100 protein-coding genes and 1 pseudogene (2 of these 101 only partly in view) are annotated in these 115,343 nt (G+C 64.7%); 48 read left to right on the forward strand and 53 right to left on the reverse strand.

The features are described from left to right. The 3 genes in view from VNK82_13055 to VNK82_13065 are tightly spaced (at most 38 nt apart) and all read left to right on the forward strand, a layout consistent with a single transcriptional unit that may run on beyond the window. A protein-coding gene (locus VNK82_13055; GenBank protein HXE91878.1) for an amidohydrolase family protein crosses the window boundary here: on the forward strand, window positions 1–1,026 show its 3' portion. Its footprint begins 450 nt before the window's first position; only the last 1,026 of its 1,476 coding nucleotides appear in the window; its start codon lies beyond the left edge, outside the window; the stop codon is at window positions 1,024–1,026. 38 nt (window positions 1,027–1,064) lie between these two features. Next, window positions 1,065–1,316: a hypothetical protein gene (locus VNK82_13060; GenBank protein ID HXE91879.1), complete on the forward strand. Its 252-nt coding sequence runs from the start codon at window positions 1,065–1,067 to the stop codon at window positions 1,314–1,316. After that, on the forward strand, window positions 1,313–1,747 hold the full coding sequence (locus tag VNK82_13065) for a type II toxin-antitoxin system VapC family toxin (GenBank protein ID HXE91880.1): 435 nt from the start codon (window positions 1,313–1,315) through the stop codon (window positions 1,745–1,747). The genes VNK82_13060 and VNK82_13065 overlap by 4 nt, the downstream gene beginning before the upstream one ends. A gap of 7 nt (window positions 1,748–1,754) precedes the next feature. Here VNK82_13065 and VNK82_13070 read toward each other — a convergent pair whose 3' ends face one another. Together VNK82_13070 and VNK82_13075 are read right to left on the reverse strand one after the other, a co-directional pair. Beyond that, window positions 1,755–2,783 (reverse strand): radical SAM protein, encoded by a 1,029-nt coding sequence (locus VNK82_13070; protein HXE91881.1) that lies wholly within the window; start codon window positions 2,781–2,783, stop codon window positions 1,755–1,757. A 105-nt stretch (window positions 2,784–2,888) separates the two neighbouring features. Next, a complete protein-coding gene (locus tag VNK82_13075; protein HXE91882.1) occupies window positions 2,889–3,653 on the reverse strand; it encodes a YIP1 family protein in 765 nt (254 codons plus the stop codon). Window positions 3,654–3,839: 186 nt separating this feature from the next. Between VNK82_13075 and VNK82_13080 the strand changes: the two genes are divergently transcribed. Next, window positions 3,840–5,036 (forward strand): serine/threonine-protein kinase, encoded by a 1,197-nt coding sequence (locus VNK82_13080; GenBank protein ID HXE91883.1) that lies wholly within the window; start codon window positions 3,840–3,842, stop codon window positions 5,034–5,036. A 108-nt stretch (window positions 5,037–5,144) separates the two neighbouring features. Continuing rightward, a complete protein-coding gene (locus tag VNK82_13085) occupies window positions 5,145–6,530 on the forward strand; it encodes a hypothetical protein (protein HXE91884.1) in 1,386 nt (461 codons plus the stop codon). Between the two features lie 22 nt (window positions 6,531–6,552). Here the strand turns inward: VNK82_13085 and VNK82_13090 are convergent, their stop codons facing one another. Genes VNK82_13090 through VNK82_13100 form a run of 3 tightly spaced genes read right to left on the reverse strand, consistent with a single transcriptional unit; the run spans window position 6,553 to window position 9,929 of the window. Beyond that, window positions 6,553–7,386, reverse strand: coding sequence for an ATP-binding cassette domain-containing protein (locus tag VNK82_13090; protein HXE91885.1), 834 nt, complete (start codon window positions 7,384–7,386; stop codon window positions 6,553–6,555). A gap of 48 nt (window positions 7,387–7,434) precedes the next feature. Next, the gene (locus tag VNK82_13095) at window positions 7,435–8,310 is read right to left on the reverse strand and encodes a hypothetical protein (GenBank protein HXE91886.1); all 876 of its coding nucleotides are present in this window, start codon (window positions 8,308–8,310) and stop codon (window positions 7,435–7,437) included. Continuing rightward, the gene (locus tag VNK82_13100; protein ID HXE91887.1) at window positions 8,307–9,929 is read right to left on the reverse strand and encodes a protein kinase; all 1,623 of its coding nucleotides are present in this window, start codon (window positions 9,927–9,929) and stop codon (window positions 8,307–8,309) included. Before VNK82_13100 ends, VNK82_13095 begins: the two co-directional genes overlap by 4 nt. Window positions 9,930–10,305: 376 nt before the next feature. On the opposite strand from VNK82_13100, the gene VNK82_13105 reads away from it, so the two are divergent. The 11 genes from VNK82_13105 (at window position 10,306) to VNK82_13155 (ending at window position 24,438) form a co-directional block, all read left to right on the forward strand. Continuing rightward, window positions 10,306–13,212: a protein kinase gene (locus tag VNK82_13105; GenBank protein HXE91888.1), complete on the forward strand. Its 2,907-nt coding sequence runs from the start codon at window positions 10,306–10,308 to the stop codon at window positions 13,210–13,212. Between the two features lie 165 nt (window positions 13,213–13,377). Further along, a complete protein-coding gene (locus VNK82_13110; GenBank protein ID HXE91889.1) occupies window positions 13,378–13,731 on the forward strand; it encodes a hypothetical protein in 354 nt (117 codons plus the stop codon). Window positions 13,732–13,766: 35 nt separating this feature from the next. After that, window positions 13,767–14,441 (forward strand): ribulose-phosphate 3-epimerase, encoded by a 675-nt coding sequence (gene rpe, locus VNK82_13115; protein HXE91890.1) that lies wholly within the window; start codon window positions 13,767–13,769, stop codon window positions 14,439–14,441. 106 nt (window positions 14,442–14,547) lie between these two features. After that, window positions 14,548–15,918 carry an outer membrane protein assembly factor BamD gene (gene bamD / locus VNK82_13120; protein ID HXE91891.1) on the forward strand — a complete coding sequence of 457 codons (1,371 nt, stop codon included), beginning with the start codon at window positions 14,548–14,550 and terminating at the stop codon, window positions 15,916–15,918. A gap of 366 nt (window positions 15,919–16,284) precedes the next feature. Next, window positions 16,285–17,577, forward strand: coding sequence for a response regulator (locus tag VNK82_13125; protein HXE91892.1), 1,293 nt, complete (start codon window positions 16,285–16,287; stop codon window positions 17,575–17,577). A 126-nt stretch (window positions 17,578–17,703) separates the two neighbouring features. After that, complete coding sequence (locus VNK82_13130) at window positions 17,704–20,409, forward strand: valine--tRNA ligase (GenBank protein ID HXE91893.1); 2,706 nt, start codon at window positions 17,704–17,706, stop codon at window positions 20,407–20,409. A 65-nt stretch (window positions 20,410–20,474) separates the two neighbouring features. Next, entirely contained in the window at window positions 20,475–21,353 is an 879-nt protein-coding gene (nadC, locus tag VNK82_13135; protein ID HXE91894.1) for a carboxylating nicotinate-nucleotide diphosphorylase, read from the forward strand. Window positions 21,354–21,417: 64 nt separating this feature from the next. Continuing rightward, window positions 21,418–21,804 carry a four helix bundle protein gene (locus VNK82_13140; protein HXE91895.1) on the forward strand — a complete coding sequence of 129 codons (387 nt, stop codon included), beginning with the start codon at window positions 21,418–21,420 and terminating at the stop codon, window positions 21,802–21,804. Window positions 21,805–21,916: 112 nt separating this feature from the next. Then, a complete protein-coding gene (locus tag VNK82_13145) occupies window positions 21,917–22,882 on the forward strand; it encodes a biotin--[acetyl-CoA-carboxylase] ligase (protein ID HXE91896.1) in 966 nt (321 codons plus the stop codon). A 7-nt stretch (window positions 22,883–22,889) separates the two neighbouring features. Further along, window positions 22,890–23,741 (forward strand): type III pantothenate kinase, encoded by an 852-nt coding sequence (locus VNK82_13150; protein ID HXE91897.1) that lies wholly within the window; start codon window positions 22,890–22,892, stop codon window positions 23,739–23,741. 4 nt (window positions 23,742–23,745) lie between these two features. After that, complete coding sequence (locus tag VNK82_13155; GenBank protein ID HXE91898.1) at window positions 23,746–24,438, forward strand: hypothetical protein; 693 nt, start codon at window positions 23,746–23,748, stop codon at window positions 24,436–24,438. 74 nt (window positions 24,439–24,512) lie between these two features. Here VNK82_13155 and VNK82_13160 read toward each other — a convergent pair whose 3' ends face one another. Next, complete coding sequence (locus VNK82_13160) at window positions 24,513–27,725, reverse strand: AAA domain-containing protein (protein ID HXE91899.1); 3,213 nt, start codon at window positions 27,723–27,725, stop codon at window positions 24,513–24,515. A 676-nt stretch (window positions 27,726–28,401) separates the two neighbouring features. Here VNK82_13160 and rlmD point away from each other — a divergent pair. Both rlmD and VNK82_13170 read left to right on the forward strand, forming a co-directional pair. After that, window positions 28,402–29,721 carry a 23S rRNA (uracil(1939)-C(5))-methyltransferase RlmD gene (gene rlmD, locus VNK82_13165; protein ID HXE91900.1) on the forward strand — a complete coding sequence of 440 codons (1,320 nt, stop codon included), beginning with the start codon at window positions 28,402–28,404 and terminating at the stop codon, window positions 29,719–29,721. Between the two features lie 74 nt (window positions 29,722–29,795). Beyond that, on the forward strand, window positions 29,796–32,414 hold the full coding sequence (locus VNK82_13170) for a ComEC/Rec2 family competence protein (GenBank protein ID HXE91901.1): 2,619 nt from the start codon (window positions 29,796–29,798) through the stop codon (window positions 32,412–32,414). Window positions 32,415–32,577: 163 nt separating this feature from the next. Here the strand turns inward: VNK82_13170 and VNK82_13175 are convergent, their stop codons facing one another. Next, a complete protein-coding gene (locus VNK82_13175) occupies window positions 32,578–32,865 on the reverse strand; it encodes a DUF2007 domain-containing protein (protein HXE91902.1) in 288 nt (95 codons plus the stop codon). Window positions 32,866–32,999: 134 nt separating this feature from the next. Between VNK82_13175 and VNK82_13180 the strand changes: the two genes are divergently transcribed. Then, window positions 33,000–33,341: a hypothetical protein gene (locus VNK82_13180; protein ID HXE91903.1), complete on the forward strand. Its 342-nt coding sequence runs from the start codon at window positions 33,000–33,002 to the stop codon at window positions 33,339–33,341. A gap of 65 nt (window positions 33,342–33,406) precedes the next feature. On the opposite strand, the gene VNK82_13185 is transcribed toward VNK82_13180, so the two are convergent. The 9 genes from VNK82_13185 to VNK82_13225 all read right to left on the reverse strand — a co-directional run bounded on the left by VNK82_13185 (window position 33,407) and on the right by VNK82_13225 (window position 41,555). After that, window positions 33,407–34,702 (reverse strand): multiheme c-type cytochrome, encoded by a 1,296-nt coding sequence (locus VNK82_13185; protein ID HXE91904.1) that lies wholly within the window; start codon window positions 34,700–34,702, stop codon window positions 33,407–33,409. Window positions 34,703–34,800: 98 nt separating this feature from the next. Further along, window positions 34,801–35,592 carry a DUF3108 domain-containing protein gene (locus VNK82_13190; GenBank protein HXE91905.1) on the reverse strand — a complete coding sequence of 264 codons (792 nt, stop codon included), beginning with the start codon at window positions 35,590–35,592 and terminating at the stop codon, window positions 34,801–34,803. Between the two features lie 79 nt (window positions 35,593–35,671). Further along, complete coding sequence (locus VNK82_13195; GenBank protein HXE91906.1) at window positions 35,672–36,217, reverse strand: isoprenylcysteine carboxylmethyltransferase family protein; 546 nt, start codon at window positions 36,215–36,217, stop codon at window positions 35,672–35,674. After that, on the reverse strand, window positions 36,210–37,268 hold the full coding sequence (locus tag VNK82_13200) for a glycosyltransferase family 9 protein (GenBank protein ID HXE91907.1): 1,059 nt from the start codon (window positions 37,266–37,268) through the stop codon (window positions 36,210–36,212). Before VNK82_13200 ends, VNK82_13195 begins: the two co-directional genes overlap by 8 nt. Next, on the reverse strand, window positions 37,253–37,747 hold the full coding sequence (locus VNK82_13205; protein HXE91908.1) for an adenylyltransferase/cytidyltransferase family protein: 495 nt from the start codon (window positions 37,745–37,747) through the stop codon (window positions 37,253–37,255). Before VNK82_13205 ends, VNK82_13200 begins: the two co-directional genes overlap by 16 nt. 3 nt (window positions 37,748–37,750) lie before the next feature. Next, window positions 37,751–38,233 (reverse strand): DoxX family protein, encoded by a 483-nt coding sequence (locus VNK82_13210; protein ID HXE91909.1) that lies wholly within the window; start codon window positions 38,231–38,233, stop codon window positions 37,751–37,753. A gap of 22 nt (window positions 38,234–38,255) precedes the next feature. Beyond that, window positions 38,256–39,278: a PfkB family carbohydrate kinase gene (locus tag VNK82_13215; GenBank protein ID HXE91910.1), complete on the reverse strand. Its 1,023-nt coding sequence runs from the start codon at window positions 39,276–39,278 to the stop codon at window positions 38,256–38,258. A 22-nt stretch (window positions 39,279–39,300) separates the two neighbouring features. Next, window positions 39,301–40,248 carry a tetraacyldisaccharide 4'-kinase gene (gene lpxK / locus VNK82_13220; protein HXE91911.1) on the reverse strand — a complete coding sequence of 316 codons (948 nt, stop codon included), beginning with the start codon at window positions 40,246–40,248 and terminating at the stop codon, window positions 39,301–39,303. Beyond that, window positions 40,245–41,555: a 3-deoxy-D-manno-octulosonic acid transferase gene (locus tag VNK82_13225; protein ID HXE91912.1), complete on the reverse strand. Its 1,311-nt coding sequence runs from the start codon at window positions 41,553–41,555 to the stop codon at window positions 40,245–40,247. Before VNK82_13225 ends, lpxK begins: the two co-directional genes overlap by 4 nt. An 82-nt stretch (window positions 41,556–41,637) precedes the next feature. Here VNK82_13225 and VNK82_13230 point away from each other — a divergent pair, with 82 nt between their 5' ends. The 4 genes and pseudogenes from VNK82_13230 to VNK82_13245 all read left to right on the forward strand — a co-directional run bounded on the left by VNK82_13230 (window position 41,638) and on the right by VNK82_13245 (window position 45,710). Further along, entirely contained in the window at window positions 41,638–42,324 is a 687-nt protein-coding gene (locus tag VNK82_13230; protein HXE91913.1) for a hypothetical protein, read from the forward strand. Window positions 42,325–42,450: 126 nt separating this feature from the next. Further along, window positions 42,451–43,845 (forward strand): DUF5666 domain-containing protein, encoded by a 1,395-nt coding sequence (locus VNK82_13235; GenBank protein ID HXE91914.1) that lies wholly within the window; start codon window positions 42,451–42,453, stop codon window positions 43,843–43,845. A gap of 97 nt (window positions 43,846–43,942) precedes the next feature. After that, window positions 43,943–45,418, forward strand: coding sequence for an Asp-tRNA(Asn)/Glu-tRNA(Gln) amidotransferase subunit GatB (gene gatB, locus VNK82_13240; protein HXE91915.1), 1,476 nt, complete (start codon window positions 43,943–43,945; stop codon window positions 45,416–45,418). Between the two features lie 85 nt (window positions 45,419–45,503). Beyond that, window positions 45,504–45,710 (forward strand): annotated as a pseudogene (locus VNK82_13245) (DUF433 domain-containing protein). A 111-nt stretch (window positions 45,711–45,821) separates the two neighbouring features. Here the strand turns inward: VNK82_13245 and VNK82_13250 are convergent. From VNK82_13250 to VNK82_13280, 7 genes are all read right to left on the reverse strand, one after another. Further along, a complete protein-coding gene (locus tag VNK82_13250) occupies window positions 45,822–46,769 on the reverse strand; it encodes an MBL fold metallo-hydrolase (protein ID HXE91916.1) in 948 nt (315 codons plus the stop codon). A gap of 67 nt (window positions 46,770–46,836) precedes the next feature. Next, a complete protein-coding gene (locus VNK82_13255; protein HXE91917.1) occupies window positions 46,837–47,424 on the reverse strand; it encodes a DUF4276 family protein in 588 nt (195 codons plus the stop codon). Beyond that, a complete protein-coding gene (locus VNK82_13260) occupies window positions 47,414–48,604 on the reverse strand; it encodes an AAA family ATPase (protein HXE91918.1) in 1,191 nt (396 codons plus the stop codon). Before VNK82_13260 ends, VNK82_13255 begins: the two co-directional genes overlap by 11 nt. Window positions 48,605–48,704: 100 nt before the next feature. Continuing rightward, on the reverse strand, window positions 48,705–49,646 hold the full coding sequence (locus VNK82_13265; protein ID HXE91919.1) for an MBL fold metallo-hydrolase: 942 nt from the start codon (window positions 49,644–49,646) through the stop codon (window positions 48,705–48,707). 74 nt (window positions 49,647–49,720) lie between these two features. Further along, window positions 49,721–49,987 carry an OsmC family protein gene (locus VNK82_13270; GenBank protein HXE91920.1) on the reverse strand — a complete coding sequence of 89 codons (267 nt, stop codon included), beginning with the start codon at window positions 49,985–49,987 and terminating at the stop codon, window positions 49,721–49,723. After that, entirely contained in the window at window positions 49,988–50,191 is a 204-nt protein-coding gene (locus tag VNK82_13275; protein ID HXE91921.1) for a hypothetical protein, read from the reverse strand. Window positions 50,192–50,216: 25 nt separating this feature from the next. After that, complete coding sequence (locus VNK82_13280) at window positions 50,217–51,395, reverse strand: hypothetical protein (GenBank protein ID HXE91922.1); 1,179 nt, start codon at window positions 51,393–51,395, stop codon at window positions 50,217–50,219. On the opposite strand from VNK82_13280, the gene bcp reads away from it, so the two are divergent. From bcp to VNK82_13295, 3 genes are all read left to right on the forward strand, one after another. After that, window positions 51,379–51,831, forward strand: coding sequence for a thioredoxin-dependent thiol peroxidase (gene bcp / locus VNK82_13285; GenBank protein ID HXE91923.1), 453 nt, complete (start codon window positions 51,379–51,381; stop codon window positions 51,829–51,831). The genes VNK82_13280 and bcp overlap by 17 nt on opposite strands. 50 nt (window positions 51,832–51,881) lie before the next feature. Next, complete coding sequence (locus VNK82_13290; GenBank protein HXE91924.1) at window positions 51,882–53,663, forward strand: DUF885 domain-containing protein; 1,782 nt, start codon at window positions 51,882–51,884, stop codon at window positions 53,661–53,663. Between the two features lie 119 nt (window positions 53,664–53,782). Continuing rightward, window positions 53,783–54,433, forward strand: a complete 651-nt coding sequence (locus VNK82_13295) for a DNA-3-methyladenine glycosylase (protein HXE91925.1) — start codon at window positions 53,783–53,785, stop codon at window positions 54,431–54,433. A 96-nt stretch (window positions 54,434–54,529) separates the two neighbouring features. Here the strand turns inward: VNK82_13295 and panC are convergent, their stop codons facing one another. The 3 genes from panC to VNK82_13310 form a co-directional block, all read right to left on the reverse strand. Further along, window positions 54,530–55,393 carry a pantoate--beta-alanine ligase gene (panC, locus tag VNK82_13300; GenBank protein HXE91926.1) on the reverse strand — a complete coding sequence of 288 codons (864 nt, stop codon included), beginning with the start codon at window positions 55,391–55,393 and terminating at the stop codon, window positions 54,530–54,532. Between the two features lie 193 nt (window positions 55,394–55,586). After that, a complete protein-coding gene (panB, locus tag VNK82_13305; protein ID HXE91927.1) occupies window positions 55,587–56,489 on the reverse strand; it encodes a 3-methyl-2-oxobutanoate hydroxymethyltransferase in 903 nt (300 codons plus the stop codon). Window positions 56,490–56,635: 146 nt separating this feature from the next. Further along, the gene (locus VNK82_13310; protein HXE91928.1) at window positions 56,636–57,301 is read right to left on the reverse strand and encodes a deoxynucleoside kinase; all 666 of its coding nucleotides are present in this window, start codon (window positions 57,299–57,301) and stop codon (window positions 56,636–56,638) included. A 187-nt stretch (window positions 57,302–57,488) separates the two neighbouring features. On the opposite strand from VNK82_13310, the gene VNK82_13315 reads away from it, so the two are divergent. Continuing rightward, complete coding sequence (locus tag VNK82_13315) at window positions 57,489–58,355, forward strand: polysaccharide deacetylase family protein (protein ID HXE91929.1); 867 nt, start codon at window positions 57,489–57,491, stop codon at window positions 58,353–58,355. Here the strand turns inward: VNK82_13315 and hemL are convergent. Then, the gene (gene hemL / locus VNK82_13320; protein HXE91930.1) at window positions 58,352–59,674 is read right to left on the reverse strand and encodes a glutamate-1-semialdehyde 2,1-aminomutase; all 1,323 of its coding nucleotides are present in this window, start codon (window positions 59,672–59,674) and stop codon (window positions 58,352–58,354) included. The two genes, VNK82_13315 and hemL, sit on opposite strands and share 4 nt — an antisense overlap. A 66-nt stretch (window positions 59,675–59,740) precedes the next feature. Between hemL and mfd the strand changes: the two genes are divergently transcribed. The 3 genes from mfd to galU all read left to right on the forward strand — a co-directional run bounded on the left by mfd (window position 59,741) and on the right by galU (window position 67,751). Beyond that, window positions 59,741–63,310, forward strand: coding sequence for a transcription-repair coupling factor (gene mfd, locus VNK82_13325; GenBank protein HXE91931.1), 3,570 nt, complete (start codon window positions 59,741–59,743; stop codon window positions 63,308–63,310). Beyond that, on the forward strand, window positions 63,307–66,741 hold the full coding sequence (locus VNK82_13330) for a DUF885 domain-containing protein (protein ID HXE91932.1): 3,435 nt from the start codon (window positions 63,307–63,309) through the stop codon (window positions 66,739–66,741). Before mfd ends, VNK82_13330 begins: the two co-directional genes overlap by 4 nt. Window positions 66,742–66,869: 128 nt before the next feature. After that, complete coding sequence (gene galU / locus VNK82_13335; protein ID HXE91933.1) at window positions 66,870–67,751, forward strand: UTP--glucose-1-phosphate uridylyltransferase GalU; 882 nt, start codon at window positions 66,870–66,872, stop codon at window positions 67,749–67,751. A 3-nt stretch (window positions 67,752–67,754) separates the two neighbouring features. Here the strand turns inward: galU and VNK82_13340 are convergent, their stop codons facing one another. Genes VNK82_13340 through purD form a run of 3 tightly spaced genes read right to left on the reverse strand, consistent with a single transcriptional unit; the run spans window position 67,755 to window position 70,098 of the window. After that, entirely contained in the window at window positions 67,755–68,258 is a 504-nt protein-coding gene (locus VNK82_13340) for a DinB family protein (protein HXE91934.1), read from the reverse strand. A gap of 18 nt (window positions 68,259–68,276) precedes the next feature. After that, window positions 68,277–68,777, reverse strand: a complete 501-nt coding sequence (purE, locus tag VNK82_13345) for a 5-(carboxyamino)imidazole ribonucleotide mutase (GenBank protein ID HXE91935.1) — start codon at window positions 68,775–68,777, stop codon at window positions 68,277–68,279. Window positions 68,778–68,820: 43 nt separating this feature from the next. Next, window positions 68,821–70,098 (reverse strand): phosphoribosylamine--glycine ligase, encoded by a 1,278-nt coding sequence (purD, locus tag VNK82_13350; GenBank protein HXE91936.1) that lies wholly within the window; start codon window positions 70,096–70,098, stop codon window positions 68,821–68,823. 112 nt (window positions 70,099–70,210) lie between these two features. Between purD and VNK82_13355 the strand changes: the two genes are divergently transcribed. Beyond that, window positions 70,211–70,864, forward strand: coding sequence for a metal-dependent transcriptional regulator (locus VNK82_13355; GenBank protein HXE91937.1), 654 nt, complete (start codon window positions 70,211–70,213; stop codon window positions 70,862–70,864). A 179-nt stretch (window positions 70,865–71,043) separates the two neighbouring features. Beyond that, on the forward strand, window positions 71,044–72,378 hold the full coding sequence (locus VNK82_13360; GenBank protein ID HXE91938.1) for an Nramp family divalent metal transporter: 1,335 nt from the start codon (window positions 71,044–71,046) through the stop codon (window positions 72,376–72,378). A gap of 226 nt (window positions 72,379–72,604) precedes the next feature. Here the strand turns inward: VNK82_13360 and VNK82_13365 are convergent, their stop codons facing one another. Together VNK82_13365 and VNK82_13370 are read right to left on the reverse strand one after the other, a co-directional pair. Next, entirely contained in the window at window positions 72,605–73,663 is a 1,059-nt protein-coding gene (locus VNK82_13365) for a right-handed parallel beta-helix repeat-containing protein (protein ID HXE91939.1), read from the reverse strand. Between the two features lie 190 nt (window positions 73,664–73,853). Continuing rightward, entirely contained in the window at window positions 73,854–74,174 is a 321-nt protein-coding gene (locus tag VNK82_13370; GenBank protein HXE91940.1) for a hypothetical protein, read from the reverse strand. Between the two features lie 384 nt (window positions 74,175–74,558). Between VNK82_13370 and VNK82_13375 the strand changes: the two genes are divergently transcribed. The 4 genes from VNK82_13375 (at window position 74,559) to VNK82_13390 (ending at window position 79,540) form a co-directional block, all read left to right on the forward strand. After that, on the forward strand, window positions 74,559–75,479 hold the full coding sequence (locus tag VNK82_13375; GenBank protein ID HXE91941.1) for a right-handed parallel beta-helix repeat-containing protein: 921 nt from the start codon (window positions 74,559–74,561) through the stop codon (window positions 75,477–75,479). A gap of 185 nt (window positions 75,480–75,664) precedes the next feature. Beyond that, entirely contained in the window at window positions 75,665–78,403 is a 2,739-nt protein-coding gene (gene acnA / locus VNK82_13380; protein HXE91942.1) for an aconitate hydratase AcnA, read from the forward strand. A gap of 261 nt (window positions 78,404–78,664) precedes the next feature. Beyond that, window positions 78,665–79,129, forward strand: a complete 465-nt coding sequence (locus VNK82_13385) for a redoxin domain-containing protein (GenBank protein ID HXE91943.1) — start codon at window positions 78,665–78,667, stop codon at window positions 79,127–79,129. Window positions 79,130–79,186: 57 nt separating this feature from the next. After that, on the forward strand, window positions 79,187–79,540 hold the full coding sequence (locus VNK82_13390) for a carboxypeptidase-like regulatory domain-containing protein (protein ID HXE91944.1): 354 nt from the start codon (window positions 79,187–79,189) through the stop codon (window positions 79,538–79,540). A gap of 80 nt (window positions 79,541–79,620) precedes the next feature. Here VNK82_13390 and VNK82_13395 read toward each other — a convergent pair whose 3' ends face one another. From VNK82_13395 to VNK82_13410, 4 genes are all read right to left on the reverse strand, one after another. After that, a complete protein-coding gene (locus VNK82_13395; GenBank protein HXE91945.1) occupies window positions 79,621–80,232 on the reverse strand; it encodes a thioredoxin domain-containing protein in 612 nt (203 codons plus the stop codon). A 112-nt stretch (window positions 80,233–80,344) separates the two neighbouring features. Next, window positions 80,345–81,103: a hypothetical protein gene (locus VNK82_13400; protein HXE91946.1), complete on the reverse strand. Its 759-nt coding sequence runs from the start codon at window positions 81,101–81,103 to the stop codon at window positions 80,345–80,347. A gap of 34 nt (window positions 81,104–81,137) precedes the next feature. Next, entirely contained in the window at window positions 81,138–81,503 is a 366-nt protein-coding gene (locus tag VNK82_13405) for a hypothetical protein (GenBank protein ID HXE91947.1), read from the reverse strand. A 129-nt stretch (window positions 81,504–81,632) separates the two neighbouring features. After that, window positions 81,633–82,082, reverse strand: coding sequence for a group 1 truncated hemoglobin (locus VNK82_13410; GenBank protein ID HXE91948.1), 450 nt, complete (start codon window positions 82,080–82,082; stop codon window positions 81,633–81,635). 276 nt (window positions 82,083–82,358) lie between these two features. Here VNK82_13410 and fusA point away from each other — a divergent pair, with 276 nt between their 5' ends. Next, entirely contained in the window at window positions 82,359–84,467 is a 2,109-nt protein-coding gene (fusA, locus tag VNK82_13415) for an elongation factor G (protein ID HXE91949.1), read from the forward strand. A 432-nt stretch (window positions 84,468–84,899) separates the two neighbouring features. Beyond that, window positions 84,900–85,106 carry a hypothetical protein gene (locus VNK82_13420; protein ID HXE91950.1) on the forward strand — a complete coding sequence of 69 codons (207 nt, stop codon included), beginning with the start codon at window positions 84,900–84,902 and terminating at the stop codon, window positions 85,104–85,106. A gap of 90 nt (window positions 85,107–85,196) precedes the next feature. Here VNK82_13420 and gltX read toward each other — a convergent pair whose 3' ends face one another. The 3 genes from gltX to VNK82_13435 form a co-directional block, all read right to left on the reverse strand. Next, window positions 85,197–86,711 (reverse strand): glutamate--tRNA ligase, encoded by a 1,515-nt coding sequence (gene gltX, locus VNK82_13425; GenBank protein ID HXE91951.1) that lies wholly within the window; start codon window positions 86,709–86,711, stop codon window positions 85,197–85,199. A 92-nt stretch (window positions 86,712–86,803) separates the two neighbouring features. Further along, window positions 86,804–88,198 carry a glucose-6-phosphate isomerase gene (locus VNK82_13430; protein HXE91952.1) on the reverse strand — a complete coding sequence of 465 codons (1,395 nt, stop codon included), beginning with the start codon at window positions 88,196–88,198 and terminating at the stop codon, window positions 86,804–86,806. Window positions 88,199–88,398: 200 nt separating this feature from the next. Continuing rightward, complete coding sequence (locus VNK82_13435) at window positions 88,399–89,550, reverse strand: RDD family protein (GenBank protein ID HXE91953.1); 1,152 nt, start codon at window positions 89,548–89,550, stop codon at window positions 88,399–88,401. 93 nt (window positions 89,551–89,643) lie between these two features. On the opposite strand from VNK82_13435, the gene lptD reads away from it, so the two are divergent. From lptD to VNK82_13455, 4 genes are all read left to right on the forward strand, one after another. Beyond that, the gene (lptD, locus tag VNK82_13440; GenBank protein HXE91954.1) at window positions 89,644–92,058 is read left to right on the forward strand and encodes an LPS assembly protein LptD; all 2,415 of its coding nucleotides are present in this window, start codon (window positions 89,644–89,646) and stop codon (window positions 92,056–92,058) included. A gap of 511 nt (window positions 92,059–92,569) precedes the next feature. Continuing rightward, a complete protein-coding gene (locus VNK82_13445) occupies window positions 92,570–93,568 on the forward strand; it encodes a pyridoxal-phosphate dependent enzyme (GenBank protein ID HXE91955.1) in 999 nt (332 codons plus the stop codon). A gap of 128 nt (window positions 93,569–93,696) precedes the next feature. Then, window positions 93,697–94,527, forward strand: a complete 831-nt coding sequence (gene larE, locus VNK82_13450; GenBank protein HXE91956.1) for an ATP-dependent sacrificial sulfur transferase LarE — start codon at window positions 93,697–93,699, stop codon at window positions 94,525–94,527. Window positions 94,528–94,771: 244 nt separating this feature from the next. Further along, the gene (locus tag VNK82_13455) at window positions 94,772–95,323 is read left to right on the forward strand and encodes a hypothetical protein (protein HXE91957.1); all 552 of its coding nucleotides are present in this window, start codon (window positions 94,772–94,774) and stop codon (window positions 95,321–95,323) included. Window positions 95,324–95,387: 64 nt separating this feature from the next. Here VNK82_13455 and rsmD read toward each other — a convergent pair whose 3' ends face one another. Then, window positions 95,388–95,960, reverse strand: coding sequence for a 16S rRNA (guanine(966)-N(2))-methyltransferase RsmD (gene rsmD / locus VNK82_13460; protein HXE91958.1), 573 nt, complete (start codon window positions 95,958–95,960; stop codon window positions 95,388–95,390). A 90-nt stretch (window positions 95,961–96,050) separates the two neighbouring features. Between rsmD and VNK82_13465 the strand changes: the two genes are divergently transcribed. After that, window positions 96,051–97,154: a site-2 protease family protein gene (locus VNK82_13465; protein ID HXE91959.1), complete on the forward strand. Its 1,104-nt coding sequence runs from the start codon at window positions 96,051–96,053 to the stop codon at window positions 97,152–97,154. A gap of 137 nt (window positions 97,155–97,291) precedes the next feature. Here the strand turns inward: VNK82_13465 and serA are convergent, their stop codons facing one another. From serA to VNK82_13480, 3 genes are all read right to left on the reverse strand, one after another. Beyond that, window positions 97,292–98,881 (reverse strand): phosphoglycerate dehydrogenase, encoded by a 1,590-nt coding sequence (serA, locus tag VNK82_13470; GenBank protein ID HXE91960.1) that lies wholly within the window; start codon window positions 98,879–98,881, stop codon window positions 97,292–97,294. Window positions 98,882–99,133: 252 nt separating this feature from the next. Beyond that, the gene (locus VNK82_13475) at window positions 99,134–100,318 is read right to left on the reverse strand and encodes an alanine--glyoxylate aminotransferase family protein (GenBank protein ID HXE91961.1); all 1,185 of its coding nucleotides are present in this window, start codon (window positions 100,316–100,318) and stop codon (window positions 99,134–99,136) included. A gap of 2 nt (window positions 100,319–100,320) precedes the next feature. Beyond that, window positions 100,321–101,562, reverse strand: a complete 1,242-nt coding sequence (locus VNK82_13480) for a hypothetical protein (GenBank protein ID HXE91962.1) — start codon at window positions 101,560–101,562, stop codon at window positions 100,321–100,323. Between the two features lie 370 nt (window positions 101,563–101,932). Here VNK82_13480 and VNK82_13485 point away from each other — a divergent pair, with 370 nt between their 5' ends. Continuing rightward, a complete protein-coding gene (locus tag VNK82_13485; protein ID HXE91963.1) occupies window positions 101,933–102,406 on the forward strand; it encodes a GatB/YqeY domain-containing protein in 474 nt (157 codons plus the stop codon). A 36-nt stretch (window positions 102,407–102,442) separates the two neighbouring features. Here VNK82_13485 and VNK82_13490 read toward each other — a convergent pair whose 3' ends face one another. The 5 genes from VNK82_13490 to VNK82_13510 all read right to left on the reverse strand — a co-directional run bounded on the left by VNK82_13490 (window position 102,443) and on the right by VNK82_13510 (window position 106,600). Further along, window positions 102,443–103,027: a hypothetical protein gene (locus VNK82_13490; protein ID HXE91964.1), complete on the reverse strand. Its 585-nt coding sequence runs from the start codon at window positions 103,025–103,027 to the stop codon at window positions 102,443–102,445. Next, window positions 103,024–103,602 (reverse strand): ribonuclease HI family protein, encoded by a 579-nt coding sequence (locus tag VNK82_13495; protein ID HXE91965.1) that lies wholly within the window; start codon window positions 103,600–103,602, stop codon window positions 103,024–103,026. The genes VNK82_13490 and VNK82_13495 overlap by 4 nt, the downstream gene beginning before the upstream one ends. A gap of 113 nt (window positions 103,603–103,715) precedes the next feature. Further along, window positions 103,716–104,471 (reverse strand): metallophosphoesterase family protein, encoded by a 756-nt coding sequence (locus VNK82_13500; GenBank protein HXE91966.1) that lies wholly within the window; start codon window positions 104,469–104,471, stop codon window positions 103,716–103,718. An 80-nt stretch (window positions 104,472–104,551) separates the two neighbouring features. Further along, the gene (locus tag VNK82_13505; protein ID HXE91967.1) at window positions 104,552–105,538 is read right to left on the reverse strand and encodes an ABC transporter ATP-binding protein; all 987 of its coding nucleotides are present in this window, start codon (window positions 105,536–105,538) and stop codon (window positions 104,552–104,554) included. Between the two features lie 222 nt (window positions 105,539–105,760). Beyond that, a complete protein-coding gene (locus VNK82_13510) occupies window positions 105,761–106,600 on the reverse strand; it encodes a prohibitin family protein (GenBank protein HXE91968.1) in 840 nt (279 codons plus the stop codon). Between the two features lie 776 nt (window positions 106,601–107,376). On the opposite strand from VNK82_13510, the gene VNK82_13515 reads away from it, so the two are divergent. Further along, window positions 107,377–109,140 carry an amidase family protein gene (locus VNK82_13515; GenBank protein HXE91969.1) on the forward strand — a complete coding sequence of 588 codons (1,764 nt, stop codon included), beginning with the start codon at window positions 107,377–107,379 and terminating at the stop codon, window positions 109,138–109,140. 133 nt (window positions 109,141–109,273) lie between these two features. Here the strand turns inward: VNK82_13515 and VNK82_13520 are convergent, their stop codons facing one another. After that, window positions 109,274–109,852 carry a DUF1264 domain-containing protein gene (locus VNK82_13520; protein HXE91970.1) on the reverse strand — a complete coding sequence of 193 codons (579 nt, stop codon included), beginning with the start codon at window positions 109,850–109,852 and terminating at the stop codon, window positions 109,274–109,276. Window positions 109,853–110,142: 290 nt separating this feature from the next. On the opposite strand from VNK82_13520, the gene VNK82_13525 reads away from it, so the two are divergent. Together VNK82_13525 and VNK82_13530 are read left to right on the forward strand one after the other, a co-directional pair. Next, window positions 110,143–110,385, forward strand: coding sequence for a hypothetical protein (locus VNK82_13525; GenBank protein ID HXE91971.1), 243 nt, complete (start codon window positions 110,143–110,145; stop codon window positions 110,383–110,385). Beyond that, window positions 110,386–110,709, forward strand: coding sequence for a hypothetical protein (locus VNK82_13530; protein ID HXE91972.1), 324 nt, complete (start codon window positions 110,386–110,388; stop codon window positions 110,707–110,709). A 12-nt stretch (window positions 110,710–110,721) separates the two neighbouring features. Here the strand turns inward: VNK82_13530 and VNK82_13535 are convergent, their stop codons facing one another. From VNK82_13535 to VNK82_13550, 4 genes are all read right to left on the reverse strand, one after another. Further along, window positions 110,722–111,543 (reverse strand): phage Gp37/Gp68 family protein, encoded by an 822-nt coding sequence (locus VNK82_13535; protein HXE91973.1) that lies wholly within the window; start codon window positions 111,541–111,543, stop codon window positions 110,722–110,724. Window positions 111,544–111,555: 12 nt separating this feature from the next. Further along, window positions 111,556–112,374, reverse strand: a complete 819-nt coding sequence (tcmP, locus tag VNK82_13540; protein HXE91974.1) for a three-Cys-motif partner protein TcmP — start codon at window positions 112,372–112,374, stop codon at window positions 111,556–111,558. A 103-nt stretch (window positions 112,375–112,477) separates the two neighbouring features. Further along, window positions 112,478–114,061, reverse strand: a complete 1,584-nt coding sequence (locus tag VNK82_13545) for an acyl-CoA carboxylase subunit beta (GenBank protein HXE91975.1) — start codon at window positions 114,059–114,061, stop codon at window positions 112,478–112,480. Between the two features lie 110 nt (window positions 114,062–114,171). After that, window positions 114,172–114,792, reverse strand: a complete 621-nt coding sequence (locus tag VNK82_13550; GenBank protein HXE91976.1) for a hypothetical protein — start codon at window positions 114,790–114,792, stop codon at window positions 114,172–114,174. 135 nt (window positions 114,793–114,927) lie between these two features. On the opposite strand from VNK82_13550, the gene VNK82_13555 reads away from it, so the two are divergent. Continuing rightward, a protein-coding gene (locus tag VNK82_13555; GenBank protein ID HXE91977.1) for a nitroreductase family protein crosses the window boundary here: on the forward strand, window positions 114,928–115,343 show its 5' portion. It continues 292 nt past the right edge of the window; 416 of the gene's 708 nt are visible here — the first part of the coding sequence; the start codon lies at window positions 114,928–114,930; its stop codon lies beyond the right edge, outside the window.

Here is a 115,343-nt window from a genome sequence, read left to right on the forward strand (position 1 = left end):
GACGGGCCTCAGCCGGAGCCCGATCCCAGCTTTCTGCCCGTGGCCAACGCAGCGGAGGCGCGCGCGGCGGTGCGCAGCTTGAAGGCCCGCGGCGTGGACTTCATCAAGGTGCAGGCCGGACTGAGTCCGGAGGCCTACCGGGCGATTGCCGAGGAGGCCAAGCGCAGCGGCATCGCATTTGCCGGTCACGTTCCGGAATCGATGAACGCCGTGGAAGCCAGCGATGCCGGCCAGAAGAGCATCGAACACATGTCACCGGCGCTGCCCGGCGACGCCGCCATCCTGCTGGCGTGCTCCGGTCGTGAAGAACCACTGCGCCGCGAGCTGCTAGCCCTGCGCGCGCCGGAGGTGAAGCCGGAAGAGGCTCGAGCCCGCACGCGGGCGCTGCAGGCCGACCTGGTCTCCAGCTACAGTGAGGCCAAGTGCGACCGTGTGGTCGCGCGCCTGGCTCGCAACCGCACCGTGGTGGTGCCCACGCTCATCTGGTCGGTTTCCATTCGTCCGGCGGCGCGCGAGGATCCCATCGGCCAGCTTCCCATGCAGTATGTGCCGGCGAAGTTGCGCGAGCGCTGGACCACCGCCCGCCGCAGCTTCCTGGAGAGCGCGCCGGAGGAGACGCTGGCGCTGAACCGGCAGATGGCGGAGATGGCGCAAAGACTTACCGGCAAGCTGCATCGCGGCGGGGTTACGCTGCTGGCGGGCACGGACAATTTTGACGCCTTTGTGATTCCCGGCTTCAGCCTGCACCAGGAGCTGGAGCTACTGGTGCGCTCCGGTCTTACGCCCGCCGAGGCCTTGCGCGCGGCAACCGTCAGCGCCGCGCGTTTCCTGGGCCGTCACAACGACACCGGAACCGTGGCCGCGGGAAAACGGGCCGACCTGGTCTTGCTGGACGCCAACCCGCTCGAGGACATCCGTCAAACCAGGCGAATCGCGGGAGTCGTGTTTGCCGGCAAGTATCTTTCGCGCAGCGAGTTGGACAAGCTGCTGGCCGAGCAAGAGAGGGCTGCGGCGGGCACGCCCTAGGGCTTGACATCATGATGTCTCTGATATAGCATCATGATGTGCGAACCACTCTTACCCTCGAACCGGACGTAGCCGCCAAGCTGAAGGCGGAAGTGCGGCGCACCGGGCACTCGTTCAAGCAGGTGGTGAATGACATGCTGCGAAAAGCCCTTTGCGCACCATCGCCAGGTTCGGCCAGGCCTCCGAAGCCTTTTCCGATCCTGGCGCGGCCCCTCGGCCTCAAGCCCGGTCTGAGCTATGACAACATTGGGAAATTGCTGGAGGAAATCGAGGGGCCGTTTCACAAGTGATTCTGATCGACGCGAATCTGCTCATCTACGCGCACGATACGCGCTCCCCGCTCCACGATGCTACGTGTTCGTGGTTCAACCGGGTCCTGGCCGAGTCCCGACCCGTAGGCCTGGCATGGGCCACCTTGCTCGCATTCTTGCGAATCACCACGAGCAGCCGGGCGCTAAGCAGTCCGCTTTTGCCCGCGGAAGCTGTTGCAGTGATCGATGATCTGCTGCAAAGGCCGCCCGTGGTTCTTCTCCAACCCAGTGAGCGCCATTGGCCGATTCTGCAACGTTGCCTGACCGATGGCCAGGCCGCAGGAGACCTGATAACGGACGCCCATCTGGCCGCCCTGGCCATCGAGCACGGCGCAGTCCTCTGCACGACAGACCGCGACTTCGCCCGCTTTCCCGGTCTGCGTTGGGAGAATCCGCTGGAGCAACGGTAGGCGAGGCTTACTCGATCTGCACCAGTTGCGGCGCGCCTGCGCCGGCGGGCGGCGGGAAGGTCTTGCGTTGCGGGGCGCGGAAGAAATCCAGATACGACACCTGGTGGACACAAGCCACGGTGCAGTGCGGCGCGCAGGACTTCTCCGTCAGGTATTCGCGGCGGATGTCCTCCAGCGAGTACTCCTCCAGCGGCTTGGCGGGATAGCCGCGCTGCTGCGAGCAGTAGTGCACCAGCCCGTCCTCGGCGACATAGAGATAGCGCGCTCCGGCGCGGCAGCGCCAGTCGTTGGGCCGTCCCAGCGCCAGGTTGCGCTGGAACTGGTTGAAGCGCGCGTAGCTGGCCTTGCCCCAGCTCATAATCGTGGAGTAGACCTTGCCCTCTTCTTCGGTGAGCGGCTGCAACTGCCCATCGTGATCGTGGATGATGCCCACGGTCGAGGTGAATCCCAGTTCCAGGGCGCGCCGGGCGATGACTAAAGCATCCTGCGGATTGCGGATGCCGCCGCCCACCACCGAGTTGATGTTCACATGGAACTCGGCATACTCGGCCAGGAGTTGCAGTTTCTTGTCCAGGACCTTCAGGCTCTTCTTGGAAACGTCGTCGGGACTGACGTTGTCGATGGAGATCTGCAGATGCTCGAGGCCGGCGCGGTTCAGCCGCTCGATGCGCTCCTGCGTCAGCAGATACCCGTTGGTGATCAGTCCGGCGATCATGCCGTGCCGGCGGATGCGGCGCAGGATGTCATCCAGCTCGGGGTGCAGGAGCGGCTCGCCGCCCGAGATGCAGGTGATGGAGGTACCCAGTTCGGCCAGCTTGTCGATACGCCGGCAGATCACCTCCAAGGGCACGGGCTTGGAGACTGCATCGTACTCGTTGCAGTAGCGGCAGGAGAGGTTGCAGCGCCGCATGGGGATGAGGTGGGCGAGTACGGGATGGTCGGTCGAGACCAGTCCCTTGAGGATCATCCCCACTTCTCGAGAGAGGCGGTGCGCGCGCAGCGCCTGGCGCTTGATTTTGAGAGCCGTAGTCGGCATTCGCGAATGCGTTATTAGAACATAACTCCCCGTCCGGACCGAACCTAACAGCTTTGTTCGGCTGGATTTAGGGGCTAAACGGCGGCCTGCGGCGTTCCAACGGCCCTACCGGAACACGGCCGCGAAACCGGCTCCTACCAGCGTCACCAGGATGTACCAGCCGAAGACCACGCCCATGGTCGTCCCCTTGTTCATCTTGCTGACGCAGGAGAAACCGAGGGCGGTCAAAACCAGCATCCAGAGGATCACCACGTCCAGCGAGCTGGCCAGGGAATACAGCACCGGCGAGTCGGCCGGGTTCATGAAATACGCCGGATTGGTGGCCACCGGGTTCTGGACGATGAAGCCCTCCGGATCCACGCCCGCCAGCATGGAGATGATTCCCAGCAGGCTGCGCACGATTCCCGGCAGCCCGGCATAAAACACGACGGCCAACGCTACCTTGAAGGGCACTTCCGCCCCCACGCCGAAGTTGAAGGTCGCCATCAACACCGCGGCCACAATCACAAAGAAGATCAGACCGAAGAAGGGCACCGCGAACGAGATCACCTTGGTGATGGTGACCGAGAGCGCCATCTGGCGGGCGCGCTGCTCCGGGGGCAACTTTTCCAGTTGCTCGGCACGCTTGCCCGCCATCTTGATCTGGTTCTCCGACACCTGCTCGAAGCCGATCTTCTGCGCCATGACGGCCACGAACATCCAGGAGAAGATGGCAGTGACCAGCCACGGCGCGATCCACGTAGTCCACGTCGTGTAGTGCTTCAGGTCGGTGAAGGTCTGGCTGGGCGCGATGAAGGTGTTGACCATCCGGCTGATGGTCGAAAGCCTCGGTGGCTGTGGAGCCTCCGAAGCCGCAACGGCCGTGCTCATAGAGCGCCTCCCTGAACGCTTCAGGATATGCGCGCGGGATTCTAAACCTAGCGACGCGACCGCGACAATCCGCACCATGGGATCGGCTGGGGGGGCAAGCGCCGCTGCGCGCAATTGACTCCCTTCGGCGGCCGCACCTAAGATGGCGGCAACCGAGGTGAGTGCCCGCCCGGGGGATATCGGGCCATGATCGGGCAGAGCGTTTCCCACTACCGCGTTCTTGAGACCCTGGGCAGCGGCGGCATGGGTGTGGTGTATCGCGCCACCGACCTCAACCTGGGCCGCGACGTGGCGCTCAAGTTTCTTCCCGAGTCGTTCATCGGCGACCCCGCGGCGCTGGAGCGCTTCGAGCGCGAAGCTCGCGCCGCCGCGTCGCTCAATCATCCTCACATCGCGACCATCCATGCCATCGGCGAGTTCGAAGGCCGGCCCTTCATCGCCATGGAGTTGCTGCGCGGTCAGACCTTGCGGGAGAAAATCCAGCATCGCCCGGTGCCTCTTCCGGACCTGCTTCGCTGGGGCATCCAGGTGGCCGACGCGCTGGAAGCAGCCCACAGCCACGGCATCGTCCATCGCGACATCAAGCCCGCCAACATCTTCATCACCGAGCGTGGCGATGCCGTAATCCTGGATTTTGGCCTGGCCAAGGTGACGGACCGGGGCCAGGCTGCGGCGGCCCCTGATGCTACGGTGAGCGCGGGCCACCTGACTGATCCCGGCGCGACCCTGGGCACGGCTTCCTACATGTCGCCCGAACAGGCGTTGGGCAAGGAACTGGACGCCCGCACCGACCTGTTCTCGTTCGGCGTGGTGCTGTACGAAATGGCGACGGGCACGCTGCCCTTTCGCGGCACCACGTCGGCCGCTCTCTTCGACGCCATCCTGCATGGCGCGCCCTCGGCGCCCGTGCAACTGAATCCTTCCCTGCCCCTGAAGCTGGAGGAGATCATCAATAAGGCTCTGGAAAAAGATCGCGACCTGCGCTACCAGAGCGCCGCCGAGCTGCGCGCCGACCTGAAACGCCTGCGGCGCGACAGCGAGAGTTCGCAGACGGCGGTGACGGTGGCAAGCGGAGCGGTCACTGTGGCTCGCGAGAAACCGTGGTGGCGGCGCCCGCGGGCGGCTGTAGTCGCCGCCGTGGCGGCCGTGGCCCTGATTGCGCTGGTGGCCGTGCGCCGGCCGCTCTGGGAGAAGCCGCGCGGCGCCGAGCTGATGCAGCGCCAGCTCACCTCCAACGCTCTGGAAAAGCCGGTGATCGCCGCTGCCATCTCACCCGACGGCCGGTACCTCGCCTACTCCGACCCCACTGGCGTCTACCTTCGCCTGCTGGAAACCGGGGAAACACACGCGCTCCGATTGCCCCCGGGCTTCTGTTTTCTTTGAGCAAGCCTCTCCTGGTTCCGGGACGGAACCAAACTGATCGCCAGCGGCGAGGGTCCGGGGGAAGCCGGCGAGACCAAGGCGGTCTGGGTCATTCCGATTCTGACGGCGGTGCCGCGCCAGATCCGCGGCGACGCCGACTTCGCCGTGGTGTCGCCCGACGGCCAGCAGATCGCCTTCCGCACCACCCGGGAGGGTCATCAGCTTTGGGTCATGGGGGCCAACGGCGAAGACGCCCGCATGCTGCTGAAGGCGGAGCCCGGTGTGCGCTTCGGCCGCCTGCAATGGTCTCCCGACAGCCGCAGCCTGGCCTTTCTCCGCTATCACTCCGATGCGCAGAAGTACGATGTGGCCATCGTCGACCACAATCTTCAGACGGGGAGCAGCGAGGTCCTGGTTTCCGACTACGGCCTGGGCGCGTTCGGCTGGTTGGCGGACGGCCGCATCATCTTCTCGCGCGCCGAGGCCGGTTCCCGGCAGGCGGAAAGCAATCTGTGGGAGCTGCCGGTGGACGCCGGCACGGGGAAGGCCCAAGGCGAGCCCCGGCGTATCACGCGCTGGGCCGGTTTCAGTTTCCGCGACTTCAGCGCCACCGCCGACGGCAAGCGGCTGGTGTTTGTGCGTCAGCATCAGCAGACCGACGTTCATGTAGCGGAATTCAACTCCAGGGGCGCCGAGCCCGTCACAGTGCGACGCCTCACTTTTGACGTGAGTCAGGATCAGCCCACTGCGTGGACGCCGGATGGGCGCGCCGTGTTGTTCCACTCCGACCGCAACGGCACGTGGGACGTCTTCCGCCAGGATGTTGCGCAGGCCGCGCCGGACGAGCTTGTCGTCGGCCCCCAGGAGCAGCACGAAGCGCGCCTTACGCCGGACGGGACCGCGCTGCTCTATTGGGACCATCCCCGCCTGGAGGGCGTCTACCCGCCGTCCATCCGGCTCCTGCGTACTCCCCTCGGAGGCGGCTCGACGAGCACGGTGTTGGAGGCGCGCTGGGGTGCGCAGTTCCGTTGCGCGCAGGCGGCGAAGATGTGCGTGCTGAGCGAACCTTCCGCTGACGGCAAGCGGCTCGACTTCAGCGCGTTTGATCCCCTGCAGGGAAAACGAACCAACCTTTCTTCGGTCGATCTCTATCCGGAAGGGAATCCGCGCTGGGATGTGTCGCCCGACGGCGCGACGGCGGCCATCGCCGACTCCGACCGCGAGAACCGCCGCGCTCGCCTCGTGGTCCTCTCCTCCGGCGAGCAACGGCATACGGAAGCGCTCCCGGCGCGCATCTCCGATGTCGCCTGGTTGCCGGATGGGCGCGGGCTGCTCGTCACCACGACCCACGGTCGCGGCAGTTCCGTGTTCCGCCTTGGATTGAATGGCGAAGCTCACGAGATTTGGCAGGCGCCGACACAGATTTCGCGGCCTGTCCCTTCGCCGGACGGGAAGCGGTTCGCGTTCGCACTCTCCACCCTGGACAGCAACGCCTGGATGGTTGAGGGCTTTTGAGAATGGTGTAATTCCGAGTGCCTCAAACGCTCCGCGGCAAGTCGACTTCCGGTGTAGCTCTCAGAAGCGTGCGCGTGTAGGGATGCTCCGGACTGGCGGTGACGTGGTCCGTCTCTCCCGTTTCCACGATCCGCCCCTTGTGCATCACGGCGATCCTGGTGGCGAGATAGCGCACTACCGGGATGGAATGCGAGATGAAAAGATAGGTCAGGCCGAACTCGCGTTGCAGCCGGGCCAGCAGGTTGACGATCTGAGCGCCCACGCTGACGTCGAGCGAGCTGACCGGCTCATCGGCCACCAGGAAGCGTGGGCGCAATGCCAGGGCCCGGGCGATGCCGATGCGCTGCCGCTGCCCGCCCGAGAACTCATGCGGATGGCGGTGCCCGGCGGAGTCGTCCAGGCCCACCGCGCGCAACAGCTCGGCCACCCGGCGCCGCCGCGCCTCGGCCGTCGAGCCGCTCAAGTCGCCGTCGCGCTCCAGCGCCCGCCGGTGGATGATGAGCGGCTCGGCCAGGATCGCTTCCACGGTCATGCGCGGGTTGAGCGAGCCGAAGGGATCCTGAAAAACGATCTGCATGTCGCGCCGCAGGCGGCGCAACTTTTCCCCGCCCGCGGCGAGCACGTCATGGCCGTCGAAGCGCAGGCTTCCGGCGGTGGGCTCGATGAGCCGCAGGATCAGCCTCCCCAGCGTGCTCTTTCCGCATCCCGATTCGCCCACCAGCCCGAGCGTCTCGCCGCTTGCGATGGAAAGGGAGACGCCGTCCACGGCGCGCACCTGGCGCCGCGCCCCGCCTCCGAACGCCGATTCCTCCAGCGGGAAGACCTTCACGAGGTCATGGACTTCTACCAATGCCATGTGCGCTTCGCCCTCTTCCAGGAACCAGAAACGAGAAACCCGAAGCGGTTACTTCTTCGCTTTGGCGATGGCCTCCATGAGCTCATCCACTCCACCGGCTGAGCGCAGTGCCTGCTCCCGGTCCGGCGTCAGGGAGAACGTGACGCCGTGCTTTTGCACCAGTTGGGCGACGCGCCGGGGCGCAACGCCTCCTTCGAGCAGGTCCAGCACGTCCTGCAGGCTCAGTCCGGCGGCCATTTTTTCCGCCGCGGTGAGCGGCGCGTAGATTTCGCCGGTCTGCTCGTACTCATACCGATTGGACCATGACATGGGCTTGTATCCCCGGCGACGCAGCATGAACTCGCGGTTTCCGAATGGGATGCCGCGCAGCACGATCTCGCCGCTGTCAAGATCCGTCGTCCCCCAGACAACGCCGTCGATTACGACCTCGACGCCGCCCGGGTCAGTGACGATCTTTTGCGTGGTGCCGTCCGTCTTCACTTCGCCGGGCTTGTCGCCCATGGCCATGACTTTCTCGAACTCCGCCGCCGCGAGGGCCATGCTCCGCACCGGAAGCACGTCTGCCGGCTGGTGCCGGCCCAGGTCCACCTTCGCCGCAGGCAGGGCGACGAATTCCTGCGGCTTGCCGTCTCGGACCAGCATCAGAGTTTCTGACTCCGACGCTTTGGCTTCCTTCAACTCCGCTCTCGGCCAGGCGAAGCTGTGCTTCACCGCCAGGGGCCGCACCGCCTGGTAGCGGATGCGGTCGCGCGAAAAGTACAGATAGCCATAGCAACGGGTCGCTCCGTGCAGGTGCGCCACGGCAAAGCGGACGACGGGGTTGGGCCGCTTGGGGCTGGGTTCGTCGTCTTGGAACCGGGCCCGGGTCACCGGAACCAGAACGGCCCCGGCCAGAACCAGGCTCGCCAGCTTGGCCGGACTCATTTCCGCCTCCGCAGCACGTGCTGCTCGGTCTCCCAGGCGCGCCGCGCCCGTCGTATCGCTTCCTGCACGGCTGGAGCGTCGGGATCGATGCGCGCGGCGCGCTCCAGCGAGCGGATCGCGCCCTCGTAGTTGCCCTGCTGCACTTCGCGCTTTGCCCGCGCCATCAGCATGTGCACCAGCTTCTGCTTCCGCGCCTGCCGCTCGGGTTCGCTCAGGCCCGGCGCTTCCGGATCGCCTATCGCAGCCTCCTCGATCTCCTGTGCGGCGCTGCCGGTCGTTTGAGCTGCCGCGGTCGGATTTGAGGCAGACGGCAATGGCGCTGCCGGCATGCTCGGCGGTGGCGTCGCTGCCGTGGGCGCTGGTTCGCTCGCCGAGCGTCGAAAGGCAACCGCAGCCAAGCCAATGACCACAAGAACCACGGCGGCGCCGGCGGCCATCTTCCGGTTGCTCGACGGCGCTGCCTTCGCCGCCGGTGCGGCGGGCGCAAGGGGCCCAACCGGAGCCGTCGGCGCTGCCGCCAGCGGAGTCGCCCGCGCAGGCGTGGACAGGTGCGCCGGGGTGATCGGCGGCGTGGTGTACATCTGCGTTCCGCCGCCGGCCGGTGCAGAGACGGGCGGCGGCGCGCTCAGCACATCCGAGCCCATCAGGGCCGTGCCCGCGTACATTTCCGGCTGCTCCAGCGCGCGCAGCATCTCAGCCGCCGTCTGGAAGCGCAGGTCGCGGTTCTTCTCCAGCGCCCGCATCAGTACGGCGGAAAGCCCCGGAGAAATGCCGAGGTCCGGACGCACTTCATGCGGCGCTCGCGGCACCGTCTGGATGTGGTGCAGCAGCAGACCCATGGGCGTGTCCGACTCGAAGGGCAGCTTCCCGGTCAGCATCTCGTAGAGCACGATGCCCAGCGAGTACAAATCGGAGCGCCCGTCGATGGCGTCGCCGCTCTTCCCCAGGGCCTGTTCGGGCGAAAGATACTGCGGCGTGCCCACCACCATGCCGGTCTTGGTGGCGGTATATCCGGCGCCCACGTCCATCGCCCCTTCGCGCACCTTGGCGATGCCGAAGTCCAACACCTTTACGGTTTCCGTACCGTCCGGCTGCTTCACCAGCAGGATGTTGTCCGGCTTGATGTCGCGGTGCGTGATGCCCAGGGCATGTGCGGCATCGAGCGCGGCGCACACCTGTCGGATGATGGCGAGCGCCCGTGATACCGGCATCGGCCCTTCCTGCTCGATCACCTTGCGCAGGTCGCGGCCTTGTACGAATTCCATCACGATGAACGGCCGCCCATCGTCGGTGGTGTCCAGGTCGTCCACGCGTACGGCGTTCGGGTGTTGCAGCTTGCGGGTGATGATGGCTTCGGTCTTGAAGCGCCGCAGCAGGCTCTCGTCCTCAAGCAACCGGCTCGATACGACTTTGATGGCGCGGATTTCGTTAAAGGCGAGATGCTTGGCGCGGTACACCGAGCCCATCCCGCCCGCCCCGATCTTCTCCACGATCTCGTACTTGCCGCGGATCACAGTGCCGGGCATCAGTTCCGAGGTCTGGCGCAGCGCTGTGCCGTCCTTGGGACAGGTGGTGAATTCGTTGGGATAGGTGCTGTGACAGGTGTCGCAGTATTTCACGCGTACGCCTCGCGCCCCCGTTTCCTGCTCGAGAGCCTGCCCTTGCCTGCGGAGGAGCAGACGGCTTCGCAGGTTGCGGAAAAAGTGCCGGCTCCGGTCTTGTTTTGAAAGGGCGCGCCTTCAGGCGCGCCGTAACGGCCTCATCTTATTGCATGTCATTCCGAGCGGGCTTCAGCCCGCGAGGAATCTGCTCCTGGAGAGCCAGTCTCTCCGCGCCCCCTTCAGTCGTGCCGGATGAGTCTCCGTCATGTCAGGGGCTTCAGCCCCTGAGGGGAAAGCGAACTTCCGCCGCATCATACCTCGCTGCGACGCCCTTGTCAGGCCTCGTTGACTCGCCTGAGAACGCGACATAACATGCCGGATTCGGGGATTTCTCTTGCTAGGCGAGACCATCTCGCACTACCGCGTCCTGGAACGGCTGGGCGGCGGCGGCATGGGCGTGGTGTTCAAGGCGGAGGACACCAAGCTGGGCCGCAAGGTCGCGCTCAAGTTCCTTCCCGAGGAGCTTTCCCAGGACCCGCTGGCGCTCGAACGCCTGCGCCGCGAGGCCCGCACCGCCTCCGCGCTGAACCATCCCCATATCTGCACCATCTACGATATTGACGAATACCAGGGCCGCCACTTCATCGCCATGGAGTACCTGGAAGGCGAGACGCTGAAGTACCGCATCGTCGGCCGCCCGCTGAAGACCGAGCAGATCCTGGAGTACGGCATGCAGATCGCCGACGCGCTCGACGCCGCCCATTCCCAGGGCGTGATCCATCGCGACATCAAGCCCGCCAACATCTTCATCACCAGGCGCGGGCACGCCAAGGTGCTGGACTTCGGGTTGGCCAAGCAATCCTCGGCGTCACCCACGGCGCTCTCCGGCGACATCTCGAAGGACGTCACCGCCGCCGCGCCCGAGCACCTCACCAGCCCCGGTGTGGCCATGGGGACGGTGGCCTACATGTCGCCCGAGCAGGCGCTGGGCGAGCCCCTGGACGGACGCAGCGACCTGTTCTCTTTCGGCGTGGTGCTCTACGAGATGGCCACCGGCATGATGCCCTTCCGCGGCGATACCACCGCCGCGCTGTTCGATGCCATCCTGCACAAGGCCCCGCCCGCCATCGCGCGCGTGAATCCCGACCTGCCGGTCGAGTTGGAACACGTGATCAACAAGGCGCTGGAGAAGGACCGCGAGGTGCGCTACCAGTCGGCCGCCGACCTGCGCGCCGACCTGAAGCGCGTGAAGCGCGACACCGACTCCGGCCGCGTGGCTTCGTTCAGCGGCGCCGTGCCGGTCACCGCCAGTGTGGCCGCGGCTTCGGCTACCGCCGGAACCACCGCAGCGGCCACGGCCCCGGCGGCGGAAGCGCCGCTCGCGGGCAGTTCCCGCGTGGTCGCCGCGGCAAAGAAGAACTGGAAGTGGCTGAGTGCAGGCGTGCTGGCGGTGGCGGCGGTGGCAACGGGCTGGATGCTTCTTTCGCCGCGCCGCTCTCCGGCGCTCACCGAGCGCGACACCATCCTGCTCGCCGACTTCGTCAACACCACCGGCGACGCCGTCTTTGACGACACGCTCAAGCAGGCGCTCGCCGTGCAGCTCGGCCAGTCGCCCTATCTCAACATCCTTCCCGAACAGCGCATCCGTGAGACGCTCGGCCTCATGGGACGTCCCCCCGAAGAACGCGTCACCGCCAATCTAGCCCGGGATATCTGCCAGCGACAGAGCGGAAAAGCCATCCTCGCCGGCTCCATTGCCAGCCTGGGCTCCAACTACGCCATCGTGCTCGATGCGCAGAACTGCCAGACCGGCGAGTCGCTCGCCCGCGAGCAGGTCGAGGCCGCCGGCAAGGAACAGGTGTTGAGCGCGCTGGGCAAGGCGGCCTCCCGCATGCGCGAGAAGCTGGGCGAGTCCCTCAGCTCCATCCGCAAGCTCGATACGCCCATTGAGGAGGCGACCACGCCTTCGCTCGAAGCGCTCAAGGCCTTCAGCCTTGGCCAGCAGGCCCGCGCCAAGGACGAACTGCAAGCCATTCCGTTCTTCAAGCGGGCCATCGAACTCGATCCGAATTTCGCCCTCGCCTACGCCCGGCTCGGCACGGTCTACGGCAACATGGGGGAGAACGAGCTCGCCGGGGTCTATCGCAAGAAGGCTTTCGAGCTGCGCGATCGCGTCAGCGAACAGGAAAAGCTGTACATCACCGCGCACTACTACTCTTCCGTCACCGGGGAGGTGCAGAAGACCATCGAGACCTACCAGTTGTGGAAGCAGCTCTACCCTCGCGATTGGACGCCGTACAACAACTTGGCCATCGCCTACATGAACCTCGGCCAGTATGAGAAGGCCATCGAGGAGGCGCGCAAGTCCGCGGAGCTGAACCCCACCCATCCTTTTCCCGTGGTCCAGCTTGCCCAGGGCTACGCCAGCCTGGGGCGCTACGCCGAAGCCAAGTCCGTCACGCAACAAGCTATCGCCAACGGCATGGACGTCCCCTACTTGCACTTCGGACTCTACTTTGCTGCCTTCCTTGAGAATGATGCGGCCGGCCTGCAGCGCGAGTTGGACTGGGCGCGCGGCAAGCCGATGGAAACCGATATGCTCGGGATCGAGGCCGCCCGCGAAGCTTATTTCGGCCGCATGGCCCGTGCGCGCGATCTTGCGCGTCGCAACGTGGAGGGGCTCGAACGGCGCGGAACCAAAGGCGCTGGAGCTCAGAGCCTGCTGGGGCTCGCTGGCGCCGAAGCCGTGTACGGCAACCACGACCAGGCGCGCCGGTTGGTGCAGCAAGCATTGGAGCTGGAGCGCGGCCGAAACACGTTCCCTGCAGAGATCCTGGCTTTCATCGGCGACTCGGCGCGCGCCCAGGCTCTTGCCGAGGAACTCGCCCGGCGCTATCCGCAGGATACCTTCGTTAATCAGGTCGGGTTGCCGCAGGCACGCGCCTGGATGGAGCTGCGGCGTAACAACCCGGCCCGCGCACTGGAGCTTCTTGAGACTGCTCGTCCTTACGAAGGTGCGGTGCTCTCCGCGAACTACGTGCGCGGAACGGCCTACCTGAAGCTGGGCAAGGGCCGGGAGGCGGCGGCCGAATTTCAGCAGGTCCTGAAGAAGGTCGGTTATTTCCCCATCGACCCCCTGAAAGCGGTCGCCCACGTCCAACTCGCCCGCGCCTACGTCCTCTCGGGCGACCAGCCGGCGGCCCGCAAGTCTTACCAGGACTTCTTCGCCCTCTGGAAAGACGCCGATCCCGACCTGCCCATTCTGAAAGAAGCCAAAGCCGAATACGCCAAATTGCAGTGAGCTTTTTTCGGAGGGCACAGCTTCCGTTTGTCATGCTGAGCGAAGCGAAGCATCCCTGTACCCGGACATTCCTACTCGGGCGGGGACTCTCGTCCGCCACGGCCCACTGGAAATGACAAGGGCGGACATGAATTCCGCAGTTGCCGACAGCACCGGAGGTGACCCATGAAGAGTCTGCTTATCCTGTCAGTGTGCGTGTTCTTGGTCCCGGCGGGCGCCGCTGCCCAGTCACAGCATCCTGCCACGCAACCATCGAAATCACCGCCGCCCTCTGCCGCCACGCCCACCTGCGGCGCGCACGCCACCCCCGCGCAACTTGAAGCCTTGCGCTCCGACCTGAAGAAAATGCGCTCCCTGCTCGCCCAGATGCAGACCAACCTGGCCTTTGTGCAGAACGCGCCCACCCCGCTCAAGCACCAGTTCGAGCTGGAGATCGACATGTGGCGCACGCTGCTCGAGCACATGGAGCGCAACGTGGGCAATCCGGCCACAGAAGGCGCGGTCCGCCAGCATCCCTGAGAGCGCTGATTCCTGCGTGGTAGAATCCTGCCGCGATGATCGAGCTGGCGCCCTCCATCCTCTCCGCCGACTTTGCCCGGCTGGGCGAGCAGGCGCGCGCCGCCCTCGAAGGCGGCGCCACCCTGCTGCACGTGGACGTGATGGACGGCCACTTCGTCCCCAACATCACCATCGGCCCGCCGGTGGTCGCGTCGTTGCGCAAGGCCACCGAAGTTCCCCTCGACGTCCATCTGATGATCGAGAACGCCGACCAGTTCATCCCCGCGTTTGCCGATGCCGGCGCCGACTGGATCTCCGTCCATCAGGAGGCCTGCCGCCACCTGCACCGCACCTTGGAGATGATCCGCAGCCGCAACCTGTCGCCGGGCGTGGTCGTCAACCCCGCCACGCCGGTCGAGACGCTCGTCGACGTGCTCGATGCCGTGGACTTCGTCCTGGTGATGTCCGTCAACCCGGGCTTCGGCGGCCAGAAGTTCATCCCCGGCTCGCTGGAGAAGATCCGCAAGCTGGCCGCTCAGCGCACCACGCGCGGGTTGAATTTCCGCATCGAGGTCGACGGCGGCATCGCTGCGGACACCATCGCCGACGTGGTCCGTGCCGGCGCCGAGATCCTGGTGGCCGGCAACGCCGTCTTCGGCAAGGGCGACCCCAAAAAGAACGTGCAGGACCTGCTGAAACTGGCCCGCGAGGCCACCCTCCAGCGGGTCTGATGGTCCCAGGAAATCCTGGGTTTCGGCTGGCGGTTGAGCGTCCCGCGAAGGTAAACTATTGCCTCTGAGCGCTGTGACCCTCCGATTCTTTCCAGGTGGTGGTTGAATGATGCTTCGTCGAACTCTGAGCGCGCTTCTCGTGGCGGCCCTGGTGATGTCGTTCGCCGCCTGCAGCAACAAGACCAAGAACCCGCTGGCCGACCTCGACTCCAAACAGCCCGACAAGGTGCTGTTCGACCGCGCCATGGCCGCTCTGCAGAAGAACAAGTTCGACGTCGCGCGCCTCACCCTGCAGACCCTGATCAATACCTATCCGGAATCCGAGTACGTGGCCCGCGCCAAGCTGGCCGTAGGCGACGCCTGGTACCAGGAGGGCGGCTCCGCAGCGCTGGCCCAGGCCGAGATTGAATATAAAGACTTCATCACCTTCTTCCCCAACATGCCGGAGGCGGCCGAGGCCCAGCTCAAGGTGGCCGACATCCACTACCGGCAGATGGCCAAGCCCGACCGCGACTTCACCCATGCCAAGCGCGCCGAGGAAGAGTACAAGCAGCTCCTGCTGCAGTTCCCGGATAGCGACCCGGAACGCATCCTGAAGCCCGCGCGCGAGCGCCTGTTGCAGGTGCAGGAAGTGCTGGCCGAGCGCGAGTTCCGCATCGGCTGGTTCTATTACAAGACCCGCGAGTCCTACGCCGCGGCCGTGGCCCGCCTGCAGTCGCTGGTCGACACCTACCCGCTCTACAGCGGCGCTTCCGAAGCTCTCTACCTCCTGGGCAACGCCTACGAGCACCAGGTGGAGCTGGTTCGCTCCAGCAATTTCAGCGAGCTGGCCAAGTCCCGCCTCATCCAGCAATACACCGACAAGGCGGCCGAAGCCTACTCCCGCATCCTCACTCGCTACCCGGTGACCGAGCGCGTGGAGGACGCCAAGGAGCGCCTGGCGGAGATGAAACGGCCCATCCCCGAGCCCACGCCCGAGGCCATCGCCCTGAACAAGGCGGAGGAAGAAAGCCGCGGCAAGACCGGCATGGTCGGCCGCATCTTCAGCAACCTGCGCAGCAGCCCCGATATGGCTCGCGCCACCAAGGTGGGCGAGCCCACCATGGTTGAGCCCACGCCCACCAGCGCACCGGAAATCATCCGGTCCGCCACCCGCACTGTCGAAGAGGCCGGTTCGCCGCGCGGGACGGTTTCCGCCGAGGTGGTGCGCAGCGGCTCGCCCCCGCCCAACGATCCCGTGCCCTCTTCCCAGCCGCGCATCAATGACGCCACGCAGCCCGGCGGCGTCTCGAGCGAAGTTCCGGCTGCCCCGCCACAAATCAACTACGCCGAGGCCGGCGACACCCCGCCCGCAGAGCCCTCCGCCCAGGCCGAAGATGGCAAGGACGACAAGGATAAGGACAAGAAGGACGACGACTCCTTCTCCACCAGCAAGAAAAAGAAGAAGAAGGGTCTGCGCAAGATTGTCCCCTTCTAAGGTTTGTCGGCTCTGTTGACATGCCGCTTTGAAAGGGCGCGCCTTCAGGCGCGCCGTAAGCGGCCCCCAAGTGAATTGTCATCCCGAGGGCCCGCGAGGAAGCGACGCGGACCGAGCGGGCCCGAGGGACCCTGGCTTTTCCGCCATTTCCTGCCAAAACCCCTGCTGAGGATGCGATAGAGCCAATCACGCTCTAGTTTCGTAGCGCCGGCGTCTCGCCGGCTGTAGCGTCACCTCACGGCCGGCGCTGACCGCTGGCCACTCGCCATTGACCACTGCCTTCCCACACCAAAGGTCTAGCACCTTCCTCGGTTGACTTGCGGCGCAGGACACAGTAACTTCGTCTCCTTCACTGGGGAACCGTCCGTGCCGCTGAAGATCCTGCTCGCCGACGACAGCATGACCGCCCAGAAGATGGGCGAGAAGATCCTCGAGGAGGCGGGCTACGAAGTGGTGGCCGTCTCCAACGGCGCCGCGGCCACCAAGAAGATCGCCTCCGAGAAGCCCGACCTCATCATCCTCGATATCTACATGCCCGGCTACACCGGCCTGGAGATCTGCCAGCGCGTCAAGGCAGACCCCGCCACCGCCAAGGTTCCGGTCGTACTCACCGTCGGCCAGGTCGAGCCCTACAACCCGGAGGACGCGGAGAAGGTCAAGGCCGATGGCGTCATCGTCAAGCCCTTCGTCCCCAGCGACCTGGTGGCCGCCATCAAGAAGATCGAGGAGAGACTCTCGGCGCCGGCCGCGCCGCCGCCTCCGCCACCTGTGGACACCGTGGAGATCACCGCGCCCGCCATCGCCGAGTTCCCCGACGCCTCCTATCAGGAATGGAAGGAATCGGCCGAGGCGGTCGAAGAACACCCCATCGAGGAAGCTCCGCGCCGCGCCGAGGTCAGCGTGCCGGACGAGATGGCGGCCGCCCCCGCCTTCGGCCTGGACATGCTGGGCGAAGAGCCGGCTCCTCCTCCGCCTGTTGTCCAGCCGCCCAAGTCCGTGGCTTCGCACGCGACCGACTCTCTGGTGGAGTTCACTTCTGCGCCGCAAGCCGGCGACGTGGTCGCCCACGGCAAAGACCCCGCGCTGGTCACCGACGCCAGCGAGATGGCCACCGCCTTCCCCACCAGGTTCGGCGTCGAGGGCGCCGAGGTCATGCCGGGCGGCTTCACTCCGGAAATGATGGCAGGGGCTGCGCCCGCTGCTGAAGAACCGGCCGCCGCCGAGCCGACCGCCGAGGCTGCGCCGGCCGCGGAACCCGAGCCCGTGCCCGTCGCCGTCGTAGCTCCTCCCAGCGAAGAAGAAAGGCTGCAGCTTGCGCGCGAGATGCAGGCCGCCGTCGCCGATATGCCGGTCGAGCCCGTCCCGGTGGAAGAAGCCGCGCCCGCTCCCGTGCCCGAACCCGAGCCCGCGCCCATCGCCTTCGCGTCCCCGCCGCCCGCCGCTGAGCCTCACTCCGATCTCGAACTGGCCGCCGCCATGGCGGTCGCCGTCGGCGCCACCGCCGAGCCCGTGGTCGCCGCTCCGGCCGCCGCTACGACTTCGCTCGACGCCAACGCCATCGCTATGATCGTCCACAAGGTCACCGAGCGCATGAAGCCCCAGCTCATCGAAGAGATCGCCCGCGAACTCGCCGCCGAAGCCGAACGAATGCGGCGCTAGCATTAGTTTTCGTCTTTTCGCTTATTGCTTATCGCTTACTGCTGATTGCGACATTGCCGTTTGACCCTCTTTTCTCCCCGCCTGTAATATCGTTCCTTACTCCTTCGTTTTCATATCTCAAGCGGAATGTCCCACAATCTTCCCAAGGCCTATGAACCGGGCGCGATTGAAGCGCGCTGGGCCGATTTCTGGGTCAAAGAGAAGCTCTTCTCGGTCGCGACGCCCGCGCCCGGCTCGCCGGAGACCGCGCGCCCCGTCTTCTCGCTCCTGATCCCGCCGCCCAACGTCACCGGCCGCCTGCACATGGGCCACATGCTCAACCACACCCAGATGGACATCATCGTCCGCTGGCACCGCATGCGCGGCTATCTGACCGTGTGGCTCCCGGGCACCGACCACGCCGGCATCGCGACCCAGATGATGGTGGAGCGCCAGCTCGCCTCCGAGGGCAGCGACCGCCGCCAGATCGGCCGCGAAGCTTTCGTCGAACGCGTCTGGAAGTGGAAGGAAGAGTACGGCGGCGCCATCCTCGAGCAGATGAAGCGCCTGGGCGATTCCGTGGACTGGGACCGCCTGTACTTCACCATGGACGAGAACCTCTCGCTCGCCGTCCGCGAGGTCTTTGTCCGCCTGTACGAGGAAGGACTGATCTACCGCGGCCAGTACATCGTCAACTGGTGCCCGCGCTGCATGACCGCCCTTTCCGACCTCGAGGTGGCGCACGAGGAAGTGACCGGCAAGCTCTACCACATCCGCTATCCCGTGCTGGGCAGCGAGGAGTTCGTCACCGTGGCCACCACCCGCCCGGAAACCATGCTGGGCGACGTGGCCGTGGCCGTTCATCCCAGCGACGAGCGGTACCAGCATCTGCACTCGAAGATGGTGCGCCTGCCGCTGATGAACCGCGACATCCCGGTCATCGTGGATGAACTCGCCAACCCGGAGTTCGGCACCGGCGCCGTCAAAGTCACTCCGGCGCACGATCCCAACGATTTCCAGGCCGGCCTGCGCCACCTGCTGCCGCAGGTCAACGTGATGGATGAGACCGGCCACATGAACGAGAGCGCTGGCCGCTATGCCGGACTGGACCGCTTCGCCGCCCGCGCCCGCATCCTCGAAGACCTGGAGAAGGAAGGCCTGCTGGCCGAGGTGAAAGACCACGTCATCCCGCTGGGCAAGTGCGACCGCTGCCGCACCATCGTCGAGCCGCGCCTTTCCACCCAGTGGTTCGTCAAGGTGAAGCCGCTCGCCGAACGCGCCATCCAGGCGGTCGAACAGGGCGAAGTTTCCTTCACGCCCGAGCGCTACAAGCAGGAATATCTCACCTGGATGTACAACATCCACGACTGGTGCATCTCGCGCCAGCTCTGGTGGGGACACCGCATTCCGGCCTGGCACTGCGCCGAATGCAAGACCATCGTGGTCGCCCGCCAGGCGCCGGGCAAGTGCTCCAGTTGCGGCGGCGTCGACCTCGAGCAGGATCCCGACGTGCTCGATACCTGGTTCTCCTCCGCCCTGCTGCCCTTCACCACCCTGGGCTGGCCGGAGAAGACCCGCGACCAGCAGGTCTTCTACCCCACCTCGCTGCTCATCACCGCCTACGAGATCCTGTTCTTCTGGGTGGCGCGCATGATCATGATGGGCTGCCACTTCATGCACGACCACGCGCGCGGCAGCGTGCCCTTCCGCCACGTCTACATCCATGCGCTGGTGCGCGATGCCGAGCGCCAGAAGATGTCCAAGACCAAAGGCAACACCCTCGATCCCATCGAGATCATCGAGAAGTACGGCACTGACGCGGTGCGCTTCACGCTCGCTGCCATGGCCGCGCCCGGCACCGACATCGCCTTCAACGAAAAGCGCACCGACGGCTACCGCAAGTTCGCCAACAAGATCTGGAACGCCGCCCGCTTCATTTTTCTCAATGTGGACCGCGCCCAGCAGAGCGGCCTGTGGTCGTTGGCCGATTTCCAGGCCAGGGGCGAAGCCGCGCCGGCGCCGAGAACACTCGAAGACCGCTGGATTCACTCCCGCTTCCATCGCGTCACCAAAGAAGTGAATGCCGCGCTCCAGACCTACCGATTCCACGAGGCCGCGCACCAGGTCTACGGCTTCTTCTGGCACGAGTTCTGCGACTGGTACATCGAGATCGTGAAGATGCGCCTGGAAGGCGCCACGACGGCCCGCGACGCCTTCGCGCATCTGCTCACCCTGTTCGAGGCGGCGCTGCGCCTGCTCTCGCCCTTCATGCCCTTCCTCACCGAGGAAATCTGGCAAACGCTCTACGACGGCAAGCCGCCGCAGAAGTCCATTGCGCTGGCGGCGTATCCCGAAGCCGACGAGCGCCGCTTCGACCTCGAGGCCGAGACCGCGATGGCCATCCTGCAGGACCTGATCGTGGCCGTGCGCGATATGCGAGCCGACCTGAAGGTGGAGCCGCGCACCGCCACGCCCATCGAGGTCTTTGCCGACCTCGACGTGCGCCGCCTCATCGAAGAGAACCGCGAGGCGGTGGAGAAGCTGGCCGCGGTAAGCGGCATCACTTTCGTCGCAAGCTCGCTGGCCAGGACGCCCGGCGCGCGCTCGTCGGCGCGCTTCGATGTGCGCGTCGTCTTCGAGAAGAAGGTTGACCTTTCGGCCGAGCGCCAGCGCCTGCAGAAAGAAGCGGCCAAGCTCGAGAACGAGATCGCCAGCGCACAGCGCCAGCTCGGCAACCAGCAGTTCCTGGCCAAGGCTCCGGCGCACGTGGTCGACGGCATCCGCAGGAGCGCCGAGGAAAAGCAGGTGCTGCTGGAAAAAACGCGCTCCGCGCTCAACGAGTTGTCGGGGTAAGGTTTCACTGCGTACTGGGTACTCGGTACTTCTGAGAACCGAGAACTGGGAACTGAGAACTCGCAATGGACTGGCACAGCCGGCGCATCACCGCGATCCTGGAGAACGCGCTGAAGGAAGACAGCGCCACGCGCGACGCCACCGCGCTGGCCTGCATCGACGAGTATCAGCTTGCCACCGCGGTCATCGTCGCCCGCCAGGACTGCGTGCTCGCCGGCGTGGGCGCCATCCGCGCCATCTTCGACGTCTATGCCGCGCTCGACGGCCATGTGGTGACGCATCCGGAAGTCACCAGCCATCCGGAGATCTTCGACGGGGTGCGCCTGCACAAGGGACAGACCGTCGCCGTCATCCGCCACAACGCCCGCATCGTCCTTTCCTGCGAGCGCGTCATCCTGAACGTGCTGCAGCGGGTGAGCGGCATCGCCACCCTCACGCGCAAGTTCGTGGACGCCATCGCCGGCACGCGCGCCCGCATCCTCGACACGCGCAAGACCATGCCGGGCCTGCGCCTGCTGGACAAGTACGGCGTGCGCTGCGGCGGCGGCCTGAACCACCGCATCGACCTCTCCGACGGCGTGCTCATCAAGAACAATCACATCACGCTCGCGGGCGGCATCCGCCAGGCCTTGGAGCGCGCCCATCGCAACCGCCGCGGCTCGCAGCCGCTGGAGATCGAGGTCCGCTCGCTCACCGAACTCGAGGAAGCCCTGCAGCATGGCGCCGAGGCCATCCTGCTCGACAACATGAAGGTGGAGGACGTGGCCCGCGCCGTGGAGCGCTGCGGCAACCACACGCGCCGCGTGCCGCTGGAGTGTTCCGGCGGCATCACGCTGGAAAACGTCCGGGCCTACGCCGAGACCGGCGTGGACTACATCTCCGTCGGCGCGCTGACGCATTCGGCCGTCGCCGTGGACATGAACATGCGCGTCCAACCGGCGTAGGTCAGTGGCCGGTGGTCGGTGGCTAGTGGCAAGTAAAAGCCAGATCCCTAGGGGAACATAATGCTTGCTGAACGAAGAAGGTATGACCGTTAAAACATATGCGGACCTGGTTGCCTGGCAAAAGGCCATCGATCTTGTCCTGGATGTGTACCGCGCCACTAGAAGTTTTCCCAAAGAGGAAGCGTATGGCTTGACAGCTCAGGTACGCAGGGCAGCTGTGTCGGTTCCCAGCAACATTGCCGAGGGCCAGGGGCGCGGTTCCACGGGAGAGTTCTTGCAATTCATCGGGCACGCCAAGGGCTCCTTATTCGAACTGGAGACTCAGCTCACAATCGCCGGCAGGTTAGAGTACCTGCACGAAACAGAGCTTGCCCGGCTGCTCCAGTCCTGCTCAGAGCTGGGAAGAATCATCAACGGGCTGCTCCGATCGTTGAGGAAGCCTGATCACTGACCACTGGCCACTGGCCACTGTTTAGCTGATAATCTCCCGCATCGCCCGCGCCTCCACAATCCGCCGCGCCGCGCAGGAAGTCTCGGCGCGCACCGACGGACGTCTCGGCCGCATCGTCCGCCTGCTCAGCGACCACGCGACCGTAGTGGTCAGCGGAACCAAGATCGGGGCCGAGATCGGCGTCAGCCGCTCCGCCGTCTGGCGCTTCATCCAGCAACTGCGCGCGCTGGGGGTCGAAGTGGCCGGACACCCCACCACCGGCTATCAGCTGAAGAAGGTTCCGGATCTGCTGCTGCCCGAAATCCTCGCGCCGCTGGTCAAGGGCACCATGTTCGCGAAACATCTGCATCACTACTTCCGCGTCGGCTCGACCAACGAGGCTGCGCTTGCAGCGGCGGCCGCCGGTGAGCCCGCCGGCAGCGCCTTTCTCGCCGAGGAGCAGACCGCCGGCCGCGGGCGCGGCGGCCACGGCTGGCACTCGGAAAAATCCGCCGGCATCTACTGCTCGGTGCTGCTGCGTCCCGCCATGTCGCCTGCCGAGGTCCTCGGGCTTTCGCTCGCGACCGGCCTCGCTGTGCAGGCCGCTGTGGAGCAGGTTACCGGTCTGCGCGGCGACCTGCGCTGGCCCAACGACCTGCTGCTCAACGGCAAGAAATTCTGCGGCATCCTGGCGGAAATGAATGCGGAGGCGACGCGAGTGCGGCATGTGGTGGTCGGCATCGGCATCAACGTCAACCATGACTCCTTACCTTCCGACCTTCGTGCGACAGCGACCTCGCTGCGCCTGGAAGCCGGGCATCCGTGGTCGCGCGTGGAGCTGGTGGCGGCTTTGCTAAAATCGCTGGACCGGGAGTACCGCGCGCTCGAAGGCGTCGAAGCGACGGCGGCACGGGAAGCGGTGCTGCGCCGCTTCGAGGAACGGTCCTCGTACGCTCGCGGCAAGCCGGTGCACGTGGCCGAAGACGGCGGCTACGAAGGCATCACCGACGGGCTCGACCCGCGCGGCTTCCTGCGCGTGCGCACCGAGAAAGAGTGGCGCACGGTGCTCTCCGGCACCGTCCGCGCCCTGGAGTCCTGAGCCAGCCATGCTGCTTGTCCTCGACGTCGGCAACACAAACACGGTGCTCGGCCTGTTCGCGCCTGGGGCCGGCAGTGCCGATGCCGAGGCACCTCATTACGAGCAGCTCATCGCCCACTGGCGCGTCGAGACCAACCGCAGCCAGACGGTGGACGAATACGGGGTGCTCTTCCGCAACCTGTTCGCGCTGGACGGCCTGGAGGTGGCGCAGGTGCGCGGCATCGTGATCTCCTCCGTCGTTCCGCCGCTCGATTCCACCTTGCGCGAAGTCTGCGAAAAATACTTCGGCGCGCGGCCCTTGTTCATCGAACCCGGCGTGAAGACCGGCATGCCGGTGGTGACCTATAACCCGTACGAAGTGGGCGCCGACCGCATCGTCAACGGCGTGGCCGCTTTCGCCAAATACGGCGGGCCGTGCATCATCGTGGACTTCGGCACCTCCACCAACTTCGATGCGGTCTCCAAGAAGGGCGAATACCTGGGCGGCGTGATTGCGCCCGGCCTGGGCATTTCCGCGGAAGCGCTCTTCCAGCGCACGGCGCGGCTGCCGCGGGTGGATATCCGCAAGCCGGAAAAAGTCATCGGCACCGATACCGTGAGCTGCATGCAATCCGGCCTGTACTACGGGTACCTCGGGATGCTGGACGGCATCCTCGAGGGCATGCTCGCCGAGCTCGGCCGCGAGAGCAAAGTCATCGCGACCGGCGGGCTGGCGTCGCTCATGGCCGGCGGCTCGAAACACATCACCGTGGTCGATGACTGGCTCACCCTCGAAGGTCTGCGCATCATCTGGGAGCGCAACCAGGCAGCTCGTGCCGGCGAAAACGCGCGCAAGGCCGCTTCCTCCCGCCGCTCCTGACCCCGTGGAGAACTACTTCAACTACTTCACGGAGATCGAAGAGCATTTCCAGAAGCGCCGCGGCACCGTGCTGCTGCTCTCGACGCTCGACTGGGCGCTGATCGAGAGCTGGAAAGAAGCCGGCATCCCGCTGGAAGCGGTGCTGCGCGGCATCGACGCGGCCTTCGACCGCTACGACCGGCGCCCCTCGAAGACGCGCAAGGTGAACTCGCTGGCCTTCTGCGCGCAGGAAGTGCTGGCCGCCGCCGAAGAGATGAAGGAAGCGGCGGTCGGCATCGCCCGGCCGGAAGTGGAATCTGCGGGCTTCGAGCCGGCCCGTGTGGCGGCCTTTTTGAAGGCAAACGCAGCAGCACTCGAGGGCGCCGCGCTGCCGGATTCGGTGCGGCCGGCGGCGCAGGAGGTTGCACGCACCCTGCGCGAGCTGGCTGCGGGATTCGACGAGGCCGGCCGCTCAACCGCACTCGAAGACCTGGAGCGGCGCCTGACGGTACTCGAGGACAAGCTGTTCGCGGTGCTGCTGGCGGCCACACCGGATGACGAGGTCATGGCCACGCGCGCGCAAGCTGAGCGCGACCTGGCTCCCTACCGGCGCAAGATGTCCGGCCCGCAGATCGAGCAGCTGCAGCGCCAGTACATGCACAAGCGCCTGCTCGACCGCCACAAGCTGCCACGCCTGAGCCTGTTCTATCTGACCTAGACGAGGCTGGTTCCGAGGCCCGGTCTGTACCAGTTAGGATACCCACCCCTACCCCTTGTTCGGCTTCTCTCGCGTCAGTTGTGGCCGACGTTGCGCGTGCCCTTGCAGTTCGGGTCGGAGCATTTGAGGTATACGCCATACCGCGCGCGAACTGCCAGCATCGGCTGCCCGCACTCTGTACCGTCTCGCCCGGGACATGCCACATCTGTGCGCAATGAATCACCCCGACGGATGGAATAATGTTCTCGACATCGTGGATAGTTCGAACATCCTACAAATACCCCGTGCGGGCCTCGCTTAAGCACCATTGGATGGCCGCAGGCGCATTTGCGATCCGTCTGAATTGGACGGCGGGTTCCTGGCTCGACTTCCGCTTCGCTGCCGAACTTGTGGAGAGTGATGAGCTCCTCACAGGTCCTGGCAAACGGCAGCCGCCGCATATGCTCCGTGCTGCGTCCTTCGCTTTGAGAAAGTATGTTTAGGCTTCCTTCCCAAGCGATCTCTCGGTCTATGAATGCGAATTTTTCGTGAAGTCCCCGCCGTTCCACAATCTCGATGCCGACTCGCTTGAATTCCTCGAAAACTAGCTCGGCCTGCCGGAACATATCGCCTTGTTGTTCACGCAAGGTTCTTGTAAAGACGCGAATATCAACATCATCCGTATTTTTCGAGCGGAACAGATTAAGGAATTGCTGAGCGCGGCTGGCGGTTAAGAAAGGCGAGACGATGATGATTTCCCGCTTTGCCTTGCGTAGATCGGCGAAGAAGGCCGCATAGAAGTTGCGTTCCGTATACAAAGCGCTATCGTTCGGGTCAATCTTGTCGTCGTGCGGGTCCAGGAGTGCTGCCCAACGCTCCAATTCAGCACAGGAAAAACCATCGACGACCGTTCGAGAATCGAGGATTCTCCCGCGTTCGCAGGATTCATTCAGCACCCTTATCAGAACCGCATCCCCACTAAGCTTTGATTTCAAGTACTTGAGATTCGCGACGATGGCAAGCTGAGACTTGGGCCGGGTAATCGACACATTGATGAGTTTTGCTGCCTGGCTAGTAAGGTCCGTGCCATCGACCAGGCCCGAAGGCCCATAACGAGGCATCGGGCCTTCTGCAACATCGAAAATGATTGCTTCCTCTTCAAGCCCTTGAAAGCGGTGAACCGTCGAAACCTTGATTCGCCGCAACTTCGTATCACCGGTATCGTCCAGCATCATCTTGATCAGTCGCGCTTGCACTGCGTAGGGCGAGATAATCCCGAGATCCTCGATTCCAGCCTGCACCGCTCGTCTCGCCAACTCCGTCGAAACAACCGCGCTGTAGAGGTTGTAGCGGCCACCTTGTTCAAGCCGGCTGCTCCACGGGTTGACGGACGACACATCGTAGACAGCCAGAGGCGTGTCGCCGAGAGGGGACTTCTCCAGGAAATCGCGAGTCTCTTGGAGACAAGTATCAGAAACGGAATCGATGAGCTTGCCTCCGTAGACGATGGCATTTGGCAGACGTGAGATTTCGGGATGCATCCGATATTGCCGACGCAACATCGTGACGCGAGCCTCGGGTCGACCTTGGTCCACGGCTTGCTGTATGCCTGCTTGGTTGAATATGTCGCGCGCTAGCCACTTCCTGGCCATTTCGCAGCCGGTCTCTTGTTCCGCCTTGCAAATCGGAGGGAGCTGTCGAAAATCACCGACGATAATTGCCTTTTTCGACGCTCGGCTCGCTGCAAAATAAACACTTGGCATCGGAGCCATGCTTGCCTCATCGATGACCAGAGCATCAAAGCTCTGGTCATCGAGTTGCTTCGAAATGGTCGCTTTCGTGAGGCTAGTCGCGATCACCTTTGCTTCTCGCAACACTTTCGCAAGCAGCGCCTCCAGTTCAGCCTCGATTGTGCGGATCTGCGCGAGAAGGTCATTTTCCATCTCCTCGGCTTGGGCGATCTTCGTTTCGAGCGTAGCAGGACTGACCCCATGACGGGATAAGAGTCTCTCGCCTTCAGTCTCGGCTTTGGCCTGATCTTGGTGTGCGCGAGTGATGGCTGACCGCAGTTCGTTTTGCTTGGACACGCGAGCAGCAGCACCACGGCGCAGGACTCCAATCTCTGTTTCAATCCTGGCGGCAGCGATTTGCAGCTTCTCGGGATTCAATCCATAGAAGAAGCGCTTCACCTTGCCAGCGGTTAAGGACTCGTTGAGCTTGACCTTTATCTGGGAGAGATCGTTTGAGAGCTGCTTTTCACGAGCTGTCGCCTGAAATTGCTCTTGCGTAGACCGCTCCAGATTTGCAGCCAAATCAGCATGTGCTCGCCGGGCCGCATCCCTTCGGGCGAGAAGCACCTCTATCTCACGCAACGTGCCGAGGGACAAACGTACCTGGGTCAATTCGCGATTAAGCGAATTGACCCGATCCCTCAGAGCCTTTCCGAGCTTTTCGACGATCTTTTCGGGATCGACCATCGGCGGTAGCTCGACGTTCCCACTCTTGTTGCCGAACCGAACCAGCTTCCCGCTGTGATAATCCTCTGAGTCCTTCATTAACTCTGCGGCATGTCGAATTGCATGGTCGGTTGCCACATTTGTGTGGGAGGCCACCAGCACACGCAAATTCTGGCGAACCAGAGCCGCGATCAAGAACCCAATCATCTGTGTCTTGCCAGTGCCAGGCGGACCCCAAATGAAATGCACGTCGCTTCCGAAAACACGTCGGATCGCGTCCCGTTGCTCGTCATTTAGCTGGCAATCTGAGATCGGCAGATTCAACTCGCCATTTTCTAGTCCTACGGTTGCAGAGGCGAACCCGAATAGACGTAGTGCAAGCTTCGAGTCGAGAGCGCGCTCTCCGTTGAGAACCTCTTCATATCTTTTGCGAAGCGCCTCAAGCAAATACCAAAGATTTGTGATTAGCCGTGCCTTAGTAATGGTTTGGCCGAAATCATGTTCGATTCCGACGGCGACCTCGCTGCCTTGAACCGAAATGATCTGGCCGGCAAATCTCGCGCTTCCGATCGCCACCTCGGCTGGGGCGTCATCCATGACGATCAGCGGACTCTCGGTCGTGAATACATAGACGAAGAGCGGTCCCTCACGTCGAACAAAAACACCGTCGTAGACGGTGACGATTGAGCCGCCTCGGCCCTTCTTTATAGCGTCGATTTCTTCAGCAAGGGCCAGAATGAATTCCTGAATGAGCGACCTGTCGTCGACGCTCGCGGCTCTAGCTACAGCGGCGGCTGACCGGGGTGGCGCCGCGCCGCTTTGTTGACTGAAATTGCGTCGTGCAGAGCTCATCTGTGCCGGTAAGTTTCTCTCCAAAACCCAAAATCTGCCAGCGAGAAGTCTGTTTCCTATGCTGTGCCTGCGGCAGGCTTCTCTGCGGCTAGTGGGTGAAAGCGGGTGCGGTCGCCTCCCGGACGTGCAGGAACTGGTCGGCAGGAGCTTCAGCGAGGCCTGAAATGCAGGGAGCGCTTCCATTGCTACGCGGCATGCACAGATTTGCTTTCCTTGCCCAACTTTGACGATTCTCCACGGCCCGACCACCAGCACGATGTCAACAGAGCCTCTCGGTCTCAAACTTACAGGCAAATTTCTCTTGACAAATAGCAGCACAATGATATAATTGCGTGTTCGGCATATGCCGAGGGCTAAGTCATTGTGGTTCAGGATTTTGCCTATAAGCTCTTTGAAATCAGGATTTTGCCCGACCCAAACCCGCCAACCCGTTTGTTTCTAGGATCTTGCGAAAAAATACCGGGGGGAGGGGGTCTGACAAAGGGGGTACAGACCAGGCACATTCCCTGACACTGCAGAGGAGCAAGGCCTCAGTCGGCGTGGCTCGGGATGACAAGATCCGGATAGGCCTCGTGCGGCGCGGCTGAAGCCGCGCCCTTTCAAGGCAGGATGTCAACAGAGCACCGAAACAGGCCTCGCGGGCGGGAGATGCATCCCTATACACTCAGAGACCTCGATGCGCCTCACGGTGGAAAAGCTGATTTACGGCGGCGATGGCCTGGCCCGCCTGCCGGCCGACGAGCACGGCCGCGGCAAAGCCGCCTTTCTCCCTTTTGTCGCGCCGGGCGAGCAGGTGGAAGCCGAGCTGGTGGAAGACAAGCCCGGATTCGCGCGGGCGCGGGCCCGAGAGATCGTCGCACCGGCGCCCGAACGCATCACGCCGGCCTGCCCGTACTTCACGCGCTGCGGAGGGTGCCACTACCAGCACCTGGGCTACGAAGCGCAACTTGCGGCCAAAGTCGAGATCCTGCGGGAAACGCTGCGTCGCACGGCGAAGCTGGAGTGGAGCGCTGAGATCCGTGCTCACGCCTCGCCACCCTGGGAGTACCGCAACCGGACGCGGCTGCGGGTGCGCACCGCGCCCGAGTTCGCGCTGGGCTACAACCGCTTCGGCTCCTCGGAACTCGAGCCGGTGGAGAAATGCCCCATCAGCTCGCCGCTGGTGCAGCGCGGGATCGGAGTGATGTGGGAGCTGGGCCGCGCCGGACGTGTCCGCGAGGGCATCCGTGAAATCGAGTTCTTCGCCGATACCGACGACGCACGCATGCTGGTCACGCTGCTGGCCGATGCGCGCATCGAGACCCCGGCAGAAGCCGACGGATCGCTGGCCGAAGCCATGCGCAGCGCGCTGCCCAGCGTGGTGGGCGTGGTAGTGGCTCCCGCGCGACCGGTCTCCGCCGATCCCTGGGAAGCGTCCGATGCGCCGCCGAGCGCGGTGTTCGGCGCCGCCGCCCTTGCCTGCACCGTGCGCGGCAGGGAGTACCACGTGGGCGCCGGGTCGTTTTTTCAGACCAATCGTTTCCTTGCCGGCACATTGGTCGAGACCGCGTTGAAGGACCGGAGAGGAGCATTGGCGTTCGATCTCTACGCGGGGGTCGGTTTGTTCACGGCGCCGTTGGCAGCACAGTTCGAGCGCGTCGTAGCGGTCGAATCTTCGACGGCAGCCTGCCGCGACCTGCGGCACAATGCTCCCGCGAACGTGAAGTGGCGGGAAACGACGGCGGCGGAGTTTTTGGAGCGTGCTACGGCCCGGCCGGATTTCATCATCGCGGATCCGCCGCGCGCCGGATTGGGAGAAAAGGTCGCGCGCGCACTGGGCGAGCTGGCTGCGCCGCGGCTGACGTATGTCTCCTGCGATCCGGCGACGCTCTCGCGGGACCTGCGCCTGCTGCTAGAATCCGGTTACCGCGTGGAGGAAGTCAGCGTGCTCGACCTCTTCCCGCAGACGTTCCACATCGAAAGCGTCGTGCAGTTGGTCTTCGTCAAGGGCCTGTAGTTCCCGGTTCCGATCCCAGGGTGCAGTAGGAAGTCGAGAAGCCATCCGGCTCGGTTGTGAGACAGCCTCAAGGAGTGGACGAAGCAGGCGTGCAGCCCACGGCGCAACCGCGTTCCACGACTGTCGCGCGACATCCCATGCTGGCGGCTGCGCTGGCCTTTTCCAGCGGAGCGCTGTTCGCGACCTACACGTGGCGTCCTCCGCTGTGGTGGCTGACGGCGACGGTTGTGCTGCTTGCTTCGGCGGCGTGGTGCGCGCGGAGCCGTCCGCGCGCGGCACGAGCGCTGGCGTTGACGGCGCTGGCCGCGCTGGGAGCGCTACGACTGGAGGGAAAGAACCCGCGCCCGGATCGCGCCCGTCTGGAGGGCTGGACCGACGGCCGCGAATCACTGGTGACCGCGCGGGTGACACGCAGCTTTGCGCCGCGCGAAAGCGCCTGGGGCGGAGCGCGCCAGCGGCTGGAGGTGGAGACGGAGCGCATCGAATCCGAAGGCGCCGCCGAAGAGGTGAGGCTGGGCGTTCGCCTGACCCTGTACGAACCGCGCCGGCGCGGCGACGATGAGGATGGCGAAGAAGACAGCGCCGCACTGCCGTCCCTGGAGTACGGTGAGCGCATTCGCTTTCCGGCGCGGCTGCGCCTGCCGCGCAACTTCGGCAATCCCGGCAACTTCGACTACCGAGGCTACCTGGCGCGCGAAGGCATTGTGCTACTGGGGTCGGTGCGCGCCGACCGTATCGAACTGCTGCCCGGATTCGCCGGCTCTCGTTGGGAAGCATGGCGGAGCCGGGCGCGCCGCAGCCTGAACCAGCGCATGCACGCATTGTGGCCGGAGCGAGAAGCGTCACTCATGGCAGCGATGCTGGTGGGCGAGCGCACCGAACTGGGCCGCGATCTGCGGCTCGACTTTCAGCGCACCGGCACGTATCACATCCTGGTGGTCTCCGGGCTGAACCTGGGAATCCTGGCGTGGCTGGTGTTCTGGACGATGCGGCGGCTGCGCGCTTCCGAGCTTGCAACGTCGGTGATCACGCTGCTGGTGGTGAGCGCCTATGCCTACCTCACCGATGCCGGACCTCCGGTGCTGCGGGCCACGCTGATGCTGGCCGTGTACCTGGGAGCACGCTGGCTGTATCGCGAACGCGCGCCGCTGAACGCGGTGGGCGCTGCGGCACTGGTGTTGCTGGTAGCCGATCCGCAATCGCTGTTCGATCCCAGCTTCCAGCTTACTTTCCTGGCCGTGCTGGCCATCGCGGGAATCGCGCTGCCCGTGGTAGAGCGGACCTCGCTGCCGTACCGGCGCGCGCTGGCGCAACTGGACTCGACGGAGTACGACGCTCGGCTTGCGCCGCGACTGGCGCAGTTCCGGCTCGACCTGCGCCTGCTGGCCTCACGGCTGGCACGGTTCGCGGGCGAGCGATTGGCGCGCTGGACGCTGGTGCTCGGCGGGCGCATGGCGCTCGGCCTGTTCGACGTGCTGCTGCTGGCGGCGGTGATGCAGGTGGCGCTGGCGCTGCCCATGGCCATCTACTTCCATCGCGCGGTGCTGGTGGCGCTGCCGGCGAACGCGGTGATCGTCCCGCTGACCGGCGTGCTGATGCCGGCGGCGATCGCAGCGATGGCGCTTTCCTACGTGTGGCTGCCGCTGGCGAGGCTGCCCGCCATGACGGCGGACTGGGCGCTCAAAGGGATCACCGGCGTGGTGGCGTGGATGGGTGCGGCACGCGGCACGGAGGTACGCCTGCCGACGCCGGAGCCGGAGATGATGCTGTTGGCGGCGGCATCGTTCGCGCTGGCGATGCTGGCGGTGCGCCGGCGAGCCGTGGTCGCAGCCGCAGGTTTGACGGCGCTGGCGGCTTCGGCGCTGGCGCTGGTCGTGGTGCCGCCTGAACCGCAGATCCGGCACGGCGCACTAGAGGTGACGCTGCTCGACGTGGGCCAGGGCGACGCCATCCTGGTGGTCACGCCGGAGGGCAGGACGCTGCTCGTCGATGCGGGAGGCTCGCTGGGCGGCGAGAACTCTGACTTCGATTTCGGGGAGGACGTAGTTTCGCCGTATCTGTGGCGTCGCGGACTCGCGCGGCTGGACGCAGTAGCGCTCACGCACGCGCACGCTGACCATATCGGAGGACTGGCCAGCGTGCTGGCGAACTTCCGTCCGCGCGAGCTGTGGCTGGGACCGAATCCGCCGATTGCTGCGCTCGAGCGGCTGCAGGCGCGCGCGCGATCGCTCGGCGTGCGGATGGTCGAACGTCGCGAAGGCGAACGATTCACCTTTGGCGGAACCGAGATCGAGGTGATGGCGCCGCCGTTTGGGTGGAAGGCCGGGGAGCGCCCGCGCAACAATGATTCACTCGCGCTTTACCTCAGATTCGGCGAAACCGCCGTACTGCTTCCCGGCGACGCGGAGCGCCGGATCGAGCGCCATCTGGTTGAGCACCTGCCACGCGCCGACCTGCTGAAAGTAGCGCATCACGGCAGCGCCACTTCGACCACACCCGAGCTGCTGGCGGCCGTGCAGCCGCATTACGCCGCCATCTCGGTGGGTTTTCGCAGTCCGTTCGGACATCCCAAGCCAGAGGTGCTGGAGCGGCTGGCATCGCGCGGAGTTCGGACCTATCGCACAGACATGCATGGGGCGGTGACGTTCTATCTGGACGGGCGAATGGTCACGCCCGAAGGGGATAGGAGATAACACGGCGTAAGGGCAACCCCAAGGTCCTTCGCTTCGGGTTTCCCGCGCCCGCCCCGCAAGCGAAGCCTGCGGGGACCCCGGAAACGCGCGGGAGCCCTCCCTTGCTCAGGATGACGGCAGAAAGTTTTCCGTGTTCTCTGCAGTCTCGGCGGTGAATGAGCCGTCAAGCGCTGGCGGCTTGCGGCGGCTCTTCGCCGATGTCTTCTTCGCTTGCTTCGCCGGAGGCGCGGTACTCTTCGATGACGCGGCGAGCTTCCTCGGCCTGGTCGGCGCGCACCATGATGGTGACGCCTCCCAGTCCGGGCATGACCTCCTGCGGCGCGTCCGGTGAAGTGACCAGCGACTCGATGCCTGCGGCCTCGAGCACGCCCTGGACGACCATGGCTTCGGTCTCGTCGGCGGTGTCGAACACGCTTTCGAGTTTTTCGTTGGGGTCGGGATGAACGGACATGGCGCCTCCTTCACGCGGTGGCCGAAGCCGGCTTGCGCGCGGGTGTATGATGCGTCGAGAGCGTGGCGGACGCATCAAGCCGGCCGCGCCGCGCATCGAATGGTTCAGGAGCGTACCCGCCGCGCAGCACCAGTGTGGCGCATTCGCGCCGCCGCGGCAAGCAGCGCCCGCTGGGAGGGTCGAGAGCGATGATGCAGGAAGAACGCCGTGAGCCGGAAAGCGAATCCTCCTCCCTCCAGACCGCGGAAGAGATCGAAGACGAACGACGACGCTTGCGCCGCCTGCAGATCATGATCTCCATGGTAACGTCGGTGCTGGCGCAGGATCCGGGCCTTACCGTAGAGGAGGCTTCGGAGCTGGTGGCCAACGCGCGCCGCGCCGCCCTGGCGCTGTTTCCCGGCAAGGAACTGGCCTTCGACCTTATCTACCGCCCGCGCCTGCAAAGGGTGATGCAGGAGCGCTTCCGGCTGCAGTAGCGTCCTTCGCTTGCCCTGATACGAATCCGACCGAGCCCGGCATTCCGCAGACAGCCAGACAGCCGCTATTGTCCGTAGCGTTTCTTGTAGAACTCGATCTGCTGCCGGATCTCTTCCGGCGTCAATCCTTTCTTCCACTTGTGGTAGTCGGACTGCATCACCTCGGCGGTAACGCCCGGCAGGAGGTGTTCGGCTTCCGGGATGAACTCGGTGTAGAAGTTCTTGGCCACTTCGTAGAAGCCGTGCCACTGGGTGTAGTCGGGACCCATCATGGCGGTGCCCATGCGGGCGCGCCGGCCCTGGTGATGCCAGAGTTCGTAGTAGGTCCACTCGAGATGCTCGTCGAAGGGCGTCTTGGTGAGCTTGCCGGCGGCGTAGAGCTTGTCCATGATGGACCTGGCCGGCTTGGCGAACTTCTCGTTGTAGAGGTCGATGGTCCCTTCGTACTGCTTGTAGAAGTTTTCCACCCAGCCGGTGGCGTGGCAGTTGGAGCAGACGTCCTGCATGGCGGCGCGGCGCTGCTCCCAGTTTTCCAGCTTGATGGTCACCACCGGGCGCAGGGTGAAGCTGATGCGGTCGCCGACGTCGTGCGTGATGGGCTGGTTGGCAGTGGCGCTCATGTGGCAGGTGGCACAGGTGGGCGCCGCGGAGTAGTCCTTGCCGACCACCCAGGATTTCGACTCCAGGTTCATCTTGCCGATGTTGGCACGGAACTGGATGCCGTGCTTGGACTCGTTGTAGATCTCGATCTGCGGGTGATCGGGACCCATGTGGCACTTGCCGCAGTTTTCCGGCTGGCGGGCCTGAGCGGAGCTGAAAGCGTGGCGGCCATGGCAGGCGGCGCAAGTGCCCTTGCTGCCGTCCGGATTGATGCGGCCGATGCCGCTGTTGGGCCAGGTGGCGTAATCGAACTTGCCCTCACCCAGGTACTTCACTTCGCTGCCGTGACACTGACGGCATCCGTTGATGGCCGCCGGACCGCCCTCGACGATCTCTCCCAGCACGTTGTCGAGCGAGCCGATGAACTGCGCGCCTTGCGCGTGGCGGCTCCTCTGGAACTGGTCCACCTCACCCTGATGGCAGCGCGCGCAGTAGTACGGCGTCACGATCACAGCGATGCGCTGGCCGTAGTGGTCGAAGGTGGCCGGGTCCTTCTCGGCGGCGCGGTGACAGCCGTAGCAATCCACGTTCTTGCCGGCGTGCGCGCTGCCCAACCACTGCTCGACGATGCCCGGCGTCGTAGTGCTGTGGCAGTCAAGACAGGCCTGCCCTTCGGATGAGACCTGGAGCTTGGCGGTTTGCGCCGGCATGGAACCGCAGGCGAGAACAAGCAGGAGGAGGACAACGAGCACGGTACGCATGGGCGTCTCCTTCGAGAGAATGCTGGTCCACGCCTTCCGGAAAGCGGATGCATTGTATCGCGGCGCGAAGGGAGGCGTCTGCAGCGAAATAGCGCGGCCTAACGCTTTTCAATCCGCTCCAGACGGAAGGTCAACGTGCCGAAGAAGAGGCGGGCGCGCATCTGCACCGGGATGCGCTGCTCGTCGTCGGAGTACCAGATCCAGATCTGGCCGCGCCGGCGCACGGCGCCTTCGGGCGCTTCCGGGCGAACGCGCACGGTAGAGAACGTTCCGGCGGCGGTACGGACCTCTTCGCGGGCTTCGACGCGCGCGGTGACGTCCACGGTGCGGCCGCCATCGTTCAGCGGGAACATGAATACGGCGCCGGGTTCGAGCGGCAGCGTGCGTAAATAATAGAGGGCCGAGAGCACGTCGGTGACGCAGCCGGGGATGTCGTGCTCGGCGAACCTGCTTCCACCGGCGCGCAGGTTCTGCTCTTCCAAGACAGCCTTGCGGCGCGCGGAATCAAAGCGGATGGAGGTCTCCAGGCGCCGAGCCCCTTCCTCGGTGCGCTTGGCGATGTGGTGCGAACAGAACGTAGCGGGATCGAAAAAGGATTCGAAGCGATCGTGCACGCGGTAGAGGAGCGCGGCTGCGCCGATGCTGTCGACGGAAGCGGTGACGCGGCGCTCGTGGCCGGCGGCGTCGGTGCGCAGCGTCGCCACGCCTGCCGGGAAGATGCGCCATTCGACGCTGTAGATCCAGGTGCGGCCGTCGGGGAAGGCGTAACCCGGCTGCGGCGCGCGGATGCGGGGCAGCGTGTCGCTTTCCGCCGGAGCTTGTACCGCTGAAGCTTCGGGCGCAGTCGCTTCCTGCAGCAGGAGCGCAGACCGGCCGGAATCAGGCGTCATGACCGCCAGGCAGAAACTGAGCGCCGTGCAGCAAGCAAGAGGATGGAAGGCCGGCCTCAACGCTCTCTTCAGGAATCCCTCAGTGAATGAACCACTGCCGCTTGATGGCGAGCGCAGCCAGCATGGCCAGCGTGCCCAAGAGGGCATTGTACTCGCGGTGGCGGCGGTAGCGTTCCCAGGAAAAACGCTCCGGTGATCCGGCGCCGGAATGGAGGCGCGGCAGCAGGCGGGGCACACGCTTTGCGTAGCCGTCGAACTCCGGGAAGTTCCGGCGCAGGTAGGCTTCCTCCCAGCGGATGACCGGTAGGTAGATGGCGAGGAGCATCGCCACCAGAGCGACGGCCAGCCATAGACTGCGCGCTGCCATTCCGAATCCGACAGCGAGGATGAGCGAGCCCAGATAGAGCGGGTTGCGGGTGTAGGCGTAGGGGCCGGTGGTGGTGATCTCGGTGGCCTTGGTGACGTGGCCGGAGGCCCAGGCGCGCAGCCAGAGTCCGGGAACGGCGACCAGGCCGCCGAGGAGAATCGACGGCCACGTGGGCTGAGCGAGCCACAGATACAGCACGGTGAAGGCGAAGCCCAGAGGAACGCGGATGCGGCGGGCGGTGGCGTTCCAGTCAGGCACCGGGACTCTCCAGCAGGCGACGTGAGGCGGCGATGACTTCTGCGCTCGAAATGGCAAGCAATCCCTGGTCGGCACGCGACACATGTGCGTATGAGGTACGGCTCGCTGCGCTGCGCAACACCTCGCTGCGCGTGCCGAACGGACCGTTGCGGGCGGGGTCAGTCGGACCGAAGAGCGCCACTACCGGCACGCCCAGCGCGGCTGCGAGATGCAACGGTCCGCTATCGCCGCCGACGAAGAGACGCGCACGGCGAGTGAGCGCGATCAATTGCCCGAGAGCCGGACTCACGATCTGAGCCGTGCCGCGACTGGCGGTCACCACTTTCTGGGCCAATTCTTCCTCGCCCGGACCGGCGTTCACCAGCGAGTACAATCCGGCTTGGGCGAGCGCACGAGCCACTTCGCCGTATCGCTCGGCGGGCCAAAGCTTGGCGCCCCAGCCGGCACCCGGGTTCAGCAGGGCGAAGCCGGAAATGCCCCGGATATTCAACAGGCCCTCGCACCAGGTTTGCGATTCGGGATCGCGGGGCAGTTCGGCAGGCGGTGGGGAGCCGAGCGTGCCGCCGGTGAGCGTCGCGACCAGCGAAAGGTAGCGCTCGACGACGTGTGTTCCCCGTGCTTCCAGGCTGCGCGTGTAGAAGACCGCGGCGGCGCGCTCTTTGGGTTGCGCGAATCCGATCCGGCGGCGGGCGCCGCTAAGCTTCGCGACCAGCGCCGACTTCATCAGACCTTGCAGGTCGAGCGCGATTTCGTAGCGGGCGGCGCGCACTTCGGACAGCTCGGTGCGCGCAGCCTTCCAGGTTGACGGAGACGCCGGAGTCTTGCGCAGCGCGCGCGTGTCGAGCACATGCAGGGCATCGACGAGAGGCCGCGATGGGCTGCGCGGGCCGATGCGCGGCGTTCCGGCGGCGCACAGCAGTTCCTGCCAGCGCGGCTCGACCACCCATCCGATGGTGGCGGCGGGGAAGGCGCGTCGCAGGGCGGCGGCGGCGGGCAGTCCGTGGATGACGTCGCCCATCGCCCCCAGGCGCACGATCAGGATGCGTTCCATCGGCGAAGGAGTTCGGAGGTGGAGTGGTCCTTGGGGTCGCCAACGATCTCGACGCGTCCGCCGCATTCGAGGACGACATCGCGCTCGGGCACGGATTCGGCCGTGTAGTCGGTGCCCTTGGCGTGCACGTCGGGGCGGATCTCGCGCACCAAGGCGCGGACGTCGGGCTCGTCGAAGACGATCACGGCGTCCACATCGGCGAGCGCCGCCACCAGTTCGGCGCGTTCGGCGGCAGGCATGCGCGGGCGGCCCTCACCTTTGAGCGTGCGCACGCCGGCATCCGAGTTGATGGCGACCACCACGCGGCCACCGAGGGCCTTGGCCCCACGCAGGTAGCGAATGTGACCGACGTGCAACACGTCGAAGCAGCCGTTGGTGAGGATGACGGTTTCGCCGGCACGACGCCATTCCTCCACGCGGCGGCGGAGCGAGGCGCGATCGTGAATCTTGCCGGCGCCGGAATCAGTTGCGGGCTGCATTCGTCATCCTGTGATGCACAGCGGTTCGAGGGCGCTCGCGAGGCGGCAAGCGCTGCTCGACCACCAAGTCAGCGTGATGAAAAGAATCTGCATGGGGAGGCGGAGCGCCAGCGGAGTCGCGGACTTCCCACGCAAAGTCAGACCGCGGCGCGCGGCGTAGACGTTGGCCGGGAACATGGCGATCATCAGCAAGACCAGGCCGAGCCCCGCCCAGGGCCGGGTCGAGGGCGGCAGCAAGCCGATGGCTCCCAGAATCTCCAGAATGCCGGAAATGAAAACGATCTGTCGCGGGCAGGGGAAGGCCGGCGGCACCATGCGCACGAGGTCTTCCTTCATCGTCGTGAAATGCGCCGAGGCCGTGAACAGGAACATGAGGGCGAGCCCCGAGCGTGTGGAGGCGATCCAGGAATCGAGATATTGGACGCCCAAGGCGCCAATCGCCCGGCAGGCGAGGAGCGCGCCCAGCAAGACGAGAACCACGATCATGCGCGCGCTCCGATCCGGAAGCTCATGAGCGCTGAATGGCGTCCAGCAGTTCCTGGCGGGAGACAGTGGCGGTGCCGCGCTTCATCACCACGATGCCTCCGGCGTAGTTGGCCAGGCGGGCGGCGGACTCGGTGTCTGCGCCTGCGGCCAGCGCGGCCGTAAAGGTCGCAATGACAGTATCGCCGGCGCCAGTGACGTCGGTGACCTGGTCGGAGCCGAACACCGGGATGTGCACGGGGCGCTCGCCGCGCGCGAAGGCCACCATGCCGTCCCTGCCGCGGGTGATGACGAGGGACTCCAGCTTCATGTGCTTGAGCACGGTGCGGCCCGCGGCGTGCAGACGCGCGGTATCGTCCCCGATGCGCACATGCAGCGCTTCTTCGACCTCGGGTTCGTTGGGCGTGGCGGCGGTCACGCCGGAATACTCCAGCATGCGGAAGCGCGAGTCGAGCGTGACCGGGATGCCGTTGAGCCGGCCGCTGGCGCGGACGGCTTCGAGCATCTGCGGGGTGGCCGCGCCGTAGCCGTAGTCGGAAACCAGCAAGGCGTCGGAGGCGCGCGCGTACTTGCGCGCGGCCATCACCAGCTCGCGCTTGTCGTAGCCCTCCAGGTCTGCTTCGGGTTCGCGGTCCACACGCACCACCTGTTGCCGCTGAGAATGCGTCATGCCGGCGAGGATGCGGGTCTTGGTGACGGTGGTGTAGCCCTTGAGCTTGAGGATGCCGTTCAACGGGATGCGCTTCTGACGGAAGCGCTGCAAAAGCAGGCGCCCGGGCTCGTCGTCGCCTACCACGCCTACCGGCAGCACTTCGACGCCGAGGTCGGCAAGATTGTAGATGGCATTTCCTGCGCTGCCCGGCACCACGGTGCGCTCGCGGTGACGCAGGATTAGGACCGGGGCCTCGCGCGAGACGCGCGCGATCTCGCCGTAGATGAACTCATCGGCCACCAGGTCGCCAAGGACGGTGATGGTGAGGCGCGGGAAGGCTTCGACGAAGCGCGCCAGGCGCGCCTTGCCCTCCGCCGGCCTGGAGTTGCGAGTCATACCGCTGGGTCGCCTGATTCTCTCATGCCGGGCGCGGGCGGCGCTGGGCAATCCGGGCGAGCATGGCGTCGAGTGCCGCGGACGCGTTCTCCAGCTCCATGCGCACGGGAATGACCGCCAGGGGCGCGAGCGCAGAGAGGTATCCGCCCAGGTTGACGGCATCCTTTTCCGTGGTGACGAAGCCGCCGGCGCGGTTCTCAGCGGCCAACGAGCGCAGGTCGTGGATGTCGCGCTCGCGGTAGAGGTGATGGTCGCGGAACACGGCTTCGGCGGCGGGCTCGATGCCGGCCTTGCGAAGTTGCAGGAAGAAAGACTGCGGACGAGCGATGCCGCAGAACACCACGGGGTGCAGCGGAACGTCGCGCGGCAGGATGCCACGGCGCGCGCGCCATACCAGTTTGCCTTCAAGCGGAAAGGCTTCGGGGTCAGCCCCACCGGCGAGCACAACAACATCGGCGCGGCGCAGCGCGGCCAGCGGCTCGCGCAGACGGCCGGCCGGCAGCAGGCGGTCGCGGGCGTCCTCGGGAATGACCAGCACGATGTCGAAGTCGCGGGCCAGGGCACGGTGCTGGAAGCCGTCGTCGAGCAGGTGGAGCTGCGGTCCGAACTTTTCTTCGGCGGCGCGGCCGGCTGCCCAGCGGTCTTCGCCGACGAAGACGGGGCACTTCAGGCGGCGCGCGATCAGCAGCGGCTCATCGCCGAATTCCTCCGGCAGGCCGCCGGGATCGACCTCGCGTACGCCCTTCGAACGGCGGCCATAGCCGCGTGAGAGGACGTCAAAGGCGATACCACGAGCAGCCAGCAACTCGCCCAGCAGGATGAGAAACGGCGTCTTGCCAGCGCCGCCGACAGACAGGTTACCGACGCTGACCACTGGCCCCTGCAGTCTGCGCTGCGGAATGAAGCCGCGGTCGTAAAGCGCATTGCGGCCGCGGACCACGGCGCCGAACAGCGAAGAGAACGCGCTCACGTCGTGGGCCTTCCGGCGGGAGCCGGTTCGCGGGTGTCGGCTGTCGCGGGCAGCAGGGCGGCCAGCGCCTCCAGCGTGCGCTCGGTGGCTCCGGCATGCGCACGCACCACTTCGGCGGCGCGGCGTCCCAGCGCCTGGCGTTCGGCATCGTTGCCCAGGAGCGAAAGCAGCGTGCCGGTGAGTTCCGCGGGCGCGACGATGCGCACGGCATCCGCTTGTCTGAAGAGGGTCACGATGTCGCGGAAGTTCTCGGTGTGCGGTCCCACGATGACGGGCACGCCATGCTGCGCCGGCTCCAGAATGTTGTGTCCGCCGCGCGGCGCCAGGCTGCCGCCCACGAAAGCGAGATCGGCCAGGGCGTAGACGGCGGCCAGTTCGCCCAGAGTGTCCAGCAGGACGATGCCGCAGGAGATGGCTTCGTCGACGGCGAGTTCGGAGCGACGCTTCCAGGGCGGGCCGGAAGTCGCCACCATCTGCGCCACGGGAACGAACCGCTCGGGATGGCGAGGCGCCAGGATCATCACCGCCTGGGCGTGCTGCTGGCGCACGCTGGAGAAGGCTTCCAGGAGCAACTCTTCTTCGCCTTCGACGGTGCTGCCGCAGACGATGACCGGCCCGCCTCTTTCCAGGGCACGCCGCAGCAGGGCGACAGCGGGCGAAGAAGGCACAGACTTGGCGTCGAACTTCAGATTGCCGCTGACGTGCACGCGCGCGCCTGGCGCGCCGATTTCCACCAGCCGTCGCGCGTCCTCTTCACTCTGCGCCAAGAAAACGTCGATGAAGGTCAGGACATCACGCAGGAGTCTGCGCCAGCGCCGATAGCCGGCGAACGAGCGATTGGAAATGCGCGCATTCACCACCGCAATGCGCGCGCCGCCTTCTCGAGCCAAGCGCAGGAAGTTGGGCCAGAACTCAGTTTCCGCCATCACGATGAGTTCCGGCTCCAGTGCCTGAAGCCACGGCCGGATGGCGAAGGCGAAGTCCAACGGGAAATAGAAGACGTTCTCTGCGCCGAAGCGCTCGCGGGCCAGTTTCTGGGCGGTCATCGTGGTCGTAGAGATGACGAGGCGGCGTTCGGGGTAGCGCTGCCGGAGCGCCTCGATCAACTGGCTGACGGCGAGCACTTCGCCCACCGAGACGGCGTGCACCCAGATCGCGCCCCGGCCCCGGCTGATGCGCGCGGGAACACGTCCCAGCCGTTCGGCGAGCCCGGCGCGATACTTGCCGTGGCGCAGCATGCCCAGCAGCCACCAGGGGGCGGCTACCAGCAGCGCCACGGCCAGAGCCATGCTGTAGAGCAGGTACATGGAGGCCAACCATTCTAGCCGCCCGCTCATCCCAGACACGATGCCGGTTGTCGGGCCGCGCGAGAGTGCAGATAATCAGGTCATGGTCCGGATCTTGAAGATGACCCCGCGCCTGGGCGCCTCGGTTCTCCTTGCGCTGTTGATGATGGCGCCTGCGGCCAGCGAGGAGGCGCCGGTCACGCCCAAGGCCTATCACGCCAAGACGTATCCGGCCTGCGACGCGCACGAGCAGGAGAAGCTGGCCATTGCGGCCGATCCCTACGACCTGCCGGACAAGGCCCGCGTGTTCGTGGTGGACTACCGCAAGGAAGGATTCCTGCCGGTGCACTTCATCCTGTCGAACGACAGCGACGGCATCGTGTCGCTGGCGGAGATGAAAGTGGAGCTGATCACCGTAAGACGGGTGAAGCTGACCCCGGCGACGCCTAACGACATCTACCGCCGCCTGGCGCAGCAGAAGCGCCGGGGCGATGAGCCCAGCCGCAACCCGCTTCCCATTCCCCTGCCGCGCCGCAAGGTCCCCGCCAACGTGAAGCCGGAAGCCGTGGAGGAGGTCGAGCGGCTCAACTTTCTGGCCAAGGCGGTGGAGCCGCGCTCGACGCGCGCCGGCTTCCTGTTCTTCGATGTGGAGGGCATTCCCAATCCGCTGGCGGGCGCGCGCCTCTATGTCAGCGGGCTGCGCAACGAAAAGGGCGAAGAGCTGTTTTTTTTCGAGATTCCGATGGAGAAGTACCTGAGCTACCAGCCGGGAGCAGCGAAGGCGCAGTAGCAGCGCGAAAGCGCCGCACCGTTTCGTCACACACCTGTGTGACAACCGAAGACTTCGCTGCCGTCCGTGCGCATCATAAGTACAAACTAGCCGCAGGCCCTTCTGCGCCCTCTACCGGAGGATCTTATGCGAGCACTTCGCTTTCTCACTTTCGCCCTTCTCTTTCTGGCGCTGGTTTCGTTGTTGTCCGGTTGCGGTGGCGGAGGCAATTCCAGTGTCACACCTACCCCGCCTCCACCTCAGTCGGGAACCAGTTCGGTTTTGGTGAATTTTGGCGATGCGCCGGTGGACAGCATCGTAGCCTTCGAGATCACCATCACTTCGGTGACCCTGACCCCATCCGGTGGCGGCGCGGCCGTCACGGTGCTTTCCACGCCCACGCGGATCGAGCTGACGCACCTGAACGGGACGGTCGAACCGCTCACCATCCGCAACATCCCTGAGGGCAGCTATTCGTCGGCGACCATCAGTGTTTCCAATCCCGAGGTGAAAATCATCGACTCCGGCACCGGCTTGCCGGTGGAATTGAACGCCTCACTTTCTTCGACGAGCGCGACCGTCAACTTCAGTCCGGCCATCAGTTTCAGTACGGCTCCCATGGCGCTGAACTTTGACTTCAACCTGGCCGCCTCGGTGGCCATTGCTCCGCCCAACGCAACCGTAACACCCACCTTCACCGGCTCGCTGTCGGCGATAGCGGCACAGAATGAGCAGGAAGAGGAGACCGGAGAGATCGAGGACATCACCGGCGTGGTCACCGGCACTTCAGGAAGCTCGTTCACGATTTCCGTGCCGCAAACCGCACAGAACCTGACCTTCACCACCAACAGCAGTACCGAGTTCGAGGCGCCGCTCACGGGTGTGTCCTCACTCACCACCGGCCTGATCGTCGAGGTGGACGCGCTCACCCAGACCGACGGCTCCTTGCTGGCGAAGAAGGTGGAAGCGGAGATAGAGAATGACAACGACGCCCTCGAGGTGGAAGGCGTGGTGACGGATTTGATCGGCCTGCCCCCGACCGGCTTCCACATGGTGGTGCAGGAGGGGGCTGCCTCCGGCACGACCACGCCTGCGCTCGGCGCTACGATCACGGTCAACATCGACGCCAACACGCAATTCCGGATCGATGACGACCACGTGGACCTCAGCAACCTGCCGTTCGTTGCCTTCTTCAGTGCCAACGTGCTCTCGCCCGGCCAGAAGGTCGAAGTGGATACCGACACGCCCGCCACCGACAACCTGCTGGCTGACAAGGTGAAGTTGAAGGAACAAACCCTGCGCGGCACGGTGTCAGGCCTGGCTACTGCCGGCGGCCAGTCTACTTTCACGCTCACCGTGCCGGCGGACTCAGTGTTCGCATTGCTCACGGGGCAGACCACCGTGCAGGTGATCCGTCAGCCGGGAACGCGGCTCAAGGGCATCACTACTATCGCCAACGGCGACATCGTGCGTACCCGCGGCCTGTTGTTCTTCGACGGCGTGGGCTACCACATGGTGACCAGCCGCATCGCCGCTCCGTAGTTCCGGCTTGTGTAGTGACTGAGGCCGCGCTGAGGCGCGGCCTTCGTCTTGACGGTGCGGTCTGCTTTTCCAAGCGGACGCTATAATCAAGCCTTCCATGGTCACCTCAGCGGAAAAGCTGGTGCAGGCGCGCGCGCGCTACGAGCCCGTGATCGGGCTCGAAGTGCACGTCCAGTTGCTGACCGAGACCAAGATTTTCTGTTCCTGCTCGACGAAGTTCGGCGCGCCGCCGAACACGAATGTTTGCCCGGTGTGCCTGGGATTGCCGGGGGCCATGCCGGTGCTGAACCGCAAGGCGGTGGAGTTCGCGGTGCGCGCGGCCATGGCGCTGAACTGCCGCGTGCGCGAGACCTCCATCTTCGCGCGCAAGAACTACTTCTATCCCGACCTGCCCAAGGGCTATCAGATCTCGCAGTATGACAAACCGCTGGCGGAGCACGGCGGGATCGAGATTCCAGCGGCCGGCGGCGGGACCAAGCGCATCGGCATCACGCGGCTGCACCTCGAGGAAGACGCCGGCAAGAGCCTGCACGAAGGCTTTCCGGATTCGGCGGAGCGCACCGCTATCGACCTGAACCGCAGCGGCGTGCCGCTGATCGAGATCGTGAGCGAGCCCGATATCAGCTCGCCTGACGAGGCCTACGAGTACCTGACCCGCCTGAAAGAGATCATTCTGTACACCGGAGTCAGCGACTGCAACATGGAAGAGGGCTCGCTGCGCTGCGACGCCAACGTCAGTGTGCGCCCGCGCGGCGAGAAGCAGTTCGGCACCAAGACCGAAGTGAAGAACGTCAATTCGTTCCGCTTCATCCGGCAGGCGCTGGAGTACGAGATCGAGCGCCACATCGAGGTGCTGGAGTCCGGTGGGCAGATCACGCAGGAAACGCGGCTCTATAACCCCGCCGAAGGCAAGACCTATGGCATGCGCTCGAAAGAGGAGGCGCACGACTACCGCTACTTTCCCGAGCCGGATCTCTTGCCGTTGGTGGTCGATTCGAAGTGGCAGGAGGAGATCCGCAAGACGCTGCCGGAGCTGCCGGACGCGCTGCGCCGCCGGCTGGTGGCCGAATACGGCATCACCGACTACGACGCGCAGGTGCTCACGGTCACCCGGTCCTTGGCCGAGCAGTTCGAGGCCGCGGCCCGCGCCGCCAGGAATCCCAAGCGTGTAGCCAACCTGGTGCAGAGCGAATTGATGGGGAGACTCAAGGCGCGCGGGCTTTCGATCGAGCAGTCGCCCATTTCCATGCGGGGCGTGGCCATGTCGGCCGACCTGGTCGAGAGCGGCGCCATCTCCGGCAAGATTTTGAAAGACCTCTACGACCTCTGCTTCGAGCGCAGCCAGGACTTCCCCGCTGTCTACGAAAAGGAAAAGCCGCGGCAGATCACTGACGTTGCCGCGATCGAGAAGATCATTGACGAGGTGCTGGCGGCAAATCCCAAGCAGCTCGAGCAGTACCGCGCCGGCAAAAAGACGGTGATGAGCTTCTTCGTCGGCCAGGTGATGAAAGCGTCCAAGGGCCAGGCCAACCCGGCGCTGGTGAACGAGCTGCTGGGGAAGAAACTGGTCTGACTGCACTGCTTGACCTACGAAACACGCAGACGTATGCTCGCGGCAATGGACTACACCAAGTACATCACGATCGAGCCCGGCAAGCGCGGGGGGGAAACCGTGCATTCGAGGGTTGCGCATCACCGTCTCCGACGTGCTCGATTACCTTGCGGGAGGAATGACGGAAGGCGATATCCTGCGTGATTTTCCCGACCTGACGCGGGAGATATCAAAGCCTGCCTGGCGTTCGCTGCTGACCGCGAGCGCAAGCTCGCATCTCGTCCGGCGTGAAGCTTCCAAGCTGCCTTCCTGATCCTCTGAGCTGCTGCAGAAGAAACTCGAAAACCAGCCACGGATTTGCACGGATTCTCACGGATGCAGCTTCTGATCCGTGCTCATCCGTGTTGATCCGTGGCTGATGTTCCTATTTTCCGCCGGTCTTTTCGTTCAGATGCCCGTGCGGCCGGTAGCCCATAGGTTTCTTGGTGAGGTCCTTGTAGATCATCTCGATGAAGCTGTCGGCCTTGATGAACTCCCAGCTCCAGGAGTCGAATTTCGCCAGGACTTTTTCCTTCTTGAGCTGGTCGAGCGACTTGCCCTGTTTGATGCCGGCTTCGACGATGTTCAGGCTCTCGGTCAACATGGCGTGGAAGGTTTTGAGGTCGTCCACGGTTGCCAATGGACCGTGGCCGGGGATGATTTTCGTGTCGGGCCTAGCTTCCTTCAGCACGCTCTCCACAGCAGCGATGTAGCCGCGCACCGAGCCGCCGCTATCCAGGTCGATAAACGGGAACACCTTGTTGAAGAAGTCGTCGCCCATGTGGATGACGTTCGACTGGGTGAAGTAGACGACCGTATCGCCGTCGGTGTGGGCGTGCGGGGTGTGGATGCCGCGGATGTCCTCGCCGTTCAGATGAATAGTGGCGCGCTCGCTGAAGGTGATGACCGGCAGGGCATGTTTTGGAGTGGGCGTATTGGGCTGGTTGTCGAAGCGTGTGTCCATCTCCATGCGCTTGCGCACGTTCTCCTGCGCCAGGATGGTGGCGGTCTTGCCGAAAACCTTGTTGCCGTGGGTGTGGTCGCCGTGCCAGTGAGTGTTCAGGACGAAGCGCACGGGCTTGTCTGTGATGCCGGCCAGCGCCGCCTGGATCTTGGGCACCAGGGGTTCGAACTCGTCGTCCACGAGCACGATGCCGTCCTCGCCCACGCTCACGCCGATGTTGCCGCCGGCGAATCCGCCGACGCCATAAAGCATGTAGATGTTGCCCGCTACCTTCTGCGCCCTGATCTCGATCTTCGACCAGTCAGGCTGCTGGGCGCCAGCCACCACGCACAGTAGTGCTTGAATGAAAACCGGCACGGCTTTCCGCATTGCGTCACCTCACTAGGTAGCTGACTAAAGCCACACGCTGAGCGTAAACAGTAGAGCAAGCGTCAAACTAGCAGTCATGAATCTTCCGGATGAGTACATTGAAATACGGGCACACTCGCGAGATGACATCCAATCGGGCTGCGCGAGCAATCTCTGCACATACTTGGGCATCATAGGGAAGTCCCGCCTGTGAGAGCATATCTGTTAATCGCTGCTTGGGCCCGGATATGTCTTCTGGGTTTTCTCGAAGACCGGTGGCGTCTTTCCCCACCCCTCTCCGTGATCGGCGCACAGAATTGATGGCCTCCTCATCGGCCAATAGGAGTGTTTCCATCGCTCGACGGACTGCGTGAAAGCCCACGCCATCCGGAAAGGAAAAAACGCGCCCTTGGATTCTGCGCTGTAACGCCTGTTCCACTTCGATTGGGTTCTTATTGTCGGCATCACACACAACCAGTGCCTTCGCGACAGGGCCACCTTGTAGTGAATGTTCAAGATCTTCCAACAATGCTGGATAGAGCTTCTTTAGATTGGGGAGACCACCGCAAGACCGGGAAACAATCCTGACCTGTGGATTGGCGATTCTTCTTATGAGTTCTTCAAATACTGCTGCATCGTAAGCGCCTTCCACAATCAGGCCATAACTATTCGGCACTGCTCAGTGCTCCCGTGTAAAACAAACTCCCCAGACCCACTTCTTGTCTTTCGAGCAACTTGCGGAGGTGGGACTTGTCACTCGGTCGGGAACACTTTGTGATGCCTTGCTGGCGCTCTACAACGATGAGCTCATCCAAGTCACATAGATCCACGAGTTGGGGGGAGTGGGTGCTTACGATGATTTGCGCCGACTGCCGGGGCCCCAATTCCTGCTGGACCTGTTTTAGCAGCTCTATCAGCGTTTCGAGCAGACGAGGGTGCAGATTGTTTTCCGGTTCCTCGATACAGTAGAGCGGTGCGCCGATGCTTGCTGGAGCCAAAATCATTGACAAGAGCGCTATGAACGCGAGTTGGCCTTCCGACATCTGCCACGCCAAGATGGGCCTCTTCAGGTGCTTTTCGCGAGAGGCCACAAAAACCGTCTGTTGTTGAGTTGGCCAAGTAAAGAGATCCTCAAGTTCGGGGAACACGTCCTTCGCGACGCTTTTGATTCTCGCGAAGGCGTCTCCATGCCGCGTTTGCAGATTTAAAAGCCATGAGGAGAGGTTATCTCCAAATTCACTAAGGAATTCAGTCGCGGCCGTTGAATTCGCTTGCCGCATGAGCGGCGGTACCAAGCGGTAGAATCGCCAAGATCTGACAAACTCGCGAACGGCATTTCCATCCCAATCCGGGATTTCAAACTCAAGGGCCGAGCGCTCGGGTTGGACAATACTCGACAAGACGCGCTGGTCGATGTTCTTAAGGACTCTGTCTCCACCGGACTTATCGATAAGGCTGTAGGAATTCTCGGAAGTTCTGAGATTCAATTTCTCATCTAGAACTCTCACCCATCCTCGAGGATCGCCGATGAGTGTTAGTTTGTAGCTCCAAATTGCCAGTTCCTTTGAACCATGTGCAACTCCTTCGACATCTATCGAAATAGATATTGTGGACTCATCACTTCCTTTCCAAGCCACCTCCCAGAATCCGTTTCTCAAGTTGAAGGCGTTCGCAACCCCGCTCAATCCTGGTCCGGGTGTGAGCATGTTTGACAGAAAGCGAAAGACATCGATCAAATTGCTCTTCCCCGCCATGTTAGGACCGACTAGGACGTTTCGCAGGCCCAGATTGACCTGAAAGTCCCGAAGCGTTCGAAAGTTCGTGAGGTGAACCGCCTTAATCATCAATCGCGACATCAGGATTTTTCCGACTGATTATGACATAAACCCGCTAATCCGCAGGACCTTAGTAGTTCCATCTATCCGTGTTGATCCGCGTTCATCCGCGGCGAGAAGCTCAGTTCCCCGCCGGCCTCTCCTCCGCATGCCCGTGGTTGTGATACCCGGCGGGCTGCTGGGTGAGCGAGGCGTAGAGAATCTCGGTGAAATCGTCAGTCTTCAGGAAGCCCTTGCCCCATTTCTCTTCCCAGGGGCTGAGGACCTTTTCCTGCTTCATCTGCTCCAGCGTCTTGCCTTGTTTGAGGGCGGCCTCGACTGCGCCGGAGGTGCCGCACAGCATCTCGACGAAGGCCTTCAGGTCGGCCTTACCGGCCAGCGGGCCGTGGCCGGGGATGATCTTGACGTCGTCCGGCAGCTCGCCCAGGACCCTCTCTCCGTTGGCGATCATGCCCTTCACGCTGCCGCCGTTATCCACATCGATGAAGGGGAAGATTCCGTTGAAGAAGTCGTCGCCCATATGCACGACGTTGGACTTGGTGAAGAACACCACGCTGTCGCCATCGGTATGCCCGTGCGGGAAGTGAATGGCGCGGATGTCCTCGCCGTTCAGGTGGAGGGTGGCGCGTTCGCTGAAGGTGACGATAGGCAGCGCCTCGGGCTTCGCCGGCTCCACTGCGCCGAAGCGGGTCTTGCCGCCCGCGGCCAAGCGTTTGCGCACGTTCTCCTGGGCCACGATGGTGCCCAGCTTGGAAAAAGAGGCGTTGCCCCCGGTGTGGTCGCCGTGCCAGTGCGTGTTCAAGATGAAGCGAACGGGCCTGTCGGAAAGGTTCTTTAGCGCCGCCTGAATCTTGGTTGCCAGGGGCGCGTACTGGTCGTCCACCACCACGATGCCGTCTTCGCCCACGCTCACTCCGATGTTGCCGCCGCGCCCGGTCAGCATGTAGACGCTGCCCGCCACCGGCTGCACCTTGATCTCGACCTTTTCCCAGTCCACCTGCTGCGCGGCCGCCATGCCGGCCAGCATCGCCAGCGCCGCCGCGAGTCTTAATGCTTTGTGCATACGCTCACCTCGAAGTCGACGTAGAAAGCCTGCCATTGTAACGGAATTGCGTTTGGTTTCTGGGCACGTCGGCCTCAAGCCACCAGCTCGTAAGCCGACGTAATGTCAATCGCCTTGTACAACGAGCGGTACACCGGACACTTCCGCGCGTAGATTCCGTGGACGCGCTCCACGGTCGCCCGGGCGTCCTCCGGCGCCTTGAGCTTGAGGACCACATGAATGCGTTTGATGACCAGCACACCATCCTCGGATTCAATCTCTCCGCGGACTTCGGCGATCAGGCGGCCGCCCGAGGCATCGATCTGGCGCGCCTCCAGCGCGCCCGCAAAGGTGCCCATCATTCAGCCACCGGCCGCGGCCACGACGTAATCGAGCGTAGCGGCATGCGGCTCGCCGAGCATGGCCGGGTCCACCTTGTAGTGCTCAGCGATGGCGCCGTGCACGCTGAAGATGACCGGCTGTGCCTCGCCGGGCAGATAAGCCACGCGCAGGGGGCCGGCACGGCGCTCAATGCGGACGTTGGAAACATACGCGATGTTCGACATGGTCTTTCTCCTGTCTGTTCCCGTCTCAGTTGGCGCTTGCCGCGCCCTCGAACAGCAGCCACAGGCTGTCATAGGTGACGCGATAGAGCGCGTAGCTGACGGTGGTTGCGCCGACACGGCGGAACAGCAGTTCGCCGACGCTGTCGCCGTCGGAATCCACAGCGTCCACCAGTTCCAGCCTCGGCACCGATTCCAGCCGCAGATTGTCCGTCACCTGGCTGAACAGGCGGCGCAGCTCGCCGTGCACGTTGACACGCGCCACCACGGTCACGTAGCAGGTGCGCTGTTCGCTGATTCCCCTGGCTTGTGCCTTCGCCGCCTGCCGCGCCGTCAGGATCACCTCGGGCTCGTTGTCGTAGTTGACGTCAAAGGCGCGCACGTGGATGCCCTCGAGCGGCCCGGCCGCGGCGAGCTTCGGCCCGGGACGCGAGGCCAGGTACCGCGTCAACTGCTCCGCAGCCAGCTTTCGCATTTCTGCCGTCAGGCGCTCCTGCTCATCGCGGTTCCAGGGGAAGGGGTAGGGCCGCGTGTCGGCGGGCGATTCGTCGGAAATTACGGCCAGGCGCTCGACTTCGACGGAGGGCTTGAACTCGACCATCGGTTCCTCCGCCTGCTTTGCTTGCGGCTTGCCGCGGCGCAGGATGGGCCGGTCGGGATCGGGCGGCGGTTCCGGAACCGGCTCGGACTTGGTCTGCGTCTCGGATGCGCTGCCGCTGGGGCGCCGCAGGCGCGGCGGCTCGTCGCTGGACTCGCCGGGCGCTCGTACCACCACCGGCTTCTCCGGGATGGTGGCGCCCGCGGGCTCCCACTCGCCGAGCGCGAACCAGGCGCGGCCCTCCTCCACGGCGCGCCGGACGGTGAAGAATCCTGCCGGCTCTCCGGAGCGGAAGGCTTCGTATACGATCCCCGGGTCGAGCGCCATGGGACGCGGCGTGGCCTTATAGAGCCCGGCATCGAAATACTGGCCGTGATCCAGAATGGTCACCGGAACCAGCCGCGCGCGCACTTTGCCGGCAGCGTCCTTCTGCAGTTCGAGCACGCCCAGGGCGCGCAGGCGTTCAGCGGGCTTGAGCCGCCGTTGCGCCCCTAGTTGCGTGCAGAGCAGCGCCGCCAGCAGGAGGATGACGGCGCCGCGCCCCCTGCGGTATAAGGGTTGTCCCCGCTTACGGGCCCCGAGTGAAACCGTCATGGACGTGAACGACAAGGCTCCTGATTTTAGCCTCCTCGACGAGAATGGCGCCAAAGTGTCCCTGAAGGACTTCCGCGGAAAGAACGTCGTGCTCTACTTCTTTCCCAAAGCCGACACTCCCGGTTGAACCATCGAAGCGTGCGGGTTCCGCGACGCATACAAGAAGATTCAGAAGGCGGGCGCCGTGGTACTGGGGGTTTCCGCCGATACGCCGGCGGCGCAGAAGAAGTTCAAGGACAAGTACGACCTGCCCTTCACCCTGCTGTGCGACACGGACAAGAAGGTCGCCAAGGCCTATGAAGTCCTGAAAGAGAAAAATATGTACGGTCGCAAGGTGATCGGCATCGAGCGCACCACCTTCCTGATCGACCCGGAAGGGAAGATCACCCGTGTCTTTCCCAAGGTGAAAGCGGACGGGCACGCGGAGGAGGTCCTGGCCGCGCTGTGGTAGCGCACTCGTTTCGAACCGCCCCACGTCCAACGTTGATACAGGAGCAAGCCATGCATCGCCACCTTGTACTTTCTCTGTTCTTCACATCGTTGCTGCCGCTCGCGGTCGCGGCCCAGCATGAAGGCCACAACGCGGCCACCCACGCGCTGCACGGGCTGTTCGCGGCCGAATGGGACTACGCTCTGGAGCAGAATCCCACCTGGGCCTCGCAGCTCGGCGACCGTCGCTGGAACGATCGCTGGGACGACGTCAGCCTGGCGGCCATCGAGGCCCGCCAGCAGCACCGCCTGCAAGTGCTGGAGAAGCTGAAGCAGATCGACCGAGCCCAGCTCTCCCCCGCCGACCAGCTCAACTACGACTTGTTCCGGAAGGAGATCTCGACCGATGCCGAGATGCACAAGTACCGCTGGTTCCTGCTGCCGCTGAACCAGCGCGGAGGTCCGCAGACCGATAACGAACTGGCCGATCTGTTGCGCTTCGAGACGGTAAAGGACTACGAAGACTGGCTGGCGCGCCTGAAGTCCTTCCCCGCATACCTTGACCAGAACATCGCCCTGATGCGCGAGGGCATCCGCGTGCGCATGGTGCATCCCAAGGTCATCATGCAGCGCATCCCGGCGCAGATCGACAAGCAGATCGTCGACGATCCCGCCCGGAGCGCGTTCTACAAGCCCTTCACGAATTTTCCTAAGTCCATTCCCGCAGCGGACCAGCAGCGGCTGAGCGCTGCCGCTCGCCAGGCGATTGCCGAGGCCATCGTTCCCGCCTTCCGCAACTTCAAAAAGTTCTTCACCGAGGAGTACTACCCGGCGTGCTTCGACCAGGTGGGCGCGTGGCAGATGCCCATGGGCCAGGAGATGTATGCGGCGCGAGCGCGGATGTACACCACCACCGACCTCACGCCGCAGCAGATCCACGAGCTGGGGCTGAGCGAGGTCCAGCGCATCCGCGATGAGATGCAGGCCATCATGGACAAGGTCGGCTTCAAGGGCACGCGTCAGGAGTTTTTCCGCTACCTGCGCACCGATCCCAAGTTCTATTACAAGACCGGGGATGACTTGCTTGAAGCCTATCGCGCCATGGCCAAGGAGATCGATCCCAAACTGGTGAAGGTCTTCCGGACCATGCCGCGCATGCCCTACGGCGTGGAGCCCATCCCGGCAGCCGCAGCGCCCGACACGACCACCGCCTACTACAACGGCCCCGCCGCCGACGGCTCCCGCGCCGGAACCTACTACGTGAATTTGTACAAGCCGGAAGCGCGGCCCAAGTGGGAGATGATGGCCCTGTCGCTGCACGAGGCCGTCCCCGGCCACCACTTCCAGATCGCGCTTGCGCAGGAACTGGGCGAGATTCCCAAGTTCCGGCGCTACGGCGGCTACACCGCCTTCGTCGAGGGCTGGGGTCTCTACGCCGAGTCGCTGGGTGAGGAGATGGGCCTGTACACCGACCCCTACGCCAAGTTCGGGCAGCTCACGTACGAGATGTGGCGCGCTGTGCGCCTCGTCGTCGATACCGGCATGCACTCCATGAAGTGGGACCGGCAGAAGGCCATCGACTTCTTCCTGGACAATGCCGCCAAGCAGGAGCTGGACGTGGTGAACGAGATCGACCGCTACATCGCCTGGCCGGGTCAAGCCCTGGCCTACAAGATCGGCGAACTCAAGATCAAGGAACTGCGCGCGCGCTCCAAAAAGGAGCTGGGCGACAAGTTCGACGTGCGTGAGTTCCACGAGATCGTGCTGGGTTCGGGCGCCGTCCCGCTCGATATCCTGGAGCGGAACGTGAACGCCTGGATCGAGGCCAAGAACGGCGCACAGAAGGCCGATTAGAAGCGCTCAACCACAAACGACACGAAGGACTACAAAGGCAAGAACGAAACCACAGAGGGCACAACACGGAGGAAAGACCTCTGTGCTTCCCCGTGTCCTCCGTGGTTAAGTGTTTGGAGATGAAGAAAACCGGGACGCGCCGGATGCGGCTGCTGCCGCGGGCGTTCTACACCCGCGATCCGCGCCGCGTGGCGCGCAACTTGCTCGGCAAGCTGCTGGTGCGGCGTCGCGGCCGGAAGCGACTCGCCGGGCGCATCGTCGAGGCCGAAGCTTATCTGGGCAAAGGAGACGCCGCCGCCCACGCTGCCGTCGGACTCACCGAGCGCAACCGTGTGCTGTTTGGCCCGCCCGGCCACGCCTACGTCTATTTCATCTACGGCAATCACTACTGTCTGAACGTCTCCTGCCTGCCGGCGGGAGAAGCGGGTTGCGTGCTGATCCGCGCGCTCGAGCCGGTTACGGGCGTCGAGGAGATGTCGCAGGCGCGCCGCATCCCGCCGGGTCGCAGCCTGCAGCAGCTCGCCAGCGGTCCGGGGCGGTTATGTGAGGCGCTCGGCGTCACGCGGGTGCGCGACAATGGCAAGGACCTGGCATCGCGCCGGTCGGACCTGGTGCTCTGTGACGACGGCTTCCGGCCGCGTCGCGTCACCGTCACCCGGCGCATCGGCATTCGCAAGTCAGCCGAGATGCCGCTGCGGTACGTGATTGCGGGAAATGCGTTCGTGTCACGGGAGCGCAAGCTTGACCGCCGGAAAGGCAAAGAGCGCTGAGGAAAACGCAGCCACGGATTGGGATCGATAGACGCGGATCAAGCTGGGACAAATGGTCATCCGTGTGCATCCGTGAAATCCGTGGCAAAAGTTTTTTTACTGCGCTTCCGGTGAGCGCGGGGGCAAGAGCAAGTTGTCGATCAGGCGGGTGGAGCCGACGAACGCGGCCACGGCCACCAATGCGCCGGAGGTGACATCTTTTACCGGCTCGAGCGTGTCGTTGTACACAATCTCGACGTAGTCCAGGCGCACTTCCGGCTCTTCCAGGAAGATGCGCTGGGCGGCGTCGATGAGCCTGGCGCTGCGGCGCTCACCCTTCTCCCACAGGCTCTCGACGCGCTTGAGCGCGCGGTAGAGCACAGTTGCGGACGCGCGCTCGGTCGCATTGAGATAGGCGTTGCGCGAACTCATGGCCAGCCCATCGGGTTCGCGAACGATGGGGCAGGTGACGATCGCGACGGCCATATCCAGGTCGCGCACCATCTTGCGGATGATGGTGCACTGCGCCGCGTCCTTCTGCCCGAAGAAGGCCGCGTCCGGCTCGACGATATGGAAGAGCTTTGAGACGACAGTCGTGACGCCGCGAAAATGCCCCGGGCGCGAGCGCCCGCACAGCCGCTCGCTCAGGCCTTCGACCGTCACCCAGGTGACGGCGCCCGCCGGGTACATTTCAGCAACTGACGGAGCAAACACCAGGTCCACCGCTTCGCGTTCCAGCAGTTCGCAGTCGCGCTCGAAAGCGCGCGGGTACTTGTCGAAGTCTTCGTTCGGGCCGAATTGCGTGGGGTTGACGAAGATGGAGACGGCCACGACGTCGCATTGCGACCGGGCCGCGCGCACCAGCGAGAGGTGCCCGGCGTGCAGGGCGCCCATGGTGGGCACCAGGCCCAGGCGCTTGCCCGTCTCGCGGGCGGCACGGCAGGCCGCACGCATTTCCGAAACCGTGCGAAGGATATTCATGCGAGATTCAGCGCCGAGATCGCAGAGACCGCCGAGAAACGCATTCAGTCAAGGATTAACACAAATGAGGAGATCGAACCGCAATCGCCATTCAGGACGACAATGGACTTTCCTGCGTAAATCCGTGTCATCCGTGCAAATCCGTGGCCGAGCTTTTCTCTGCGACCTCGGCGTGCTCGGCGGTGAAAGTTCCTTACCTTCCCATCGCCCGCTTGCGCGCCGCAATCGTCTCCAGCGCCGACTGCGTTTCCTTGGAGAGGTGATACGACTCCGCCTCGGACGGATAGTTGTGCGTCTCGACGTCCTGCTTGAACGCGCGCACAGCATTCGAGATTAGCGCGCCGGCGTCCCCGTAACGGCGCACGAACTTGGCCGGCGGACCAAAAGTCAGGTTCAGGATGTCATGGAACACCAGCACCTGCCCGTCGCAATCCAGTCCCGCTCCGATGCCGATGGTGGGCACGCTGACCTCGGCCGTGATCATGGCCGCGACCTCGCGCGGAATGCCTTCCAGCACCATGGAGAACACGCCCGCGCGGTCGAGAGCGACGGCGTCGTGCATGAGCTGCTCGACGGCCTTGAGCGTCTTGCCCTGCACGCGATAGCCGCCCATGCGATGCAGCGACTGCGGCGTCAGCCCGATGTGGCCCATCACCGGGATCTCGGCGTCGATCAGGCGGCGGATAAGGTCAGCGCGCTTCTCCCCGCCCTCGATCTTCACCGCCTCGGCGCCCGCTTCCTTCACGAAACGGGCGGCGTTGCGCAGCGCGTCCTCCGCGCCCAGGTGGTAGGACGCGTAGGGCATGTCGGCGATCAACAGGGCGAATTTCACCCCGCGGCGCACCGCGCGCGTGTGGTGCAGCATTTCTTCCATGGTGACCGGCAGCGTGTTCTCGTAGCCGAGAATCACCTGGGCGAGCGAGTCGCCCACCAGGATCATGTCGATGCCGGCTTCATCCACCAGGCGCCCGCTGGCGTAGTCGTAGGCGGTGAGGCAGGTGATGGGCTCCCGCCGCTGCTTCTTTTCCAGGATGGTATGAACGGTCACCTTGGCACGGGACGCGCCCGAAGGCTCAGGAGAAGACGTGACGCTCATGTTCCCTCCAGTGCAGTTCCGGCCCGGCCGGATACCGCCTGTCGCTGCTTATGGGATGCAGCGAAGCGTATTGTAGACGCAATCCTGCTCGAATTGGAAGTTACTGACCGCTGACCACTAGCCACTGACCACTGGCTACTGCTTCTTCACGCACTCGCCGCCTCCGACGACCCCAACGGCAGGAAGTACTGCGTGCCCTTGATGGGCTCGGTCAGCCGGCGCAGCAGTTCCTGCAGGTCCTCGTGGCGGTCCACAAAGTCGATGTCGGTGGTGTTGACCACCAGCAGGTCCGAGGCGGTGTAGTGGAAGAAGAAGTGCTCGTAGGCGCGGGCCACTTCCTCGATGTAGTCGTCGCTGATGTTGTTCTCCCCCGGTGCGCGTTTCTTGCGCAGGCGCTTCTTCAGCACTTCGGGCGTGGCTTGCAGGTAGATGACCAGGTCGGGCGTGGGCACCTGCTCGCGGAAGGCGTTGTAGTAACGGTTGTAAACGTCGAGCTCGGCGTCGGTGAGGTTGATGCAGGCGAACAGCTTGTCCTTCTCGAAGATGTAATCGGCCACGATGGTCTTGCGTGCGTTGGGCCCCGCCTCCAGCGCCTTCAACTGCTCGTAGCGCTGCACCAGGAACGACATCTGTGCCTGGAAAGCCGCTCCCGGGTCGCCCTCGTAAAACGCGGTGAGGAAGGGATTGTCTTCGGGCTCGGCCACGCGCTGCGCATGCAAGCGCTCGGCGATGATCCGCGCCAGCGTGCTCTTGCCCACGCGGATCGGGCCCTCCACAGCGATGTACCGGGGCAGTTCGAAGAAGTTGGCCATAATCCCGAAAAACGCACGAGACAGTCCGCAGCATAGCCCGCCACTCGTCCCCGCACAATTGCGGAATCAGTAAACCTCTTGATTCATCTGGTTATCTGGTGATCGGGTCTTCTCGTCATCTGCGATACGCGGCATTCCTCTTTCAGATGACCACATGACCCGATGCAGCGCGTTACAATCTCTCCTCATGTTGGAAGCCCTGGCCGGAGCCGGCATAGGCGCGGCGGCGATGGTCGGCCTGTACGCTTCGCTCGCGCCCCGGACTTCGCTTTGCGGCCCTGTCTTCTACGGCAACGGTCGCGCCTCCCGCCAGCTTGCTCTCACCTTCGACGACGGTCCTAACGACCCGCACACGCTGCGATTGCTGGAGATTCTGGCGCGCGAGAACGTACGGGCGACTTTCTTCCTCATCGGCATGCACGTCGCCCAGCGGCCCGACATCGTGCGCGAGATTCTTGCCGCCGGCCATGCCATTGGCAACCACACGCAGACGCACCCGCGGCTGGCGTTCCTGTCCGCGGCGCGTGTGGAGCAGGAGCTGGCAGGCTGCCAGCGAGTGATCGAAGATGCCGCAGGCCTGCGGCCCACAGTGTTCCGTCCGCCCTATGGATTGAAGCGGCCGGACGTGGTCGCCACGGCGCGCGCTCTCGGCCTGGCCACCGTGACCTGGAGCGTGCTGGCCTATGACTGGTACGGCATCACTGCAGATAGCGTCGAACGCCACATCCGCCGGCAGGTACGCGGCGGCGACGTCATCGTGCTGCACGACGGCTCCCACCGCCGTATCGGCGCCGACCGCACGCATTCGGTCGAGGCCGCCCGCCGCATCGTCCCGCATTACAAGAGGCAGGGCTTCGAGTTCCTCACCGTACCGGAGATGATGGAGACCCTTTCACCGCCGAGCACGCCGAGAACGCAGAGAAAGGACTTGGCCACGGATCAACACGACATGGATTGCAAATCCATATGGATCCGCGTTTCTCCGCGTAAATCGGCGGCGGGGATTTTTTCTCAGCGCACACGGCGCGCTCGGCTCGGCGGTGAATGCTTTTAGGGTTTCTTTCCCCGCTGTTCCCGGCTCATCTCGGCGAACACGTCGAGCGCGGCCTCGATGGTCTGGCTGACGTCGTCCTCGGTGTGGGCGCCGCTGACAAAGGCGGCTTCAAACTGTGAGGGCGGCAGGTAGACGCCCCGGTCGAGCATGCCGCGGTGGAAGCGTCCGTAGAGCGCGCTATCCGCCTGTTGTGCGGTCGCCCAGTCGCGTACTTCGGTGTTGGTGAAGAACCAGGTGAACATCGATCCCGCCTGGTTATGCGTGAGCGCAATGCCGTTCTGCTGCGCTGCTTCCGTCACGCCCGCCACCAGTTGCCGCGTCAGGTCTTCCAGCCGGCTGTAAAACGTCCGGCGATGCTCCTGCAGGTAGCGCAGCGTCGCCAGTCCCGCCGCCATCGCCAGCGGATTGCCGGAAAGCGTGCCCGCCTGGTAGACCGGCCCCAGCGGCGCCACCAGGTCCATCATCTCCGCCGGGCCGCCGTAGGCGCCCACCGGCAGCCCGCCGCCGATGATCTTGCCCAGCGTGGTCATGTCAGGCACCACGCCGTAGCGTCCCTGCGCTCCGCCCCAGGCCAGCCGGAAACCGGTCATCACTTCATCGAAGATGAGCAGCGTCCCGTGGCGCGACGTGATGTAGCGCAGCGCGTCCAGGTATCCGGGCGCGGGTTTCACCACGCCCATGTTGCCCACCACCGGCTCCACGATGACGCAGGCAATCTCGCCCGGCAGCCGCCGGAACGCCTCCTGCAGCGCGTCCACGTTGTTGAACGGCAGCGCCACAGTGAACTGTGCGATGAACTCCGGTACGCCCGCCGAGCCCGGAATGCCCAGCGTGGCCACTCCCGAACCCGCCTTCACCAGCAGCGAGTCCGCGTGCCCGTGGTAGCAGCCCTCGAACTTGACCACGTACTTGCGGCCGGTAAACGCGCGGGCCACGCGGAGGGCGGACATGGTCGCTTCCGTGCCCGAGTTGACGAAGCGGATCTTCTCGATTGACGGCATGGCGTCGGTAATCAGCTCGGCCAGCTCCGTCTCCGCTGGCGTGGAGGCGCCGAAGCTGGTGCCGTTGCGCGCCGCCAGCTCGACCTCGGCCACCACACGCGGCTCCGCGTGCCCGAGGATCAACGGCCCCCACGACCCCAGGTAATCGAGATACTCGTTGTCGTCGGCGTCCCAGACGCGCGCCCCCCGGCCACGCACCAGGAACGGAGGCTCGCCGCCCACGGCCTTGAACGCGCGCACCGGCGAGCTGACGCCGCCCGGCATCAGCGCCTCAGCCTTCTTCTGCAGTTCGCGGGAGCGGTCCAGCTTGCGCGGCATGGGGACTCGGAGGAAGGGCAGTACTATACCAGACCGCTCTTACGCGGCTGTTAGAATGGACGCCGCATGATCTTGCCTTTCGTCCGCCAGCTCTTTGCGGACGTGGAAAAGCTGGACGCCCTGGCGCGCGCCATACCCCACCTCCGGGCCGGCGCGGGGCGGATACGTGTTGCCGGGCTCGTCCCCACGGCTAAGGCGCTGTATTTGGTGCTGTTGCAACACCGGTTGATGCGGCCGCTGGTGACCGTGGTCGGCAACAACCGGGCGGCGGAAGACCTGGCTCCGGTTTTGCGGGCCTTCTGTGAGCTTACCGGCGCAGCCGAACCGCAGTCGGTCCTGGTCCTGCCTGCCTATGACGTTCTGCCCTACGACAACCTTTCTCCGCATCCGGAAATCCAGGAGCAGCGCGCCGCCACGCTGTGGAAGATTGCCAGCGGCGAGGCGGCCATCGTGGTCGCACCGGTGGCAGCCGTGGCCATGCGCCTGCGCGCCGCCGAATACTATGCCGGGCTGGGGCGCGTGCTGCGCCGCGGCGAGGAGCTGGATGTCCAGGCTCTGGTCGGGCACCTGAACGAAGTGGGCTACGCCCCCGCCGACCTGGTGGAGATGCCCGGCGAATACGCCCTGCGCGGCGGCATCCTGGATGTCTATTCGCCGGAAGCCGATCGGCCCGTGCGCGTGGAGTTTTTCGGCGACGAGATCGAGTCCATCCGCAAGTTCGAGCCCGCCTCGCAGCGGTCCTCCAACCCGATCGACGCAGCCCTGCTTCTACCGCTTACCGAGACTCCGGTGCGCCAGGAGATGCTGGCCGCCATCCACGCCCGGCTCTCCGGCAAGCGGGTTGCCGGAGCCGGAGCCGCCGTCCAGGAGGCTCTGGCGGTCGCCGGTGTCACCGTGTTTCCCGGATGGGAGATGTATGCTCCCCTTGCCGGCAGCGAAGGCACGCTTCTCGACCTGTTGCCGGCCTCGGTCGTCATGCTGGATGAACCCTCCGAGACGCGCGCGCAACTCGACCATTGGTGGGAGCGAGTGCAGTCCGCCCATGAACGCAGTGGGGTCGGACGCCTGGCGCCTCCCGAAGACCTCTACCTGCCGCCCGAACAACTACTCTCCCGGTTGGAGAGCCGGCCCGGCGGAGCGTTGGAACACCTGGGCATCGAGGCCTCCGATGCAGCACTACAAGTGTCGTTGCTATCCCAGCCGGCCCCTCGCTTCCACGGCTCCATCCCGCTCATGATCGAAGAGGCCCAGCGCCTCACAACCCAGGGCCAGAGAGTTATCTTCGCCGCTCCCAATGCGGGCGAAGTGGAACGCCTTGCCGAAGTCCTGGCCGAGTACGGCCTGCCCTACCGCCTGGGTTTCCGTACCGGATCCGGCAGCGACACCTGGCTGGAAGAGACCGGCTACCTGGCGGAAGACATAACTACTACAACTATAGTCAAAGCCCTCATTCCGGAAGGCGTGGTCCTGCCCGGCGCGGCCCTGGCCTTGTTCGGTGCCCGCGACCTGTTCGACGAGTCCGAGACGGTCATCGCCCAGCCCATCCGCCGCAAGTCCAAGGTCTCCGCCTTCCTCTCCGACTTCCGCGACTTGGCCGTCGGCGATTACGTCGTCCACGTGGAGCACGGCATCGGCCGCTATCTGGGCCTGAAAGAGATCACCCACGGCGACTTTTCCGGCGAATTCATGGTGCTGGAGTACGCCGAGGGCGCCAAGCTCTATGTCCCGCTCACGCGCCTGGACCTGGTGCAGAAATACCGCTCCGCCGAGGGCGCCCGGCCGCCGCTGGCCCGCCTCGGCAGCGCCGCCTGGACCCGCACCAAGGCGCGCGTCAAAAAGGCCATGCAGGACATGGCCGACGAGCTGCTCAAGCTCTACGCCCAGCGCCGCGCCGCCGCCGGCCATGCCTTCCCGCCCGATAGCGAATGGCAGCGCGAATTCGAGGAGGCCTTCGAGCACAGCGAGACCGAGGACCAGGAGCAGGCCATCGTCGACGTCAAGCGGGACATGGAGTCCTCCCAGCCCATGGACCGCCTGCTCTGCGGCGACGTCGGCTATGGCAAGACCGAGGTTGCCATGCGCGCCGCCTTCAAGGCCGTCGGCGACAACAAGCAGGTGGTCGTGCTCGCACCCACCACCGTCCTGGTCTTCCAGCACTATGAGACCTTCCGCCAGCGCTTTGCCGCCTTCCCTATCACCATCGAGATGCTCAGCCGCTTCCGCACCGCCCGGCAGCAGAAGGAGATCCTGGCGCGCATCGAGGCCGGCAAAGTCGATATCGTCATTGGCACTCACCGCCTGCTCTCCCGCGACGTGCACTTCCCCAACCTCGGCCTGGTGATTGTGGACGAAGAACAGCGCTTCGGCGTGCGGCACAAGGAGCGGCTCAAGCAGCTCAAGAAGGAAGTGGATGTGCTCACCCTGTCGGCCACGCCCATCCCGCGCACGCTGCACATGTCGCTGGTCGGGCTGCGGGACATGAGCGTCATCGAAACCCCGCCCCGCGACCGCATGGCCATTCAGACCGTGGTTGCCGCCTTTGACGAGCAGCTCATCCGCACCGCCATCGAGCATGAACTGGAGCGCGGCGGCCAGGTCTACTTCGTCCATAACCGTGTGGACACCATTTACGAAATGGCCGCCCGCATCCAGGAGCTGGCTCCGCGAGCCCGGGTGCTGGTAGGGCATGGGCAGATGTCGGAGAACGAGCTGGAGAAAGTCATGCTCCGTTTCATGCGCCACGAGGCCGACGTGCTCGTCTCCACCACCATCATCGAGAACGGGCTGGACATCCCGTTGTGCAACACCATCGTCATCCATCGTGCCGACCGCTTCGGCCTGGCCGAGCTGTACCAGCTCCGCGGCCGCGTAGGCCGCTCCAACCGCCGCGCCTACGCCTACCTGCTCATCCCCGGCGCTGACGAGCTCACGCCCGTGGCTCGCCGCCGCCTGGCCGCGCTCAAGGAGTTCTCCGACCTGGGTGCGGGCTTCAAGCTGGCCGCGCTCGACCTGGAGCTGCGCGGCGCCGGCAACCTCCTGGGCGCAGAGCAGAGCGGCCACATCGAAGCCGTGGGCTTCGAGCTCTACACGCGCATGCTGGAGACCACCGTGCGCGAGCTGCAGGGCCAGGAAGCGCCGCGCGCCCCGGCTGAGACGCAGATCAACCTCGGCCTGCCCATCCGCATCCCGCCGGAATACATCCCCGACGAGAACCAGCGTCTGCGCATGTACAAACGCGTCGCCGGCGTGGAATCGGAATCGCAGCTTGCCGACGTGCGCGCTGAGCTGGCCGACCGCTACGGCCCGCCCCCGCCCGCTGTCGGCTACCTGCTGGACTACGCGGCGCTGCGCCTGCTGGCCGCCGCACAAGGCGTCACCATGATCGACCGCCGCCGCAACGAGGTGCAGGTGCACTTTTCCCCGGCGGCATCCATCGATCCCGCCCGTCTCGCCCGTTTCGTCGCCGGCGAGACCGGAGCGCAGTTCACGCCCGCCGGTGTGCTGAAGTTTTCGCTCAAATCCACCCAAGCCGCCGATGTGCTGGCGCGTCTAAAAGAGTTGCTGCTGCACCTCGCTCCCGCCGAGGCCGTTCCCGGCGCCGCGCGAGGCACCCTTGCCGCCACGGAGAAAGCATGAAATCCCGCACGTCCGCCCTGTTGCTGTTCATCCTGTTGATGCCCGCGGCTCTGGCGGCGCCTTCGCCGCAGGCCCTCAAAGTTCCTCGCGCCACCGAGAGATTTCACAAGCTGCTCGACCAGTACTTCGATGTTCGCTACCGCCATCACCCTACCGAGGCCACCGCCGCCGGCTTCCATCAGTACGACACGCGCCTGGAGGACTACAGCCAGGCTGCCGTGCGATCGGAGATCCGCGACCTGCGCCGGATCCTCGCGCGCGTGGAAGCTTTCGACCCCAAGTTGCTTCAGCCCGTGGACGCCGCCGACCGCGAGATGGCCATCTCGCTCATCCACGCCCGCCTGCTCGAGCTCGAAGACGTCCGCATGTGGGAGAAGAACCCGGATGCCTACGCCGGCAGCGCGAGCTACGCCGTGTTCGTCATCATGAGCCGCAACTACGCCCCACCGGCGGAGCGCCTGCGCGCCGTCATCGCCCGCCTGCGCCGCATGCCGGCCGTGTTCCAGGCCGCGCGCGCCAACCTGAGGAATCCGCCGCGCATTTATACCGAGATCGCGCTGCAGCAGTTGCCCGGCATCACCGGCTTTTTCCGTGACGATGTCCCCAAGGCGTTCGCCGATGTGCGGGACGAGGTCTTGCTCAGTCAATTCCGCCAGGCCAACCGGCAGGTCATCGACGCCCTCACCAGCTACGAAAAGTTCCTCCGCGAAGGCCTGCTGCCGCGCTCCAACGGCGACTTCCGCATCGGGGCCGAAAATTTCCGCAAGAAACTGCTTTACGAGGAGATGATCGACATCCCGCTCGACCGCCTGCGCGAGATCGGCTACGCCGACTTGCGCCGCAACCAGCAGTGGTTCCGCAAGACGGCCGCGCGCATCGATGCCTCCCGTCCCGCTCCGGAGGTTCTGGCCGAACTGGGCAAGGACCATCCTGCGCCCGAAGGGGTGCTCGACGCCTTCCGCGGCACGCTCGCCGGTTTGCAGGAGTTCATCACCCGGAAAAAGATCGCCACCATCCCTTCGCCCGTTCCGCCCATCCTGCAGGAGACGCCGCCCTTCGCCCGCGCCCTCACCTTCGCTTCCATGGATACGCCCGGCCCATTCGAAGAGAACGCGACGGAGTCCTACTTCAGCGTCACGCTTCCCGACAAAAGTTGGACCGCGAAACAGGTGGAAGACCACATGTCGTTCTTCAACCGCAACACCATCATCGCCACTTCTGTCCACGAGGCCTATCCCGGCCACTACCTGCAGGCGCTGTGGACCGGCCGTGCGCCCAGCCGTTTCCGCAAGCTGTTGTGGACCACCGGCGGCTTCGCCGGCTCCAATTCCGAGGGCTGGGCCCACTACGCCGAGCAGATGATGCTCGACGAAGGTTACGGCGATAACGACCCCAAGCTGCGTCTGGGTCAGCTCCAGGCCGCGCTCTTGCGCAATTGCCGTTTCCTGGTCGGCCTCGAGATGCACACCGGCACGATGACCTTCGACCAGGGCATCGACTTCTTCCAGAACGAGTGCCACGCCACCCGCGTCAACGCCGAGCGCGAAACCAAACGCGGGACCGCCGACCCCACCTATCTCATTTACACCCTCGGCAAGCTGCAGATCCTCGACCTCCGCGAGCAGTACGCCAGGAAACTGGGTAGCGCCTTCAACCTCGGCAGCTTTCATGACGCCTTCCTCGCCCAGGGCCCCGTGCCGCTGGCCGTCATTCGCAGAGCCTTGGTCGGAGAAGAGAAGGACTCCGCGAAGCAGTTCCCGGCGCTGGTTGAAGATTTCATCGCTGCCTTCTTCCGCATGAACCCCACGCCCGCGACTGTGGCCGGCATCCATGAGCACGACGGGCGCATCGAGGACTTCTCGCCCGCCGGCATCCGCGCTCAGATTGACGAGTTGCGTAGCTTCGAGCGCCGCTTCGAGCAGGTTGCTGCCTCGACCGCGCTCGAATCCGCGGACCGTGAACTGGCCCTCAGCTTCATCCGTGCCTCCGTCCTGCGTCTGGAAAGCGTGCGCATGTGGGAGACCAACCCCGACGACTACTCCTCGCTCGCCAGCAACACCATGTTTGTGCTGATGAGCCGCGAATTCGCGCCGCCGGAAGAACGCATTCGTCCGGCCACGGCGCGCCTGCGCCTCATCCCGCAGTTGCTGCAACAGGCCCGCGCCAACCTGAAAAACCCGCCTCGCATCCACACCGAAACCGCGCTCCTGCAACTGCCCGGCATCATCGGCTTCTTTGAGAACGATGTTCCGGCTGCCTTCGCCAGCGTGAAGGATCCCCGGCTCACGGCCGGGTTTCGCGCCGCCAACCAGCAGGCCATCGCCGCCCTGCGCGACTACGAACAGTTCCTGCGCAACGACCTGCTGCCGCGCTCGCACGGCGACTTCCGCATCGGTGCCGACCTGTTCCGCAAGAAGCTGCTCTACGAAGAGATGGTGGAAACGCCGCTCGACCGGTTGCTCGAAATCGCCTATGCCGACCTGCGCCGCAACCAGGCCGCGTTCGCCCAAACCGCCCGGCAGATCGATCCTGCGCGCTCGCCGCTGGATGTGCTCGACGACATGGAGCGCGATCACCCCAAGCCCGGCGAACTCCTGGACGCCGTCCGCAAGACGCTTGGCTCGCTGCGCGACTTCGTCGTCCAGCATCAGATCATCACCCTGCCTTCGGACCGCAAGCTCCGCGTCGAAGAAACCCCGCCCTTCATGCGCGCCACCAGCTCCGCCTCGCTCGATGCCCCCGGCGCGTTCGAAAAGCACGTGAACGAAGCCTTCTACCACGTCGCTTTGCCCGATCCGGCCGCCACCCCCGAGCAGATTGAAAGCCACATGCGCAGCTTCAGCTACGTCGGCGTCGTGGGCACTTCCATCCATGAGGCCTATCCCGGCCACTTCACGCAGTACCTGTGGCAGGACCAGGCGCCCTCCAAACTGCGCCTCTTCCTCGCCACCGACTTCAGCACCCTGGGATTCGGCTTCGCCTGGACCAACGTAGAAGGCTGGGCCCACTACAGCGAACAGATGATGCTCGATGAAGGCTACGGCCGCACCGGCGCCGATCCGGACCTCGGTTTCCTGAGACTCCGCCTCTCGCAGCTCCAGGACGCGCTGCTGCGCAATGCGCGCTTCATCGTCGGCATCGAGATGCACACCGGCAAGATGACCTACGAGCAGGGTATTGACTTCTTCCGCCGCGAGGCCTATCAGCCGCAGGTCAGCGCCGAGCGTGAGACCCGCCGCGGCACCTCCGATCCCACCTACCTGGTCTACAACCTGGGGAAGCTGGAGATCCTGAAGTTGCGCGAAGATTACCGGAAGGCTCGCGGCTCGCAGTTCAGCCTCCGCGACTTCCACGACCGCTTCATGCAGCAGGGCAGCGTACCCATCCCGGTGATTCGCAAGGCATTGCTGGGAGGAACGTCAGCGCCATAACCGCGGCTGTCGTCCTGGGCGCGGGAAGGTCCCCTAGCGGCTTGCCCCTGCTGGGAAAACCTGAGCGAAGACCCGGGTTTCTTCATCGATGTGAAATTTGGCGGTTATAATCGCCGCTCGCACCTTTCATGCCGCCGCGCATCCGCAAAGCCGTCTTCCCCGCCGCCGGCCTGGGCACGCGCTTTTTGCCGGCCACCAAGGCGCAGCCCAAGGAGATGCTGCCGCTGGTGGACAAGCCCATCATCCAGTACGGCGTCGAAGAGGCGCTGGCCGCCGGCCTCGACCAGATCATCATCGTCACCGGCCGCGGCAAGAGCGCCATCGAGGACCACTTTGATAACAGCTACGAGCTCGAGCACATGCTCGAGCACCGCGGCAAGGCCGACCTGCTGGCCATCGTCCGCCAGATCTCCGACATGATCCACGTGGCCTACGTGCGCCAGAAGGAGCAGCTCGGCTTGGGCCATGCCGTCCTCATGGCCAGGGAGCTGGTCAATAACGAGCCCTTCGCCGTGCTGCTGGCCGACGACGTCATCGACGCGCCTCGTCCCTGCCTGGCGCAGATGGTCGAGGTCTTCCAGGAAACCGGCGCCTCCGTCATTGCTACACAAGTAGTAGAAGGGCCCGCCATCGCCGCCTATGGCGTGCTCGATGCCAAGCCCACCAACGGCCGCTTCGCCGGCCGCCTGTACGATATCCGCAACCTGGTGGAGAAACCGCAGCCCTCGGAAGCCCCCTCGAACCTGGCCGTGATCGGTCGCTATATCCTCACCCCCGCCATCTTCGACATCCTGGAGCGGACACCCGCCGGCCGCCTGGGTGAGATCCAGCTCACCGACGCGATTCGTCTGCTGTTGGAGAAGGAAAAAGTCTACGGCTACGTCTTCGAAGGCCGGCGGTACGACGCCGGCGACCGGCTCGGCTTCCTGCAGGCCACGGTCGAACTCGCCCTCAAGCGCCCGGATCTCGGCCCCGACCTGCGCGCCTGGCTGAAAGGACTGAAGCTCTAACCGCTATTTCATTACTTCCGTCATCAGAAAATCGTGCTGCCAGTCCTGCTTGTAGCCGGCCTGGCGGAGGGCGGTGGCAATCTGCGCCCAATGACGGATGCCATGCAACAGGATATGCGTCAGCAGCTTGCGCCGGCTGCTGGTGAACGTACCCGCAGTGCGCGTCTCGAAGGTGATGGTCTCATTGAGTACCGCGTCCGTGGCTCCGGCCAGGAATGAAGTCATCTTCATGCGGGCCGTGTCGCCCAGACGGAAGATGTCGTCCAGCGATTCCCGGCGCAGTTCTTCCGGCGAAGCCGGCGGCTCGCCCAGCAGCCGCTGAGCGTGGCGGTATTCGACGGCGCAGATGTGCCAGATGAGTCCGCGCACGGTCGCCGTGTCGCCGGTGCCCACCGGCACCTCCAGCGCCTTGGGCGGCTGCGTGCGCAGCCATTTTTCCCACTTCTGCGCTTCCTCCTCCTCGTATTCGATCAGCTTGTCGAAGGGCAACGCCGCAATCTCTGCCATGGTTCTCTCCCGTCGCTTCTAGGTGACAGCTTTCAACTTCGCCGATTTTTCTTCCACGCTGCGCGCCAGCTTCTGCTTGTAGGCGTCCAGCTTCTTGGCCAGGGTCGCGCTGCTGAGCGCCAGCATCTGCGCCGCGAGCACCGCCGCGTTGGCCGCGCCCGCCTTGCCGATGGCCACCGTCGCCACCGGGATGCCGGCCGGCATCTGCACCGTCGCCAACAGCGAGTCCAGCCCGCCGAGCGACGTCGAAGGAATGGGCACGCCGATCACCGGCAGGGTGGTATGCGCGGCCACCACGCCCGCCAGATGGGCTGCGCCGCCGGCGCCCGCAATGATCACCTTCAGCCCGCGCCGCGCCGCGCCCGCCGCGAACTCCGCCGTGCGCGCCGGCGAGCGGTGTGCCGAGGTCACGTCCATCTCGTAGGCGATGCCGAATTCATCCAGCACCTTGGCCGCCTCGCTCATGATCTCGAGGTCGGTGTCGCTGCCCATCACGATTGCTACCTGCGGTTTTTTCATGCGTTTCTCGTTCCTCGTTTCCCGTTTCTCGAAACCGCGACTCCTACGCCTTAGCTTTCAGAGCCCTTGCTCCGATGTCCTTGCGGTAGTGCATGCCCTCAAAGTGGATCTTCGCCGCCGCTTGATAAGCTCTTTCTACTGCCGTTTCCAGGTCGGCCGCGTGGGCGCAGACGTTCAGCACCCGCCCGCCAGCCGTGAAGTAGCCGCCGTCGCGCCGGACCGTGCCCGCATGGAAGATCTTGACGCCCTCAACCCGGGCCGCATCCTCCAGGCCCTCGATCCGCTTGCCGCTTTCGTAACTCCCGGGATAGCCGGCCGCCGCAATCACTACACACGTAGTTGACCCGCTCGACCAGCGCAGGTCGCCCTCGCTTACGCGCCCTTCCACGGAGGCGATGAAGGCGCCCAGCAGGTCGCTCTCCAGGCGCATCAGGATGGCCTGCGTTTCCGGGTCGCCGAAGCGGCAATTGAACTCCAGCACCATGGGGCCGCGCGCGGTCATCATCAACCCGCAGTACAGGATGCCGCGGTATTCCGCCTCCTCCGCCCGCATGCCCTCGATCACCGGCCGGGCTACGTGGTGCAGCAGCCAGTCGCTCATGTGCGGATCGAGCAGGCCGGGCGTCGAGTACGCGCCCATGCCGCCAGTATTGGGTCCGGTGTCGCCGTCGCCGACGCGCTTGTGATCCTGCGCAGCCACCAGCGGCGCCACGCGCTCGCCGTCGGAAAGCACAAGGAAAGAGAGCTCCTCGCCCTCCAGACATTCCTCCAGCACCACGCGCGTGCCGGCCTCGCCCAGGCGGGCGCCGCTCAGCATCTCCGCCGCCACGCTGGCGGCCTCTTCCTTGGTCGCAGCGATGACCACGCCTTTGCCGGCCGCCAGGCCGTCGGCCTTGACCACCAGCGGCGCATGGAAGTGCGGCAGCGCATCCTTCACGTCCGCCGGCGAAAGGCAGACGGCGTAGTGCGCGGTCGGGATTTTCATGCGCTGCATGAACTCCTTGGCGAAGCTCTTGCTCGACTCCAGCCGCGCGGCTGCCCGCGTCGGCCCGAAGATGCGCCATCCTCTCGCCTGGAACTCGTCCACTACGCCGCGCGCCAGCGGCAATTCCGGCCCGACCACCGTCAGGTCGGGACGAACCTTCTGCGCGACCTGCGTCAGAGCCTCCACCGAGCCCGCATCGACCGGCACGCATTCAGCGTCCTCGGCGATGCCGCCGTTGCCCGGCGCGCAGATCACCTCCGTGACTTTGGGCGACTGCCGCAGTTTCCACACCAGGGCGTGCTCGCGACCGCCGCCGCCAATGACCAGGACGCGCATACGAGGTTAGATGGGGAATCAAAAGAGTAGGTTCCACGGCGCTGTAAGTCAATCGAATGGAGGCACGCGCAACTCGGTACTCGATACTCTGAACTCGTATAATGGCCTCTCCGTGATCACCATCTCCAAAGAGGACTACCTCAAGGCCATCCTGGAGGCCGAGAGCGAGGGCCAGACGGTGATTTCCGCCACCCTGGCGCACTGGCTCGATGTTTCCGCGCCGGCAGTCACCATGGCCCTGCGGCGGCTGCGCAAGGACGGCCTGGTGCGCGTGCAGAAGGACGGCCGCGTGCAGCTCACCGGCGCCGGTCGCGAGATCGCGCAGCGCACCGCCGAGCGCCATCACCTCATCGAGCGCATGCTCTCCGAAGTCTTCGGCATGGAGTGGCACAAGGTGCACGACGAAGCCGAGCGGCTGGAGCACGCCGTTTCCGCCGATTTCGAACGCAAGCTGGCGCAGAAGCTGGGCCGCGGCGGCGTCTGCCCCCACGGCAACCCGGTCACGCCGGAAAACCCCGCCGCCCGCCGCCGGCGCGGGCTCAAGCTGCTTTCGGAAGCCGCGCCCGGCAGCTACACCGTCTCCAGCGTCTACGAGCGCGATCGCGACCTGCTCGAATTCCTGGAGCAGCGCGGCATCCGCCCCGGCGTCCGCCTCCAGGTGCTCACCCGCAACTATGACCAGACCATGACCGTCAGGGCGGGGTCGGCCCGCATCTCCATCGGCGGCCCGGTGGCGGAGAAGGTCTGGGTCGCTGCCCGCGGCTGACTTCGATGTAGCGCCGGCGTCTGGCCGGCTGTACCGGCGGCATCCTGCCGCCGAGCGCATCTCTCCTCACACTGCCTTGTGATGAATCCCAGGTAACACTGGCTGATTAACCTAGGTTAAATATAGAATCATTGTGTGATTTGTTCCGCGCCTCATTGCGGAAACCACCGCAGCAGCCCATGAGCACTCGTCCCTGGCGCTTCGAAGTCGACACCCCCAGCCTCCCGGAGGTGCATCGCAGTCTGCCCGTGGCCGCCGCCGGATTCTGGCGCAAGATGCTGGCCTTCGCCGGCCCCGGCTATCTGGTAGCCGTCGGCTACATGGATCCCGGCAACTGGGCCACCGACCTGGCCGCCGGTTCGCGCTTCAACTACGCCCTGCTCTCGGTCATCATGCTCTCCAACCTGATGGCCATCCTGCTGCAGAGCCTGGCCGTCAAGCTGGGGATCGTCACCGGCCGCGATCTCGCCCAGGCCTGCCGCGACCATTACTCCAGGCCGGTCTCCTTCGGCCTGTGGGTGCTGTGCGAGGTCGCCATCGCCGCCTGCGACCTGGCCGAAGTCATCGGCTCGGCCATCGCGCTCCAACTGCTGTTCGGCATCCCGCTGATCTGGGGCGTGTGCCTCACCGCGCTCGACGTCCTGCTCGTGCTCTATCTGCAGAACCGCGGCTTCCGTTACATCGAGGCGCTGGTCATCTCGCTCCTGGGCGTAGTGGGCTTCTGTTTCGCGCTGGAGATCGTCTTCTCGCGCCCCGAGATTCGCGCCATCGCCCATGGCTTCTTCGTTCCCTCGCCGCAAATCATCACCAATCCCGAGATGCTCTATATCGCCATCGGCATCCTGGGAGCGACCGTGATGCCGCACAATCTTTATCTGCATTCCTCCCTCGTGCAGACGCGCAATTTCGAGCGCACGCGCGAGGGCATGCGCGAGGCCATCAAGTTTTCCACTCTGGATTCGACCGTCGCGCTGATGTTCGCGCTATTCGTCAACGCCGCCATCCTCATCGTCGCGGCAGCCACGTTCTATCGCAACGGCTACGGCCAGGTGGCCGAGATCGGCCAGGCCTACCACCTGCTGACGCCTTTGCTGGGCGTCACCGGCGCCAGCACCCTGTTCGCCCTGGCCCTGCTGGCCTCCGGCCAGAACTCCACCCTCACCGGCACGCTCGCCGGGCAGGTGGTGATGGAGGGCTTCCTGCGCATCCGCTTGAAGCCCTGGCTGCGCCGCCTCATCACCCGGCTGGTGGCGCTCGTGCCCGCCGTCCTGGTGACTCTCTACTACGGGGAAAGCGGCACCGCCCGCCTGCTCATCCTGAGCCAGGTGATCCTCAGCATGCAGTTGAGCTTCGCCGTCTTCCCGCTGGTGATGTTCACCAGCGACCGGCGCAAGATGGGCGAGTTCGCGGACCCCGGCTGGGTCAAGGCCCTTTCCTGGACCGTCGCCGTCCTCATCGCTGCGCTCAACGCCTGGCTGCTGGTGCAGACCTTCCGCATGTGGACGGTCGGGTAGCCGTCGCGTGAACCGGCCGACGGGCCATCGCGTGATTGCAACATCCGCTCCTCAGGCCCACACCGCGTAGAAACGCAGCTTGCTGCGTCTCGCGAGACGTTGCAAGCAACGTCTCTAGGGCTGCTACCACGACTCGAGCCCGCCCGACTCCGCCACGACGGACGTGGAAGGAGGGCGGGCGACAAGGGCAGACACCCGCGCTCCCTCCGAAGCCACCGTCGCAGCCCTACGGCGCCGGCTCCGTGCAGTTCGTCGTCCCGCCTCCCAGGTTCGGACTGCTGCTGTCGCCCACGCCTTCCGTCTTCGCGGTTGACACCGAGCAATTCACGTCCGGCGAACCGTTCCCGCTGATCGTTCTCCCAGCGGCCAAGCGCACAAATGAGAGGTGGCCAATGCGAATCCCGTTTCCGGTGTTGCCGGTCACGGTTAGGGTTCCTCCTTGCGATTGGAAGGTGGAAGTATTCGCCAGATTCACGCCGTTCCCACCATTGTTGGTGATTGAAACCGTTTCGCCGGCAGCCTGGATCCGCGCTAATGCACCGCTGATGCTGATGCCATTCCCGGCGTTTGCTGTAATGGTGTTCGATCCCAGCAGACGCAGAAATGCGCCAAAATTAGCACTCACACCATCTCCATAGGCGTGGCCCTGAACCGTCACCCCAACCAACGTCAGGTTGCTTCCGTGATTTGCATTGACACCGAACCCTCCATTCTCCTCGGTGCCGTTGTTCTGGATGGTGGTGGTTCCGGGTGTGCCGAACAAGTTGCTACCCAGGATCACATTGCTGCTGTTGACTGCCTGGAAGCCGGCAAAGAGCGTGTTCTGGATGGTAGTGTTGTCCACAAACCCGGAGCTTCGAGCGTAGATTACGCCGTCGCCCGATTGACCCTGCACGAGCAGTTCCCGCAGATAGCACACACTGAACTGGATGCACGCCACGCCCTCAATACCACCATTGATGGTAAAGCCCTGCACGGTCACGTTGCGGGACTGGAGGATGTCCACCACGTCGTTGTCTGCCAGGTTCCCCGGCGTGGGGTCGTTGATGCTGGCCCCGGCCGTGCCTATCAGCGTCAACGTATCGAACCCGTCGATGACCACATTCTCATTGCACGTACCCGAAACCGTGACGGTGTGCGGCCCTTGCTTGCTGAGCCCGGCCAGGGCTGCATTGATGGTCTTCTTCTTGTTGCAATCCACGGTGACGTCGGCCGCGTATGCCGAACCCGCTGTGAGCAGCAATACCCAAACCGCCGCAAGCACGTAAGCTGTGCGGAGTCTCATACTGTCCCTCCTGGGAAACGAATTGTCTTGTGAACGGCGCGCTCCGCAGAGGGGAGTGTGAGCGCGACAAAAGGACCGCGGAGTCGCCCTGTGGGCCGGTCATGGTATTCCTGCACCTCACGCTTGTCAAGGAGTTACACCTTGCTCTGTGACGTGGGCCATCGAGTTATCTGGTCATGTGGTCATCGAGTCATCTGGTCATCTTGTCATCGTCACCTCGAAAAGTGGACTTGGCGATCTGCAGCGACCACAGCAAGAGGGACGCGGTGCGCGGGTCGAGGGACTGCTCCGTCAGGGCGCGGGCGACCTGCATAGCGGCGCAGGCCACGGCCTCGTCGTCCCGGAGGGCGGGCAGGAGGCCGTTTTTCTGCGGATAACGGGCCCGGAGGTGGGCGTAACAGAGCCTTTTCCCCTTGATGGCGGGCGAGCCGCAGCGACGGCCATCCGCCTTGAAGTGATTGCAGCGTGGCGCGTTACGGGCCAGCTCGAGTTTTGCCAAGGAGTCGTTCATGGATACCCCCTTCCCCCTACCCAACTAATGGAATCAACGAGTTAGGGTGGCAAAGTCCCGGAAGATCCCCGGAAACAAAGGAGTTAGAGGCAAGTTCCCCGCAAATAAGGAGTTATATTCTCATAGTCAATACTTCACACAGCATATGACAATGAGATGCAGATGTCAAGAGGAAAGTTGCAGGAAGGCACGAACGATCTCACCTTCGTGAGCGCAGGGGCGCCGCGCATGTCACAGGCAACGGTGCGCGGCTTGACATGCGACTCGATGTGTCTATAGCATCCCGATTCCACAAGGCGACTCCGCGGCCCTTTCTGTCGCGCTCAAGCTCCCCTTCGCGGAGCGCGCCGTTCACAAGACAATTCGTTTCCCAGGAGAGACAGTATGAAACTCCGCACAGCCTACGTACTTGCGGCGCTTGGCATCCTGCTGCTGGCAGCGGTTTCCGCCCACGCCACGGACGTCAACGTGAACTGTGGCGCCAAGAAGAACAACTCCATCCAGGCGGCCATCAACTCGCTCAGCAAGCAGGGGCCGCACACCATCACCGTCTCCGGTGTCTGCAATGAGGCGCTGCTGATCGATCAATTCGACAGTCTGAAGCTGGTATCCACCACCGGGGCCAGCATAAACGACCCGACACCGGCGGTGCCGGACGATAACGACGTCATAGACGTTGTTGGTTCTCGCCAGGTCAGGATCGAAGGCTTCACCATCAACGGGGGCGTCGAGGGCATCGCCTGCTTTGCCTACAGCTCATGTGTTCTGTGGAACAACACCGTCCAGGGAGCCGCAGACTCCGCTGTGTTCATCGGCCGCCAGAGCGCTGCAGAAATCCAAAACAGCACGCTTCAGGACAGCGCAATCGGGCTGACCACGATCTACGGGGGCGAAACTGTAGTTTTCAACTCCACCATCCAGGACAACCAGGATGTGGGTGTTTACGTGTCGAGCCACAGCTTGTTGCGTATCACAAACGGTGGGACTGGCCCGACTACCATCAGCGGCAACGCGAATGCTGGTGTATTTATGGAAATCAACTCCACAGTATTTGTCGGGCAAAACGCTGCGAACGTAACAGGAAACACTGGTGGACCGGGAGTCGCGATGTTCATGGCGTCGGTTCTGCGGTTTGCCGGAACAGGCAACAGCATAAGCAACAATGGTGCGGGCGTTGATGTAGGCGACTCATCGTTCGCCTTCGTCGGCGGAAACGCGACCATGACCGGAAACACCGGGGGCGATGTGTTGTGTAGCGGCACATTCAGCAACGCCACAGGTAAGTTTCCGTGCCACAATCCCTAGCGGCCGCCGGAAAGTGAGGTGACATCGTTACCGATGCAAGAAGATGGTTGCGCCCCAGGTCTGCGCGGAACCACATCGCGCAGACATGGGGTACAGTCACCAAATGCCCCTCTCTTTACATGACCCCATGACCCGATGAGCGAAGTGTAGAATTTACTGTTGTCCTTCTCTCTCGGGAGCCAGCCATGGACAGTTTCTCCAGCCGCTCTTCTTTCCGCGTGGGCGCGAAGGAATACCAGCTCTATCGCCTGGACGCGCTCGACAAGCAGGGTCTGAACACGCGCCGCCTGCCCTACTCGCTGCGTATTCTGCTGGAGAACCTGCTGCGCACCGAGGATGGCCGCGCCGTGCGCGCCGCCGACATCCGCGCCCTGGCTTCCTGGGACCCGAAAGCGCAGCCCGCGCGCGAGATCGCTTTCACGCCCGCGCGCGTCCTGATGCAGGACTTCACCGGCGTCCCCGCGGTGGTGGATCTCGCCGCCATGCGCGACGCCATGGTCCGCCTGGGCGGCGATCCCGAGCGCATCAATCCGCTGCAGCCCGCCGAGCTGGTGATCGACCACTCCGTGCAGGTGGACGAATTCGGCTCGCCCAAGGCGCTCGACCTCAACGCCGAGATCGAATACCAGCGTAACCGCGAGCGCTACGCCTTTCTGCGCTGGGGACAGACGGCGTTTGCGAACTTCCGCGTCGTGCCGCCTTCCACCGGCATCTGCCACCAGGTGAATCTGGAGTACCTGGCGCGCGTGGTCTTCGCCGCGCCCGGCGCCGACGGCAAGCCGCTTGCGTATCCGGACACGCTGGTCGGCACCGATTCCCACACCACCATGATCAACGGCCTGGGCGTGCTGGGTTGGGGCGTAGGCGGTATCGAAGCCGAGGCCGCCATGCTCGGCCAGCCCGTCTCCATGCTCATCCCGCAGGTGGTGGGTTTTCGCCTGACCGGCAAGCTGCGTGAAGGCTCCACCGCCACCGACCTCGTGCTCACCGTCACCGAGATGCTGCGCAAGAAAGGCGTGGTGGGGAAGTTCGTCGAGTTCTTCGGACCCGGCCTGGCCAACCTGCCGCTGGCCGACCGCGCCACCATCGCCAACATGGCGCCGGAATACGGCGCCACCTGCGGCATCTTTCCCGTGGATGCCGAGACGCTGCGCTACCTGCGCTTCAGCGGGCGCTCGGAGGAGCAGGTCGCGCTGGTCGAGGCGTATTGCAAAGAGCAGGGACTGTTCCATACGCCGGAGACGCCCGACGCCGAGTACTCGGATACGCTCGAGCTCGACCTGGGCGCGGTCGAGCCCTCGCTCGCCGGGCCGCGACGTCCGCAGGACCGGGTGTCGCTCTCCCGAGCCGCAGCGAACTTCGCCGAGGCCCTGCCCTCGCTCATCAAGCCCAATCCCAAGCGGCCGGAGCAGGTGGCGCGCTGGGAAGGCGAAGGCGGCCATCCTTACGGAAACGGCGGCAGCGGCAACGGCGATTACTGCAAGAACCTGAAGCACGGCAGCGTGGTCATCGCCGCCATCACCAGTTGCACCAACACCTCGAACCCCTCGGTGATGGTTGCGGCCGGCCTGCTGGCCAAGAAAGCGGTCGAGAAAGGACTGGAAGTTCCGCCCTGGGTGAAGACCTCGCTCGCGCCCGGCTCGAAAGTCGTCACCGAGTACCTGCAAACCTCCGGCCTGATGCCCTATCTCGAAAAGCTGAAGTTCCACACCGTGGGTTTCGGCTGCACCACCTGCATCGGCAACTCCGGCCCGCTGCCGCCGGAAGTCGCAAAGACCGTCCAGGAGAACAATCTGGTAGTCGCCTCGGTGCTCAGCGGAAACCGCAACTTCGAGGGCCGCATCAACCCTGATGTGCGCGCCAACTACCTGGCGTCGCCGCCGCTGGTGGTGGCCTACGCGCTGGCCGGCCGCATGGACGTGAACCTCGCCGAAGAGCCGCTCGGCAAAGGCCGCGACGGCCAGCCCGTCTACCTGCGCGACATCTGGCCTTCGCAAAAGGAAATCGCCGAGACCATCGAGAAGTCGCTCGCCTCCTCCCAGTTCCAGAAGACCTACGCCTCAGTCTTCGAGGGCGACCTGCGCTGGAAGTCCATGCCCGTGCCCAGCGGCAAGACCTACGCCTGGGACAAGGACTCGACCTACATCAAGCATCCGCCGTACTTCGAGAGCATGACCGGGACGCCGCCGCCCATCACCGAGATCCGCGGCGCGCGCGTGCTGGCGAAACTGGGCGACAGCGTCACCACCGACCACATCTCGCCCGCCGGCTCCATCAAGAAAGACAGCCCCGCCGGGCAATATCTGATTTCGCGAGGCGTCAAGCCTGCCGACTTCAACTCCTACGGCTCGCGCCGCGGCAACGACGAAGTGATGGTGCGCGGCACTTTCGCCAACGTCCGTCTGCGCAACCTCATGGTGCCTGGCTCGGAAGGCGGCGTGACCAAACACTTGCCGGATGGCGAAGTCATGTCCATCTTCGACGCGTCGGTGAAATATCGCGCCGAAAACGTGCCGCTGGTGGTGCTGGCCGGGAAAGAGTACGGCTCGGGATCGTCGCGCGACTGGGCCGCCAAAGGGCCCTATCTGCTCGGGGTGCGCGCCGTCATCGCGCAGAGCTACGAGCGCATCCACCGCTCGAACCTGGTGGGCATGGGCATCCTGCCGCTGGAGTTCGCCGCCGGCCAGAGCGCCGACTCGCTCGGCCTTTCGGGGGAAGAGACCTATGACATCGTGGGCCTTAAGGCGCTGCTCGATTCAGGTTTCAAGAGCGGGCGCACCGTCACCGTGCGCGCCACGGCGCCCGGCGGCAAGATCACGGAGTTTCCCGCCACCGTGCGCATCGATACGCCGCAGGAAGTGCTCTACTACCAGCACGGCGGCATCCTGCACTATGTGCTGCGCCAGTTGCTGGAGAAGGCGTAAAGCTTTCACCGCCGAGAGCGCAGAGGACGCCGAGAAATGGAACAGTGTCATCCCTCGTTGCGGCAGAGTGGTTGCTTCGTGTGGAATGCCGTCATCCTGAGCGAGGGAGGGACCCAAGCGTTTTCTCCAGCTTGGGAAACCCGAGCGAAGGATCCGGGTTTCGTCGCTTGCCTGGTTCCGTTTCACTCAATACACTGAAACATTCACCCGTCTGTTCGGAATAGCACCGGAGGAATCATGTCCTTATTGCAAGTCGGAGCGATGGCGCCCGACTTCGACCTGCCCGCGGTCACCGGCGAGCGCAAGCACCAGGTGAAACTCGCCGACTATCGCGGCAAGCAGCACGTCGTACTGGCGTTCTTTCCCGCCGCCTGGACGCCCACCTGAGCCATGCAGATGCCGGCGTACGACCGCGAGCTCGCCAGGTTCGCCGGCCTCAATGCCCAGGTGCTGGGCATCAGCGTGGACTCGACCTTCTGCCACCTCGGCTGGCAGAAGCACGACATCGGTCTGCTGCACTACCCGCTGTGCAGCGACTTCTATCCGCACGGCGCGGTGGCGCGCGCCTACGGCGCCTTCCGCGAAGGCCCGCCCATCCCCGGCATCAACGAGCGCGCCGTGTTCGTGGTGGATAAGGACGGCAAGATCGCCTTCAGCCGCGTCTACGACCTGGGCGAGCAACCGCCCAATGCCGAGGTGTTCGCCGTGTTGGAAAAGCTGAAGTGATTTCACCGCAGAGACCGCAGAGAGCGCAGAGACAGACGAGGCTAACAGGCTGATACTGTGCGTGCGATCTTGATCAGCTCGTTGCTCGGGCTTTCGCTTGTGTCCGCTGCAGCTCAGGCCAGTCCTGGCGCAGTGGAGGGCACGGTTGTGGAAATGACCGGCGCAATCTTCCCTGATGCCACCATCTTGCTGATCAATCTGCGTACTCTTGAGATTGCTAAGGTTCGAAGCAACGTGAACGGAAACTTCAGGTTTGAAGGCGTCCGCCCCGGCCGATACGAAGTGATTGCCAGTGACGTGAAGTCCAACTGCTTCGCATCCAAGCCGAAGAAGGTCAAAGTGCAGGCCGGCCAGACTCTCAAACTCTCTATCAAGCTCGATTTTGACCGGGAATGTAAGGTTGTCGAGTGATTAGCACCACCTTATCCGCGTTTATCCGCGTGAATCCGCGGCGAAAAATCTTCTCTCTGCGGTCTCTGCGGTGAGAGTCTTTATTTGGCCGCCCGGATCATCTCGTCGATCAGCGTGAACAGCTCCGAGCGGTCCACCACCTCGACGAACGGCTTGCCGCGCGTGGTATCGCTCACCACGTAGATGGTCGGCGTGTGCGAGACGCCGGTGCGCTGCCCCAGCGTGTAGTCGGCCTTCACCTTGGCGGCCAGCTCGCCCCGCGGATCCACCAGGAAGGGCAGCGGCGTCTTGTGCTCGGCGGCGAAGCGGTCGGCGAAGCTGCGCAGGTTCTCGCGCGTGATCTGCGGCTGGTTCTGGAAGATGAACTCGCGGAACTCGTCGCCCAGTTTCTTGGACTTGGTATCGAAGTAGCGCGCGAACACGTGCGCGTCGAAGCTCCAGTTGTGCATGGGCAGCGGAAAGTCGTAACGCACCAGCGGGATCTTGTAGACGCGCGCCGCCTCGGCCAAAAGCGGGGCCGCCCGCCGGCAGTCCGGGCACTGCAGGTCTTCGAAGACCACGATGGCGACCTTCGCGCCCTTGGGCGGCTTCAGCGCCGCGCTCACCGGAGTCACCGCGGCCTGTTGTGCCACTGCGGCAACCGCCAACACCAGGGTCAAAACCAGGAAGAGAACCCGTTGCTTCTGAACCATTGCCTCTCGACCTCTCAGGAAAGCTGGACGCAGGAAGCCGTCCCCCACGCCTTTCATAGTAATGGATGCGCGCGGGCGGCGTCAGGTCACCTCGGCTTGGCGGCCAGGGCCCTCACTGGCGCGCGTCGTGCTTCCCGAACTTCCACGTGATCTGAACCTGCAAGCCTGCGTCGGGCGTGTGTCGAGTCGCGCCCAGTGGCACGCCCGCCTTGATCTCCCAGTGGTGATTCAGGGCCAAGATCACCTCCGGCACGATGGCCAGCCGGGTGACTCCTTCGCTGAACTCGCGCTCGCCCACCACTTCGAGCACCGGCTGCACCCGCTTTGATACGTGAAACATGGCCGCAAAGCGGTAGAAGAACGTCTTCTCCTTTTCCTCGAAGCGCGCCACTGGCGTCTCGTAACCCAGGTTAGTGTGGGTCCACAGCCGGCGCAGCAGGTGGGTGTCGATGTGGATGGCCGCGCCCAGTTCGTAGGCCCGCTCGGCGACCCGCTTGTCGCCCGTCGGCAGCTTGGCCTCGGGATTGATGGACACCGCAAACTTACGGTGGCTTCCGCCCGCCAGCAGGTAACGGTAGGCGATCTCCACATTGCCCGGTCGGATGTCGGTGCGGCCGTCCTCCTTCCGCCGCGTGAGCGGCGTTGCGATGGAGAACTGCATGCGGGGCGCGAAGCCCCACTCGAACTCCACCGGGACCGCGTCATACACCGGCTGGTCGCGGAAGTACTGCGCCCCGAACTGCAGGTTCCCGCTGCCGCGGGCAAAAGGCGCCGCGAACTCTGTGTTGATGGGTTCACTGTCGTGCGCGAACGCTTCCGCGCAACAAAGCAGAAAGACGATGACGCAGCCTCGCCGGAAACAGGCGTGCATGCTTCCTCCTCGGACCAAGCTCTGGTTGGGGATTTCAGCAGGAGGAAGCTGCGGGAGGTCCGCGTTCGGAGAGCGAGGGGGCCTCCGGCTCGGCGGGGGGCGCCGCCGAAACGCCGACGTGGAGCGGTTCTTCGAGAACCGGCGACCCGGCCAACTGCAGCGTGGGCTCGACCGTTCCCGCCACCAGAGAGACGCAACAGTCATGGCAGCAGTGTTCGGAACGGCTCGGCGGGCCGGGCTGGCGGGATTCTTGCTCGTGCGGACATCCGGGGCCGGCCATGCCCGGCTCGAGCTCCGCCCCGGCGGTGGCGGGCGCAGGCGGAGGCGCCAGCAGCACCAGCGCCACCGGCACGAACAGCAGGATGGCCGTCAGCCGTCGCACACGCTTACCCGAAGACAAGAGTCTACCCCAGAGCAGATTGTTTCCCGCCAGAAAGGTTACGCGCCGGAGCGCTTTCCGTACGCAGTCCGGCGCGTGCTTAACACAGCGTTATCGCAGCGCCCGCCGCGGCGGCGCTAGGTCGTCACGCTACTTCACTTCCACGATGTCCTTCTCCAGCCCTCCGACTGCCGCCAGCACTTCGCCTTTCTCTTTGGCCGGCACCTGGAACTTGTCGAGCGTGGCCGTGAGCAGCTTGACCGACAAATCCCAATCCGCCTTGGTGATTTTCAGGCCGGCGTGCGCGGTCTTCATGTCGCGGCCGTGGTAGGCGCAGGGTCCGCCCGTGGCCTGGCACAGGAAGTCCACGATGTGCTGCCGCGTCTTGGTCACCGAGCTGGTGCTCAGCCCCTGGAAGAAGCGGCCCATCTGCGGATCGGTGGCCAGCCGGTTGAGAAAGTCGTCGGTGACGGCGGCGATCGCGTCGTAGCCGCCCAGGCGTTTGTACAGCGATTCGGTCTTCTGTTGCGGCGCCGCCACGGCCAGCGTCGAGCTCACCAGCAGCACGCACAGCGCGAGTGATACGGATCTCTTGAGCATGGAATTGCCTCCCTTCGGAATCCGGATTCCTCCTCAGTACGAGCGGGACGCGGCAGTGGATTTTAGCATTGAAAAAAGATTTCACCGCCGAGTGCGCAGAGGGACGCGTAATTACCCCGCGTTCTCGGCGGTGCATGGTCTTCGCCTTGAGCCTCTTTTTTCCCGTGTGTTAGCATCGTCGTTTCGATAACCCTCCGGCCGCGGGCCTGTGGGACGCGGCCTCCTGCCAGCCCCAGTGCTCCACAATCCAAGGGATGGCCGAAAAAGGAGCAGTGCGTGAAGGTCTACGAAACCGCCAACCTACGCAACCTGGCCGTAGTCGGACACTCCCATGCCGGCAAGACCTCGCTGGTGGCCGCCATGCTCTATACCGCCGGCTCCACCCAGCGCCTGGGCCGCGTCGATGAGGGCTCCACCGTCACCGACCACGATGAAGAAGAGATTGCCCGCCGGATGTCGATTTCCACCGGCGTGGCCTATGCCGAGTGGGCGGGGAAGAAGATCAATCTCCTGGACACCCCGGGCTTCAACATGTTCGTGCACGAAGCCGAGATCGCCCTCGCCCTGCCCGCCGAATCCGCTCTGGTGGTAGTGGACGGCGTCTCCGGCGTCGAGGTGGTGACCGAGCGTGTATGGGGCTACGCCGAGCACCGCGAGCTGCCGCGCGCCATCGTGGCCACGCGCATGGACCGCGAGCGCGCCGACGCCACCCGCGTCCTGGAATCGCTCACGGCTTCGTTCGGCCGCGCTGTCGTCCCGGTGCAGCTTCCCATCGGCAGCGAGAAGAATCTTTCCGGCGTCGTCGACCTGGTCCGCATGAAGGCTTACACCTACGACCTGGGCGGCAGCGGCAAGGGCAAGGAAGGCGACATCCCCGCCGGCCTGGCTGAGGCCGCCAAGGCCGCGCATGAAAAGCTGGTCGAGCTCATCGCCGAAGGCAACGACGCCCTGATGGAAGAGTTCTTCGACCAGGGCACCCTCTCCGAGGAGCACCTCACCCGCGGCCTGCGCGACGCCATCCGTGAGCACCGCGTCTTCCCGGTGCTGTTCGCTTCCGGGCTGGGCAACGTGGGCACCGACCGCCTGCTGGACTTCATCGCCGAATACCCGCCCTCGCCCGCCGAGCGTCCGCCGGTCCAGGCGGCGGTTCCGAGCGGCAACGGCGAGCCCGCCACGCGCAAGATGGCGGACTCCGAGCCGCTCTCGCTGCAGGTCTTCAAGACGCTCGCCGACCCTTTCGCCGGCCGCATCTCGTACTTCAAGGTCGTCTCCGGCGTGCTGCATTCGGAAGCCACGGTGCAGAACTTCACGCGCGGCTCGAGCGAGAAGATGTCGCACATCTCCGTCATGCAGGGCAAGGAGGCCAAGGCCATCGCCGCGCTGCACGCCGGCGACATCGGCGGCGTCGCCAAGCTGCGCGACACCTTCACGTTCGACACGCTCGGCGACAAGGCCAGCCCCATCCAATACCCCAAGGTCGTGCTGCCCGAGCCCGCCGTTACTTTCGCCATCGAGCCCAAGAGCCGCGCCGACGAAGACAAGCTCTCCACCGGCATCCACAAATTGCAGGAAGAAGACCTGATGGTCCGCTTCTTCCGCGACCCGCAGACCAAGGAGTTCCTGCTGGCGGGCGCCGGGCAGCAGCACGTCGAGGTCATCGTCGCCAAGCTTAAGAAGCGCTATCACACCGAGGTCAACCTGAAGGCGCCCAAGGTGCCCTACCGCGAGACCATCCGCGGCAAGGCGGACGCCCACGGCCGCCACAAGAAGCAGACCGGCGGCCACGGCCAGTTCGGCGACTGCAAGATCAAGATGGAGCCCCTGCCCCGCGGCGGCAAGTTCGAGTTCGTCAATGAGATCTTCGGCGGCGCCATCCCCAAGAACTTCATTCCCGCCGTCGAGAAGGGCATCATCGAGGCCGCCGAGCGCGGCTACCTGGCTGGATATCCCGTGGTGGATTTCCGCGTCATCCTCTACGACGGTTCCTACCACGACGTCGATTCCAATGAACTGTCGTTTAAGATTGCCGGCCGCCTGGCCTTCCGCAAGGCCATGGAGCAGGCCAAGCCCACGCTGCTCGAACCCATCATGAAGGTGGAGATCACCGTGCCCGACGAGTTCGCCGGCTCTATCATGGGCGACCTCAACTCGCGCCGCGGCCGCATCCAGGGCATGGACAACAAGGCCGGCAAGACCATCATCCGCGCCGAATGCCCCATGGCCGAGATGCTCACCTACGGCACCGACCTCACCTCCATGACCCAGGGCCGCGGCTCCTTCACCATGGAGATGGACCACTACGACATCGTCCCCGCCCATCTCCAGGAAAAGATCATCGCCCAGGCCAAGGCCGAACGCGGCGAAATCAAGGAAGAAGAAGAGTAAGACAGTGGCTAGGGGTCAGTGGCTCGTGCCTGGCGAAAGACCTCACCACGGAGACACGGAGGCGAGAATTAGCCGATGCCGATCCTGCTTCGTATCAGGGTACGGCTTCAGCCGTGCCGTCTGAGATGCATAGGAGACCGGCTTTAGCCGCTGCCGAAAGTTTCTCACTCCAGTCCGTCCCATGCGGACTGCCATTCGTCAGCTAGCACGATGATTGCGGGGAGCAGGCCTTCAGGCCTGCGGTCGGCAAATCCAAGTCCCGCCAGGGACGTCATTCGTTAGCTCAGCACGGAAGTGCTGGGTGACCAAAGGACAACGTTCGAGCGCCGCAGGCACGGCACCAACGAAGTCTGGACATTCCACAGCCCGCCGCCGTATCCTCTCGTTTCGCTTCGCCCTTACTGACACCTGACCCCTGGCCACTGACAACGGATGTCCAACTCCCACCAATACGAGCTTTGGGCCCAGAAGAAGGGGCAATGGGGCATGGTGGGCTCGTTCCGCGAGTTCGAGGTCGCCTCCGCCGTCCTGCGCAACTACAAGTACCGCACCCGCCTGGTCCGCGTCGCCTACGAGAACGGCGCTCCCGTGCTCAAAGAAGTCATCGCCGAAGTCGGCGCCACCCGGCAAGAACCCTAGCCGCAGGGTCGGGCTGCCGGACACGAATGTGACCGCCAGCCGGCGCTTGTTTAGGAGCAAGTGTCCGATCCGCTCGGACCGCGACTGCCGCTACTTCGAGGCCGTGGTCTTGGCGAACGCCTCCGCCCGCTCCCCCACGCTCTTGACATGTTGCGGAAGGTCGAGCGCACTGCCCTCTTCCAGGATGGGCACCAGCTTGTCGAAGGCTGGCCCGGAATGCGACCCGGTCAGGATGATGCGGATGGGATGGAACAATTCCCTGCCTTTGGCTCCGGTCTCGGTTTTGATCTCGTTGACCATCGCATTGAAGCGCTCGGCGGTCATCGGGCCGGCCTCCTGCATCATGCGTCGCGCAAACGCTTCCATCACCGCCTTGGCCTTCTCCAGCGCCAGGACCTCGGCGTTGTCCGGCGAGGCCAGCGCCGCCGCGGCGTCGTAGCGAAAAATGAACGCCGCTCGCTCCGGCAATTGCTCCAGCCGATCCACGGACGGCGCCAGCAGCTCGACCAGCTTTTGAAACCACGCCCGCGCGGCTGCATCCGGCTGCTCCGGCAGCAAGCCTGCCGTCACAAAGAACGGCAGCGCCAGCTCCACGATGCGGTCACTCGGGCTCTGTTTCACGTAGTGCCGGTTCAGCCAGTTGAGCTTGTCCATGTCGAAGACCGCAGGCGATGGCGTCACGCGCTCGAGCTGAAACTCTTTCACAAGTTCCTCGCGCGAGAACACTTCGCGGTCGCCGCCCGAGGGCGCCCAGCCCAGCAGGGCCAGGTAGTTCATGAGCGCTTCCGGCAGCACCCCCATGCTGCGGAAGTTTTCGATCGAAGTCGCGCCGTGGCGCTTGGAGAGCCGCTCGCGGTCGCCGCCCAGAATCGTCGAAAGATGCGCGAACTCGGGCACCGGCCAGCCCAGCGCCTCATAGAGCGCCACCTGCTTGGGCGTGTTCGAAAGGTGGTCGTCGCCGCGGATGACGTGCGTGATCTGCATGGCGGCGTCGTCGATCACCACCACATAGTTGTAGACCGGCATGCCGTTGGAGCGCAGGATGATGGGGTCGCCCACGGCCTCGTGCGCAAACTCCACGTCGCCGCGTACCAGATCATGGAAGCGGATTGGATGCTCTGGAATCAGTAGCCGGATCGCGGCCGCTTCGCCCGCGGCGCGGCGACGCTTCGATTCCCCTGCATCGATCGTCCGGCACTTGCCCGAATAATGTTGCGGAAGATGCTCTGCGATGGCCCGTTGCCGCTCGCGCTCCAGCTCCTCCGGCGTGCAAAAGCAGAGATACGCCTTGCCCTCCGCAAGCAGCCGCTCGGCGTTTTGCCGGTAAAGCTCCAGCCGCTCGGACTGCCGGTAGGGCGCGTGCGGCCCGCCCACGTCCGGACCCTCGTCCCAGTCCAGTCCGAGCCAGCGCAGGTCGTCGTAAATCAGGTCTTCGAAGCGGGCCTCGCTGCGCTCCAGATCGGTGTCTTCGATGCGCAGGATGAACGTGCCGCGCTTCTGCCGCGCGAACAGCCAGTTGAACAGCGCCGTGCGGGCGTTGCCCACGTGCAGATGTCCGGTGGGAGAGGGCGCAAAGCGGACGCGAACCTTGTTTTCACGGGGCACGGAACGATGTTAGCAGAGGGATTTGATGATCTCTGGGTAGTGCGCCCACTGCGGACCCGGAAGTACCCGCACTTGATCCGTGTTCATCCTTGTCAATCCTGGGGCTGGCCTTTCGTCTCCCGCAGTCCCTTGGCGTACTCCTCATATCCCTTGCGCCCCATCAGCCCGTAGGTCATCTTCTTGCCCAGCTCGACTCCGGGCTGGTCGAAAGCATCCACTCCGTAGAGTTCGCCCGCGAAGGCGGTCTGGAACATCAGCATCTGGAACAGCGCGCCGACCGTGTATTCGTCCACGCGCTCGAGCTTCCAGCGGCAGTTGGGACGCCCGGCCGCGGTCAGCGCCGCTTGCGTGGCCCATCGTTCCGCGCGGAACAAGGCCGAAAGCTTCTTGCCGCCCAGGTACCCGCAGGAGTCGCGCTGGCGGAAATCGCGCGGGATGGATACCTCGACGCGCGGGCGCTCCACTTCCCAGAAGGTCACCATCTTGTCCCGCGGCCCTTCCATGTAGAGCTGGAGCTGCGAGTGCTGGTCGGTGACGCCCAGTGCCGCCACCGGCGTCTGCCCGGTCTCGACCACCTCGCCCTTGCGGTTCACGCGCTTGCCCAGGCTTTCCGCCCAGAGCTGCCGGTACCAGAAGGCCGCTCCCCACAGATAGGAGGAATACGCGAAGACCACCTCGATGGATTTTCGCTTCTTGGTGTGGAGGCCGTGATGGAGCACGGCCGCAGCCAGCGCCGGATTCTCTGCCATCTTTTCTGACCAGCACAGGGCATTCGCATCGCGCGCCCCGCGCAGCAGCTTGCCGACATCGAGCCCGCAGAGCGCGGCCGGCAGCAGCCCCACGGGGCAAAGCACGCTGAAGCGTCCGCCCACGTTGGGCGGGACGAAGAACAGCGGGTATTGCTCTTCTTTGGCGATGGTCAGCAGGTCGCCCTTGTGCGGGTCCGTGACCGCGATGATGCGCGCCCGCGCCTTGCGCCCCATGGCTTTCACCATCCAGCGGCGCACGATCATGAAGGTGGAAAGCGTCTCCGCAGTCGAACCCGACTTGGCGATCACGCACGCGGCGGTGCGCCGCGGGTTCAACCGCGCGAGCGCCGCGGCCACGAAACCCGGATCGATGTTGTCCAGCACCACCAGGCGCGGGCGCGGCGCACCTCGCTTCCCCTTGCGGGTGATCTGCACCGGATGCGGTCCGCGCATGGCGACGTCCAGGGCGTAGGCGCCCAGCGCCGAGCCGCCAATGCCGACTACCAACACATCGTCAATCGCGGGACGCAGGTCGTCGGCGAACTCCGTGACCGCGCGCAGGACGGCGCGGTCTTCGGGCAACCACGGGAATCCAACGTCTCCTGAATCCGCGCGCTTGCGGAACGCCTTCACCGCGGAAGCAGCCGCGCCGGCATCGAGATCGGCCGGCCGCAGCCCTTCCTGGCCTACGGCGGCAGCCAGCGCGTTCGTGTAGGCAAAGCGGACAGGGAACTCCATGGCCGCAGCATTAGAACGCAAATCGCCGCGGAAAGAAAACTGGAAGCGCCATCGAATACCCTCTTTGCAGAGACGTTGCTTGCAACGTCTCCGCGACTGCGGAAGAAAACTGTGGGCCGCACTCAGCGCCATGGAGAGACGCGGCTTGCTGCGTCTCAGAGACGTTGCACACAACGTCTCTACGGGAGAGTGATGGACGTCTAGTCCGGCGCGATCAAGAACGTCCGCGTAATGCGGTCGTGCCAGGCGAGCGAGTCCTCATCCACCAGCGACCACAGAAACCCTAGGCCGAGCGAGATGCAGGAGACCACCACGGCCAGCGCCCGGTTGCGCCGCTCGACGCGCCACGGCCGCTCGCCCTCGAAGGTGCGCAGCTCCAGGCGGGCCACGCGCATACCCGGCGTGGTCCCGCCGTAGACCAGGAACAGATACTGGTAGAGGCACCAGAAGGCGGTGGGCACGGCCAAGAGCGCTGCCAGCAGCAGCTTGCCCGCGGGCGGCGTCCCGGCAATCTGCAGGAAGACGGCGGCGAACAGGACGGTGGCTACCAGCACGACCAGCACATCCACCAGGGCGGCGAACAGGCGCAGCTCGATGGGAGCGACCGGCAGCGGCAGGTCGATGTTCTCGGCGTCAGCGGGCAGCGGCGCTTCGTCCGTCTCCAGGGCCAGCGCCAACTCCGAAGAGACGGCTTCGGCGGCTTCCTCGACGGGCGGCGCTTCCAGGATCTGGGGCGCGTCAGCGACCGGCTCTGCCAGCTCCTCGGTTTCAGCAACCGGGACGCTGGGCGCAGGGACTGGAGGCGGCTCCGGGACTCCCGGCGCGCGATACTCCACGCGCGCGGCCGGGCCCGCGGCCACCTGCAGGCGCGGGAAGACGATGACGTTGGGCGCTTCGGGGGCAGCGCCTTCCGCCTCGAAATTCAGGCTGAGTGAGGCGTTCTCGGCGCGCCGCCGCCGGCGCGACCGGTAGGCGTGGAGGCGCGAAGCCACTTCCTGCCGCCAGTCGGCGCCATTCGGCGGAGCCGAGCGATAGAGGTCCTGCGCCGTGGCGGTCGCGGTGACCGGCGTGGCGGCAGCCATGAGCGGCGTCACCGGCGTGTCCCGGGCGGCGGTCGCCGCAGGCGCGCTGCCCGTCTCCAGGATCTGGTCGGCTTCGAAGGCGGAGGTGGCGCCGGCGAACTGCTCGGCGCGCGCTCCCTCCAGGGCTTCCCCTTCGAGCGATGCCGCGAAGCTCTCTTCGCTGGGCGTGTAATCTTCCGGGTCGATCAGGACGGCGACGTGGGAGCCGGCATCCGTGCCCTCCTGCGTGAAGCCGCAGGTGCACGGGTCTCCGCAGCGCGGACAGGCCATGAGCAGATTGGGAAAAGCCGCCGAGAGCCGCGTGCGTGCCGGGGAAGCGGTTTGGCGCGCGGCATTCGGCCGTGCTACCTTCGAGCGCTTCCCATGACGCGCCGCACTCGTTTTCATATCACGGCGGTCCTTCTCTGTCATCTGCTTCTCGCTACTCCGGTGTTTACCAGCCAGTCACCGCCCGAACCGTCCTCCGCCGGCCAGGAACCGGCTTCCGGGAGTGCGCCCGAGGGCGAGAGCGTCATCCTGCGCGCCCGCGAGCAGGAAAAGTCCGGCGAGCGGTTCGAGCTGCGCGGCGAGGTCGAGATCCTCTACGGCGACTTCGTTCTGCGCGCCGACCGCGTCTCCTACGACGCCGCCACCGGCCAGGCCACGGCCGAAGGCAACGTTCGGCTCGAGGGCGGCCCCCACGCCGAGCACATCGAAGCCACGCGCGCCACCTACAACCTGCGCACCGAGACCGGGGAGTTCGAAGACGTCTCCGGCACCATCGGCGTCCGGCTGACTGGTCGCAGCATCACGCTGACCACCACCAACCCCTTCGCCTTCCGCGGACGACGGGTGGAAAAGACCGGCCCCAGGCGCTTCATCGTCCACAGCGGCATGGTGACCTCCTGCGAGATGCCGGATCCGCGCTGGAGCTTCCACACCGCGCGCGCCGTCATTGAGGTCGACGAGACGGCGCGCATCTACAACAGCACCTTCCGCGTCAAGAAAGTGCCGGTGTTCTACTTCCCCTACGCGCAGCATCCGGTGGGCCGGGTGAAGCGGCGCTCCGGCTTCCAGGTGCCCACGTTTGGAACGTCCTCGCGCAAGGGAACGATCCTGGGCGAATCGGTCTATTGGGCCATCAATCGCAGCGCGGACGCGACCGTGGGCGCCGAATACTGGTCCGAGCGCGGGTGGGCGCAGCACGGCGAATTCCGCGCCCGCCCCAGCCAGACCTCGCGCGTCTATGCCAGCTACTACGGCGTGCTCGACCGCCAGGACCAGGACGGCCAGGACGTCCGCTTCAACGCTGAGGGCCACTTCCCGCGCGGCTTCCGCGGCGTGGCCGACCTGAACTACCTCAGCTCCTTCGTTTTCCGCCTGGCCTTCACGGAGACCTTCTCGCAGGCGGTGAACTCGGAGGTGAAGTCCAAGACCTTCCTCTCCAAGGACTGGAACGGCTTCTTCTTCAACGGTTTTGCCGCCCGCTACCAGAACTTCCAGAGCACCACGCCCGGCGACGTGGTCACTATTTGGCACGCGCCCAGCGTGGAAGTCTCGACCGTGGACCAGAAGCTGGGCGGCTCGCCCGTGTACTGGTCGCTGGATACCTCACTGGGCGGCCTGTCGCGCAAGGAGCCGGCCTTCCGCACCAGCGACATGGTAGGCCGCTTCGATATCTACCCTCGGGCTTCGCTTCCCCTGCATCACAAGGGGTGGTCGTTCCGTCCCGAGGTGGCGTTGCGCACGACGTACTACACGGAGCGGCAAGTCCTGACCGGCGGAACACTTTCCACGACCGATGAAGCCGTGAACCGGCGCGCGCTCGAGACCGTGCTGGAGGTGCGTCCGCCGGCGCTGGGGCGCATCTTCGAGCGGCCGGTGCGGGGCGCGAAGCTCAAGCACGTGGTCGAGCCCAGGGTGATCTTTCGGCGCGTGAGCGGCGTCAACGCCTTTCCCAACATCATCCGCTTCGACGCCCGCGACATCCTGAGCGACACCGCCGAAATCGAATATGGCGTAGTGCAGCGCTTCTACGCCAAGCGGGTGGAGCCGCGGCCGGATTGCCCCGCGCTGCCCCAGGTCAGCGGGCCCTCCTACGAGGAGGACGTGTTCGGGGAACGGCCGCAGGTGGCCCTCGAAGAAGAAGACTGCGGCCCGGCCGAGGCCCGCGAAGTGGTCACCTGGGAGGTGGCGCAGAAATATTTCTTCAACGAGGACTTCGGCGGCGCGCTGGTGAACGGCAAGCGCAACGTGTTCACCACCTCGGTGGATTTCGCCGGCATCGCTTTCCTGACCGAGCCGCGGCGCTTCTCGCCGGTGATTTCGCGGCTGCGGGTGCGGCGCGGGCCCAACACCGACGTGGAATGGCACCTCGACGTCGACCCCAAGGAGAACCGCATCAACGCCTCGACGGCGCTGGTGAACCACCGCGTGCGCGAGTTCTTCCTGGGCTTCAGCCACGCCTACCTGCGCACGCCGGGCGAGATCTTCGTCTCCGTGCCCGGGAGCGTGCCCACGCCCGACCGCTTCAATCAGTTCCGCTTCCTGGCGGGCTGGGGGCATCCCAACAAGCGGGGCATCAGCACCGCGGCCAACATCGGCTTCGACGCTCACTTCAACTTCCTGCAGTACGCCGCCTTCCAGACCACCTACAACTGGGACTGCTGCGGGCTGAGCATGGAATACCGCCGCTTCGCCCTGGGCCAGGTACGCAACGAGAACCAGTACCGCTTCGCCTTCACCCTGGCCAATATCGGCAGCTTCGGTAACCTGCGCCGGCAGGAGCGGATCTTCTAGATTCTCACCGCAGAGGCCGCAGAGATCGCCGAGGCTAAATGGAACCGGCTTCACCCCAAGCGGAACCGGCTTGCCGATTTCAGTTCCGAAGGAGCGGGCAGAACTGTAGCCCACGGCGTCAGCCGTGGGTCGACGTGAAACAACCGTCGAGCCCCAGCGGGGCGAAAGAAGGAACGAAACCGAAAGCTGAGGCCTCGGATCCATGATTTCCCACTGCTACGTTGTGATTTTTCCTCTTGACAAATGGCTATAAATGCTATACTTATGTCGGTCGAATTGACCGGTGGCAATAACTCCTTCGTCTGGAATATTTTGCCTCTAGGCTCTTTGACATCAATATTTTGCCTGAACCAGATTCGACAACCCCTGTGTTTTGAGGATTTTGCGCCAAAATACCGGGGGGGAGGGTCCGATAGACTCCGGACGGCAGTAGGGCTGCACATCGGCCGGCCGAAAGGACAGTCGCGAGAACGGGCGAATCCGGCAGCAAGCAGCGAGCATCTCTAGCGCCGTGGCCAGCCTGCGGTGGTCGGAGGTCGAGCGTGCTCGGGAGATCGTCGGCCGCCATCTGAAGCCGAGCCGGCTGGTGGAGGCGGTCTCGCTCTCGCGAGCGACCGGGGCGCGGGTCTTTCTCAAGCTGGAGTCGGAGCAGCCCACGGGCTCGTTCAAGCCGCGCGGAGCGATCACGGCGCTGGCGTGCAACCTGGAGCGCGGCCCGGTTGCGGGCGTGGTGGCAGCGAGCACGGGGAATCATGGCGCGGCCACCGCTTATGCGGCGCGCCTGCTGGGCGTGCCCGCGACCGTGTTCCTGCCGGCAGGTCCGAACCCGGTCAAGCGACAGCGCATCGCCGAACTGGGCGCGCATATTGTCGAGGGCGGGCGCGACCTGGTGGAGGCGCTCGACCGGGCCGCTCTGTTCGCGCGCGAGCGCGGGCTTTACTTCATGGAAGACGGCCGGGATGTGGACATGCGGCCGGGCACGGCCACCATCGCCTGCGAGGCGCTGGAGCAGTTGCCGGACGCCGACGTGTTGTTCGTCCCCATGGGCGACACCACGCTCATCCGCGGCGTGGCCTTCGCCGCCAAGCATCTGAAGCCGGGAATCCGGATCATCGGCGTGCAGGCCGAGCGGGCCCCGGCGTACACGCTCTCCTGGCGCGCCGGCAAGGCCATTGCCACCGAGACTTGCGACACCATCGCCGACGGCCTGGCCACGCGCCGCCCGCTGGAAGAAAACGTGCGTGAGCTCCGCGAGCTGGTCGATGATGTGCTTCTGGTGAGCGAGGACGAGATGCTGGCTGCCATCCGCCGCCTGCATCTCGATGAGCAGGTGGTGGCTGAGCCCGCCGGCGCGGCCACCACGGCGGCGCTGTTGCAGGAATACACGACTCCCACGTCTGCGCCGAACAGCGGGGCGCAGACATATGGCACCTTCGCGGGAAAGAATGTCGTGCTGCTGGTGACGGGATCGAATGTGGCGCCGGAGGTGCTGCGGGCGGCGATGTCTTAACCACAGAGGACACAGAGGGACCGAGGGAACAGCAAATCTGGTCATGTCGTCATCTGGTCATCTCGTCATCTGAAAGCCAAGACCCGATTCCCTGTGTTCCTCCGTGACCTCTGTGGTTAGATAGACACGTGAGTCTGGACGGCAAACGCGAAGTGCTGGATAGGAAGCTGCGCGGGCTAGGGCCGCTGCTGGTGGCCTACTCGGGCGGGGTGGACTCGGCGTTCCTGGCCTGGGCGGCGCGCGTGGCGCTGGGCGAGAAGATGCTGGCCGTGCTGGCGGATTCTCCCTCGCTGGCGCGGGCGCACCGCGCGGATGCGGTGGCGTTTGCCGAAGAGCAGCGCATTCCGCTGGAGATCATTGCCACCGAAGAACTCGACCGGCCGGAGTACGCGCGCAACGACGCCGCCCGCTGTTTCCATTGCAAGGACGAGCTGTTCACGGTTCTGGAGGGGCTGCGGCAGCAGCGCGGCTTTCAGGCGGTCGCCTACGGAGTGAACCTCGACGACCTGGGCGACTTCCGCCCCGGACAGCAAGCCGCACGGCAGCACGGCGTGGCCGCCCCGCTGGTGGACGCCGGGCTGACCAAGGCGGAGATCCGCGAGCTGGCCCGGCAGAGCGGCCTGCGGGTGTGGGAGAAGCCGGCTTCGGCGTGTCTTTCCTCGCGCATCGAGTATGGCCGCCCGGTCACGCGTGAGGCGCTGGCGCAGGTGGAAGAGGGCGAGGACGCGCTGCGCGCGCTGGACTTCCGCCAGTTCCGCGTCCGCCATCATGGCGAGACGGTGCGCATCGAGATCGCGGTGGAGGAGATGCCACGCGCCCTGACGCCGGAGATGGCGCAGGAGTTCACCCGCATCTTCAAGGCGCTGGGGTTCACCTACGTCACGCTCGACCTGGAGGGCTACCGCACGGGCTCGATGAACGCGGTGCTGCCGGCGGCGGCGCTGCGCAGGGCGCGGTAGCGGGTTTGCCGGCGCTCGTCGATCCCACGTTTGCGTCGAAAAGCGTGGCGCAAACATGGGGCACGACACCTCCGCTCACCTGCCGAAACGCCAAGGACGCAACTCGGCTGGCAGCCGAGGGCGGTAACTGCCAACAAAGCCACTTTGGTAACCCTGCGACCCCGTCAAGATACTTGCCTGCGACATCTAATTGGGTTAAGAGACGGTTAAACGCTGAGGTGGAGGCCAGTTTCGGGGAGCGACGATGATTCCGGAATCCCATCCGCTGCAGCAGTTCTTCCATGAGCTGGTGGAGCGCAAGTTCTCGGAAGACCTGAACCTGCGCAACGTCGAGCTGAGCCACTACGTAGCGGGCGTGCTGACCGAGTTCACCGAGGTGGAGCAGCTCTTCAAGATCCGCAACGCGGCCGGCAAGCCGCTGGACGACGTGGGCGAGATGCTGCTGGAGTCCGACCCGGTGTTCGGCCCGGCGCCCTCGTTCGACCGCGAGCGCCAGGTGCGCAAGCACATCGGCGACTACACGCTGTTCTTCACCGGGATGTTTCCGGAGGCGGTGAACCGCTTCCGCCTGCGCCGCCACCGCCTGGAAAGCTTTGTGGACTGGATGAGGGCGGGCAAGGAGAGCTACTACATCGTGAGCAAGTTCGAGTTCTTCGAGTACGCCAAGGTGGCGCCGCTGTTCGCGCACCTGGCCAGAGAATTCGAGAGCTGCGTCTACGGGCTCAACATGGTGAAGAACGAGCTGGCGGCCATGCAGCATCCCATCGCGAGAAGGACGGAAGAACTGCTCATGTAACCGCGGATGCTACTCGCTTTCCGCTTTCCGCTCTCCGCCTTCCGCTCTCCGTAATCGACGCCCCTCACGCTGATTCGAGCTTGTAAAAGCTCAGCACGGTGTCGCCCTGATCGAGCCGGCGGAAGCGACGCAAGCGGCTGACGGCATCGCCGGGGTCGAAGCGGCGGTCGTGCTCAGCGATGACGATGCTGGAGGGGCCGAGGAGCTTCGAGCCTGCCAGGAAGCGCAGCGTCTGCTCATACGCCCCGGTTTCACGATAGGGTGGATCGAGGAAGACGTAGTCGCAGGCCGCACTCTGAGCGTCGAGCCGGCGCAAGGCGGGCAGGACATCCTCCTCCAAGACGGCGAACCCCTGCGTGAGGCTGAGCGCCTTCAGGTTGGCGCGGATGCACTGGGCGGCGGCGCGCGCGGCTTCGACAAAGTACACCTGCCGCGCGCCGCGGCTGAGGGCTTCGATGCCGACAGCGCCGCTGCCGGCGTAGAGATCGAGCCAGGCGCTTCCCTCGAGCGGCGGTCCCGGGCCGGCGGCGAGGACGTTGAACAACGTCTCGCGCAGGCGGTCGGAGGTGGGACGCACTTTCAGACCGCGGGGCGCGGCCAGTTTGCGGCTGCGAAATCTTCCGGCGATCACCCGCATGGAGACGCGCCGCGGAACCGCAAGCGGCCGGCGCGCGTCCAAGTGTATACAATGGGGGTGTAAGCGCAGCGCACGCAAGCTCGTCCTTCCATGAGAAGTTGGTCGATTCCCGCAGGACGCTTATTCGGCGTCGAGGTCCGCATCCACCTGACCTTCCTGTTCCTGCTGCTGTTCGTGTGGATGACGGAAGCGCCGCAGGCCGGAGGGGTGGGCCGAGGGCTGGCGCTGGTGGGGCTGATCTTCGCTTCCGTGCTGGCACACGAGATGGGCCACCTGGCGATAGCCCAGCAGGTGGGGATGCCGGTAAGGGTCTCGCTGCTGCTGCCCATCGGCGGACTGTCCTTCAGCGAGGAGAGCAGCTTCAACCGGTCGGCGTCGCCGTTGCGGCGCGAGATACCCGTGGCCCTGGCCGGACCGGTGGTGAGCCTGGGCATCGCGATGCTGGCCATTATGCTGGCGCTGGCGCTCTCGCCGGAGGCGTTGATCTGGAAGCGTCCATATCTGCACTCCGGGGACCTGCTGCGCAGCCTGGTATGGGTGAACCTGTACCTGGCGGCGCTGAACCTGCTGCCGGCGTATCCGCTGGACGGCGGCCGGGTGCTGCGGGCGCTGCTGGCGCAACGCATGGAACTGCTGCCCGCCACGCGCGTGGCGGTGACGGTGGGCCAGGTGTTCGCCATGCTGTTCATGCTGGCGGGCGGGGTGTGGAACTACTGGCTGACCATGGTGGGACTGTTCCTGTTTTTCGCGGCGCAGATCGAGGAACGCACCATGGTGTTCCAGTCGGTGCTGGAGACGGTGCGGCTGGAAGACGTGATGCTCACCGACTTCTCGACGCTCTCGCCGGCAGACACGCTGGAGGACGCGCTGAACAAGGCGGTGCACACGCTGCAGGACGACTTTCCGGTGGTGCGCGGCAGCGACATGGTGGGGGTGGTGTCGCGGCAGAAGATCGTGGAGGCGCTGCGCGCCAACGGCAACGCCTATGTGCAGTCCATCATGAGCCGGGCGTTCGAGATCGCCGGCCGGGACGATTCCCTCGCCCTGGCCTTCCGCAAGCTCTCCGCCCGCGGCCTGACCATCCTGCCGGTGGTGGAGCAGGAGCGCCTGGTGGGCATCATCACCCTGCAGAACCTGATGCACAGCATCGGACTGCTGGCCGAGAGCCGCATGCTGCAAAAAGACCAGAGCTAGCTCACTCACCACCGAGACACAGAACGATTGACAATTGGTTCATTTGTTCATTGAGGATTGGCTGCAGCACTCGTCAATGACTCAATGTTCCAATCGTGACTTGTGATCTGGTCCGCCGCGCGCCTGCGGCAAGCTCCCTACACCTTGATGGCGCGGGCGGCGGTGACGGCCTCGATGGTGCGCAATTCTTCCAGCACCAGCGGAGGAACGGGGTCGTCCACGTGGACCACGGCGATGGCCTGGCTGGATTTGCCGTCGCGCTCGCGGCGGCCGAGGGAGAAATCGGCGATGTTGATGCCGTGCTGGCCGAGGATGGTGCCCACGCGGCCGATGACGCCGGGGACGTCGCGGTTGCGCAGGTAGATGAGGTGTCCTTCGAGCGGGGCTTCGATGTCGATCTCGTCCACGGCCAGCAGGCGCGGCCGGTTGCCATGCAGCACCGCGCCTTTCACCAGGCGCTCGCCGGCGCTGGTCTTGAGCAGGACGGAAAGCACGCTGCCGGCGCCGCCGCCGGGAGTCTTCTGCTTCTTCGATTCGTGCAACTGGATGCCGCGCTCGGCGGCCAGCGAGGCGGCGTTCACCAGGTTGGCCTTTTCGGCCAGCATCTGGTTGAGGATGCCCTTGATGGCGGCGTTGCGGATGAGGTCGGTCTTCCACTCGGCGAGCACCCCGCTGTAGCGCAGCGAAATCTCTTCCAGGTTGCCGTCGGCCACCTGGGCGAGGAAGGCGCCCAGGCGCTCGCCCAGAACGATGTAGGGCTGCATCTCGACGTACTCTTCGTGCGAGACCGAGGGCACATTGACGGCGTTCTGGATGACGCCGCGCTTGAGGTATTCCTTCACCTGAAGGGCGATCTGGTAGCCCACGGCTTCCTGCGCCTCGCGCGTGGAGCCGGCGATGTGCGGGGTGACGACGACGTTCTCCAGGCCCAGGAGCGGCGAATGTCGGGGCGGCTCCTCGGCGAAGACGTCGAGGGCGGCGCCGGCGACCTGACCGGACTGGAGCGCCGCCGCGAGCGCGGCTTCGTCGATGAGCTCGCCGCGGGCGCAATTGATGAGGCGCACGCCTTTTTTCATCCTGGCGATGGCTTCGGCGCTGATCATGCCGGCGGTCTGCGGGGTCAGGCCGACGTGCAGCGTCAGGTAGTCGGCGGCGGCGAACACGTCGTCCAGCGATTCCAGCTCCACGCCCAGCTCGCGAGCCACGGCGGTGGAGATGAACGGGTCATGCGCGAGCAGCGGCATGCCGAAGGCGCGGGCGCGGCGCGCGACCTCCATCCCTACGCGGCCGAGGCCGACGATGCCCAGCGTCTTGCCGCGCAGCTCGGTGCCCTGCAGGGATTTCTTCTCCCACTTGCCGGCGCGGGTGAGTGCGTCGGCGCGCGCGAGGTGGCGGGCGAGCGCCAGCATCAGCCCGAGCGTGTGTTCTGCCACGGCAACCGCGTTGGCGCCGGGGGTGTTCATCACCGCGATGCCGCGGCGGGTGGCGGCGTCGAGGTCGATGTTATCCACACCCACGCCGGCGCGGCCGATGACCCGCAGCTTCTTGGCCGCTTCGAGCAGGCGGGCGTCCACATCCACCGCCGAGCGCACGATGAGGGCGTCGGCGTTCACGACTTCGGCGGCGAGGTCCGTGATCTCTTCCGGCGTCACCAGCTTCCAGCGCGACTCGGCGCGGAAAACGTCGAGGGCGGCAGGAGAGATTTTTTCGGCAATGACGACCTTCATGGGCGCAGAGAATACGTTACGCGGCTGAGGAGAGTTCGTCGAGAGCGAACCTCAACGCCAAAAGCTCAACCACAAAGGACACAAAGGCAGCACGAAGGAGCCTGGGCAAGCGATCCGCTGATCGAAAAACGGACGCGGAACCTGTCTTGCTTTCTTTCTTTTTGCCTCAGAGGCTAAAGCCCTATGTCCTCCCGCACTGTGACGGCACGGCTGAAGCCGTGCCCCTCCGAAAGACAGGAGATGGCAACGCTTCTAGCGCGCGCTGGTTGCGGCGTGGGTTTCGGCGGCGCGGAAATAGACTTGCTGGGCGACACGCAGGCCGGCGCCGAGTTCCACCGGTGCGCCGACGCGCAGCAACACCTGCTCCAGCGCGGCGAGCACGGCGACCGTATCAAGATAGTCGTAGTAACCGAGGTGGGCGATGCGGAAGAGCTTGCCTTTCATTTCGCCCTGGCCGTTGGCCACCACAGCGCCGAACGACTCGCGGAACTCCTTGACGATGACGCCGGAATCCATGCCGGCGGGCGGCATGATGGCGGTGAGCGCAGCGGCGGGCTGGGAGGCGAACAGCTTGAGGCCGAGCGCCTGGGCGGCGGCACGGGTCATCTCCGCGGCCAGCTCGGCGTTGGCGATGAGCGCAGCGCGCCCGGCGGCCAGGTCGCCTTCGCCCGAGGCGCGGATGTAATCGAGCGCGGCGGCCAGCCCGGCGATCAACGAGATTGCAGGCGTGAACGCCGATTCGCCCTTGGCGTTGGCTTTGCGCTCCTGGCGCAGGTCGAAGTAGTAGCGCGGGGATTGCGTGGTTTCCATCCGCTGCCAGGCGCGCTCGCTGACGGCCAGGTAGGCGAGGCCGGGCGGGATCATCACGGCTTTCTGGGAGCCGCCGATGATGAGGTCGATGCCCCAGCCATCCACATCGAAACGCGTCGTGCCCAGGCCGGTGATGGCGTCCAGCACCAGCAGGGCGTCGCTGGCGCGCGTGAGGCGGGCCACGGCTTCCACGTCGTGGCGCACGCCGGTGGAGCTTTCCGTAGCCTGCAGAAAAACGGCGCGAACGTCGGGCGTGAGCCGGGCGCGGACGGCATCGAGCGGGAACGTTTCCCCGTAGGGTGCGGAGACCACCTCGACCTGGCAGCGGAAAGCGCGGGCGAGGTCGCACCAGCGCTCGCCGAACTTGCCGGCAGTGAGCACCAGGACGCGGTCGCCGGGCGAGGTGAGGTTGGAGACGGCGGCTTCCATAGCGCCGGTGCCGGAGGCGGCCAGCACCACGACGTCGCTGGCCGTGCCGATGAACGCGCGCAGGTCGTCGAGCACGCGGCGGAAGAGGGCACGGAAGGCGGCGGTGCGGTGATGCATCTCGGCCGCGGCCATGGCGGACTGCGCCGCGGGCAGCAAAGGCGTGGGGCCGGGAGTGAAGAGCCGGGTCTTTCGCAGCATGGCTACCTGAGGCGCAGGTTCTGCCAGTTTTCCGGGACGGCGGAGATGATGCGCCGGTCCTTGACGAACAGCACCACGCCGGAAGCAGGATTGTCGCGCTCGCGGACGATGAGCAGGCCGTCGCCGTCGGGGTTGTCGGGCGGGCCGCCGACCCACACGATGGTGCTGAGGATCCCTTTGGGCACGCGGGCGGCGATGGCCACCTGCGGGTACGTGGCGTCGTAGACGTTGAAGCCCTGAGCCAGCAGGATGACGCGCCGGGTGTTATCGTTCTGGTCAACAAGGACGTAGCCGGCGTCCCGCGGTCCGCCGGTGCCGGAGAAATCGCCTTCGACGCGGCCGCTCACCGTTTCGCGATTGCCGCGCAGCCAGGAACGGCCGGCCGGGTCGAAGTCGTCTTCGCCGGCCAGACGCCACCGGGCGGTTCCGTCCTGCCGCCGTTCGTAGATGCCCGCCATCTGGGGCGCATCTGCCGGCAGCACGCCTTCGGGCAGCGAGCCCTGCGCGGCTTGCACTTCCGCGGGCTCAGAACCCGGCGGATTGTAGGTGGCCGAGACGACGGCGGCGATGGCGGCAATGGCGCCCACGGCTACGGCCGTGCGCGTCACCCACTTGCGCTCGCCCTTGATGGCCGCGACCTTCACCTTCTCCGCGCCCGGCATGTCTTCCAATTGGCGGGCCAGGACGGCCAGCGAGTCGATGTGGTTTTCCAGATGGCGTGCGGTGAAGGGGCCGGGGATGGAGAGCTCGCTCAGCTCCATGGCGCCGGTGCTCACGGTGAGGAAAGTCCCGCTGCCGCACATCAGCCGCTGCAGATGGGTGATGACCGGTTTGCCCCCCACGAACATGCGGGCCTGCGTGGGGTGGTCGCTGCGGGTGGTGAAGCGGGCGTCGAACATCTCGTCCGGGGTGCGCACGACCACGCGGCCCTCGGTGGCGCGCGCGCCTTTGGGCACCACCGACAGGGTGAAGCTGGCCGGGGCCTCCATGCGCACCATGACCCCGGGCGTGTTCTCTTGACGGGAGAAGCGGATCACCGTGGGCAGCTTGCCGGAGTTGCCGGAGACCACCAGGTCATCGCCGTCGCGGAAGATCTCTCCCTTCAGGCGCCTGGCCAGGACGGCGGCGTCGGCCTTGAGCTCCTCGTAGCCGGCATAGGTCTGCCGGGTCTTCATGGAGTGCAGCAGAGCGCCGACGACGGCGACCACGAGCACGATGGCGAACGCAATGGCGATGGGCGACATAAGGACGAGCGCTTTCCGAGCGCATGATACCCCGGGGAAGGAGGCGAAGCAACGCGCGGCATCAGGGACGACAAGGCGGAGAAGCCGGGCGGGAAGGGGGCAGCACGATTGGGTAATTTTGTGATTTGGTAATTTGGTGATTTGGTGATTGAAGGGCCCAAGATCCCGGCGCGGTGAAATCAACGAGGAGGGGGATTGAGGGTTCGGTCACTCACGGCAGGGCGAACTCACTAGAGCGTGCAGCGTGCTTCAGAGATGATATGTGACTCCCGCGAAAGCGTCCCTCAGTGGGACCCCGTAACGGCACGGCTGAAGCCGTGCCCTTTCAAAGCCAGCAGGTCGCCAATTCGTCCAATCGTATAATCGCGCCATGGGCCTCTCCGATCAGATCCAGAACGACATGACCGCGGCCCTGCGGGCGCGGGACGAGCGGCGGCTCTCCTGCCTGCGCATGGTGAAGACCGCGCTGAAGAACAAGGAAGTGGAGAAACGCGGCAAGCTCGACGACGCCGAGGTGCAGCAGGTGCTGGCTACGCTCATCAAGCAGCGCAAGGACTCCGTGGAGCAGTTCACCAAAGGCGGGCGAGCCGACCTGGCGGAGAAGGAGCAGGCCGAGATCGGCATCATCGAAGGCTACCTGCCGAAAGCCGCGGGCGAGGCGGAGATCACTGCGGCCGTGCGCGCGGTGATGGAGGAGATGGGCGCGGCGTCAGGATCACCGCCGGGGATGAAAGACATGGGCGCGGTGATGAAGAACGTCATGGGCAGGTTCCAGGCCGCGGGGACGCGCGTCGAGGGGAAGACGGTCAGCGAGATCGTGAAGCGGGAGCTGGGCGGGAAGTAAGGCTCTTCGCCGCGGATGAACGCGGATAGACGCGGATCAGGATTGGTCCACAAGTCTCAGTGCGCGCCCGACCCGAAGGAACAAGTTCAGCAGATAGACAACCGGGAGCAAGTACCAGTATTTGCGTCTAAGGTAGAGTGAAAGAAAGCGCTTCGACCAGTCGTCAGCAACGTCTTCGCGCTCCCGGAACTCCGGCCTGAGAGCTTCGTGCACATGATGCCCGAGCTCGTGATAGACAACCTCGCCCACAATCATTTCGCGGATAAGTGGAATTTTCCAGCGCAGAGACCTCTCTGACCCTTGCACGATCCGATCCACAAAGATTTCGACCCAGGCAGGTTGGTTGTTCCTCTTGTGATGATACGCACCGCGCGCATCACTCACACGAAACTTCCTCCCGCGTGCCGTCGTGCTTTCCCGTCGACGGTCATGAGAGAGTGCGCTGCTATTCGTCAAGACGATGCAGTCCAAGCCGCGCAGATACTTGGCCGAAACCGCTTCGATGAGCCGTGAGACAAGAATGTACGCATCGAACGGCGGCTCGTACCCGGAGTAGAAATTCTGAATCCGGATGGACCCGGGTTCGGCTGCCGGCTCGTTGTGGACCTCTTGCTTGCTCACTTCAGCGCTCGCACTCGAACTCTTGTGCCCTCGGGCAGCGTGTTTTCCAGCACCACTACGCCATCTCGCACCACGCCGCCGACTTCCTGGGATTTCGGTTTGCCGGAGCCTTTATCCATGGCGTCATTGGCCAGGCGGTCGGCGGCGCGGTTCTGCTCGCGGGGCACGTGCTCGATGGCGAACCAGTCGAGTTGCGCCGCCAATCCTCGCGCCCGCTCAAAGAGAGGTCGCAGCTCAGGGCTCTTGACCTTGTACTGGCCGCGCATCTGGCGGACCAGCAATTCGGAATCGGCGAGCACGCGCAGCGCGCTGTGGCCGTGCGCGCGGGCGTAGTCGAGAGCCGCGATCAGCCCGCGGTACTCGGCGTGATTATTCGTCTGGTGGCCGAGGTACTCGCTCAGCTCGGCCAGTTTCCTGCCGGAGGCGTCCTCGATGACCACCCCATAGGCGGCGGGGCCGGGATTGCCACGGGCACCGCCATCCACGCGGGCGACGAGATGGTCGGCCGGCGGCGCGGCGGAAGGCCTTTCAGCTTCAAACAGCAATCCGGGCTTACGCGCGGGGCGGCGAGACATGGGGGCAGTGTAAAGCAAACCATAAAGGACACGAAGGCAGCACGAAGGATCGGGGACGCTATGTTTGTGGCAGCCCTATCCGCGTTCATCCGCGTGAATCGGCGGCGAAGCTCTTAGCGCCCGTCGGCCAAACGGGTGGCCAGACGCTCGGGCAGTTTGGCGGTCTGAATGCGCTTCTGCGCCCCGGCGATGTTATACGGCACACGGTGGAAGGTGATGCTGTAGTCGGAGGTGTCGAACAGGGCGAAGGCGGCGCGCGGGTCGCCATCGCGCGGCTGGCCGACCGAGCCGGGATTGATCATGTAGCGGGCGGTCTTGCGCAACGGGATCTGGTAGCTCTCCTTCTCGCTTCCCAGGCGGTAGCTGGGACGAATGGTCTCGACCACGTCGGCCTCGAGCGAAAACGCGCCCTGGATGTGGGTGTGGCCGAAGAAGGTGAGCGGGAGCTGGGTGCGCAGCAGGGGCTCGACGGCATCCCGAATCACGATGACGTACTCATCTTCGTCGAGCGGCGAGCCGTGCACGAACTGGGCGTCGGCAAGCGAGTCCAACTTCAGCGGGCCCTGGGGAAGCTGCTTGAGCCACTCCAGGTTCTCCGGCGTGAGCACCTGCTTGGTCCAGAGCGCCGCCAGGCCGGCCACGGGATTGAAGCTCTCGACGCCGGTGACGCCGGAGCAGGCCTTGTCGTGGTTGCCGCGGACGGTGAGGCACTTCAGGGCGCGGCAACGGTCGGTGACTTCGTTGGGAGCGGCGCCGTAGCCCACCACGTCCCCCAGGTTGACGATGGCGTCGTGTGCCGGAGCCGCAGCCATGGCGGCCTCGAAGCCCTCGAGGTTGGAATGGATGTCGGCGATCAGGAGCAGGCGCACGGGGTTGACAGGGTTTCGAGTCGCGAGATTATAAATCACCCCCTCGCAAGAGCCACATGCCCGGCGTCACCTGCGGATGGTTACCTGTGGAGCGCTACGGGGCAGCGTACAAGGTGCCCGGGAGCCACTTCCTCGAGCGGGGGCAGGGCGGCGGCGCACTGGGAAACGCGAATCGGGCAGCGGGGCTCGAAGGGACAGCCCGGCGGCGGCGCGGTGACGGGCGGCACCGTGCCCTCGATGGAGGCCAGCGGACGGCTGCGGTCGGTGCGCAGCGTGGGCACCGCGTTCAGCAGCCCGCGGGTGTAGGGATGCAGGGGGCGCGTGAAGATTTCGGGCGCTGAAGCCGATTCCACCAGGCAGCCCGCATAGAGCACCGCCACGCGGTCGGCGATGCTGGAGACGACCCCGAGGTCATGCGAAATGAACAGCATGGCCAGGCCGAACTTGTGCCGCAGCTCCTTCAGCAGATCCAGGATCTGCGCCTGGACGGTGACATCGAGCGCGGTGGTGGGCTCGTCGGCGATGAGCAGTTGCGGGCGGTTGACGATGGCCATGGCAATCATCACCCGCTGGCGCATCCCGCCGGAAAGCTGGTGGGGATAGTCGCGGGCGCGCTGCTCGGGCTCGGGGATGCCGACGTCGCGCAGCGCCTCGACGGCGCGCTGCGTTGCTTCGTTTCTGACGGCGGACGGCTGACGACCGACGACTGACGACTGCGCATGCGCCAGCACCGCTTCCGCCACCTGGTCGCCCACGCGCATCACGGGGTTGAGCGCGGTCATGGGCTCCTGGAAGATCATGGCGATGCGCGCGCCGCGCACCTGGCGTATCTCTTCCTGCGAGCAGGCGAACAGGTCCTGGCCGTTGAGCGAGGCGCGGCCGCGCACGCGGGCCTGCGGCGGCAGCAGGCGCAGCAGCGAAAGCGCCGCCACCGACTTGCCCGAACCCGACTCGCCCACCAGGCCGAGGGTTTCGCCGGCAGCGATCCCCAGGCTCAGGTCGCGCACCGCCGCGTGCCACGCGCCGGCACCAGGAAATTCGACCGTGAGGTTGCGGACCTCGATCATCGTGGGCACGGTGTCATCCTAGCAGCGCCGGCCCCCAGCCCGGCCACGAGAGGCAGCTCTCCGTTGGGAGGATTTCTCTCCCTCAGGGGCTAAAGCCCACTGTTTACCAGGCCTTGGACGGCACCCTTCGACTTCGCTCAGGGCAGGTTCTGAAGTCACGCCCCTCCGAAAACCGTCCTCAAGACCAGTCCTAGGTACGCCGAACTCGCTACTCGGCACTCGCTACTGTCCGAGAATGATGGGCAGCCCGTTCTTGGGATTCCCAATCACCACCACCTTGCTGTTGCCGCTTTCGGCGAGCTTTTCCGTGGCCTCGATGCCCTTCCACACCAGCAGTTGCTCGCTGATGCCCTGGGCCACGGTGCGCTGGAAGTCGCGGATGCCTTCGGCTTCGATGCGCTTGCGCTCCGCCTCCTGCTTCTCTTTCTGCAGGCGGAAGGACATGGCCAGCGATTCCTGCTCGGCGCGCTGCTTGGCCTCGATGGCTTGCTTGAGGGTGGCGGGAAGCTGGATGTCGCGCAGCAACACCGCCTCCACCACGATGCCGCGCTTGGACAGGTCCCGCTCCAGTTCGGTGCGGATCTGTTCCGCCACCTGCTCGCGGGCGCTGCTGTAGAGCGCATTGGCGGAATGGGCGGCGGTGACGGAGCGTATGGAGGAACGCAGCGTCGGCTCGACCACGCGCTCGATGTAATCCGGCCCGATACTCTGGTAGACCTTGGCGGCCTCGCCGGGAGTGAGATGGAAGATCAGGGAAGTGTCCAAACCGACGACGAGGCCCTCGCTGGAAGGCACGCTGGCCGTTTCCTTGATCTGCTGGGTGCGTACTTCCATGATGTGATTGGCCTTCAGAGGATTCACCAGGTGAATCCCTTCGGGCAGTACGTCGCCGGTCACGCGGCCGAACAGCGTCAGCACGCCCACGTGCCCGGTAGGCACGGTGGCCACCGCCGACCAGAGCAAAATCAAGAGGAACAGTCCGACAACAACGCCGACTACCAGGCGGGCGGCGCTGCCGCCTACGTCCGCCACCCGATCGCGCGAGAACTCAAAGTCCTTCATGTTGCTTCCTCCTCGGGCGCGATTGTATGCGCGAGGCGATGCGGCGGAATGAAAATCGGCACGCCCTGGACCGACGCAAGCGGCTCGCCAAAGCGAGGCAGAGCGCGCCTTGGGATGACATGAAGTGCTTCGGATGCGGATTTTCCCTGGATTTTCACAATCCCAAATGGGCGCAAACCGCGCTCCGAGCGGCTGACAATCACATGGCCCACGCGGACTGCACACTTTCTGCGGCTTCCCCCTGTGGACAGTCTGCAAGTTGTTGAAACTGAAAGTGATACAGGCGCGTCTTTTCTCTTGACTGGATTCGCAGGAAGAGTAGAAAGGCAGCCGTTCTTTGACAGTTTCCTGGTTTCGCCGGTTGGTGGTGAGTCCGGGGCTCGAGCCAGATCACCGCAGTCGCTCTCGAGGTGACAGCGCGGAGGGTCGGTGAGGGTCTAAAGCGAGCCGCTGGTCGAGAGGAACGGGAAGCGAGGTCAAAGGCAAGATAGGACCCCGAGGCGTTGACCGGTTTTCCCGGTTGGCGGTGAGCCCGGAGCCCGAGCTTCAGGGGAAACCCTGACTAAGGATCGCGCGTCGCGACCCGCAAGGAAGCGGCGAAAGCAGGTCGGCAAGGGTCTAACGCGAGCTACTGGCCGAGGAGAACAGGTTCAGCAGAACCTCGGGGTCCTTAGTTTTTATTGACGATTTTTTCATTGAATCATTGACGATTGGTCCGCGGGCAATGGTCAATGAACAAAATGAACCAATCGTCCATTCCTTTATAATCGCCCGCCATGTCTGGGCTTCTCTCTGACCGCCGCGCCTTTCTATCCTTCCTTTCCACCTTCGGTGTGACCTCGACGTTGTTTCCCGGCGTGCTGTGGGCCGCGGCCGAAGGCAAGAAGGAAGTCACCAAGGAAATGATCGCCAATGCCGCTGCGCTGGCCGGCATCGAGATCGCCGACGAGCACAAGGACCTGATGGTCAAGGGCCTGAACGAGCAGCTCGCGAACTTCGAGGCCATCCGCAAGCTGCAACTCGCCAACTCGGTAGAACCGTCGCTGCTGTTCGATCCGGTTCTGCCCGGAATGAAATTCGCGACCGTGAAGCGCCCCATGCGCCTGAGCCCGGCGACCGCCGGCGCTGTGCCCAAGAACCTGGAAGAGGTCGCGTTCTGGAGCGCGCGGCAGCTTGCGGCGCTGGTACGGGCGCGGCGGGTATCCTCGATGGCGCTCACAGAGATGTATCTCGAGCGGCTGAAGCGTTACGACCCGCTGCTCAAGTTCGTGGTCACGCTCACCGAAGACCGGGCCCAGGCGCAAGCCCGGGAAGCCGACCGCGACTTGGCCCGCGGCCGCTGGCGCGGCCCGCTGCACGGGTTGCCCTGGGGCGCCAAGGACCTGCTCGCCGTGAAAGGCTATCCCACCACCTGGGGCGCCAACGGGTTTGAGAAGCAGACCTTCGACGAGGACGCCGAAGTGGTAAAACGCCTGGATGCCGCGGGCGCCGTGCTGGTCGCTAAACTGACCCTGGGCGCGCTGGCCCTGGGCGACGTGTGGTTCGGCGGCATGACCCGCAATCCCTGGAAGCCCGAGCAGGGCTCGAGCGGCTCGTCGGCTGGATCGGCTTCGGCGACCGCCGCCGGGTGCGTGGCGTTTGCCATCGGCTCAGAGACGCTGGGCTCGATCTCTTCGCCCTCGACGCGCTGCGGCACCACCGGGCTGCGTCCCACGTTCGGACGCGTCCCGCGCACAGGAGCCATGGCGCTGGTGTGGAGCATGGACAAGCTGGGCCCCATTTGCCGCGCGGTGGAGGACTGCGCCATGGTCTTCGACGCCATCCGCGGGCCCGACGGTCGCGACCGCACCGTGCGCGACCTGCCCTTCAACTGGGATGCCGCGCTCGATCCCCGTACGCTGCGCGTGGGCTACTTCCGGTCACAGTTCGACCGCAAGCCGCCCAAGGACCGCGAAGAAAAACCGGAGGACAAGGAACGCCGCGAAGAAGCCATGCGTTTAGACATGGCGGCGCTCGAAGTTTTCACCAGGCTGGGCATCAAGCTCCTCGAAGTGGAACTGCCCGGACTGCCGTACGACGCCATGCTTACCATGCTCGAATCGGAATGCGCCGCGGCCTTCGACGAGCTGACGCGCAGCGGCCGTGACAAGCTCCTGGTGGGCCAGAAGGAGAACGACTGGCCAAACATCTTCCGCGTGGCCCGCTTCATCCCGGCGGTCGAATACGTGAACGCCAGCCGCGCGCGTACTCTGGGCCAGCAGGCCATGGCCAAGGTGTTCGAGAAGGTGGATGTAGTGGTGGCGCCCACGACTGGACCGCAGTTGATTGCGACGAATCTGACCGGCCATCCGGCGGTGATCCTGCCCAACGGCTTCCGCACGGACGAAACGCCCACCAGCTTGACGTTCCTGGGAAATCTCTACGGAGAAGCCGCAATGTTGGCCGTGGCCAGGGCGTATCAGGAAGCAACCGAGTGGCATCTACAGCGGCCTAAGCTGGATGAGGCGCTCGAGAAGACAAGAGCAGAAACGAAAAGCTAACCACAAAGGTCACGAAGGGAGCACGAAGGGATTTGACAGGGCCCGCCTCGGCGGGCCCTGCTGTTGGTGACGGCTGACGGAGGTCCTTCGCTCAGGATGAGCGCCCGACGGCGCGGACGCCGCAGAAGCGCGATCACTTCTTCTCGTAGTTCTTCCATTCCGCCATGGTCATGGGCTTGTGGCCCACGGCCTGGGCGATGGACATCTTCCCGTTGGGCAGCTTGCCGTCCCAGTAGAAGTGATAGATCAGGCCGTCGGTCGTGGCCACCAGGTCCGCCACGCCCTTGGCCTGGTCGTCGGGCAGATCCAGCACTTTCACGCGGCCGCCGGCGATCTCGACGGCGTGGTCGTGCCAGTTCTTGTTCCAGGTCTTCAGCGGCATGCCGTTGCGCGTCATCGACTTGGCATAGATCCACTCGATCTGGGAGAGCATGGCGTTGGGCTCGGTGGATTCGTAGATGAGGCACACGATCTGCGGCGGGTCGGGCGCGTACACCTTGCAGTAATGGTGGTAAGGACCGTGCTCCTTGCCATCCACCAGGTGGGGAGCCACGACGTGGACGTCGTAGCCGGTCGAGGGACGGGCCATGGGTGCCTCGGGCGCGGGCGAGGCTGCGGCGACAGGCTGCGCGGTGATGCGGCGGGAGCCAACCAGGACGCCGAGCAGGAAACAGGCGAACAGCAGGACTGCAAAGAGGAAGGTGCGTTTCATGGGATTGCCTCCCCGATGGTCAACTCTTCCGGGTCAGGCGGCCCCTCGCGGACTGGGCGCCTTGCCACGGCGCGAAACCTTAGTCGAAGTGCCGGTGGCCGTCAACTCTCGTCCGGGGCTAAAACCCGCGATTTCTGAAGCAGCCCCTTCGGCACGGTCGCTGCGCTAGTCGGCCTGAAGGCCGACCTACCGAGGCGCGCCCCTCCGAATGCCCAGTGTGATGTTTCGGCCTCGACGCATCGTGCGCTACCCTGAAGGCATCTTTCCCCTAGAGGAGGTGGAACGCACTCATGGCACGCATCGCCGGAATCGAGGGAAGGCAGGCGCCCTGGCTCATCCGCATGGTCATGGGCAAGGTGCGCAAGAGGATGGGCAAGGACCTGACGCCGATGAAAATCCAGGCGCGGGTGCCGCGGGTCTTCTGGGTCAACTTCCTCACCGAGCTGTTGCTGGGCCAGCGGGCGAAGGTCCCTTTGCGCCTGCGCACGCTCATCCAGATCCGCACCGCCGCGCGCGTGGGCTGCCCGTTTTGAATGGATATCAATTCTGCCGTGGGCAGAAACAATGGGCTTACCGATGACGAAATCGCGCGCATCCTGAGCAGCAGTGAAGAAGGCTTCACAGAGCCTGAGCGGCTGCTGTTGCGCATGGCCGACCAGCTCGCTGCGACGCCCGCCAATGTTTCGGAAGATCTCTTCGCGGCATTGCGCCGACACTTCAGCGACGAGCAGTTGATCGAATTCGCGGCCGCCGCCGCCCAGGAGAACTATCGCGCGCGTTTCAATCGAGCCTTCGACGTGGGCAGCGACGGGCTGTATTGTGTAATTCCGACAAGGACCGCAGCCGCGGACGATTGACGGCTGCTTCGTTTACGATGCAAGCTGCACCAGCGGTTGGGACTGTGTGAACTTCCATGCAGCCGTGCGAGCCAAGACGCGCTCAAAGACGGTGGAGACGCCGTCCGCTCTAATCTCAGGAAATTCGTCATAGGTGCGCCCCTCCAGTACCCGGCCGCTTCGGGACTTCTGTTTTCCACCCCACTGTTTGAAGAAAAACGGAACATCCTGTTGGAGGCACTGGTCTCTGATAGAGAGAGCCCACTCGGCCCTCATTAGTCTTGCGCCTGGCCCACTCTCCCCTCCGACAATCACCCAATGGATGCCTTCGAGGTTGATGCGGCCCAGGTCTTCCAGCAGCGGCTCTACGGAGAGAAACCGCACTCGTGCCGGCGCGGCAATGAGCTCAGGGACTCGCGGAAGGCCGTAGCGCCGATCTTCCACACTTACGCCCCACCAGATGTTCGGCATAGCGGCTGCGAAACTCAGACGCGAACTCAACAACTGGCGCAACCGCGTGGCCCGCTTTGTGAGTACCTGAAAGGTATGCCATCTTGCGGCGACCATGACGGAGCAGACGGCCTCGATGTAATCGTCCGGCACGCCATCGTGAAATAGATCGCTCATCGAATTGACAAATACCATTTTGGGCTGCCGCCACTCCAACGGCTCCAAGAGCTTCTCAGGCACCAGCCTCAGGTCGAACCCGTGTTCATAGGGATGGCCGTTTACGCCACGGAATCGCTCCGCAAACCGTTCGGCATAGCAGTGCTTGCAGCCCGGGCTGACCTTCGTGCAGCCGCGAACCGGGTTCCACGTGGCATCTGTCCATTCAATTTTGGAATCGAGCGACATTGACGCCGCCTCCTAAGACATCCCTGGCAAACGTGGTTGGTCTGTGCCGTATGACAGTACGTCTTTCCAAAAGTCGTAGGCTAGTTTATGGCGCGAGAAGAGCGCGAGGTAATAGAGGGGAAGATTCTTCTCGGCTGACCGAACCATCTTCATGTTGTACAACTCTTGCGGCAAGTATCTGAGTGTTTCCATTCGTTCGGCAAATTGTCTAGCAAGGAACTTGGGAAATTCGACGCCTTCCTGTTGCGCTTTAGGCCAGGCGGAACGCCAGCCGCTAGATCCCAGGAATTCGTCAATCTTGCGGGATTCGGCCGTTGTATACAGCGGGTAGTTCAGGTTCGCATCCATGTAGACCGCGAGTAACACAAGAAAATCCACACGCCTCGATGAAATCCTCCTCAATGTCTCGAACTTGATTCCGATGTTGAAGGGGTCCACAAAGCACAGGGTCAAGACTTTGTGGCGTTGGGAACCCACCGGGATTTCCTTACAAATCTCGTTTACGCGCTGGTTGCAGTCACCGCGAACAAAGCTCACTTTAGCTGCGGGTGCGGTCTTGGCGACCCTCACCTTCAAAGCGGCAAGAAGATCGTTTCTCTTCTCGCAAAAGATGTACTTGTCGAAGGGATCCTCTACTAACAAAGCTAGTATTGGCGATGCCGCGAGAATGGTATTCGAGTCACGGATACGGCTGTAACCAGAGCCTGCGTACAAATCGACGTAGACTCTCTCATCCCATTTGTTTTTCATCCCTGTCGAAAAGAGTTTGGCGTACATTGCCATCAGGCGGTACTTGTCCTCCGCCCAAGGCCCAACTTCCGGGCATAACAGGCATCTTCGACCGTCACGACTTTCGCCATTTGTTCGCTAGCCTCCGTGGATTATAGCCCAATTTTTCAGACATTCCCGGGACTCGGAACCAAGGGCCTAACGGCTACAGCGGAATATTCCCGTGCTTCTTGGGCGGGTTCTTGTCGCGCTTGTTTTCCAGCATTTCCAGCGCGTCAATGATCTTCTTGCGGGTCTCGCTGGGGCGGATGACCGCGTCCACGTAGCCGCGCTCGGCGGCGATGTAGGGATTGGCGAAGCGCTCGCGGAACTCTTCCACTTTCTGGGCACGTAGCGCGGCCACGGCGGCTTCGCCGGTCAGTCCGTTGAAGCCCTCCTTGGCGGCGCGGTCAAGTTCGCGCTTGTAGACGATGTTCACCGCGCCCTCGGGGCCCATGACGGCGATCTCGGCGGTGGGCCAGGCGTAGTTCACGTCGGTGCGGATGTGCTTGGAAGCCATGACGCAATACGCGCCGCCGTAGGCCTTGCGGGTGATCACGGTGACTTTGGGCACGGTGGCTTCGGCGAAGGCGTAGAGCAGCTTGGCGCCGTGGCGGATGATGCCGCCGTATTCCTGATTAGTGCCGGGCAGGAAGCCGGGAACGTCCTCGAAGGTGACCAACGGGATATTGAAGGCGTCGCAAAAGCGCACGAAGCGCGCGCCCTTCACCGACGCATTGATGTCGAGCACGCCGGCGAGAAACGCCGGCTGGTTAGCCACGATGCCCACGGGCCGGCCATTCAGGCGCGCGAAGCCCACCACGATGTTCCTGGCGTAGTGCTCGTGGACTTCGAAGAAGTATCCGTCGTCCACCACGCGCTGGATGACGTCCTTGATGTCGTAGGGGAGGTTCGACTCGGCAGGCACGATGCGGTCCAGCTCTTCGTCGGCGCGGTCGATGGGGTCGGAGCACGGGCGCCGCGGCGCGTCTTCGAGATTATTCGACGGGATAAAACTCAGCAGCTCACGGACGAGCGACAGGCACTCGGCGTCGTCGTGGGCCACGAAGTGGGCCACGCCCGACGTCTCATTGTGGGTCATGGCGCCGCCGAGCTGTTCCTTGGTGACTTCCTCGTGGGTCACGGTCTTGATGACGTCCGGCCCGGTGACGAACATGCACGCCGTCTTTTCCACCATGAGGATGAAGTCGGTGATGGCCGGCGAATACACCGCGCCGCCCGCGCAGGGGCCCATGATGGCGGAGATCTGCGGGATCACGCCCGAGGCCAGCGTGTTCCTGAGGAAGATATCGGCGTAGCCGGCCAGCGACATGATGCCTTCCTGGATGCGGGCGCCACCACTGTCGTTGAGCCCGATGACGGGAGCGCCCACGCGCATGGCCAGGTCCATGATCTTGCAGATCTTCTGCGCGTTGGCTTCGGAGAGGGAGCCGCCGAACACGGTGAAGTCCTGCGCGAACACGAACACCAGGCGACCCTCGATGCGACCGTAGCCGGTGACGAACCCGTCGCCCAGGACCTTCTGCTCCTGCATGCCGAAATCGGTGGAGCGGTGGGTGACCAGCTTGTCGGTCTCTTCGAAGGTGGCGTCGTCGAGCAGAAACTCGATGCGCTCGCGCGCCGACATCTTGCCTTCTTTGTGCTGGCGCGCTCGGCGATCGGCGCCGCCGCCCGCTTCAGCGAGGGCGTCGCGCTTCTTTAGCTCCGCGAGTTTCTGTTCCAAATCCATGTCGGGAAGGATTATAGCCACAGAGGCACAGGGACACCGAGGACGACTGATGGCGCAGCTCACCGCAGCATTGATTCAATGATTCAATCGCTCACTGATGCCACGCGGTCTTACTGCAGCGCCGTGTTGGGTTCCCAGCGGTACTTCTTGCCATTCCAGAACACCACCGAGCTGAGGACCGAGGTCTCTTCGGTGCTGAGGGCGTTGATGGTCTTTTTCTTGTACTCGATGCGGGTCAGGCCCAGGCGGTCGAAGGGGATATTGATAAGCACGAACTTGGCCTTGGGGGTGGCGGCGCGCCAGGCCTCCGTGCCCGCGCCGTGGATCACCAGCAGGAAGCGGTTGCGCAGCGGGTCGCGCATGTTGAAATCCCAGGTGATCTTGGGGTCGCCGAAGCCGAAGTAGGCGTTGTGCGGGTCGAGCACCTTGAAGCCGTAGTCCCGCTGATCGACCAGCGGGTTCTTGGAGCGGCCCACGATCACGCAGTCTTCCACCTGGTCGCCGTTCAGGTCGACGGTAATCAGGGCCGGAGCAAAATCGTCCACCACGGCGAACTCGGGCCCGAACTGCTTCTTCACCAGCTCGTCCACCCAGGCGGGTAGCGCGGGCGCGGCCTTGGGCGGCGCCGTCACCGTGGGCGGTTTGGCGGGCTCGGGCGTCTGCTGCTGCGCGGCAGCGCCCGACATCAGGATCAGGAGGACGAGGGCAGACGCGCCAAGTACAGCTCGCATAGGCTGAGTGTAGCGCTGCCGGCCGGGAAAACAAGGGGCCGTGCCGCCGCGGGCAACAGTGTGGGATATCCCGGCGCTCGTTCGGGCATCTTACAAGCTGGTTTAGACTCTCCCCCCGTGTTGCCAGGAGGCACGATGTCCGCCGCGCAGCCGAGGTTCATCCCGCTCGACTATCAGCGCCCCACCCCCGAAGAGCAGCGGGCGCGGCTGGCCGCTTTCGCAGAGACCATGCGGCGGCGACGCACGGTGCGCGAGTTCTCGCCCGACCCGGTGCCCTTGGAGCTGATCGAACGCGCCATCCGCGTGGCCGCCGGCGCTCCCTCGGGTGCCAACCAGCAGCCCTGGCGCTTCGTGGTGGTCAGCGATCCGGCCGTCAAGCGCGAGATCCGCCTGGCCGCGGAGGAGGAAGAGCGCGCCTTCTACGAACATCGCGCCCCCAACGAGTGGCTGGAAGCGCTGGCGCCGCTGGGTACGGACTGGCACAAGGAATTCCTCGAGGTCGCGCCCTATCTCATCGTCGTTTTCCGCCTGGACTATGCACTTGAAACGGG

It is taken from the genome of Terriglobales bacterium, from assembly GCA_035573675.1.
In the GTDB taxonomy this organism is placed as follows: Bacteria; Acidobacteriota; Terriglobia; order Terriglobales; family Acidobacteriaceae; genus DATMAB01.

Coding starts and splice junctions, on each gene's coding strand:
- VNK82_13330 (HXE91932.1), top strand. CDS start 63,307: ATGAAATCCCGCACGTCCGCCCTGTTGCTGTTCATCCTGTTGATGCCC.
- VNK82_13190 (HXE91905.1), bottom strand. CDS start 35,592: ATGACGCCTGATTCCGGCCGGTCTGCGCTCCTGCTGCAGGAAGCGACT.
- VNK82_13400 (HXE91946.1), bottom strand. CDS start 81,103: ATGCACGCCTGTTTCCGGCGAGGCTGCGTCATCGTCTTTCTGCTTTGT.
- VNK82_13210 (HXE91909.1), bottom strand. CDS start 38,233: ATGATCGTGGTTCTCGTCTTGCTGGGCGCGCTCCTCGCCTGCCGGGCG.
- mfd (HXE91931.1), top strand. CDS start 59,741: ATGATCTTGCCTTTCGTCCGCCAGCTCTTTGCGGACGTGGAAAAGCTG.
- rpe (HXE91890.1), top strand. CDS start 13,767: ATGATCGAGCTGGCGCCCTCCATCCTCTCCGCCGACTTTGCCCGGCTG.
- VNK82_13095 (HXE91886.1), bottom strand. CDS start 8,310: ATGAGTCCGGCCAAGCTGGCGAGCCTGGTTCTGGCCGGGGCCGTTCTG.
- VNK82_13525 (HXE91971.1), top strand. CDS start 110,143: ATGGCACGCATCGCCGGAATCGAGGGAAGGCAGGCGCCCTGGCTCATC.
- VNK82_13265 (HXE91919.1), bottom strand. CDS start 49,646: ATGCACAAAGCATTAAGACTCGCGGCGGCGCTGGCGATGCTGGCCGGC.
- VNK82_13510 (HXE91968.1), bottom strand. CDS start 106,600: ATGAAGGACTTTGAGTTCTCGCGCGATCGGGTGGCGGACGTAGGCGGC.
- VNK82_13505 (HXE91967.1), bottom strand. CDS start 105,538: ATGATCGAGGTCCGCAACCTCACGGTCGAATTTCCTGGTGCCGGCGCG.
- acnA (HXE91942.1), top strand. CDS start 75,665: ATGGACAGTTTCTCCAGCCGCTCTTCTTTCCGCGTGGGCGCGAAGGAA.
- VNK82_13515 (HXE91969.1), top strand. CDS start 107,377: ATGTCTGGGCTTCTCTCTGACCGCCGCGCCTTTCTATCCTTCCTTTCC.
- VNK82_13200 (HXE91907.1), bottom strand. CDS start 37,268: ATGGAACGCATCCTGATCGTGCGCCTGGGGGCGATGGGCGACGTCATC.
- VNK82_13070 (HXE91881.1), bottom strand. CDS start 2,783: ATGCCGACTACGGCTCTCAAAATCAAGCGCCAGGCGCTGCGCGCGCAC.
- VNK82_13260 (HXE91918.1), bottom strand. CDS start 48,604: ATGTCGCGATTGATGATTAAGGCGGTTCACCTCACGAACTTTCGAACG.
- VNK82_13230 (HXE91913.1), top strand. CDS start 41,638: ATGGTCCGGATCTTGAAGATGACCCCGCGCCTGGGCGCCTCGGTTCTC.
- VNK82_13530 (HXE91972.1), top strand. CDS start 110,386: ATGGATATCAATTCTGCCGTGGGCAGAAACAATGGGCTTACCGATGAC.
- VNK82_13235 (HXE91914.1), top strand. CDS start 42,451: ATGCGAGCACTTCGCTTTCTCACTTTCGCCCTTCTCTTTCTGGCGCTG.
- VNK82_13160 (HXE91899.1), bottom strand. CDS start 27,725: ATGAGCTCTGCACGACGCAATTTCAGTCAACAAAGCGGCGCGGCGCCA.
- VNK82_13430 (HXE91952.1), bottom strand. CDS start 88,198: ATGGAGTTCCCTGTCCGCTTTGCCTACACGAACGCGCTGGCTGCCGCC.
- galU (HXE91933.1), top strand. CDS start 66,870: ATGCCGCCGCGCATCCGCAAAGCCGTCTTCCCCGCCGCCGGCCTGGGC.
- VNK82_13175 (HXE91902.1), bottom strand. CDS start 32,865: ATGTCCGTTCATCCCGACCCCAACGAAAAACTCGAAAGCGTGTTCGAC.
- VNK82_13480 (HXE91962.1), bottom strand. CDS start 101,562: ATGTCGCCCATCGCCATTGCGTTCGCCATCGTGCTCGTGGTCGCCGTC.
- rsmD (HXE91958.1), bottom strand. CDS start 95,960: ATGCGGGTGATCGCCGGAAGATTTCGCAGCCGCAAACTGGCCGCGCCC.
- VNK82_13435 (HXE91953.1), bottom strand. CDS start 89,550: ATGGCCTGTCCGCGCTGCGGAGACCCGTGCACCTGCGGCTTCACGCAG.
- VNK82_13535 (HXE91973.1), bottom strand. CDS start 111,543: ATGTCGCTCGATTCCAAAATTGAATGGACAGATGCCACGTGGAACCCG.
- panC (HXE91926.1), bottom strand. CDS start 55,393: ATGAATATCCTTCGCACGGTTTCGGAAATGCGTGCGGCCTGCCGTGCC.
- VNK82_13270 (HXE91920.1), bottom strand. CDS start 49,987: ATGATGGGCACCTTTGCGGGCGCGCTGGAGGCGCGCCAGATCGATGCC.
- VNK82_13375 (HXE91941.1), top strand. CDS start 74,559: ATGAAACTCCGCACAGCCTACGTACTTGCGGCGCTTGGCATCCTGCTG.
- VNK82_13485 (HXE91963.1), top strand. CDS start 101,933: ATGGGCCTCTCCGATCAGATCCAGAACGACATGACCGCGGCCCTGCGG.
- VNK82_13215 (HXE91910.1), bottom strand. CDS start 39,278: ATGACTCGCAACTCCAGGCCGGCGGAGGGCAAGGCGCGCCTGGCGCGC.
- VNK82_13495 (HXE91965.1), bottom strand. CDS start 103,602: ATGTCTCGCCGCCCCGCGCGTAAGCCCGGATTGCTGTTTGAAGCTGAA.
- bamD (HXE91891.1), top strand. CDS start 14,548: ATGATGCTTCGTCGAACTCTGAGCGCGCTTCTCGTGGCGGCCCTGGTG.
- VNK82_13520 (HXE91970.1), bottom strand. CDS start 109,852: ATGAAACGCACCTTCCTCTTTGCAGTCCTGCTGTTCGCCTGTTTCCTG.
- VNK82_13290 (HXE91924.1), top strand. CDS start 51,882: ATGCATCGCCACCTTGTACTTTCTCTGTTCTTCACATCGTTGCTGCCG.
- VNK82_13295 (HXE91925.1), top strand. CDS start 53,783: ATGAAGAAAACCGGGACGCGCCGGATGCGGCTGCTGCCGCGGGCGTTC.
- VNK82_13410 (HXE91948.1), bottom strand. CDS start 82,082: ATGCTCAAGAGATCCGTATCACTCGCGCTGTGCGTGCTGCTGGTGAGC.
- VNK82_13395 (HXE91945.1), bottom strand. CDS start 80,232: ATGGTTCAGAAGCAACGGGTTCTCTTCCTGGTTTTGACCCTGGTGTTG.
- VNK82_13225 (HXE91912.1), bottom strand. CDS start 41,555: ATGTACCTGCTCTACAGCATGGCTCTGGCCGTGGCGCTGCTGGTAGCC.
- VNK82_13365 (HXE91939.1), bottom strand. CDS start 73,663: ATGAGACTCCGCACAGCTTACGTGCTTGCGGCGGTTTGGGTATTGCTG.
- hemL (HXE91930.1), bottom strand. CDS start 59,674: ATGCCGCGCAAGCTGGACCGCTCCCGCGAACTGCAGAAGAAGGCTGAG.
- VNK82_13205 (HXE91908.1), bottom strand. CDS start 37,747: ATGCAGCCCGCAACTGATTCCGGCGCCGGCAAGATTCACGATCGCGCC.
- VNK82_13250 (HXE91916.1), bottom strand. CDS start 46,769: ATGCGGAAAGCCGTGCCGGTTTTCATTCAAGCACTACTGTGCGTGGTG.
- VNK82_13340 (HXE91934.1), bottom strand. CDS start 68,258: ATGGCAGAGATTGCGGCGTTGCCCTTCGACAAGCTGATCGAATACGAG.
- lptD (HXE91954.1), top strand. CDS start 89,644: ATGACGCGCCGCACTCGTTTTCATATCACGGCGGTCCTTCTCTGTCAT.
- VNK82_13315 (HXE91929.1), top strand. CDS start 57,489: ATGTTGGAAGCCCTGGCCGGAGCCGGCATAGGCGCGGCGGCGATGGTC.
- purE (HXE91935.1), bottom strand. CDS start 68,777: ATGAAAAAACCGCAGGTAGCAATCGTGATGGGCAGCGACACCGACCTC.
- VNK82_13310 (HXE91928.1), bottom strand. CDS start 57,301: ATGGCCAACTTCTTCGAACTGCCCCGGTACATCGCTGTGGAGGGCCCG.
- VNK82_13080 (HXE91883.1), top strand. CDS start 3,840: ATGATCGGGCAGAGCGTTTCCCACTACCGCGTTCTTGAGACCCTGGGC.
- VNK82_13150 (HXE91897.1), top strand. CDS start 22,890: ATGCTGCTTGTCCTCGACGTCGGCAACACAAACACGGTGCTCGGCCTG.
- VNK82_13370 (HXE91940.1), bottom strand. CDS start 74,174: ATGAACGACTCCTTGGCAAAACTCGAGCTGGCCCGTAACGCGCCACGC.
- VNK82_13110 (HXE91889.1), top strand. CDS start 13,378: ATGAAGAGTCTGCTTATCCTGTCAGTGTGCGTGTTCTTGGTCCCGGCG.
- nadC (HXE91894.1), top strand. CDS start 20,475: ATGGACTGGCACAGCCGGCGCATCACCGCGATCCTGGAGAACGCGCTG.
- VNK82_13465 (HXE91959.1), top strand. CDS start 96,051: ATGAGAAGTTGGTCGATTCCCGCAGGACGCTTATTCGGCGTCGAGGTC.
- VNK82_13275 (HXE91921.1), bottom strand. CDS start 50,191: ATGTCGAACATCGCGTATGTTTCCAACGTCCGCATTGAGCGCCGTGCC.
- rlmD (HXE91900.1), top strand. CDS start 28,402: ATGCGCCTCACGGTGGAAAAGCTGATTTACGGCGGCGATGGCCTGGCC.
- panB (HXE91927.1), bottom strand. CDS start 56,489: ATGAGCGTCACGTCTTCTCCTGAGCCTTCGGGCGCGTCCCGTGCCAAG.
- gatB (HXE91915.1), top strand. CDS start 43,943: ATGGTCACCTCAGCGGAAAAGCTGGTGCAGGCGCGCGCGCGCTACGAG.
- VNK82_13550 (HXE91976.1), bottom strand. CDS start 114,792: ATGCGAGCTGTACTTGGCGCGTCTGCCCTCGTCCTCCTGATCCTGATG.
- VNK82_13185 (HXE91904.1), bottom strand. CDS start 34,702: ATGCGTACCGTGCTCGTTGTCCTCCTCCTGCTTGTTCTCGCCTGCGGT.
- VNK82_13475 (HXE91961.1), bottom strand. CDS start 100,318: ATGCTGCGAAAGACCCGGCTCTTCACTCCCGGCCCCACGCCTTTGCTG.
- VNK82_13090 (HXE91885.1), bottom strand. CDS start 7,386: ATGGCATTGGTAGAAGTCCATGACCTCGTGAAGGTCTTCCCGCTGGAG.
- VNK82_13545 (HXE91975.1), bottom strand. CDS start 114,061: ATGGATTTGGAACAGAAACTCGCGGAGCTAAAGAAGCGCGACGCCCTC.
- serA (HXE91960.1), bottom strand. CDS start 98,881: ATGAAGGTCGTCATTGCCGAAAAAATCTCTCCTGCCGCCCTCGACGTT.
- VNK82_13130 (HXE91893.1), top strand. CDS start 17,704: ATGTCCCACAATCTTCCCAAGGCCTATGAACCGGGCGCGATTGAAGCG.
- VNK82_13075 (HXE91882.1), bottom strand. CDS start 3,653: ATGAGCACGGCCGTTGCGGCTTCGGAGGCTCCACAGCCACCGAGGCTT.
- VNK82_13455 (HXE91957.1), top strand. CDS start 94,772: ATGATTCCGGAATCCCATCCGCTGCAGCAGTTCTTCCATGAGCTGGTG.
- VNK82_13420 (HXE91950.1), top strand. CDS start 84,900: ATGTCCAACTCCCACCAATACGAGCTTTGGGCCCAGAAGAAGGGGCAA.
- purD (HXE91936.1), bottom strand. CDS start 70,098: ATGCGCGTCCTGGTCATTGGCGGCGGCGGTCGCGAGCACGCCCTGGTG.
- VNK82_13360 (HXE91938.1), top strand. CDS start 71,044: ATGAGCACTCGTCCCTGGCGCTTCGAAGTCGACACCCCCAGCCTCCCG.